General features: G+C 71.7%; 93 protein-coding genes and 1 riboswitch (1 of these 94 cut by a window edge). Of the genes, 60 read left to right on the top strand and 33 right to left on the bottom strand.

The features are described from left to right. The first annotated feature begins 135 nt into the window (after positions 1–135). The 13 genes from ACT2CW_RS41735 (at position 136) to pgi (ending at position 16,136) form a co-directional block, all read left to right on the top strand. Positions 136–561, top strand: a complete 426-nt coding sequence (locus tag ACT2CW_RS41735) for a QcrA and Rieske domain-containing protein (protein WP_445517032.1) — start codon at positions 136–138, stop codon at positions 559–561. A 117-nt stretch (positions 562–678) separates the two neighbouring features. Continuing rightward, a complete protein-coding gene (uvrC, locus tag ACT2CW_RS41730; RefSeq protein ID WP_445517031.1) occupies positions 679–2,766 on the top strand; it encodes an excinuclease ABC subunit UvrC in 2,088 nt (695 codons plus the stop codon). After that, entirely contained in the window at positions 2,763–3,698 is a 936-nt protein-coding gene (gene rapZ, locus ACT2CW_RS41725; protein WP_164430177.1) for an RNase adapter RapZ, read from the top strand. Before uvrC ends, rapZ begins: the two co-directional genes overlap by 4 nt. Then, positions 3,695–4,714 carry a gluconeogenesis factor YvcK family protein gene (locus tag ACT2CW_RS41720; RefSeq protein WP_164430175.1) on the top strand — a complete coding sequence of 340 codons (1,020 nt, stop codon included), beginning with the start codon at positions 3,695–3,697 and terminating at the stop codon, positions 4,712–4,714. The genes rapZ and ACT2CW_RS41720 overlap by 4 nt, the downstream gene beginning before the upstream one ends. Then, complete coding sequence (gene whiA, locus ACT2CW_RS41715; protein ID WP_030840944.1) at positions 4,705–5,694, top strand: DNA-binding protein WhiA; 990 nt, start codon at positions 4,705–4,707, stop codon at positions 5,692–5,694. The genes ACT2CW_RS41720 and whiA overlap by 10 nt, the downstream gene beginning before the upstream one ends. 220 nt (positions 5,695–5,914) lie before the next feature. Further along, the gene (locus ACT2CW_RS41710; protein ID WP_445517030.1) at positions 5,915–8,899 is read left to right on the top strand and encodes a M14 family zinc carboxypeptidase; all 2,985 of its coding nucleotides are present in this window, start codon (positions 5,915–5,917) and stop codon (positions 8,897–8,899) included. 176 nt (positions 8,900–9,075) lie between these two features. Then, positions 9,076–10,080, top strand: coding sequence for a type I glyceraldehyde-3-phosphate dehydrogenase (gene gap / locus ACT2CW_RS41705; protein WP_037949670.1), 1,005 nt, complete (start codon positions 9,076–9,078; stop codon positions 10,078–10,080). A gap of 82 nt (positions 10,081–10,162) precedes the next feature. Beyond that, entirely contained in the window at positions 10,163–11,365 is a 1,203-nt protein-coding gene (locus tag ACT2CW_RS41700) for a phosphoglycerate kinase (RefSeq protein WP_445517029.1), read from the top strand. A gap of 5 nt (positions 11,366–11,370) precedes the next feature. Then, the gene (gene tpiA, locus ACT2CW_RS41695; RefSeq protein ID WP_164430169.1) at positions 11,371–12,147 is read left to right on the top strand and encodes a triose-phosphate isomerase; all 777 of its coding nucleotides are present in this window, start codon (positions 11,371–11,373) and stop codon (positions 12,145–12,147) included. A 113-nt stretch (positions 12,148–12,260) separates the two neighbouring features. Further along, on the top strand, positions 12,261–12,488 hold the full coding sequence (secG, locus tag ACT2CW_RS41690) for a preprotein translocase subunit SecG (protein WP_014059875.1): 228 nt from the start codon (positions 12,261–12,263) through the stop codon (positions 12,486–12,488). A gap of 219 nt (positions 12,489–12,707) precedes the next feature. Further along, positions 12,708–13,043, top strand: a complete 336-nt coding sequence (locus tag ACT2CW_RS41685; protein WP_009718803.1) for an RNA polymerase-binding protein RbpA — start codon at positions 12,708–12,710, stop codon at positions 13,041–13,043. 150 nt (positions 13,044–13,193) lie between these two features. Further along, complete coding sequence (locus ACT2CW_RS41680; protein ID WP_445517028.1) at positions 13,194–14,432, top strand: MFS transporter; 1,239 nt, start codon at positions 13,194–13,196, stop codon at positions 14,430–14,432. 51 nt (positions 14,433–14,483) lie between these two features. Beyond that, positions 14,484–16,136, top strand: coding sequence for a glucose-6-phosphate isomerase (gene pgi, locus ACT2CW_RS41675; protein WP_445517362.1), 1,653 nt, complete (start codon positions 14,484–14,486; stop codon positions 16,134–16,136). A gap of 87 nt (positions 16,137–16,223) precedes the next feature. On the opposite strand, the gene pgl is transcribed toward pgi, so the two are convergent. Genes pgl through tkt form a run of 5 tightly spaced genes read right to left on the bottom strand, consistent with a single transcriptional unit; the run spans position 16,224 to position 22,940 of the window. Further along, entirely contained in the window at positions 16,224–17,006 is a 783-nt protein-coding gene (gene pgl / locus ACT2CW_RS41670) for a 6-phosphogluconolactonase (protein WP_445517027.1), read from the bottom strand. Continuing rightward, on the bottom strand, positions 17,003–18,175 hold the full coding sequence (gene opcA, locus ACT2CW_RS41665) for a glucose-6-phosphate dehydrogenase assembly protein OpcA (RefSeq protein ID WP_164430162.1): 1,173 nt from the start codon (positions 18,173–18,175) through the stop codon (positions 17,003–17,005). The genes pgl and opcA overlap by 4 nt, the downstream gene beginning before the upstream one ends. Beyond that, entirely contained in the window at positions 18,172–19,695 is a 1,524-nt protein-coding gene (gene zwf / locus ACT2CW_RS41660) for a glucose-6-phosphate dehydrogenase (RefSeq protein WP_182469017.1), read from the bottom strand. The genes opcA and zwf overlap by 4 nt, the downstream gene beginning before the upstream one ends. Before the next feature lie 4 nt (positions 19,696–19,699). After that, positions 19,700–20,818: a transaldolase gene (tal, locus tag ACT2CW_RS41655; protein WP_182469018.1), complete on the bottom strand. Its 1,119-nt coding sequence runs from the start codon at positions 20,816–20,818 to the stop codon at positions 19,700–19,702. A gap of 43 nt (positions 20,819–20,861) precedes the next feature. Next, positions 20,862–22,940 carry a transketolase gene (gene tkt, locus ACT2CW_RS41650; RefSeq protein WP_164430156.1) on the bottom strand — a complete coding sequence of 693 codons (2,079 nt, stop codon included), beginning with the start codon at positions 22,938–22,940 and terminating at the stop codon, positions 20,862–20,864. A gap of 384 nt (positions 22,941–23,324) precedes the next feature. Here tkt and ACT2CW_RS41645 point away from each other — a divergent pair, with 384 nt between their 5' ends. From ACT2CW_RS41645 to ACT2CW_RS41635, 3 genes are all read left to right on the top strand, one after another. Beyond that, complete coding sequence (locus ACT2CW_RS41645; protein WP_414083051.1) at positions 23,325–24,275, top strand: heme o synthase; 951 nt, start codon at positions 23,325–23,327, stop codon at positions 24,273–24,275. 24 nt (positions 24,276–24,299) lie between these two features. Beyond that, a complete protein-coding gene (locus ACT2CW_RS41640) occupies positions 24,300–24,725 on the top strand; it encodes a hypothetical protein (RefSeq protein WP_138911203.1) in 426 nt (141 codons plus the stop codon). An 86-nt stretch (positions 24,726–24,811) separates the two neighbouring features. Further along, positions 24,812–25,948, top strand: coding sequence for an amidohydrolase (locus ACT2CW_RS41635; RefSeq protein ID WP_445520344.1), 1,137 nt, complete (start codon positions 24,812–24,814; stop codon positions 25,946–25,948). Here ACT2CW_RS41635 and ACT2CW_RS41630 read toward each other — a convergent pair. From ACT2CW_RS41630 to ACT2CW_RS41620, 3 genes are all read right to left on the bottom strand, one after another. Beyond that, the gene (locus ACT2CW_RS41630) at positions 25,918–26,910 is read right to left on the bottom strand and encodes a COX15/CtaA family protein (RefSeq protein WP_445520343.1); all 993 of its coding nucleotides are present in this window, start codon (positions 26,908–26,910) and stop codon (positions 25,918–25,920) included. The genes ACT2CW_RS41635 and ACT2CW_RS41630 overlap by 31 nt on opposite strands. A gap of 129 nt (positions 26,911–27,039) precedes the next feature. After that, on the bottom strand, positions 27,040–27,813 hold the full coding sequence (locus ACT2CW_RS41625; RefSeq protein WP_445520342.1) for an ABC transporter permease: 774 nt from the start codon (positions 27,811–27,813) through the stop codon (positions 27,040–27,042). Beyond that, positions 27,810–28,736: an ABC transporter ATP-binding protein gene (locus tag ACT2CW_RS41620; protein WP_086881310.1), complete on the bottom strand. Its 927-nt coding sequence runs from the start codon at positions 28,734–28,736 to the stop codon at positions 27,810–27,812. Before ACT2CW_RS41620 ends, ACT2CW_RS41625 begins: the two co-directional genes overlap by 4 nt. 195 nt (positions 28,737–28,931) lie before the next feature. Here ACT2CW_RS41620 and ACT2CW_RS41615 point away from each other — a divergent pair, with 195 nt between their 5' ends. The 11 genes from ACT2CW_RS41615 to dapD all read left to right on the top strand — a co-directional run bounded on the left by ACT2CW_RS41615 (position 28,932) and on the right by dapD (position 37,736). Next, on the top strand, positions 28,932–29,732 hold the full coding sequence (locus ACT2CW_RS41615; RefSeq protein WP_164430146.1) for a helix-turn-helix transcriptional regulator: 801 nt from the start codon (positions 28,932–28,934) through the stop codon (positions 29,730–29,732). Next, positions 29,729–31,150: a Fe-S cluster assembly protein SufB gene (gene sufB / locus ACT2CW_RS41610; RefSeq protein WP_037949650.1), complete on the top strand. Its 1,422-nt coding sequence runs from the start codon at positions 29,729–29,731 to the stop codon at positions 31,148–31,150. Before ACT2CW_RS41615 ends, sufB begins: the two co-directional genes overlap by 4 nt. A 90-nt stretch (positions 31,151–31,240) precedes the next feature. Continuing rightward, positions 31,241–32,410, top strand: coding sequence for a Fe-S cluster assembly protein SufD (sufD, locus tag ACT2CW_RS41605; RefSeq protein ID WP_445520341.1), 1,170 nt, complete (start codon positions 31,241–31,243; stop codon positions 32,408–32,410). Then, positions 32,407–32,730 carry a non-heme iron oxygenase ferredoxin subunit gene (locus ACT2CW_RS41600; protein WP_037949646.1) on the top strand — a complete coding sequence of 108 codons (324 nt, stop codon included), beginning with the start codon at positions 32,407–32,409 and terminating at the stop codon, positions 32,728–32,730. The genes sufD and ACT2CW_RS41600 overlap by 4 nt, the downstream gene beginning before the upstream one ends. A 7-nt stretch (positions 32,731–32,737) precedes the next feature. Then, positions 32,738–33,502, top strand: a complete 765-nt coding sequence (sufC, locus tag ACT2CW_RS41595) for a Fe-S cluster assembly ATPase SufC (protein ID WP_182469023.1) — start codon at positions 32,738–32,740, stop codon at positions 33,500–33,502. After that, entirely contained in the window at positions 33,499–34,755 is a 1,257-nt protein-coding gene (locus ACT2CW_RS41590) for a cysteine desulfurase (protein WP_037949642.1), read from the top strand. The genes sufC and ACT2CW_RS41590 overlap by 4 nt, the downstream gene beginning before the upstream one ends. An 11-nt stretch (positions 34,756–34,766) precedes the next feature. After that, positions 34,767–35,231 (top strand): Fe-S cluster assembly sulfur transfer protein SufU, encoded by a 465-nt coding sequence (sufU, locus tag ACT2CW_RS41585; protein WP_037949640.1) that lies wholly within the window; start codon positions 34,767–34,769, stop codon positions 35,229–35,231. Further along, the gene (locus ACT2CW_RS41580) at positions 35,228–35,566 is read left to right on the top strand and encodes a metal-sulfur cluster assembly factor (protein ID WP_037949638.1); all 339 of its coding nucleotides are present in this window, start codon (positions 35,228–35,230) and stop codon (positions 35,564–35,566) included. Before sufU ends, ACT2CW_RS41580 begins: the two co-directional genes overlap by 4 nt. A 108-nt stretch (positions 35,567–35,674) precedes the next feature. Then, positions 35,675–35,995 carry a DMT family transporter gene (locus ACT2CW_RS41575; RefSeq protein ID WP_138911207.1) on the top strand — a complete coding sequence of 107 codons (321 nt, stop codon included), beginning with the start codon at positions 35,675–35,677 and terminating at the stop codon, positions 35,993–35,995. After that, complete coding sequence (locus ACT2CW_RS41570) at positions 35,995–36,570, top strand: TetR/AcrR family transcriptional regulator (protein ID WP_445520340.1); 576 nt, start codon at positions 35,995–35,997, stop codon at positions 36,568–36,570. The genes ACT2CW_RS41575 and ACT2CW_RS41570 overlap by 1 nt, the downstream gene beginning before the upstream one ends. Before the next feature lie 176 nt (positions 36,571–36,746). Next, the gene (gene dapD, locus ACT2CW_RS41565; RefSeq protein WP_445520339.1) at positions 36,747–37,736 is read left to right on the top strand and encodes a 2,3,4,5-tetrahydropyridine-2,6-dicarboxylate N-succinyltransferase; all 990 of its coding nucleotides are present in this window, start codon (positions 36,747–36,749) and stop codon (positions 37,734–37,736) included. Between the two features lie 103 nt (positions 37,737–37,839). On the opposite strand, the gene ACT2CW_RS41560 is transcribed toward dapD, so the two are convergent. Next, positions 37,840–39,666, bottom strand: coding sequence for an endonuclease/exonuclease/phosphatase family protein (locus ACT2CW_RS41560; protein ID WP_445520338.1), 1,827 nt, complete (start codon positions 39,664–39,666; stop codon positions 37,840–37,842). Positions 39,667–40,070: 404 nt separating this feature from the next. On the opposite strand from ACT2CW_RS41560, the gene ACT2CW_RS41555 reads away from it, so the two are divergent. The 3 genes from ACT2CW_RS41555 to ACT2CW_RS41545 all read left to right on the top strand — a co-directional run bounded on the left by ACT2CW_RS41555 (position 40,071) and on the right by ACT2CW_RS41545 (position 44,784). After that, on the top strand, positions 40,071–41,588 hold the full coding sequence (locus tag ACT2CW_RS41555; protein ID WP_445520337.1) for a hypothetical protein: 1,518 nt from the start codon (positions 40,071–40,073) through the stop codon (positions 41,586–41,588). A 648-nt stretch (positions 41,589–42,236) separates the two neighbouring features. Further along, positions 42,237–43,685, top strand: coding sequence for an alkaline phosphatase PhoX (locus ACT2CW_RS41550; RefSeq protein ID WP_445520336.1), 1,449 nt, complete (start codon positions 42,237–42,239; stop codon positions 43,683–43,685). A 58-nt stretch (positions 43,686–43,743) separates the two neighbouring features. Then, positions 43,744–44,784, top strand: a complete 1,041-nt coding sequence (locus tag ACT2CW_RS41545; RefSeq protein ID WP_445520335.1) for an LLM class flavin-dependent oxidoreductase — start codon at positions 43,744–43,746, stop codon at positions 44,782–44,784. Between the two features lie 19 nt (positions 44,785–44,803). On the opposite strand, the gene ACT2CW_RS41540 is transcribed toward ACT2CW_RS41545, so the two are convergent. Together ACT2CW_RS41540 and ACT2CW_RS41535 are read right to left on the bottom strand one after the other, a co-directional pair. Then, a complete protein-coding gene (locus tag ACT2CW_RS41540) occupies positions 44,804–46,027 on the bottom strand; it encodes a TerD family protein (protein WP_445520347.1) in 1,224 nt (407 codons plus the stop codon). 154 nt (positions 46,028–46,181) lie between these two features. Further along, positions 46,182–47,117, bottom strand: coding sequence for a DMT family transporter (locus ACT2CW_RS41535; protein WP_445520334.1), 936 nt, complete (start codon positions 47,115–47,117; stop codon positions 46,182–46,184). Positions 47,118–47,250: 133 nt separating this feature from the next. Between ACT2CW_RS41535 and ACT2CW_RS41530 the strand changes: the two genes are divergently transcribed. From ACT2CW_RS41530 to ACT2CW_RS41510, 5 genes are all read left to right on the top strand, one after another. Continuing rightward, positions 47,251–47,829, top strand: a complete 579-nt coding sequence (locus ACT2CW_RS41530; protein WP_164430131.1) for a TetR/AcrR family transcriptional regulator — start codon at positions 47,251–47,253, stop codon at positions 47,827–47,829. Positions 47,830–47,894: 65 nt separating this feature from the next. Next, positions 47,895–48,860 (top strand): SDR family NAD(P)-dependent oxidoreductase, encoded by a 966-nt coding sequence (locus ACT2CW_RS41525; RefSeq protein WP_445520333.1) that lies wholly within the window; start codon positions 47,895–47,897, stop codon positions 48,858–48,860. Between the two features lie 94 nt (positions 48,861–48,954). Continuing rightward, entirely contained in the window at positions 48,955–49,383 is a 429-nt protein-coding gene (locus ACT2CW_RS41520; RefSeq protein ID WP_445520346.1) for a MarR family winged helix-turn-helix transcriptional regulator, read from the top strand. Next, on the top strand, positions 49,380–50,825 hold the full coding sequence (locus ACT2CW_RS41515) for an MFS transporter (RefSeq protein ID WP_445520332.1): 1,446 nt from the start codon (positions 49,380–49,382) through the stop codon (positions 50,823–50,825). The genes ACT2CW_RS41520 and ACT2CW_RS41515 overlap by 4 nt, the downstream gene beginning before the upstream one ends. After that, a complete protein-coding gene (locus ACT2CW_RS41510; protein WP_445520331.1) occupies positions 50,822–51,391 on the top strand; it encodes a cysteine hydrolase family protein in 570 nt (189 codons plus the stop codon). The genes ACT2CW_RS41515 and ACT2CW_RS41510 overlap by 4 nt, the downstream gene beginning before the upstream one ends. 103 nt (positions 51,392–51,494) lie before the next feature. Here ACT2CW_RS41510 and ACT2CW_RS41505 read toward each other — a convergent pair whose 3' ends face one another. Further along, complete coding sequence (locus ACT2CW_RS41505) at positions 51,495–52,304, bottom strand: NAD-dependent epimerase/dehydratase family protein (protein WP_164430127.1); 810 nt, start codon at positions 52,302–52,304, stop codon at positions 51,495–51,497. 347 nt (positions 52,305–52,651) lie between these two features. On the opposite strand from ACT2CW_RS41505, the gene ACT2CW_RS41500 reads away from it, so the two are divergent. From ACT2CW_RS41500 to ACT2CW_RS41435, 14 genes are all read left to right on the top strand, one after another. Beyond that, positions 52,652–53,635, top strand: coding sequence for a 5-dehydro-4-deoxyglucarate dehydratase (locus tag ACT2CW_RS41500; protein ID WP_182469036.1), 984 nt, complete (start codon positions 52,652–52,654; stop codon positions 53,633–53,635). Beyond that, positions 53,632–54,831: a hypothetical protein gene (locus tag ACT2CW_RS41495; RefSeq protein WP_445520330.1), complete on the top strand. Its 1,200-nt coding sequence runs from the start codon at positions 53,632–53,634 to the stop codon at positions 54,829–54,831. The genes ACT2CW_RS41500 and ACT2CW_RS41495 overlap by 4 nt, the downstream gene beginning before the upstream one ends. Positions 54,832–54,976: 145 nt before the next feature. Next, a complete protein-coding gene (locus tag ACT2CW_RS41490) occupies positions 54,977–56,146 on the top strand; it encodes an MFS transporter (protein ID WP_445520345.1) in 1,170 nt (389 codons plus the stop codon). 141 nt (positions 56,147–56,287) lie between these two features. Next, positions 56,288–56,926 carry a GntR family transcriptional regulator gene (locus ACT2CW_RS41485; RefSeq protein WP_164430124.1) on the top strand — a complete coding sequence of 213 codons (639 nt, stop codon included), beginning with the start codon at positions 56,288–56,290 and terminating at the stop codon, positions 56,924–56,926. Between the two features lie 99 nt (positions 56,927–57,025). Next, complete coding sequence (locus tag ACT2CW_RS41480) at positions 57,026–57,928, top strand: dihydrodipicolinate synthase family protein (protein WP_445520329.1); 903 nt, start codon at positions 57,026–57,028, stop codon at positions 57,926–57,928. Beyond that, complete coding sequence (araD, locus tag ACT2CW_RS41475) at positions 57,925–59,664, top strand: L-arabinonate dehydratase (RefSeq protein ID WP_445520328.1); 1,740 nt, start codon at positions 57,925–57,927, stop codon at positions 59,662–59,664. The genes ACT2CW_RS41480 and araD overlap by 4 nt, the downstream gene beginning before the upstream one ends. Positions 59,665–59,822: 158 nt before the next feature. Next, positions 59,823–60,749, top strand: a complete 927-nt coding sequence (locus ACT2CW_RS41470; RefSeq protein WP_445520327.1) for a carbohydrate ABC transporter permease — start codon at positions 59,823–59,825, stop codon at positions 60,747–60,749. After that, complete coding sequence (locus ACT2CW_RS41465) at positions 60,746–61,645, top strand: carbohydrate ABC transporter permease (protein ID WP_445520326.1); 900 nt, start codon at positions 60,746–60,748, stop codon at positions 61,643–61,645. Before ACT2CW_RS41470 ends, ACT2CW_RS41465 begins: the two co-directional genes overlap by 4 nt. Before the next feature lie 242 nt (positions 61,646–61,887). Next, entirely contained in the window at positions 61,888–63,054 is a 1,167-nt protein-coding gene (locus tag ACT2CW_RS41460; RefSeq protein ID WP_445520325.1) for a Gfo/Idh/MocA family protein, read from the top strand. Beyond that, positions 63,051–63,923, top strand: a complete 873-nt coding sequence (locus ACT2CW_RS41455) for a DUF6807 domain-containing protein (RefSeq protein WP_445520324.1) — start codon at positions 63,051–63,053, stop codon at positions 63,921–63,923. Before ACT2CW_RS41460 ends, ACT2CW_RS41455 begins: the two co-directional genes overlap by 4 nt. 167 nt (positions 63,924–64,090) lie before the next feature. Beyond that, complete coding sequence (locus ACT2CW_RS41450) at positions 64,091–65,440, top strand: ABC transporter substrate-binding protein (protein ID WP_445520323.1); 1,350 nt, start codon at positions 64,091–64,093, stop codon at positions 65,438–65,440. Between the two features lie 157 nt (positions 65,441–65,597). Further along, positions 65,598–66,452, top strand: coding sequence for a polysaccharide deacetylase family protein (locus ACT2CW_RS41445; protein ID WP_445520322.1), 855 nt, complete (start codon positions 65,598–65,600; stop codon positions 66,450–66,452). Positions 66,453–66,665: 213 nt separating this feature from the next. Continuing rightward, positions 66,666–67,886: a right-handed parallel beta-helix repeat-containing protein gene (locus ACT2CW_RS41440; protein ID WP_138911230.1), complete on the top strand. Its 1,221-nt coding sequence runs from the start codon at positions 66,666–66,668 to the stop codon at positions 67,884–67,886. Positions 67,887–67,980: 94 nt separating this feature from the next. Next, positions 67,981–69,426 (top strand): NCS2 family permease, encoded by a 1,446-nt coding sequence (locus ACT2CW_RS41435; protein WP_164430116.1) that lies wholly within the window; start codon positions 67,981–67,983, stop codon positions 69,424–69,426. 72 nt (positions 69,427–69,498) lie between these two features. Here ACT2CW_RS41435 and ACT2CW_RS41430 read toward each other — a convergent pair whose 3' ends face one another. From ACT2CW_RS41430 to ACT2CW_RS41415, 4 genes are all read right to left on the bottom strand, one after another. Beyond that, positions 69,499–70,479: an aldo/keto reductase gene (locus ACT2CW_RS41430; protein WP_138911232.1), complete on the bottom strand. Its 981-nt coding sequence runs from the start codon at positions 70,477–70,479 to the stop codon at positions 69,499–69,501. A 71-nt stretch (positions 70,480–70,550) separates the two neighbouring features. Then, positions 70,551–71,252: a response regulator transcription factor gene (locus ACT2CW_RS41425; protein ID WP_311766856.1), complete on the bottom strand. Its 702-nt coding sequence runs from the start codon at positions 71,250–71,252 to the stop codon at positions 70,551–70,553. Continuing rightward, complete coding sequence (locus ACT2CW_RS41420) at positions 71,249–72,514, bottom strand: sensor histidine kinase (RefSeq protein WP_445520321.1); 1,266 nt, start codon at positions 72,512–72,514, stop codon at positions 71,249–71,251. The genes ACT2CW_RS41425 and ACT2CW_RS41420 overlap by 4 nt, the downstream gene beginning before the upstream one ends. Positions 72,515–72,676: 162 nt before the next feature. Then, positions 72,677–73,447, bottom strand: coding sequence for an IclR family transcriptional regulator (locus ACT2CW_RS41415; RefSeq protein ID WP_020872266.1), 771 nt, complete (start codon positions 73,445–73,447; stop codon positions 72,677–72,679). Positions 73,448–73,582: 135 nt separating this feature from the next. Between ACT2CW_RS41415 and ACT2CW_RS41410 the strand changes: the two genes are divergently transcribed. Both ACT2CW_RS41410 and ACT2CW_RS41405 read left to right on the top strand, forming a co-directional pair. Then, positions 73,583–75,118, top strand: coding sequence for an aldehyde dehydrogenase (NADP(+)) (locus ACT2CW_RS41410; protein WP_445520320.1), 1,536 nt, complete (start codon positions 73,583–73,585; stop codon positions 75,116–75,118). A 202-nt stretch (positions 75,119–75,320) separates the two neighbouring features. Beyond that, a complete protein-coding gene (locus ACT2CW_RS41405) occupies positions 75,321–76,367 on the top strand; it encodes an aminotransferase class V-fold PLP-dependent enzyme (RefSeq protein ID WP_445520319.1) in 1,047 nt (348 codons plus the stop codon). Between the two features lie 105 nt (positions 76,368–76,472). On the opposite strand, the gene thpD is transcribed toward ACT2CW_RS41405, so the two are convergent. The 6 genes from thpD to ACT2CW_RS41375 form a co-directional block, all read right to left on the bottom strand. Continuing rightward, a complete protein-coding gene (gene thpD / locus ACT2CW_RS41400; RefSeq protein ID WP_445520318.1) occupies positions 76,473–77,360 on the bottom strand; it encodes an ectoine hydroxylase in 888 nt (295 codons plus the stop codon). A gap of 4 nt (positions 77,361–77,364) precedes the next feature. After that, on the bottom strand, positions 77,365–77,769 hold the full coding sequence (locus tag ACT2CW_RS41395; RefSeq protein WP_137977423.1) for an ectoine synthase: 405 nt from the start codon (positions 77,767–77,769) through the stop codon (positions 77,365–77,367). 40 nt (positions 77,770–77,809) lie between these two features. Beyond that, on the bottom strand, positions 77,810–79,072 hold the full coding sequence (gene ectB / locus ACT2CW_RS41390; RefSeq protein ID WP_164430107.1) for a diaminobutyrate--2-oxoglutarate transaminase: 1,263 nt from the start codon (positions 79,070–79,072) through the stop codon (positions 77,810–77,812). A gap of 76 nt (positions 79,073–79,148) precedes the next feature. Next, positions 79,149–79,700 carry a diaminobutyrate acetyltransferase gene (gene ectA, locus ACT2CW_RS41385; RefSeq protein ID WP_445520317.1) on the bottom strand — a complete coding sequence of 184 codons (552 nt, stop codon included), beginning with the start codon at positions 79,698–79,700 and terminating at the stop codon, positions 79,149–79,151. Positions 79,701–80,019: 319 nt separating this feature from the next. Beyond that, the gene (locus ACT2CW_RS41380) at positions 80,020–80,907 is read right to left on the bottom strand and encodes a hypothetical protein (protein WP_445520316.1); all 888 of its coding nucleotides are present in this window, start codon (positions 80,905–80,907) and stop codon (positions 80,020–80,022) included. Beyond that, complete coding sequence (locus ACT2CW_RS41375) at positions 80,907–81,512, bottom strand: SigE family RNA polymerase sigma factor (RefSeq protein WP_414083635.1); 606 nt, start codon at positions 81,510–81,512, stop codon at positions 80,907–80,909. The genes ACT2CW_RS41380 and ACT2CW_RS41375 overlap by 1 nt, the downstream gene beginning before the upstream one ends. A 418-nt stretch (positions 81,513–81,930) precedes the next feature. Between ACT2CW_RS41375 and ACT2CW_RS41370 the strand changes: the two genes are divergently transcribed. Together ACT2CW_RS41370 and ACT2CW_RS41365 are read left to right on the top strand one after the other, a co-directional pair. Continuing rightward, positions 81,931–83,040 carry an amidohydrolase family protein gene (locus ACT2CW_RS41370; RefSeq protein WP_445520315.1) on the top strand — a complete coding sequence of 370 codons (1,110 nt, stop codon included), beginning with the start codon at positions 81,931–81,933 and terminating at the stop codon, positions 83,038–83,040. A gap of 294 nt (positions 83,041–83,334) precedes the next feature. Continuing rightward, the gene (locus ACT2CW_RS41365; RefSeq protein WP_166483635.1) at positions 83,335–84,234 is read left to right on the top strand and encodes an SCO1860 family LAETG-anchored protein; all 900 of its coding nucleotides are present in this window, start codon (positions 83,335–83,337) and stop codon (positions 84,232–84,234) included. 102 nt (positions 84,235–84,336) lie between these two features. On the opposite strand, the gene cobC is transcribed toward ACT2CW_RS41365, so the two are convergent. From cobC to ACT2CW_RS41315, 10 genes are all read right to left on the bottom strand, one after another. Then, entirely contained in the window at positions 84,337–85,452 is a 1,116-nt protein-coding gene (gene cobC, locus ACT2CW_RS41360; protein ID WP_445520314.1) for an Rv2231c family pyridoxal phosphate-dependent protein CobC, read from the bottom strand. Beyond that, positions 85,442–86,278, bottom strand: a complete 837-nt coding sequence (locus ACT2CW_RS41355) for a sirohydrochlorin chelatase (protein ID WP_445520313.1) — start codon at positions 86,276–86,278, stop codon at positions 85,442–85,444. The genes cobC and ACT2CW_RS41355 overlap by 11 nt, the downstream gene beginning before the upstream one ends. 69 nt (positions 86,279–86,347) lie before the next feature. Continuing rightward, on the bottom strand, positions 86,348–86,827 hold the full coding sequence (locus tag ACT2CW_RS41350; RefSeq protein WP_445520312.1) for a cobalamin biosynthesis protein: 480 nt from the start codon (positions 86,825–86,827) through the stop codon (positions 86,348–86,350). A 40-nt stretch (positions 86,828–86,867) separates the two neighbouring features. Continuing rightward, complete coding sequence (locus ACT2CW_RS41345) at positions 86,868–88,373, bottom strand: cobyrinate a,c-diamide synthase (protein ID WP_445520311.1); 1,506 nt, start codon at positions 88,371–88,373, stop codon at positions 86,868–86,870. Then, positions 88,367–88,963, bottom strand: a complete 597-nt coding sequence (gene cobO / locus ACT2CW_RS41340) for a cob(I)yrinic acid a,c-diamide adenosyltransferase (RefSeq protein ID WP_182469057.1) — start codon at positions 88,961–88,963, stop codon at positions 88,367–88,369. Before cobO ends, ACT2CW_RS41345 begins: the two co-directional genes overlap by 7 nt. Further along, on the bottom strand, positions 88,963–91,101 hold the full coding sequence (locus ACT2CW_RS41335; protein ID WP_445520310.1) for a putative cobaltochelatase: 2,139 nt from the start codon (positions 91,099–91,101) through the stop codon (positions 88,963–88,965). The genes cobO and ACT2CW_RS41335 overlap by 1 nt, the downstream gene beginning before the upstream one ends. 58 nt (positions 91,102–91,159) lie before the next feature. Then, positions 91,160–92,779, bottom strand: a complete 1,620-nt coding sequence (locus tag ACT2CW_RS41330) for a cobyric acid synthase (protein WP_445520309.1) — start codon at positions 92,777–92,779, stop codon at positions 91,160–91,162. Continuing rightward, positions 92,776–93,759 (bottom strand): cobalamin biosynthesis protein, encoded by a 984-nt coding sequence (locus tag ACT2CW_RS41325; RefSeq protein WP_445520308.1) that lies wholly within the window; start codon positions 93,757–93,759, stop codon positions 92,776–92,778. Before ACT2CW_RS41325 ends, ACT2CW_RS41330 begins: the two co-directional genes overlap by 4 nt. A 146-nt stretch (positions 93,760–93,905) precedes the next feature. Further along, a riboswitch (cobalamin riboswitch) is annotated at positions 93,906–94,123 on the bottom strand. A 142-nt stretch (positions 94,124–94,265) separates the two neighbouring features. Continuing rightward, on the bottom strand, positions 94,266–94,517 hold the full coding sequence (locus tag ACT2CW_RS41320; RefSeq protein ID WP_445520307.1) for a hypothetical protein: 252 nt from the start codon (positions 94,515–94,517) through the stop codon (positions 94,266–94,268). A 13-nt stretch (positions 94,518–94,530) separates the two neighbouring features. Continuing rightward, positions 94,531–95,811 (bottom strand): anion permease, encoded by a 1,281-nt coding sequence (locus ACT2CW_RS41315; protein ID WP_445520306.1) that lies wholly within the window; start codon positions 95,809–95,811, stop codon positions 94,531–94,533. Positions 95,812–96,182: 371 nt separating this feature from the next. Here ACT2CW_RS41315 and ACT2CW_RS41310 point away from each other — a divergent pair, with 371 nt between their 5' ends. The 6 genes from ACT2CW_RS41310 (at position 96,183) to ACT2CW_RS41285 (ending at position 103,061) form a co-directional block, all read left to right on the top strand. Next, positions 96,183–96,869 (top strand): class II aldolase/adducin family protein, encoded by a 687-nt coding sequence (locus ACT2CW_RS41310; RefSeq protein ID WP_164434390.1) that lies wholly within the window; start codon positions 96,183–96,185, stop codon positions 96,867–96,869. An 89-nt stretch (positions 96,870–96,958) separates the two neighbouring features. Then, entirely contained in the window at positions 96,959–98,086 is a 1,128-nt protein-coding gene (locus ACT2CW_RS41305) for an alpha/beta hydrolase (RefSeq protein WP_445520305.1), read from the top strand. A gap of 197 nt (positions 98,087–98,283) precedes the next feature. Further along, positions 98,284–99,744, top strand: a complete 1,461-nt coding sequence (locus ACT2CW_RS41300) for a hypothetical protein (RefSeq protein WP_414083614.1) — start codon at positions 98,284–98,286, stop codon at positions 99,742–99,744. A 171-nt stretch (positions 99,745–99,915) separates the two neighbouring features. After that, positions 99,916–101,514: a ribosomal protection-like ABC-F family protein gene (abc-f, locus tag ACT2CW_RS41295; protein ID WP_445520304.1), complete on the top strand. Its 1,599-nt coding sequence runs from the start codon at positions 99,916–99,918 to the stop codon at positions 101,512–101,514. A 423-nt stretch (positions 101,515–101,937) separates the two neighbouring features. Continuing rightward, a complete protein-coding gene (locus tag ACT2CW_RS41290; protein WP_020872291.1) occupies positions 101,938–102,159 on the top strand; it encodes a helix-turn-helix domain-containing protein in 222 nt (73 codons plus the stop codon). Positions 102,160–102,281: 122 nt separating this feature from the next. Next, positions 102,282–103,061, top strand: a complete 780-nt coding sequence (locus tag ACT2CW_RS41285; protein WP_164434396.1) for an enoyl-CoA hydratase/isomerase family protein — start codon at positions 102,282–102,284, stop codon at positions 103,059–103,061. 62 nt (positions 103,062–103,123) lie between these two features. On the opposite strand, the gene ACT2CW_RS41280 is transcribed toward ACT2CW_RS41285, so the two are convergent. Further along, positions 103,124–105,004 (bottom strand): SpoIIE family protein phosphatase, encoded by a 1,881-nt coding sequence (locus ACT2CW_RS41280; RefSeq protein WP_445520303.1) that lies wholly within the window; start codon positions 105,002–105,004, stop codon positions 103,124–103,126. Positions 105,005–105,097: 93 nt separating this feature from the next. Between ACT2CW_RS41280 and ACT2CW_RS41275 the strand changes: the two genes are divergently transcribed. Continuing rightward, positions 105,098–109,163: the 5' portion of a HAMP domain-containing protein gene (locus tag ACT2CW_RS41275; RefSeq protein ID WP_445520302.1), read on the top strand. The gene runs 335 nt beyond the window's last position; only the first 4,066 of its 4,401 coding nucleotides appear in the window; the start codon lies at positions 105,098–105,100; its stop codon lies beyond the right edge, outside the window.

Genomic DNA, 109,163 nt, shown 5'->3' with positions numbered 1-109,163 from the left:
AGTTGAACTTTGGAAGTAAAATTTTTCGCAAAAACTTCCTCTCCCCCCCCCCCCCCCCCCCCCCCGGGGGTGGCGGCGAACGGAAGGGTCTGTGCCGGTATGGTCGGAGGGCCCTCACACCCCCAGGAGCCGCAGATGTCCAGCCAGCCCGCCTCCCGTCGAACCGTGCTGTGCCGCGCCGCGCTGGCCGGAGCCGCCGGGCTCGGGGTGGCGGCCTGCTCCCCGGACGGATCGGGCAAGAAGGCGCCCCCGACGCCCACCGCCCCGGTCGAGCTCGGCTCGGCCGGTGTCGTGCCGGTCGGCGGCGCCAAGATCTACCGCGAGCAGCGGGTGGTGGTCGCCCAGCCCGCCAAGGGCGAGTTCACGGCGTTCAGCGCGGTGTGCACCCACGCCGGATGCGTCGTCGACACGGTCGAGGACGGCAAGATCAACTGCCCCTGCCACGGCAGCCAGTTCGACGCCCGCACCGGCAAGGTCGTCCAGGGGCCCGCGGAGAAGCCGCTGCCGTCGGTCCCGGTCACCGCGAAGGGCGGACGGCTCGTCGCGGGCCCCGACGCCTGAGCGGACCCACGCCGGTGACGCCCGGGCGGGTCGCGGAATTCCCAAATCCCCTGGACCTCACCGCACCGCGTCCCGAGGGCACCGGATGTGTCACTCCCCGCAAGTAGGGTGGTGACCATGGCCGACCCGAGCAGCTACCGCCCCAAGCCGGGACAGATCCCCGACTCGCCGGGGGTCTACAAGTTCCGTGACGAGCACCGCCGGGTGATCTACGTCGGAAAGGCGAAGAGCCTGCGCCAGCGGCTCTCGTCGTACTTCCAGGACCTGGCGAACCTCCACCCGCGGACCCGCACCATGGTCACCACGGCCGCCGCCGTGGAGTGGACCGTGGTCTCCACCGAGGTCGAGGCCCTACAGCTCGAGTACTCCTGGATCAAGGAGTTCGACCCCCGGTTCAACGTCAAGTACCGGGACGACAAGAGCTACCCCTCCCTCGCCGTGACCCTCAACGAGGAGTTCCCCCGGGTCCAGGTGATGCGCGGCGCCAAGAAGAAGGGCGTGCGCTACTTCGGCCCGTACGCCCACGCCTGGGCCATCCGCGAGACCGTCGACCTGATGCTCCGCGTGTTCCCCGTCCGGACCTGCTCCGCCGGGGTGTTCAAGCGCTCCGCCCAGATCGGCCGCCCCTGTCTGCTCGGCTACATCGGCAAGTGCTCGGCCCCCTGCGTCGGCCGCGTCACCGCCGAGGAGCACCGTGAACTGGCCGAGGAGTTCTGCGACTTCATGGCCGGGCGCACCGGCGCCTATCTGCGCCGCCTGGAGCAGCGGATGCACGAGGCCGCCGAGGAGATGGAGTACGAGAAGGCGGCCCGGCTCCGCGACGACATAGGGGCGCTCAAGCGCGCCATGGAGAAGAACGCGGTGGTGCTCGCCGACGCCACCGACGCCGACCTGATAGCGGTCGCCGAGGACGAGCTGGAGGCGGCCGTCCAGATCTTCCATGTGCGCGGCGGCCGGGTGCGCGGTCAGCGCGGCTGGGTCACCGACAAGGTCGAGGCCGTCGACACCGCCGGGCTGGTCGAGCACGCCCTCCAGCAGCTGTACGGGGAGGAGCGCGGCGACGCGGTCCCCAAGGAGGTCCTGGTGCCCGCCGTGCCGGAACCGGCCGAGCCGGTCACCCAGTGGCTCGCCGAGCGCCGGGGCTCCCGGGTCGATCTGCGCATCCCGCAGCGCGGCGACAAGAAGGACCTCATGGAGACCGTCCAGCGCAACGCCCAGCAGGCGCTCGCGCTGCACAAGACCAAGCGCGCCTCCGACCTCACCACCCGCTCCCGGGCGCTGGAGGAGATCGCCGAGGCCCTGGGTCTCGACTCCGCCCCGCTGCGCGTGGAGTGCTTCGACATCTCCCACCTCCAGGGCGATGACGTGGTGGCCTCCATGGTGGTCTTCGAGGACGGACTCCCCCGGAAGAGTGAGTACCGCCGCTTCCAGATCAAGAGCTTCGCCGGGCAGGACGATGTCCGCTCCATGCACGAGGTCGTGAGCCGCCGCTTCCGCCGCTATCTCCAGGAGAAGCAGAAGACGGGGGAGTGGCAGGAGGAAGCCACCGAGACTCCCGGGGACACCGGGGACACCGGGGACACCGGGCAGCCCCTCGACGGACCCGAAGGAACCGACGGGCCCGACCAGGGGCCCTCCGGCCCGATCGACGAGGAGGGCAGGCCGAAGCGGTTCGCCTACCCGCCCCAGCTCGTCGTGGTCGACGGCGGCAAGCCGCAGGTGGCCGCCGCCAAGCGGGCCCTGGACGAGCTCGGCGTCGACGACGTCGCCGTCTGCGGCCTCGCCAAGCGGCTCGAGGAGGTGTGGCTGCCGGACGAGGAGGACCCGGTGGTGCTGCCCCGCAGCAGCGAGGGGCTCTACCTCCTCCAGCGGGTCCGCGACGAGGCCCACCGCTTCGCCATCACCTACCAGCGCAGCAAGCGCGCCAAGTCGCTGAAGGCCGGGCCGCTGGACACCGTTCCGGGTCTCGGCGACAGCCGTAAGCAGGCCCTGCTGAAGCACTTCGGCTCGGTCAAGCGGCTGCGCGCCGCCACCGTCGAGCAGATCTGCGAGGTGCCCGGCGTCGGCCGTAAGACGGCCGAGACGGTCGCCGCGGCGCTCGCCGGGGCCGCCCCGGCCGCGCCCGCCGTGAACACCGCCACAGGAGAGATCATTGAGGACGAGGCCGCCGGCGCGGCGTCGTCGAACGGGGGGACCAGACCATGACCGAGCACAAGAACCATGGAGACGGAGCGCAGGTGAATACGGGCACGTCGGGCGAGCCCGCCGAGGCGGCGGCCATCCCCGAGCTGGTGATCATCTCTGGAATGTCGGGCGCGGGCCGCAGCACCGCCGCCAAGTGTCTGGAGGACCTCGGCTGGTTCGTCGTGGACAACCTGCCCCCCGCGCTGATCCCCACCATGGTCGACCTGGGCGCCCGCTCCCAGGGCAATGTGGCCCGGATCGCCGTGGTGGTGGACGTCCGCGGCCGCCGCTTCTTCGACAACCTCCGCGAGTCCCTCGCCGACCTCGCCGCCAAGAACGTCAAGCGGCGGGTGCTGTTCCTGGAGGCGTCCGACGAGGCCCTGGTGCGCCGCTTCGAGTCGGTGCGCCGCCCGCACCCCCTCCAGGGCGACGGCCGGATCGTGGACGGCATCGCCGCCGAGCGGGATCTGCTGCGCGAGCTGCGCGGGGACGCCGATCTGGTGATCGACACCTCCAGTCTCAACGTCCATGAGCTGCGGGCCAAGATGGACGCCCAGTTCGCGGGCGAGGAGGAGCCCGAGCTGCGGGCCACGGTGATGTCGTTCGGCTACAAGTACGGGCTGCCGGTCGACGCCGATCTGGTGGTGGACTGCCGCTTCCTGCCCAATCCGCACTGGGTCCCCGAGCTGCGCCCCTTCACCGGGCTCAACGAGGAGGTCTCCAGCTATGTCTTCAACCAGCCCGGCGCCAAGGAGTTCCTGGACCGGTACGCGGAGCTGCTCCAGCTCATCGCCGCGGGCTACCGCCGCGAGGGCAAGCGCTATGTGACCATCGCCGTCGGCTGCACCGGCGGCAAGCACCGCAGCGTCGCGATGTCCGAGCGGCTCGCCCCGCGGCTGGCCGCCGAGGGAGTGGAGACCGTCATCGTCCACCGGGACATGGGGCGCGAGTGACCATTCGTACCAATCGGCTGCGACGGCTGGTCGGGGCGCGGGCGAACCGGAGCGCACAGCCCAAGGTCGTCGCCCTGGGCGGCGGCATGGGCCTGTCTGCGTCGCTCGCCGCGCTGCGCCGGATCACCGGCGATCTGACCGCCGTCGTCACCGTGGCCGATGACGGGGGCTCCAGTGGACGCCTCCGCGACGAGCTGGGCGTGCTGCCGCCCGGCGATCTGCGCAAGGCCCTGGCCGCGCTGTGCGGCGATGACGACTGGGGCCAGACCTGGGCGCGGGTCATCCAGCACCGCTTCGCCAGCGAGGGCGAGCTGCACGGCCACGCGGTCGGCAATGTGCTGATCGTCGCCCTGTGGGAGCAGCTGGGCGACCATGTGGAGGCGCTCGACCTGGTCGGCAAGCTGCTGGGCGCCCACGGCCGGGTGCTGCCCATGTCGGCCGTCCCCCTGGAGCTCCAGGCGTACGTCCGGGGCCATGACCCGGCGCGCCCGGACGAGGTCTCCACCGTCGCCGGCCAGGCCACCGTGGCGCTCACCCCCGGCGAGGTGCAGTCGGTCCATCTGGTGCCGCACGATCCGCCGGCCGTCCCCGAGGCCGTCGAGGCGGTCATGGACGCCGACTGGGTGGTACTGGGGCCCGGCTCCTGGTTCTCCTCCGTGATCCCGCATCTGCTGGTCCCCGATCTGCTCAAGGCGCTCACCGAGACCAAGGCCCGGCGCGTGCTCTCGCTGAACCTCGCCCCTCAGCCGGGAGAAACCGACGGCTTCTCCCCGCAGCGTCATTTGGAGGTTTTGGCCCGACACGCCCCTAAACTCGCCTTCGACGTGGTGCTGGCCGACGAGGCCGCCGTCCCCGACCAGAGCAGTCTGTGCGACGCCGCCAAGCGGCTGGGCGGCACAGTCGAGCTGGCTCCGGTGGCCGCGACCGACGGTGCCCCGAGGCATGACCCGGAGCTTCTGGCGGCCGCGTACGACCGTATTTTTCGGATGCATGGAAGGATCGGCCCATGGCGATGACGGCAGCGGTGAAGGACGAAATCTCCCGGCTCCCCGTCACCCGGACCTGCTGCCGGAAAGCGGAGGTCTCGGCGATCCTGCGGTTCGCGGGCGGGCTGCACCTGGTCAGCGGGCGCATCGTGATCGAGGCGGAGCTGGATACCGGGATCGCGGCCCGAAGAGTCCGCAAGGACATCCTGGAGATCTTCGGCCACTCCTCGGATCTGGTGGTGATGGCCCCCGGCGGGCTGCGCCGCGGCAGCCGGTACGTGGTGCGGGTGGTGGCGGGCGGTGACCAGCTGGCGCGGCAGACCGGCCTGGTCGACGGCCGCGGCCGGCCGATCCGCGGGCTGCCGCCGCAGGTCGTCTCGGGGGCCACCTGCGACGCCGAGGCCGCCTGGCGCGGGGCCTTCCTCGCCCATGGCTCGCTCACCGAGCCCGGCCGCTCGTCCTCCCTGGAGGTGACCTGCCCAGGACCGGAGGCCGCGCTCGCCCTGGTCGGCGCCGCCCGCCGGCTCCAGATCGCCGCCAAGGCGCGCGAGGTGCGCGGGGTGGACCGGGTGGTCGTCCGGGACGGTGATGCCATCGGCGCGCTGTTGACGCGGCTGGGGGCGCATGAGTCGGTCCTCGCGTGGGAGGAGCGGCGGATGCGCCGCGAGGTGCGGGCCACCGCCAACCGCCTCGCCAACTTCGACGACGCCAATCTGCGCCGCTCGGCCCGCGCCGCCGTCGCCGCCGGGGCCCGGGTGCAGCGCGCCCTGGAGATCCTGGGCGAGGAGGTGCCCGAGCACCTCGCCGCGGCCGGACGGCTGCGCATGGAGCACAAGCAGGCGTCCCTGGAGGAGCTGGGCGCCCTCGCCGACCCGCCGCTGACCAAGGACGCCGTCGCGGGCCGTATCCGCCGGCTGCTGGCCATGGCCGACAAGCGCGCCCAGGACCTGGGCATCCCCGGCACCGAGTCCAGCCTGACCGAGGAGATGGCCGACGGCATGGTCGGCTGACACCGCTCCTACGAGCTGACGCCCCCCACCGGCTGACGGCCCGACAAGCCGTACGAGAGCCGCACCCCACGCCCCCGGGTCACACGAGTGATCCGGGGGCGTGGTGTGTCCCGGGGCATGTGACGGCGGTTCCGCGCGCCGCTGTTGACATGACCATGTGTCGTGACAAGTCTGGAGCGCTGCGCACCCGCGTGTCTTCACACGACAGCCAGGGGGGCTCATGAAGCTCGGACGCACGGTGAGATTCAGACGCACGGTGAGATCGGGCGGCGCGGTGGTGGCACTTGCCGCGCTGCTCCTGGGGGGACTGGCCGCGGCACCCGCGGCCACCGCACAACCGCCGGCGGACTCCGCCGGCGACGGGCTGTCCGTATGGACCGCCCAGGTCACGAAGGATCAGATTCCGCTGCTGCTCCGCGCCGGAGCGGACGGTACCGAGCTGGGGCGGCAGGTGCCCGAGAGGGGCACCGGTCCGGTCGAGCTCTACCTCACCGCCCAGCAGGCCGCCGAACTGCGCGGCAAGGGCGTGCGGCTCGCCGAGAAGAAGGTCTCCGCGCAGAGCCGCGACCGGCTGAAGGCCGCGGGCGACGGCGTCTTCCGCCCCTACAGCGGCGAGGGCGGGCTGAAGCAGGAGATCGTCGAGACCGGCCGGGCGCACCCCGGCCTCACCAAGGTCGTCAGCATCGGCAAGACCGGCCAGGGCAAGGACATCCTCGCCCTCAAGCTGAGCAAGGGCGCCGCGAAGACCCGCGACGGCGGCAAGCCGTCGGTGCTCTACATGTCCAACCAGCACGCCCGGGAGTGGATCACGCCCGAGATGACCCGTCGGCTGATGCACTACTACCTCGACAACTACGGCAAGGACGACCGCGTCACCAGGATCGTGGACCGTACGGAGCTGTGGTTCGTGCTGTCGGCCAACCCGGACGGCTACGACTACACGCATCAGAGCCCGGCCAACCGCCAGTGGCGCAAGAACCTGCGCGACAACAACGGCGACGGCAAGATCACCTCGGGTGACGGCGTCGACCTCAACCGCAACTTCGGCTACAAGTGGGGCTACGACAACGAGGGTTCGTCCGCCGACCCGGCCGATGAGACCTACCGAGGACCCGCCCCCGCCTCCGAGCCGGAGACCAGGGCGCTGGACGCCTTCGAGAAGCGCATCGGCTTCACCTACGGCATCAACTACCACTCGGCCGCCGAACTGCTGCTCTACGGCGTCGGCTGGCAGGTCGCCACCCCGACCCCCGACGACGTCCTCTACACGTCCCTCGCCGGCACCCCCGAGCACTCCGCCATCCCCGGCTACCACCCGCAGGTCTCCTCCGAGCTGTACACCACCAACGGCGAGGCCGACGGCCACGCGGCGAACGTCAACGGGATGATGATGTTCACCCCGGAGATGTCGACGTGCCAGACCGCCTCCAACGTGGACCCGGACGACGCCTGGCAGCCGCGCGACTGCGCGTCCGTCTTCACCTTCCCGGACGACGAGAAGCTGATCGCCCAGGAGTTCACCAAGAACATCCCCTTCGCGCTCTCGGTCGCCGAGACCGCAGAACACCCCGACCGGCCCTCGTCGTCGGTCGGTATGACCGCGCGGGACTTCACCCCGGACGCCTTCACCACGTCGTACGCGCGCGGCGGCGACCAGGACGTCTCGGTGACCGTCCGCAAGCGCGTCCGCGACAAGAAGCTCAACTACCGCGTGGACGGCGGCCGTACCCACACCGCCCCGCTGAAGGCATGGCGGGGCGGTGAGACCTACGGCGGCGAGGACAACGTCCGCTTCGACCAGTACCGGGCCGCCGTCAAGGGCGCGGACCCCGGGCAGAAGGTCGAGGTCTGGTTCACCGGCCGTACGGAGAGCGGCAAGCGGACCGCCAGTGAGCCGTTCACCTACACCGTGGCGAAGCGGCCCCGCGCCGACACGCTGGTGATCGCCGAGGAGGGCGGCACCTCCCCGGCCCGGCACACCGCCGCGTACACCCGGGCGCTGGCCGACAACGACCGTAAGGCGGCCGTCTGGGACGTGGCCACCCAAGGGGCGCCGTCCGCGCTCGGCGTGCTGAGCCACTTCAGGACGGTGCTCTGGTACACCGGCGCCGAGCGGCCGGGCGGCCCGACCCTGCTCGCGGTGCGCGACTTCCTCAACGAGGGCGGCAAGCTGATCACCACCGGTGAACGGGCGGGCGGCAGCTCCGAGGTGGGACCGGCCGACACCGACGACTTCAGTCAGTACTACCTGGGCGCCGACAGCCGGCTCACCCTGAAGTCGCCCACCGCCTTCCAGGGCGCCGGCGCGCTCGCGGGCACCGGCGCGAACCTCGGCGACGCCCCCGGCAACCCCCTGGACGCGGCGGGCGCCTACACCGTCACCTCCGATGTGCTGCCGCCCGAGGACTTCCCCCAGTTCCGCAGCGCGGGCGCGGGGGAGTACCCGAACACGCGCACCCCGTACCAGCCTTACGAGGGCGACTGGATGGCGGCCGCGGGGCACCGTGACAACTCCTGGATGCGGCTGTCCCGCACGGTGGACCTCACCGGTGTGTCCGCAGCCGACAAACCGGCCCTGGACTTCCGGCTCAGCTACGACACCGAGCCCGGCTACGACCATGTGATCATCGAAGCGCGCACCGCGGGCAAGGACGACTGGACCACCCTCCCCGACGCGGGCGGCGGCTCCTCCACCAAGGTGCCCACCGAGTGCGAGGCGGGCTTCCTGCTCAATCTGCACCCGTTCCTCAAGCACTACCTGACCCCCGGCGACAACGGCTGCGCCGCGAAGGGCAGCACGGGCTCCTGGAACAGCCTGACGGGCTCCTCCGAGGGGTGGCGGCCGGTCTCGCTGGACCTGAGCGGCTACGCGGGCAAGAAGGTCGAGCTGGCGCTCTCGTACGTCACCGATCCGGGCACCGGCGGCCGGGGCGCCTTCGTGGACGGCACCGAGCTGACCGTCGGCGGCACCGCCGAGGACTCCGAGGGCTTCGAGACCGCGCTCGGCCCGTGGACGGTGCCGGGGGCGCCGGAGGGCAGCCCGGCCAACGCCGGGGACTGGTCCCGCTCCCGGGAGCTCTTCCACACCGTCGCGGGCGTCACCACACGGGACACCGTGCTGCTGGGATTCGGACTGGAGCACGTACCCGACGCCGCCCAGAGAGCCCGGCTGGTGGGCGACGCGCTACGTGCGCTGCGTCGTTGACAGCGCGTGACACATCGTGACTGAATCGGCGGTCCGTACCACTTTCCGGTGGTCATGGGCCGCCGATGCCAATGTCACGTACGTCCCGTGATAGCGGTAGGGTCGGAGGCGGTCGGGGACATCCCATTACACGTTCGCCGGCGTCCAGACCGGCACACCAACGAGGAGATCGGTTCGTGACGATCCGCGTAGGCATCAATGGCTTCGGCCGCATCGGTCGCAACTACTTCCGCGCGCTCCTTGAGCAGGGCGCGGACATCGAGATCGTCGGTGTCAACGACCTGACCGACAACGCTACCCTGGTGCACCTGCTCAAGTACGACTCCATCCTCGGCCGGCTGAAGCACGAGGTCAGCCACACCGAGGACACCATCACGGTGGGCAACCAGACGTTCAAGACGATGGCCGAGCGCGACCCGGCCGCCCTTCCGTGGGGCGAGCTCGGCGCCGACATCGTGGTGGAGTCCACCGGTATCTTCACCAAGCGTGAGGACGCCGCCAAGCACCTTGCCGCCGGTGCGAAGAAGGTCCTGATCTCCGCGCCCGCCAAGAACGAGGACATCACCATCGTGATGGGCGTCAACCAGGACAAGTACGACCCGGCGAACCATCACGTCATCTCCAACGCCTCCTGCACCACCAACTGTGTGGCGCCGATGGCCAAGGTCCTCGACGAGAGCTTCGGCATCGTCAAGGGCATGATGACGACGGTCCACGCGTACACCAACGACCAGCGCATCCTGGACTTCCCGCACAAGGACCTGCGTCGCGCCCGCGCGGCGGCCGAGAACATCATCCCGACCTCCACCGGTGCCGCCAAGGCCACCGCGCTGGTCCTCCCGCAGCTCAAGGGCAAGCTGGACGGCATCGCGATGCGCGTCCCGGTCCCGACCGGCTCGGTCACCGACCTGGTCCTGGAGCTCGACCGCGAGGTCACCAAGGACGAGATCAACACCGCCTTCCAGAAGGCCGCCGAGGGTCAGCTCAAGGGCATCCTCGAGTACACCGAGGACCCGATCGTCTCCTCGGACATCGTCAACTGGCCCGCGTCCTGCACCTTCGACTCCTCCCTGACCATGGTCCAGGGCAAGCAGGTCAAGGTCGTCGGCTGGTACGACAACGAGTGGGGCTACTCCAACCGCCTCGTCGACCTGACCGTCTTCGTCGGCGGCCGGCTCTGACCGCTGTCCCGATGAGCTAGGAAACGGGGCCCGCTACGACGCCGTCGTAACGGGCCCCGATCCATGATCAAGGAGTCACCCTGTGAAGACGATTGACGATCTTCAGGTCGCCGGGCAGCGGGTCTTCGTCCGCGCCGATCTGAACGTCCCGCTCGACGGCGAGACGATCACCGACGACGGCCGGATCCGCGCCGCCGTCCCGACGATCACCAAGCTCCTGGACCGGGGCGCCAAGGTGATCGTCGCCTCGCATCTGGGCCGTCCCAAGGGCGCCCCGGACCCCCAGTACTCGCTCGCCCCGGTCGCCCGGCGGCTCGGCGAACTCCTCGGCAGGCAGGTCGCCTTCGCGACCGACACCGTGGACGACAGCGCGCAGGCCACCGTGGCGGGGCTCGGCGACGGCGAGGTCGCGCTGCTGGAGAACCTGCGCTTCAACGCCGGTGAGACCAGTAAGGACGACACCGAGCGCGGCGCCTTCGCCGACCGGCTCGCCGCCCTCGCCGACCTCTACGTGGGCGACGGCTTCGGCGCGGTCCACCGCAAGCACGCCTCGGTGTACGACCTCCCGGCGCGGCTGCCGCACGCGGCGGGCGACCTGATCGCCGCCGAGCTCACCGTCCTGAAGAAGCTCACCGAGGACGTCAAGCGGCCCTACGCGGTGGTCCTCGGCGGCGCCAAGGTCTCCGACAAGCTCGGCGTGATCGACCACCTCCTGGAGAAGGCCGACCGCATCCTGATCGGCGGCGGCATGGCCTACACCTTCCTCAAGGCCCAGGGCCACGAGGTCGGCGGCTCGCTGCTCCAGGAGGACCAGGTCCCGGCGGTCCGGGACTATCTGCGCCGGGCCGAGGAGCGCGGTGTGGAGTTCGTGCTCCCGGTCGATGTCACGGCCGCGGCCGAATTCCCGGACCTGAAGACCAAGGCCCCCGCGAACCCGCGGCTCGTCGCCGCGGACGCGATCCCGGCCGACCTCCAGGGCCTGGACATCGGCCCGGAGACCCGCAAGCTCTACGCCTCGAAGCTGGCCGACGCGGCCACCGTCTTCTGGAACGGCCCCATGGGCGTCTTCGAGCACCCCGACTACGCCGAGGGCACCCGGGCCGTGGCCCAGGCGCTCGTGGACAGCCCGGCCTTCACCGTGGTCGGCGGCGGCGACTCCGCCGCGGCCGTGCGCATCCTGGGCTTCGACGAGAACGCTTTCGGCCACATCTCGACCGGCGGTGGAGCGAGCCTCGAATACCTCGAGGGCAAGACGCTCCCCGGCCTCGCCGCACTGGAGGACTGAACACCGTGAGTGACCGTATTCCGCTGATGGCGGGCAACTGGAAGATGAACCTCAACCACCTCGAGGCCATCGCCCACGTCCAGAAGCTCGCCTTCGGCCTCGCCGACAAGGACTACGAGGCCGTGGAGGTCGCGGTGCTGCCGCCCTTCGTCGACCTGCGGTCCGTGCAGACCCTGGTCGACGGCGACAAGCTGAAGATCAAGTACGGTGCCCAGGACATCTCGGCGCATGACTCCGGCGCCTACACCGGCGAGATCTCCGGTCCGATGCTGGCCAAGCTCCGGTGCGCCTACGTCGTCGTCGGGCACTCGGAGCGGCGCCAGTACCACGACGAGACCGACGAGCTGTGCAACGCCAAGGTCAAGGCGGCCTTCCGCAACGACCTCACCCCGATCCTGTGCGTCGGCGAGGGCCTCGACGTCCGTAAGGCGGGCAACCAGGTCGCGCACACCCTCGCCCAGGTGGACGGGGGCCTGAAGGACGTCCCGGCCGAGCAGGCCGAGACCATCGTGATCGCCTATGAGCCGGTCTGGGCGATCGGCACCGGCGAGGTCGCGACCCCCGAGGACGCCCAGGAGGTCTGTGGGGCCATCCGCGGCCGGCTCGCCGAGCTCTACGGCCAGGAGGTCGCCGACAAGGTCAGGATCCAGTACGGCGGCTCGGTGAAGTCCGGGAACGTCGCCGCGATCATGGCCAAGCCGGATGTGGACGGCGCCCTGATCGGCGGCGCGTCGCTGGACGCGGACGAATTCGTCAAGATCGTTCGTTTCCGCGACCAGTGAGTAGGCCCTAGCGCGCGCGTCGTCGTACCCTGTCGGGGGTCGAGGCGGTGGACATCGCACCGTCCGGCCCCCGACGTCCGTACAAGCCCGAGAAGGTTGGTCCAGCTGTGATCATGGGGTTCTCGATCGCCCTCATCATCTTCAGCCTGCTGCTGATGATGTTGGTGCTCATGCACAAGGGGAAGGGCGGCGGCCTGTCCGACATGTTCGGTGGCGGCATGCAGTCCTCGGTGGGCGGCTCCTCGGTCGCCGAGCGCAACCTGGACCGCATCACCGTGGTGGTCGGGCTGCTGTGGTTCGTCTGCATCGTCGTGCTCGGGCTGCTGATGAAGCTCGACTGAGGGGCCGCCGGCGGGGCCGTTCCGGGGCCCGGCTGACGCCCGATAACTGACGTACCGTCGTCAGCGGGGCCCATATGCGGCCTATGATGGCATGGCGTCCTACGTGACGGGTGTAACTCCTCTCACTGGACGCGCGTTGGGCCTTACGTAGACTGGGGCGCCGGGCGGCGAAGCTGCCAATCGAGGCTTCGCGGCACCATCACGCAGGGAGTTACGACCGTGGCAAGTGGCAACGCGATCCGTGGAAGTCGGGTCGGGGCGGGGCCGATGGGAGAAGCCGAGCGAGGCGAATCGGCGCCGCGCCTGCGCATCTCCTTCTGGTGCTCGAACGGGCATGAGACCGTGCCGAGCTTCGCCAGCGACGCGCAGATCCCTGACACGTGGGACTGCCCCCGCTGCGGCTTCCCGGCGGGCAAGGACCGGGACAACCCGCCGGACCCGCCGCGCACCGAGCCGTACAAGACGCATCTGGCGTATGTACGGGAGCGGCGCAGCGACGCCGACGGCGAGGCGATCCTCGCCGAGGCACTCGCCAAGCTCCGGGGCGAGATCTAGACACACAACGCGGTACGACGGCCCGGCCGGGCACCTCCTGCGAGGGGTGCGCGGCCGGGCCGTTGTCAGTGGTGCGGGCTACGGTCGTGGGGTGCTGGATCACCGGGGGAGCCGTCCCACCGGGTGGGACGTATGCATGGGGGGATCGTCATGGCCGCGGTGGACGCCGGTGAGCTGGGCGCCGGGAGACCGGCGGGGCCCGCGTGGCGCGGGGGGTTCGGGCGGCTGTGGGCGGCCGCGGTCGTCTCCCGGTTCGGGGACGCGCTGCGGGGCGCGGCGCTGCCGCTGCTGGCCGTCTCGCTGACCGATTCGCCGGTGCTGGTCTCGCTCGTGACCGCCTGCGGCTTCCTGCCCTGGCTGCTGTTCGGGCTGATCGGCGGGGCGATCGCGGACCGGGTGGACCAGCGGCGGGCGATGTGGGCGGTGGACGGCGTGCGGGCCGTCCTGATGGCGGGGTTCGCCGTCGCGGTGTGGCTGGACCGGGCCACCATCGGGCTGCTGCTCGCCCTCGCCTTCGCCCTCACCACGCTCCAGACCCTGTTCGACAACGCGGCCACGGCGCTGCTGCCGTCCGTGGTGGGGCAGCGGGCGCTGGGCCGGGCCAACGCCCGGCTGATGACCGGGCAGGAGGTCATGGGCCGGTTCGTGGGCGCCCCGCTGGTGCCGGTGCTGCTCGGCCTCGGCGCCGCGATGCCGTACGCGGCGGACGCGGCCACCTATCTCGCCGCCGCCGCGCTGGTCGCCTCGCTGGGGGCGGCACCCCCCGAGCGGGCCCCGCGCCCGCCGGGCGGCTCGCTGCGGCGCGATATCGCCGAGGGCCTGGCCGTGCTGTGGCGGGACCGCACCCTGCGGGCGCTGTGCGCCTCCACCACGCTGTGCAACATCGGCATCGGTGCGCTCATCGCCACCCTGGTGCTGCACATCACCGGCTGGCTGGACGCCGGGAACACCGGGTACGCGGCCGTCATCACCGTCTACGGGATCGGCAGCGTGGCCGGGGGCCTGGTGGCCGCCCGGCTCACCGAGAAGCTGGGGCGCGCCCGTGCCCTCGTGGTGTGCGGCACCGCGCAGATCGGCGCCCTGGCCGCCCTGGGGGCGATACGGAGCCTGCCGGTCGCGGTCGCCGCCATGGGCCTCTTCGGCTTCGCGGGGATCGTCTGGAACGTCACCGAGGTGACGATGATGCAGCAGCGCAGCCCGGACGGGGCACTCGGGAGGGTGAGCTCCGCGTTCCGCACCCTGTCGACCGCGGGCGTCCCGCTCGGCGCGCTGCTGGGCGGGGTGATGGCCCAGGCATGGGGGTTCAACACCCCGGCGCTGGGGGCCGCGGCGCTCTTCGTCTGCGGGGTGGCGGCCCTCATCCCGGGAATGCGGTCCGTCATCAATTAGGTTGGTGGCCACGGGGGCCAGGTACCGACGAGAAGTGGGCTGATGTCCGAGATGAACATGGAAGGCCGCACCAGGCTGGACCAGCTGCCGGAATGGCACGCGCTGGCCGCACACCGCAAGGAGCTGGGCGACGCTCATCTGCGCGACCTGTTCGCGGGCGACCCGGAGCGCGGGAGCCGTCTCACCCTTCAGGTCGGCGATCTCCACGTCGACTACTCCAAGCACCTGGTGACCGACGAGACCCTGCGGCTGCTGCGCGAACTGGCGAGCGCCACCAAGGTGGCCGAGCTGCGCGACGCCATGTTCCGCGGCGAGCGGATCAACACCACCGAGGACCGCTCGGTGCTGCACATCGCGCTGCGCGCACCGCACTCCGCGGAGATCAAGGCGGACGGCCAGGACGTCGTCGGCGAAGTGCACGCCGTGCTCGCCAAGATGGCCGTCTTCGCCGACCGCGTCAGGTCCGGCGACTGGACCGGCCACACCGGCAAGCGGATCAAGAACGTTGTCAACATCGGCATCGGCGGCTCCGATCTGGGCCCGAAGATGGCGTACGAGGCGCTGCGCTCCTACAGCGACCGCTCGATGACGTTCCGGTTCGTCTCCAATGTGGACGGCGCGGATCTGCACGAGGCAGTGCGCGACCTGGACCCGGCCGAGACGCTGTTCATCGTCGCCTCCAAGACGTTCACCACCATCGAGACCATCACCAACGCCGTCTCCGCCCGCGACTGGCTGCTGACCGGGCTCCGGGCCGGTCAGGAGGCCGTCGCCAAGCACTTCGTGGCGGTGTCGACCAACGCCGAGAAGGTCGCCGAGTTCGGCATCGACACGGACAATATGTTCGGGTTCTGGGACTGGGTCGGCGGGCGCTACTCCTACGACTCGGCCATCGGCCTCTCCCTGATGGTCGCCATCGGCCCGGACTGCTTCCGCGAGATGCTGGCCGGTTTCCATCTGGTCGACGAGCACTTCTCCACCGCCCCGCCGGAGCGGAACGTCCCGCTGCTGATGGGCCTGCTGGGCATCTGGTACGACAACTTCCACGGCGCCCAGGCGCATGCCGTCCTGCCCTACAGCCACTATCTGTCGCGGTTCACCGACTACCTCCAGCAGCTGGACATGGAGTCCAACGGCAAGCATGTGGACCGGGACGGCAACCGCGTCGGCTGGCAGACCGGCCCCATCGTCTGGGGCACCCCCGGCACCAACGGCCAGCACGCCTACTACCAGCTGCTCCACCAGGGCACCAAGCTGGTCCCGGCCGATCTGATCGGCTTCGCGCGGCCGGTGAAGGACCTGCCGCCCGGGCTGGAGTCCCACCACGACCTGCTGATGGCCAACCTCTTCGCCCAGGGCCAGGCGCTGGCCTTCGGCAAGACCGCCGAGGAGGTCGCCGCCGAGGGGGTGCCCGAGGAGCTGGTGCCGCACAAGACCTTCGACGGCAACCGCCCGACCACCACGATCCTCGCCCATGAGCTGACCCCGTCGGTGCTGGGCCAGCTGGTCGCCCTCTATGAGCACAAGGTCTTCGTCCAGGGCGCGGTGTGGAACATCGACTCCTTCGACCAGTGGGGAGTGGAGCTGGGCAAGGTGCTCGCCAAGCGCGTCGAGCCCGCCCTGACCGAAGGTGCCGAGGTGCCCGGGCTGGACGCCTCCACCGAGCACCTGGTCGCCACCTACCGCTCGCTGCGCGGCCGCTGAGGTCCTCACTGAGGTCCGCACCGCGCAGATGAACGATCCCCCGGGCGCCCGAAGCGCCCGGGGGATCGTCTCTGTGCGATACGAGGGTTACGGCGAGGCCGGGGGGTACAGTTCGCGCGGCAGCCCCGCCGCCGCGGCCCGGTCCAGCAGCCACAGCGTCCGGCTGCGGCCGCGCGCCCCCGCCGCCGGAGCCTGAAGCTCCCCGGCGCCCGACAGCGCTATCGTGACCGCCTTCGCCTTGTCCTCACCGGCCGCCAGCAGCCACACCTCCCGTGCCGCGCGGATCGCGGGCAGGGTCAGCGAGATCCGTACCGGCGGCGGCTTGGGCGCGCCGCGCACCCCGACCACCATCCGCTCGGTCTCCCGGACGGCGGGCAGCTCGGGGAAGAGCGAGGCCACATGGGTGTCCGGGCCGACGCCCAGCAACAGCACGTCGAACGACGGCACCGCGTCGTGGTTCTCCGGCCGCGCGGCCCGGGCCAGCTCGGCCGCGTACGCTTCGGCGGCCGCGTCCACATCGCCGCCCTGGGGCCCGTCGGACGCGGGCATCGCGTGCACCCGCGCCGGGTCCAGCTCCACCGCGTCCAGCAGCGCCTCGCGGGCCTGTGTGACATTGCGGTCCGCATGGCCCTCGGGCAGGAATCGCTCATCGCCCCACCACAGGTCCAGCCGCGACCAGTCGACCGCGTCGCGCGCCGGGGAGGCGCCGAGCGCGGCCAGCAGGCCGTTGCCGTTGCGCCCGCCGGTCAGGACGACCGAGGCCGAGCCACGGGCGGCCTGGGCGTCCACGATCTTCGTGATCAGCCGGGCCGCCGCGGCCTGGGCCATCAGCTCCTTGTCGCGGTGGACGACCACCTGTGGTGCGGTCATGTGTCCGCCTTCCCGTCCGCCTTCTGCCCCTGGGACTTCGGCTGCTCCTGGGACTTCGGAGGGTGGGGCTTGGGAACCGGCGGCTGCGCCGGTGCCTGCGGCGGGTTCTTCGGCGAGCCCGGAGCGTGCTCCGACGGCGCCTCCGGGTCCCGGGTCGGCAGGGGCGGCAGCGGGTCCGCCCCGGGCGGCACCACCTGGGTCGCCGGGGCGGCCTTGGCGTCCCGCTCCAGCGTCCCCACGCCGCCCTTGCCCAGCTTGCTCACGCCGAACTTCACCGACGACTCATAGCTCTCGTCGGGGTCCAGCCGGCGCAGCTCCTCGGCGATCAGCTCCGACATCTCACGCCGCTGAAGCGCCACATGCCGGTCGGGCTGGCCCGGCATGGCCAGCTCGGCCAGCGAGCCGTTCGCCCGGTCCAGGCAGATCACGCCGTCGGCCGTCTCCAGCCGCACCGCAGTCAGCCCGGGGCCCTCCGAGACCTGCCGGTCCACCGGGACCCCCAGCCGCTGGGCGAGCCACAGCGCGAGCAGCTCGCTGCTCGGGTTGTACGCCTCGCCCTCGACGACCGCGGAGGTGATCGGGGAGTGCCGCTGGTCCAGGGCCGCGGCCAGGACGCTGCGCCACGGGGTGATCCGGGTCCACGCCAGGTCGGTGTCGCCCGGGGTGTAGGTGGCGGCCCGCAGCCCGAGGGCCGCGACCGGGTCCTCGGTGGCCTGGGCGTCGGTGATCCGGCGCTGGGCCAGCTGCCCGAGCAGGTCCTCGGCGGGGTGCTCCGGGGCGTCCTCCGGCCACCACACCACCACCGGGGCGTCCGGCAGCAGCAGCGGCAGGACCACCGAGTAGGCGTGGTTGGCGAGTTCGCCGTGCAGCCGCAGCAGCACCGTCTCGCCGGTGCCGGTCTCGCCGCCGACCCGTACCTCGGCGTCCATCCGGGCCATCTTGCGGTCGCGCGGCGACCGGCCCGGCCGCTTGATGACGACCAGGGTGCGCGAGGGGTGCTCCTTGGACGCCTCGCTCGCCGCCCGCAGCGCGTCGTAGTGGTTGCCCTCGTCGGTGACGATGACGAGGGTGAGCACCATGCCCACGGCCGGGGTACCGGTGGCCCGGCGTGCCTGGACCAGAGCGGAGTTGATCCGGCTGGACGTGGTGTCCGTGAGATCGATGTTCATGGCCGCCGCCAGCTCCGTCCGTCTCGTGCGAGCATCTCGTCCGCGGCTTTCGGCCCCCAGGTCCCGGAGGTGTACTGCTCGGGCCTGCCGTGCTGGTCCCAGTACTCCTCGATCGGGTCCAGGATCCGCCAGGACTGCTCGACCTCCTCATGGCGGGGGAAGAGGTTCGCCTCGCCGAGCAGGACGTCGAGCAGCAGCCGCTCGTACGCCTCGGGACTGGACTCGGTGAAGGACTCGCCGTACTGGAAGTCCATCGTCACGTCCCGGATCTCCATGGAGGTGCCGGGCACCTTGGAGCCGAACCGGATGGTGACGCCCTCGTCCGGCTGCACCCGGATGACCAGGGCGTTCTGCCCGAGCTCCTGGGTGTCGGTGGCGTCGAAGGGGGAGTGCGGGGCGCGCTGGAAGACCACCGCGATCTCGGTGACCCGCCGTCCCAGCCGCTTGCCGGTGCGCAGGTAGAAGGGGACACCCGCCCAGCGGCGGTTGTCGATCTCCAGCTTGATCGCGGCGTAGGTGTCGGTCTTCGAGTGGGGGTCGATGCCCTCCTCCTCGAGGTAGCCGTGCACCTCCTCGCCGCCCTGCCAGCCGGAGGCGTACTGGGCGCGCACCGTGTGCTTGCCCAGGTCCTTGGGCAGCTTGACCGCCCTGAGCGCCTTCAGCTTCTCGGTGACCAGGGAGGACGCGTCGAAGGAGGCGGGCTCCTCCATGGCGGTCAGCGCGAGCAGCTGGAGCAGGTGGTTCTGGATGACGTCGCGGGCCGCGCCGATGCCGTCGTAGTAGCCCGCGCGCCCGCCGATGCCGATGTCCTCGGCCATGGTGATCTGTACGTGGTCGACATACGACCGGTTCCAGATCGGCTCGAACATCGTGTTGGCGAAGCGCAGCGCCAGGATGTTCTGGACCGTCTCCTTGCCCAGGTAGTGGTCGATCCGGAAGACGTCACCGGGCCGGAAGACCTCATGGACGACCTGGTTGAGGTCCTGGGCGCTCTTCAGGTCGTGGCCGAAGGGCTTCTCGATGACCGCGCGCCGCCAGGAGTCGCCCTGCCCGTGCGACAGCCCGTGCTTCTTGAGCTGCTGGACGACGGTGGGGAAGAACTTCGGCGGGACCGACAGATAGAAGGCGAAGTTGCCGCCGGTGCCGCGCGCCTTGTCGAGCTCCTCTATGGTCGCCCGCAGCTGGACGAACGCCTCGTCGTCGTCGAACACGCCGGGGACGAAGCGGAACCCCTCGGCCAGCTGCTGCCAGACCTCCTCGCGGAACGGGGTCCGCGCGTGTTCCTTGACCGCGTCGTGCACGACCTGGGCGAAGTCCTCGTTCTCCCAGTCGCGGCGGGCGAAGCCGACGAGCGAGAAGCCCGGGGGCAGCAGCCCGCGGTTGGCCAGGTCGTAGATGGCCGGCATCAGCTTCTTACGGGACAGGTCGCCCGTGACGCCGAAGATCACGAGGCCGGACGGCCCCGCGATGCGCGGGAGCCGCCGGTCTCGTGGGTCACGCAGCGGATTGCTGCTGCTCACGTTCTCACGCCTCCGAGGGTGCGAGGCGCTTGAGCTCCGCCTCGGTGGACTTCAGCAGGTCGTTCCAGGAGGACGCGAACTTCTCGACGCCCTCGTCCTCCAGCACCTGGACGACGTCGTCGTAGGAGATCCCGATCCCGGCCAGCGCGTCGAGGTCGGCCTTGGCCTGCTCGTACGTGCCGCGCACGGCGTCGCCGCGGATCTCGCCGTGGTCGGCGACCGCCTCCAGGGTGGCCTCCGGCATGGTGTTGACGGTGCCGGGGGCGACCAGGTCCACGACGTACATGGTGTCCTTGTACGCCGGGTCCTTGACACCGGTGGAGGCCCACAGCGGACGCTGCTTGTTGGCGTTCGCCCGGTCCAGGACGGCCCAGCGGTCGGAGCTGAAGACCTCCTCGTACGCCTGGTACGCGAGGCGGGCGTTGGCCACGGCGGCCTTGCCGCGCAGCGCCTTGGCCTCATCGGTGCCGATCTTGTCGATGCGCTTGTCGATCTCGGTGTCCACGCGGGAGACGAAGAAGGACGCCACCGAGTGGATCTTCTGGAGGTCGAGGCCCGCGGCCTTGGCCTTCTCCAGACCGGCCAGGAAGGCGTCCATGACCGCGCGGTACCGCTCCAGGGAGAAGATCAGCGTGACATTGACGCTGATGCCCAGGCCGATCACCTCGGTGATCGCGGGCAGCCCCGCCTCGGTCGCCGGGATCTTGATGAAGGTGTTGGGCCGGTCCACCAGCCAGGCCAGCTGCTTGGCCTCGGCGATGGTGGCGGCCGTGTTGTGGGCCAGGCGCGGGTCGACCTCGATGGAGACCCGGCCGTCCTGGCCGCCCGTCGCGTCGTACACCGGCCGGAGGATGTCGGCCGCGTCGCGGACGTCCGCCGTGGTGATCATGCGGACGGCTTCCTCGACCGTGACCCGGCGGACCGCGAGGTCGGCCACCTGCTGCTGGTAGCCGTCACCGCCGGAGATCGCCTTCTGGAAGATCGACGGGTTGGTGGTGACGCCTACGACATGCTGCTGGTCGATCAGCTCGGCCAGATTGCCGGAGGTGATCCTCTTGCGGGAGAGGTCGTCGAGCCAGATCGCGACGCCTTCGTCGGCCAGCCGCTTGAGTGCGTCTGTCATGGGGTGTGTTCTCCTACTCGTCGCACTTACGTCGTCTGTGGGGTCAGCGCCCGGCGGCGTCGAGGGACTCGCGAGCGGCGGTGACCACGGCCTCGGCGGTGAGGCCGAACTCCCGGAAGAGCACCTTGTAGTCGGCCGAGGCGCCGAAGTGCTCCAGCGAGACGATGCGGCCGGCCTCGCCGACGAAGCGGTACCAGGTCAGGCCGATACCCGCCTCGACGGCCACCCGAGCCTTGACGGACGGCGGCAGCACTGTCTCCCGGTACCCCTTGTCCTGCTCCTCGAACCACTCGACCGAGGGCATCGACACAACCCGGGTGGGAATCCCGGCGGCCTGGAGCTGCTCGCGTGCCTCCACGGCGAGCTGCACCTCGGAACCGGTGCCGATGAGGATGACCCGCGGCTCGCCGCCCTCGGCCTCGAAGAGGACGTAGCCGCCCTTGGCGGCGTTGTCGTCGGCCTCGTAGGTCGGCACGTTCTGCCGGGTCAGGGCCAGGCCGTGCGGAGCCGGGTTCGCGGTGTGGCGGCGGGTGATCTCCCGCCAGGCAATGGCCGTCTCGTTGGCGTCGGCCGGGCGGACCACGTTCAGGCCCGGGATGGCGCGCAGCGCGGACAGGTGCTCCACCGGCTGGTGGGTCGGGCCGTCCTCGCCGAGGCCGATGGAGTCGTGCGTCCACACGTAGGTGACCGGCAGCTTCATCAGCGCGGCGAGCCGGACGGCCGGGCGCATGTAGTCGGAGAAGACCAGGAAGGTACCGCCGTAGACCCGGGTGTTGCCGTGCAGCGCGATGCCGTTCATGGTCGAGCCCATGGCGTGCTCGCGGATGCCGAAGTGGATCGTGCGGCCGTACGGGTCGGCCTCCGGCAGCGGGTTGCCCTTCGGGAGGAAGGACGAGGACGCGTCGATCGTGGTGTTGTTGGAGCCCGCGAGGTCGGCGGAGCCGCCCCACAGCTCGGGGAGCACCCCGCCGAGCGCCTTGAGCACCTGGCCGGACGCCTTACGGGTGGCGACGTCCTTGCCCGGCTCGAAGACCGGCAGCGCGCTCTCCCAGCCCTCGGGCAGCTCGCCCGCGGTGATCCGGTCGAACAGGGCGGCCCGCTCGGAGTTGCTGTTCCGCCACTCCTGGAGCTTCTTGTCCCAGGCGGCGTGCGCCTCGCGGCCGCGCTCGACCAGGGCGCGGGTGTGGTTGATGACGTCCGTGTCGACCGCGAAGTGCTGCTCGGGGTCGAAGCCGAGGACGCGCTTGGTGGCGGCGACCTCGTCGGCGCCCAGCGCCGAGCCGTGGGACGCCTCGGTGTTCTGCGCGTTCGGGGCGGGCCAGGCGATGATCGTACGGGCCGCGATGATCGAGGGGCGCTCGGTCTCGGCCTGCGCCGCCTTGAGCGCCGCGTGCAGCGCGTGGATGTCGAAGTCGCCGCTCTCGGCCTGCTCGATGCGCTGGACGTGCCAGCCGTACGCCTCGTAGCGCTTCAGCACGTCCTCGGAGAGCGCGGTCGCGGTGTCGCCCTCGATCGAGATGTGGTTGTCGTCGTACAGGGCGACGATGTTGCCCAGCTTCTGGTGGCCGGCCAGCGAGGACGCCTCGGCCGAGATGCCCTCCTCCAGGTCGCCGTCGGAGACGATCGCCCAGATGGTGTGGTCGAACGGAGAGGCGCCCTCGGGCGCCTCCGGGTCGAACAGGCCACGCTCGTAGCGGGCGGCCATCGCCATGCCCACCGCGTTGGCGATGCCCTGGCCCAGCGGGCCGGTGGTGGTCTCGACACCGGTGGTGTGGCCGAACTCGGGGTGGCCCGGGGTCTTGCTGCCCCAGGTGCGGAACGACCGCAGATCGTCGAGCTCGAGACCGAAGCCCGCCAGGTACAGCTGGACGTAGAGGGTCAGGCTGGTGTGCCCGGGGGAGAGGACGAAGCGGTCCCGGCCCGCCCAGCCCGCGTCGGAGGGGTCGTGCCGCATCAGCTTCTGGAAGAGCAGGTACGCGGCGGGCGCGAGACTCATGGCCGTGCCAGGGTGGCCGTTACCGACCTTCTGTACGGAGTCCATGGCCAGGACCCGGGCCGTGTCGACGGCTCGCTGGTCCAGATCGGTCCACTCGAGGTCTGTGGTAGTCGGCTTCGTGCTCACCCTGAGTCAGGGCTCCTCTCCACAATGTCGAAATCCGGTGACCGTATGTACACCGGCGATGTCGAGCCTACCCCTGGAACAACGGTCATCTTTTCGAGTTCGACTCAACGGGATAAGGAACGAATTCCGAGGTTGCCGCATTCCCTCCGGGGCCCGTCCGCAGGGCGTCCCGAGCCCTACGGAAGGCGCCGTTCCGGGGCGCTGCCGGGCCCTCCGTCCCCCGGGCGCGGCCGCCTTACGGGCGCCTCGCCGTGCCCCTCCAACACGAGGGACCCCGGCGGCGGGCGGCGCATCCGCTACGTCTAGAGTGGCGTGGTACGCGCAAGTCTTTACCGGCTCTTCATGTCCGGTGCTTGCTTGTTCTTGCTTCCACCAGGGGTGTGCGTGACGGCCGTCGAATCCCGTCCTGCGGGGGTGCTCGAGACGAGCGAAACGAGCTCCGGTCACCGGCCGTTCGGGGCCCGTGTCGGGGCGTTCGTGGCGCTGACGAAGCCGCGCGTCATCGAACTGCTGCTGATGACGACGGTGCCGGTCATGTTCCTGGCCGCCCAGGGCGTCCCGGATCTGTGGCTGGTGGTCGCCACCTGCGTCGGCGGTTATCTGTCGGCCGGCGGCGCCGCCGCGTTCAACATGTATTACGACCGGGACATCGACGCGCTGATGGAGCGCACCGCGCAGCGCCCGCTCGTGACCGGCATGGTCTCGCCGCGGGAGTGCCTCGTCTTCGCCTTCGCGCTGGCGGCGGGGTCGACGGCCTGGTTCTGGGTGCTGGTCAACCCGCTGTCCGCGATGCTGTCGCTCGGTGCGCTGGCCTTCTACGTCGTCGTCTACACGATGTGGCTCAAGCGCCGCACCTCGCAGAACATCGTCTGGGGCGGCATCGCCGGCTGCATGCCCGTGCTCATCGGCTGGTCCTCGGTGACCAACGAGGTCTCCTGGGCCGCCGTCATCCTCTTCCTCGTCATCTTCTTCTGGACGCCGCCGCACTACTGGCCGCTGTCGATGAAGGTCAAGGACGACTACGAGCGGGCCAGCGTGCCGATGCTGCCGGTGATCGCGGGCAACAAGGCGGTCGCGCGCCAGATCGTCCTCTACAGCTGGGCCATGGTCGGCGTCTCGCTGCTGCTGTGGCCGCTGGGCTACACCGGCTGGTTCTATCCCGTCGTCGCGGCCGTGCTCGGCGGGTTCTGGCTGAAGGAGGCGCACGGTCTCCAGGCGCGCGCCAGGGCCGGGATCACGGGCGCGAAGCTCAAGGAGATGCGGCTGTTCCACTGGTCGATCACCTATGTGTCGCTGCTGTTCGTCGCCGTCGCCGTGGACCCTTTCCTGCGGTGATTACCGGCGGGTAGCATCGGCTGTATGGCAGACACCACCCAGCCGGAGACACCCGAGAGCGGCGAGTCGGCCGCCCAGCCCTCCGCGCCGGAAGCACCGGCCAAGCCGCCCAAGCCCGCCAAGCCGTCCAAGGACGAGAAGCGGGCCGAGCGGCTCGCCCGCCAGATCACGGCCTTCGCCGGGAGCCACGGCGGCGCCGAGGGGCAGATCGCGCACATCGGGCGCGGCGCCGTCCGGATCGCCCTCGTCGGCGCCGACGGCGAATGGGGCGTGCTCGTGGCCCCCTCCCAGGACGGCGCGCGGCGCGCCGCCGAGCTCGCCGGGCTGACCCTCAGCGACGACTTCGACGGTGAGCTCGCCGCGAAGGTGCGCACCGGTCCGTACGAGTGGACGCGCATGGCGGGCATCCAGCTCGGCGGACCCGGCAACCCTCCGGCAGCCGCCTCGTAGAACGCCTGAGAACGGGTCCGGCGACACCTCGTGCCCCTTCCGTCCGTTAAGCCCATCGATGCCGGAGGGCGAGGAGGCGGGCGGCGATGCACGAGGCGACGGACTCCCCGGACACCGTGGGCCCGCCGACCGGCCCGGTCCCGCGCGACGGGCCGGGTCCGGCGGCGGGGCCGATCACCCTGCCGCCGCTGGTCGACCAGCACAGCCATGGCACGGTCGACGGCGAGCTCGGAGTCGGCTCGTTCGAAACCCATCTGGCGGCCGCCGCCGGGTCCGGCGCGGCCCCGGCCGGCACCACCTTCTTCGACAGCTGGACCGGCCTCGCGGTGCGCCGCTGGTGCCCCCCGCTGCTGGGCATGGAGCCCCACTGCGCGCCCGTCAGCTATCTCGCCCGCCGCCGTGAGCTGGGCGCCTACCGCGCCGCGCGGCTGCTGCTGCGCGGCGCGGGCATCGGCACCTTCCTGCTGGAGTCCGGCGCCCGGGACGACCTCAGCACCCCGGACGAGCTGGCCGCGGCCGCCGACGGCACGGTCCTCGAGGTGGTCCGGCTGGAGCCGCTGGCCGAGCAGGTCGCCGACACCTCCGGCACGGTCGACGCCTTCATCGGCAACACCGCCGAGGCGCTGTACGCGGCGGCCCAGCACGCGACCGCCTTCGCCATGGGCATCGCGTTCTGCGACGAGCTCCCGCCCGACCCGCGCGAGGTGCGGCGCGCCGCCGCCCGCTGGCTCGCGCTCACCGTACGCCCGGCCCCAGGCCGCGCCCCCGACCCCGCGCTCGCCCAGCATCTGCTGTGGAGCGCCGTGGCGACCGGCCTGCCGGTACAGCTGCACTGTGCCGATCCGCAGTCGCTCATCGGCTTCCTGCGCGCCACGGCGGGCTTCGGCACCGATCTGGTGCTGCTGCCGGACCGGCCGCACCACCGGCGGGCGGCCCAGCTCGCCGCGGCCTTCCCGCATGTCTACGCGGACGCCGGGCCGCGGCCCGGGGAGACCCTGGGCGAGGCGCCGTTCGGCAAGCTGCTGTTCTCGACGGGCGCGCGGGCGCTGCCCGAGCTGTATGTGACCGCGTCCCGGCTGTTCGGCCAGGCCATGGCCCGGCTGGCGGAGGAGTGGGTCGGCGAGGGGATCTGCACCCGGGCCGAGGCCCAGCGGATCGCCGGGCTGGTCGCGGCCGGGACCGCGCGCCGGGTCTACCGGCTGGACGCGGCCAGCTCGGGCTGAACGGTCTCGTGGCCGCCGGTGGGGGCGGGCGCGGTGGCCGGGAGCGCGGCGCGCTCGCGCTGGGCGAGCAGCACCCGCAGCACCGCGATCCACACCAGGCAGGAGCCGAGCATGTGGATGCCGACGACGACCTCGGGCAGATGGGTGAAGTACTGCACATACCCGATCACACCCTGCGCGAGCAGCACGACGAGGAGCTCCAGGACCGTACGGCGCTGGGCGGCGGGGGCCTTCACGGCCCGCAGGGTGAACCACAGGGCGACGGTGAGGCCCAGCACGATGTAGACGAAGTCCACGTGCAGCTGGGTGATCTCCTGCCAGTTCAGCGGGATGCGGTGCACCTTACGGGCGTCACCGGCGTGCGGGCCCGCGCCGGTGACCACCGTGCCGATCAGGATCAGCGCGAGGGTCGCGCCGACCAGCAGCCAGGTCAGCTGGCGCACCGGGCGGGCGATCAGGTCGCGTGGCTCGCCGTCACCCTCGCGAGCCCGCTGCCAGACCACCATCGCGACCGTGAGGAGCGCGGAGGACAGCAGGAAGTGCGAGCTGACGATGTACGGGTTGAGTCCGGTGAGGACCACGATGCCGCCGACGACGGCGTTGCCCATCACGATCCAGAACTGGGTCCAGCCCAGCCGGGTGAGGGAGCGGCGCACCGGCGTGCGGGCCCGGGCGGCGATGATCAGCACACCGACGAAGACGCACAGGACGTACGTCAGCATGCGGTTGGTGAACTCGATGACGCCGTTGATGCCCATGTCGGCGGTGGGCGTCAGGCTGGACGGGGTGCACTTCGGCCAGGTGTCACAGCCCAGGCCGGACTGGGTGAGCCGGACCGCGCCCCCGGTCACCACGATGACCACGGCCATCACCACGGTGGCCAGCGCGGCCCGCTCCACGAAGCGCGCGGAGGGCTGCCAGCGCCGGGCGATCAGCTCGAACGGATTCAGCGAATTCGGCACCCGCCCATCGTAGGCCGCCGCTTGTGCAGCTTTTCACGAGGGGGTTGTGTTCCGGTAAAGCCGCAGGCTGTACGGGCCGCCCAGGGCTGCTCCCGGCGGGACCCGGGCTACTCCCAGCAGGACTCCGGGCTACTCCCAGCGGAAGAAGCGGGCCGCCGCGCCCAGCCCCAGCACCGCCCAGACCGCCAGGATCCCCAGATCCCGCCATGGCATCCCGGCCCCGTCCTGGAGGACGTCCCGCAGCCCGCCCGAGAGCGCCGAGATCGGCAGCAGCTCCAGCGCGCTCCGCACGCCGCCCGGGAACTTGTCCAGCGACACGATGACACCACCGGACACGAGCAGCAGCAGGAAGACCAGATTGGCGGCGGCCAGGGTCGCCTCGGCCTTCAGGGTGCCCGCCATCAGCAGCCCGAGGCCGGAGAACGCCGCGGTGCCCAGGAGCAGCAGCAGCGCCACGGAGAGCGGGTCGCCGTGCGGCGACCAGCCGAGCGCCAGCGCGATCGCGGTCAGCAGCACGATCTGCATCACCTCGGTGACCAGCACCGCGCAGGTCTTGGCGGCCATCAGCCCCCACCGCGGCAGCGGTGAGACCGCGAGCCGCTTGAGCACGCCGTAGCGCCGCTCGAAGCCGGTGGCGATGGCCTGTCCGGTGAACGCCGTGGACAGCACGGCCAGCGCCAGCACGCCGGGCGCCAGGAAGTCCACCGTGCTGCCGTCCGAGCCGGTGTCGACGATGTCGACGGTGCTGAAGAGCACCAGCACCAGGGACGGGATGACGACGGTCAGCAGCAGCTGCTCGCCGTTGCGCAGCAGCATCCGGGTCTCCAGCGCGGCCTGCGCCCGGATCATCCGCGGCAGCGGGGCCGCCCCCGGCTTGGGGAGAAAAGTGCCCGTGGCGGTCACGCTCGCAGCTCCTTACCGGTGAGCTCCAGGAAGACGTCCTCGAGGGTGTGCCGCTCGACCGAGATCCGGTCCGGCATCACCCCGTTCTGCGCGCACCAGGAGGTGACGGTGGCCAGCATCTGGGGGTTGACCTTGCCGGTGACGCGGTACGAGCCGGACGTCAGCTCGGCGGCCGTGGAGTCGGCGGGCAGCGCCTTGAGCAGCGAGGCCAGGTCGAGCGCGGGGCGGCCGATGAAGCGCAGGGTGTTCTCGGCGCCGCCCCGGCACAGCTCCTCCGGGGTGCCCCGGGCGATCACCTTGCCGCCGTCGACGATCGCCACATCGTCGGCGAGCTGCTCGGCCTCGTCCATGTAGTGGGTCGTCAGCATCACGGTGACCCCGTCGTCCCGCAGATCGCGGATGAGGTCCCAGGTGGCGCGGCGGGCCTGGGGATCGAGCCCGGCGGTCGGCTCGTCGAGGAAGACCAGCTCGGGGCGGCCGACGACGGCCATGGCGAGCGCGAGCCGCTGCTGCTGGCCCCCGGAGAGCCGCCGGTAGGTGGTCCGGCCGCAGGAACCGAGGCCGAGCCGCTCGACCAGCAGATCCACATCCACCGGATGCGCGTGGAGGGAGGCGGTGTGGCGCAGCATCTCTTCTGCGCGCGCGCCGGAATAAACGCCTCCGGACTGGAGCATCACCCCGACCCGGGGGCGCAGCGCCGGGGCGTCCGCGACCGGGTCGAGCCCGAATATCCGGACCGTCCCCGCGTCGGGGCGGCGGTACCCCTCGCAGGTCTCGACGGTGGTGGTCTTACCGGCTCCGTTGGGCCCCAGAACGGCGGTCACGGTGCCCCGGCCGACGGACAGATCGAGCCCGTCGACCGCGGTCTTCGGGCCGTACCGCTTGACCAGGCCGACGATGTCGACCGCGGGCTCTTCTCGCATGCCCGGCAGTCTACGAATCCCGGGGCCGTCCGTGGGCGGCAGGGCCGGAAGCCGCGGCGCCCGCCATCCGGGCCCGGACGCGTCGCCGCAGGTGGGCCCCGGTCTCCGACTTAGGCAGACCTAAGTGATGTACCCCACCGGACCCGGTGAACTCCTCGCTTGTGGATCGCCGGGGAATTACGCAACAATGGCGTTGTGAAATACGCGAGCGAGGCTCCGAATGAACGCGCGGCCGAAGCGGCCGCGCGGTCTGGCGCGCCCGCGTCCGCGCCGGAAGAGCAGCACGGCACCCGCAACCGGGTGGCGCGCTCCATCCTCGACCACGGCCCCTCCACCGCGGCGGAGCTCGCCCTGCGGCTGGAGCTGACCCAGGCGGCCGTCCGCCGCCACCTGGACACCCTCGTCGCCGACGGCGTCGTCGAGCCCCGAGAGAAGAGGGTGTACGGGGCGCGGGGGCGCGGCCGCCCGGCCAAGGTCTTCGCGCTCACCGACTGCGGTCGCGACGCCTTCGACCAGGCCTACGACAAGCTCGCCGTCGACGCTCTCCGCTGGATCGAGCAGAGCGCGGGCGGCGGCGAGGCGGGGCGTGCCGCGGTCGCGGCGTTCGCCCGCGCCAGGCTCGCCGCCCAGGCGGAGGGGTACCGCGGCGCCGTCGAGGCCGCCGCCCCCGGCAGCCGCACCGAAGCGCTCGCCGGAGCACTCTCCGCGGACGGGTACGCTGCTACGGCGCGCAGCGCGCCGGTCGGCGAACAGCTCTGCCAGCACCACTGCCCGGTCGCCCACGCAGCCGAGCGATATCCGCAGCTGTGTGAGGCGGAGACCGAGGTCTTCTCCCAGCTGCTCGGAACCCATGTGCAGCGTCTGGCCACCATCGCCCATGGCGACGGGGTGTGCACGACGTTCGTTCCGAAGACCGGCAAGGTCGAGAAGACCGACACCAGCACCACCAAGACCACCACCGCATCTGCCAGCACGGCCGGGAGGAACCCCGAATGACTCTCCCCACGGAGACCGCTCACCCCGAGCTCGAGGGTCTGGGCAACTACGAGTACGGCTGGGCCGACTCCGACGTGGCCGGCGCCTCGGCCAAGCGCGGCCTCTCCGAGGAGGTCGTACGCGACATCTCGGCGAAGAAGTCCGAGCCGGAGTGGATGCTCAAGCTCCGTCTGAAGGGCCTGCGGCTCTTCGACAAGAAGCCCATGCCCACCTGGGGCTCGGACCTGTCGGGTATCGACTTCGACAACATCAAGTACTTCGTCCGCTCCACCGAGCAGCAGGCCGCCTCCTGGGAGGACCTGCCCGAGGACATCAAGAACACGTACGACAAGCTGGGCATCCCGGAGGCCGAGAAGCAGCGCCTCGTCGCGGGTGTCGCGGCCCAGTACGAGTCCGAGGTCGTCTACCACCAGATCCGTGAGGACCTGGAGGAGCAGGGCGTCATCTTCCTGGACACCGACACCGCGCTCAAGGAGCACCCGGAGCTCTTCAAGGAGTACTTCGGCACCGTGATCCCGGCGGGCGACAACAAGTTCGCCTCGCTGAACACGGCGGTCTGGTCCGGCGGCTCGTTCATCTACGTGCCGAAGGGCGTGCACGTGGAGATCCCGCTCCAGGCGTACTTCCGCATCAACACCGAGAACATGGGCCAGTTCGAGCGGACGCTGATCATCGTCGACGAGGACGCCTACGTCCACTACGTCGAGGGCTGCACCGCGCCGATCTACAAGTCGGACTCGCTGCACTCCGCGGTCGTCGAGATCATCGTCAAGAAGGGCGCCCGCTGCCGCTACACGACCATCCAGAACTGGTCGAACAACGTCTACAACCTGGTCACCAAGCGCGCCGTGGCCTACGAGGGTGCGACCATGGAGTGGGTCGACGGCAACATCGGCTCCAAGGTGACCATGAAGTACCCCGCCGTCTACCTGATGGGTGAGCACGCCAAGGGCGAGACCCTGTCCATCGCCTTCGCGGGCGAGGGCCAGCACCAGGACGCCGGCGCCAAGATGGTCCACATGGCCCCCCACACCTCGTCGAACATCGTCTCCAAGTCGGTGGCGCGCGGCGGTGGCCGCACCTCCTACCGCGGTCTGATCGAGATCGGCGAGGGCGCCGAGGGCTCCAAGTCCAATGTGCTGTGCGACGCCCTGCTCGTCGACACGATCTCCCGCTCGGACACCTACCCGTATGTGGACGTCCGCGAGGACGACGTGTCCATGGGCCATGAGGCGACCGTCTCCAAGGTCAGCGACGACCAGCTCTTCTACCTGATGAGCCGCGGTCTGTCCGAGGACGAGGCCATGGCGATGATCGTGCGCGGCTTCGTCGAGCCGATCGCGCGCGAGCTGCCCATGGAGTACGCGCTGGAGCTCAACCGGCTGATCGAGCTGCAAATGGAGGGCGCGGTCGGCTGACGCCACCCCCTTCCCGCCCGGCGGAGGCCGAGGTCCTCGCCGGGCACCCCATTCAGGCCCATCAGGCAGAAAGAGAGCAGTACGACAGCCATGGCTGAAACCATCCCGGCCGGATCCACCACGGACGGCGTCATCCAGGTGGGCCAGCCCACCGATGCCCGGGTCAGCGCGCTCGCGTCGTACGACGTGGCCGACTTCCCGGTGCCCCTTGGCCGCGAGGAGGAGTGGCGGTTCACCCCGCTGGAGCGGCTGCGCGGTCTCCACGACGGCACGGCCGTCGCCGACGGCGGCGTCAAGGTCGAGGTGACCGCCCCCGAGGGCGTCACGGTCGAGACCGTGGGCCGCGACGACGCGCGCCTGGGGAAGGCCGGCAAGCCGGTGGACCGGGTGGCGGCCCAGGCGTACAGCTCCTTCGAGAAGGCGTCGGTCGTCTCGGTGCCCAAGGAGACGGTGCTCACCGAGCCGGTGCGGATCGCCGTGCACGGCGAGGGCGGCACCGCCTTCGGCCACCAGGTGATCGAGATCGGCGCCTTCGCCGAGGCGGTCGTGGTCATCGACCACACCGGTGACGCCACGGTCGCCGCCAATGTGGAGTATCTGATCGGCGACGGCGCCAAGCTCACCGTGGTCTCGGTCCAGGACTGGGGCGACACCGCGGTCCACGCCGGTCAGCACACCGCGCTGGTCGGCCGGGACGCCACCTTCAAGTCCGTGGTCGTCACCTTCGGCGGCGATCTGGTGCGGCTCCACCCGCGGGTGGTCTACGGCGCCCCGGGCGGTGAGGCCGAGCTCTACGGCCTGTACTTCACCGACAACGGCCAGCACCAGGAGCACCGGCTCTTCATCGACCACGACACCCCGCACTGCCGTAGCAACGTGGCCTACAAGGGCGCGCTCCAGGGCGCGGAGGCGCACGCGGTGTGGATCGGCGATGTGCTGATCCGGGCCGCCGCGGAGGGCACCGACACCTACGAGCTCAACCGGAACCTGGTCCTCACCGACGGCGCCCGCGTCGACTCGGTGCCGAACCTGGAGATCGAGACCGGCGAGATCGTCGGCGCCGGTCACGCGAGCGCGACCGGCCGCTTCGAGGACGAGCAGCTGTTCTACCTGATGGCGCGCGGCATCCCGGCCGACGAGGCCCGCCGTCTGGTGGTCCGCGGCTTCTTCGCCGAGCTCGTCCAGCAGATCGGGATCCCCGAACTGGAGGAGCGGCTCATCGCCAAGATCGAGGCTGAGCTGGAGGCGTCCGTAGGATGACCCCGACCTTCGTACGCGCCTGTGCGCTGGGCGAACTCGAGGAAGACACCCCCAAGCGGGTCGAGCTCGAGGGCGTGCCGGTCGCTCTGGTACGCACCGAGGGCGAGGTGTTCGCGGTCAACGACATCTGCTCGCACGCGAACGTCTCGCTGTCCGAGGGCGAGGTGGAGGACTGCCAGATCGAGTGCTGGCTGCACGGCTCCAGCTTCGACCTGCGCACCGGCAAGCCGTCCGGGCTCCCCGCGACGCGCCCGATCCCCGTATACCCCGTAAAGATCGAAGGGGACGATGTGCTCGTCTCCGTCACCCAGGAGTCCTGAGGCACCCATGGCCACGCTTGAGATCCACGACCTGCACGTTTCCGTCGACGCCGAGGGCGGTCCCCGCGAGATCCTGCGCGGTGTCGACCTGACCGTGAAGCAGGGCGAGACGCACGCCATCATGGGCCCCAACGGCTCCGGCAAGTCCACCCTGGCCTACTCGCTCGCCGGTCACCCGAAGTACACGGTCACCGGCGGCACCGTGACGCTGGACGGCGAGGACGTGCTCGCGATGTCCGTCGACGAGCGCGCCCGCGCCGGTGTCTTCCTTGCCATGCAGTACCCGGTCGAGGTCCCCGGCGTCTCGGTCTCCAACTTCCTGCGTACCTCCGCGACCGCGATCCGCGGCGAGGCGCCCAAGCTGCGCACCTGGGTGAAGGAGGTCAAGGAGGCCATGGAGCGCCTCCACATCGACCCCGCCTTCGCCGAGCGGAATGTGAACGAGGGCTTCTCCGGCGGTGAGAAGAAGCGCCACGAGATCCTCCAGCTGGAGCTGCTGAAGCCGGCCATCGCGATCCTCGACGAGACCGACTCCGGCCTCGACGTGGACGCGCTGCGGGTGGTCTCCGAGGGCGTCAACCGGGTCCGTGAGTCCGGCCAGGTGGGCACCCTGCTGATCACCCACTACACCCGCATCCTGCGGTACATCAAGCCCGACCACGTCCACGTCTTCGCGGCGGGCCGGATCGCCGAGTCCGGCGGTCCCGAGCTCGCCGACAAGCTGGAGGAAGAGGGCTACGAGGAGTACGTGAAGGGAGGCGCGTCCGAGTGACCCAGTTGCCGGGCCTCCTCGACACCGAGGCGATCCGTAAGGACTTCCCGATCCTGGATCGGGTCGTCCACGACGGCCAGCGGCTCGTCTACCTGGACAACGCGGCGACCTCGCAGAAGCCGCGCCAGGTGCTGGACGTGCTGAACGACTACTACGAGCGCTCCAACGCCAATGTGCACCGGGGCGTCCATGTGCTCGCCGAGGAGGCCACGGCGCTGTACGAGGGCGCCCGCGACAAGGTCGCCGACTTCATCAACGCTCCCAGCCGCGATGAGGTGATCTTCACCAAGAACGCGTCGGAGTCGCTGAACCTGGTGGCCAACATGCTCGGCTGGGCCGATGAGCCCTACCGGGTGGACCAGGACACCGAGATCGTCATCACCGAGATGGAGCACCACTCCAACATCGTTCCGTGGCAGCTGCTCTCGCAGCGCACCGGTGCGAAGCTGAAGTGGTTCGGCCTCACCGAGGACGGCCGCCTCGACCTGTCGGAGATAGAGCAGATCATCACCGAGAAGACCAAGGTCGTCTCGTTCGTGCTGGTCTCCAACATCCTCGGCACGGTCAACCCGGTCGAGGCGATCGTCCGCCGCGCCCAGGACGTCGGCGCCCTCGTGGTGATCGACGCCTCCCAGGCCGCCCCGCACATGCTGCTGGACGTGCAGGCGCTCCAGGCCGACTTCGTGGCCTTCACCGGCCACAAGATGTGCGGCCCGACCGGTATCGGGGTGCTCTGGGGCCGCCAGGAGCTGCTGGAGGACCTGCCTCCGTTCCTCGGCGGCGGCGAGATGATCGAGACCGTCTCGATGCACTCGTCCACCTACGCCCCGGCGCCGCACAAGTTCGAGGCCGGTACGCCCCCGATCGCCCAGGCCGTCGGCCTCGGCGCGGCCGTGGACTACCTCACCTCGATCGGCATGGACAACATCACCCGCCATGAGCACGCCCTGACCCACTACGCGGTCGGCAGGCTCCTGGAGGTGCCGGACCTGCGCATCATCGGCCCCACCACGGCCGAGGAGCGCGGTGCCACGATCTCCTTCACGCTCGGTGACATCCATCCCCACGATGTGGGCCAGGTGCTGGATGAGCAGGGGATCGCGGTCCGGGTCGGTCACCACTGCGCCCGCCCCGTATGCCTGCGCTACGGAATTCCGGCGACCACCCGAGCGTCGTTCTATCTGTACTCCACGCCGGCCGAGGTCGACGCCTTGGTCGAGGGCCTGGAGCACGTACGGAACTTCTTCGGGTAGGGGCGTGCCGCGTGAAGCTGGATTCGATGTACCAGGATGTGATCCTGGACCACTACAAGAACCCCCATGGCCGGGGGCTGAGGAACGGCGACGCAGAGGTACACCACGTCAATCCCACCTGCGGTGACGAGATCACGCTCCGGGTGCGGCTTGACGGCGACACCATCGAGGACGTGAGCTACGAGGGGCAGGGCTGTTCCATCAGCCAGGCCAGCGCCTCGGTGCTCAATGAGCTGCTGGTGGGCAAGGAGCTGGCCGAGGCCCGCAGAATCCAGGAGACCTTCCTGGAGCTGATGCAGTCCAAGGGCAAGGCCGAGCCGGACGACGCCATGGAGGAGGTGCTGGAGGACGCGATCGCGTTCGCCGGTGTCTCCAAGTACCCGGCCCGGGTGAAATGCGCCCTGCTGAGCTGGATGGCGTGGAAGGACGCCACGGCGCAGGCACTGGGCGAGACCGCCGGAGGGAAGACCGCATGACTGAGAACGCCGCCACCACCACCAAGCCCGCCAGCGAGGAAGAGGTCCGCGAGGCCCTGTACGACGTCGTGGACCCCGAGCTGGGCATCGACGTGGTCAACCTCGGTCTGGTCTACGGCATCCATGTCGACGACGGCAATATCGCCACCATCGACATGACGCTCACCTCGGCGGCCTGTCCGCTGACCGATGTCATCGAGGACCAGGCCAAGTCCGCGACCGACGGCATCGTCAACGAGCTGCGGATCAACTGGGTCTGGATGCCGCCGTGGGGCCCGGACAAGATCACCGACGATGGGCGTGAGCAGCTGCGGGCGCTCGGCTTCAACGTCTGACGCCTCCTGGGCTTGTCGAAACGGCCCCCGCGCTTCGGCGCGGGGGCCGTTTCGTATGCCGTGGATCGTTGCGTACATCCGTACGCATCGTTGTGTACACTCGTACGCATGGGATATGTGACGCTCTCCGGGGCCATCCTGGCCGAGATCCTGGCGACCACCTCGATGAAGTACAGCGAGGGCTTCAGCAGGCTCTGGCCCTCGCTGGCCACCGGCGTGGGCTATCTGGTGTCCTTCGTGCTGCTCGCGCACACGCTCAAGTCCATCTCCGTCAGCACCGCCTACGCCATATGGGCCGGGGCCGGGACCGCCGTCATCGCCGCGATCGGCATGCTCTTCCTGGGGGAGGCGATGACCGCCGCGAAGGTGCTGGGCGTGCTGCTGGTCATCGCCGGAGTGGTGGTGCTCAATCTGAACGGCGCCCACTGATGGGCCGCCGCTACGACCCCGAGCGGCGGCAGCGGATCATCGACGCCGCGGCCGCCGTGGTCCGCGAGCGCGGCATCGGGGGGGTCGGCCACCGGGCCGTGGCCGCCGCGGCCGATGTGCCGCTGGGCTCGACGACCTACCACTTCGCGACCCTCGACGATCTGCTGATCGCGGCGCTCCGCCAGATCAACGCGGAGTGGCTGGCGGAGGTGGAGCGCTGGGTGGAGGGCGTCGATCCGGCCGCACCGCCCGCGGAGGAGCTGGCCCGGTGGCTGGGGGAGCAGCTCACGGGCGACCGGGCGCGGATGGAGCTGGAGTACGAGCTGTACTTCGCCGCGCTGCGCCATGAGGGGCTGCGGCCGCTCGCCGCCGAGTGCCTGGACGAGATGGTCCGGATGCTGACGCGGCTGGTGCCCGACGCGGACTCGGCGCGCGCTGTGGTGGCCCTGATCGACGGGCTGACCTTGCAGGTGCTGCTGGCGGACCGCCCGTACGACCGGGAGGGCACCCGTGCGGCGCTGGAGCGGATCATGGGCGGGGACGGGGGCGGGACGGGGGCGAGGGGGCGCCCGTGATCGGCGCCGGCTGAGACCGCGCGACCGGCCGCCCGGGGCCGCTCGCTGTGACCGCACGGCGGACCGCGCGACTGGCCGCCCGGGGACCACCCGATGAGACCGCACGGCGGACCGCGCGGGACCGCTCGCTGAGACCGGTTCGCCTCCTGGGCCCGGCTCCGGTTAGCGTTCTGACCATGACCGATGCACCCACCACCGCCCCCACCGGCGCCGTCGCCGCCGGTCTCGCCACCCTCACCGAGGACGGCACCGTACTGGACACCTGGTTCCCGGCCCCCGAGCTGACCGCAGAGCCCGGCCCGGCCGGGACCGAGCGGCTCGACGCGGAGCACACCACGCGGCTGCTGGGCGAGACCGCCCTCAAGGCGGTCGGACCGGACCCCCGGCGCGGCGTCGAGGTCGTCGCCGTCCGCACGGTCATCGCCTCGCTCGACGAGAAGCCGCAGGACGCGCACGACGCGTACCTGCGGCTCCATCTGCTCAGCCACCGGCTGGTCAAGCCGCACGGCCTGAGCCTGGACGGCCAGTTCGGCCTGCTGGCCAACGTCGCCTGGACCTCGCTCGGCCCCGTCGCCGCCGACCAGGTGGAGCGGGCCCGGCTCGCCGCCCGCGCCGAGGGGCTCCAGCTGTCGGTGACCAGTGTCGACAAGTTCCCCCGGATGACCGACTACGTCGTCCCCTCCGGCGTCCGCATCGGCGACGCCGACCGGGTCCGGCTCGGCGCCCACCTCGCCCCCGGGACCACGGTCATGCACGAGGGCTTCGTCAACTTCAACGCCGGGACGCTCGGCACCTCCATGGTCGAGGGCCGGATCAGCGCGGGCGTCGTGGTCGGCGACGGCTCCGACGTCGGTGGTGGCGCCTCGATCATGGGCACCCTCTCCGGCGGCGGCAAGCAGACAATCACCATCGGCGAGCGCTGCCTGCTCGGCGCCGAGGCGGGCCTGGGCATCTCGCTCGGCGACGACTGCATCGTCGAGGCGGGGCTGTATGTGACGGCGGGCACCCGTGTCACGCTCCCGGACGGCAAGATCGCCAAGGCCCTGGAGCTCTCGGGCGTCAACAACCTCCTCTTCCGCCGCAACTCCATCACCGGCACGGTTGAGGCGCTGCCTCGGACCGGGTCGTGGGGCGGGCTGAACGAGGCGTTGCACAGCCACAACTGAGTTTGGGGCGCGCGGGGTTTCGTTGCCGGGTGCGGGGCGGTGGGTGGTGTTGTGCCCACCCGTCCCGCCCCGCAGGACGATTGCCCACAACCGGGGTGCTTTCTCAGGGGCGTACTCGTACCACCTGTGGGTCGTGGTCGCTGGACTGGTTCGCGAACTCGGCGTTGATGTGCACGATGTCGTAGTCGGCACGGCGCAGCGCGCGGCTGGTCAGGATGTGGTCCAGCACCTGCGAATTGCCGTTGTAGACATAGCCGTAGCGCTCGTCCTTCGGCAGCCGGGTCACCAGGTCCGTCAGCACACCGCCCTTGGTGAGATCGGCCAGCGCGGGCGAGAACTGGTAGTCGTTGAGGTCGCCCGCGACGACCACCGACGCCTTCGGGTCGGCGTTCAGCAGCGCCTTGACGAAGGTGTTGACCGCCGTGGCCTGCCCGGTGCGCTGGGTCTCCGAGGAGCGGGCCGGGGGCTGGAAGCGGCTGTCCAGGCCCTGGTCGCCGCCCTTGGAGTTGAAGTGGTTCGCGACCACGAACACCGGGCGGCCCCGGAAGGAGAACTGCCCGACCAGCGGCTTGCGGCTGGCCTTCCAGACGCCGTTCGCCGGGTCGATACGGCCGGGCGAGGCCGACAGCGTGGCCTTGCCGTCCTTCCGCTCGACCTTCACGGGGGTGGTGGAGTCGCCGCCGGGGATGTCGGTGAAGGAGACCCGCTCGGGGTTGTAGAGGAACGCCACGCGGATGTTGCCGCCCGGCTCGCCGCCGTCCTGGTCGTCCACCGGGTTGATCTGCCGCCACTCGTACGCGGGACCGCCCGCCGCCTTGATCGCGTCGGTGAGCTTCTTCAGCGTGGCGTCGGCGCCGACCACCGAGTCGTTCGTCGCGCCGTTGTCGTCCTGGACCTCCTCCAGGGCGACGATGTCCGGCGAGGCGAGGTGCTCCACGAGACCGGTGGCCAGCCGGTCGAACTTCGACTGGGCGGTCTTGGGGGAGAGGTTCTCCACGTTGTAGGTGGCGATGGAGAGTTCGTCCGCCTGCTGCTTGCGGGTGGTCTCCCGCTGCGGGCCGTGGTCGGCCAGTTCGCCCATCGCGGTGGCCGCGATCGTGTAGCCGCCGAAGTTGTCGTAGTCCATCGGCCCGGCCGTGGTGCCGGTCAGCGCGTCGCCGACGTCCGCCACGGGGAAGGGGTGCTGGGCATAGGGCAGGAGCGAGACCACCTTCACCCGGCCCGCGTTCGGGTCGCGGTATGAGCTGTAGAGGGCGCCGCCGCGCGCGGTGCGCTGGTGGTGGGGCTCGGCGGTGACCCACAGCTCCTTGTAGGTGTTGGTCGCGCCGACCACGGGGGCGTTCTCTACCGAGACCCGCATGCCCTCCAGCGACTCGTAGCGGTCCAGGGCGTATGAGCGCGGCCGCAGCGCCAGCCCCTCGATGGAGTCGCCGTCGGCGTCCGGGCTGTAGCGGTCGGGGATGGTGGAGGGGTTGAGCCGGTAGGCGGTGGGCAGTGCGTTGCCGGAGGACCGGACCGTCCAGGTCGCCTTGGAGAGCTCGGTGAGCGACTGCCCGCCGGCGTCCTTGCCGCCCGGGTAGTACTCGGACACCGTCCCGGAGACCAGCACCGAGTCGCCCACGGCGACCGAGGGCGTGGTCGAACCGGTGAAGACGAAGATCGCCTCGCTGGTGGCCGCGTCCTTGTCGGGCCGGGTGTCCTGGATCCAGAAGCCGCGCGAGGAGCCGAAGGCGCGTATCGCCGTGACCGTACCAGGCACGTCGCTCACCTGCTGTCCGGCGAGCGGGGATATCCGGGTGCTGCCCTGGATGTCATGGATGCGGACCTCGGCGGCGGAGGCCGACGAGGGTGCCGCGAGCAGCCCGGCCGCGAGGGCGGAGGCGGCGACGGCGGTGAGGGCGACGGGTCCGCGCGGGGCGCGAAGGGACATGGTGATGGCCTCCGGAAAGGAGTGAACGGCGAGGAATACGCCTCTACGCGCGTCAATCTCTTTCCTCGCCACGGAAGTTGTCAAGGGAGGACGGGTGGCCCGGGCATGGCGGGAGCGGGACGGAAACATGAACGAGGGCAGCGGGACGTGGTGCGGGAGGGGGCGCGGGACGGGGCGCAGACCACATCGGGACGAAAGTGCCGTCCCGTTCCGTCTACGCTGGGGTCCGGGCCGTATCCGCGCACCCGCGCCGGTACACCCCGCATCGCCGTACCCCCATGGCTTCACGGTCCCGTGGACTCATGGCCCCACAGCCGCATAGCCGCACAGCCGCACAGCCCCGTATTCGCGCCCGCGACCTCCGCGCCCGCGACTTCCGTGCCCTCGAGGAGTGACGTCCGCCCATGCCAGAAGAGCGCCCCACCATGCCGCCCGTGCGGCTTCGCACCGACGCGGAACTCGCGCGGGACGCACTCGCCGCGCCGCTGCTCGCCCGCGCGGTCCGGCTCGCCCGCTGGGCCGAGCAGGGGAAGCCGGTGGCGTCGGGCGGGGCGCTGCCGGAGGGCGAGCTGCGGGAGGCGACGGAGCTGCTGGAGCTCACGGGGGACGAGGACGGGCCGCTGTACGCGGCGCAGGCGTGGCAGCTGGCGGTGGACACCGGGCTGGTCGAGATCGAGGAGCCGGCGGGGGCGGACGGCGACGGCGATGGTGACGACGATCGCGTGAACCGTGACGAGTCGGCCGAGGACGAGTTCTCCGCCGTCGCGACCAGCGGCGAGGAGCTGCGGCTGATCACCGAGGGCGGCCCCCGCGACGTCCTGGAGATCTGGCTCGACGGTTTCGAGACGGTGCTGGCCGACGCCGCCGCCCCCGACCTGAGCGACATCGCCGCCCAGATCAGCGAGAGCGGTGAGCTCGACCTCGACGCGCTCGACTGGAACCCGGAGGAGGAGGCCGAGTTCCTCGACGGGGTGCTGGGCAACCTCTATCTGCTGACCGCCCTGGACGAGGAGGCCGCCGCGGCCCCCGTACCGCTGCCCGCGCTGGCCGCCTCCATGATCGTCCCCGAGGACATGGACGAGCCCACCGACGACATCCTCGAAGAGGTCTCCGAGGCGATGGTGCGGCTGGACGACCAGTTCCGGCTGCTCGCCCCGACCGGTCTCGTCGAGTACCAGCCGGTGGACGAGGCGCTGATCCAGGAGGTCGACGGCGAGGGCCGGATCCAGGAGCCAGAGACGGCCCAGGAGCTCGAGGACGAGGACGTCTCCCGCTACGGCATGGTGCGGCTCACTCCGCTCGGCGTCTACGCCGTACGGGCCCGGATGCTCGAGGCGGGCATCGACGCCCCGGCCGTCGGCGACCTGGCCGACCGGGGCGCCGACATCCTGCTGGACGCCCTCCCCGGCCACCCCGAGCCCGCCGCGCGGGCCGAGGCCGAGCAGTGGCTGGCCCGCCGTACGCCCGAGGAGGCCGCCCGCGAGCTGCTGGCCGCCGCCCGGGGTGACGACGAGGACGCGCCGCTGCGCCGCCTCACCTGCCAGCAGACGCTCTCGCTGACCGGGCCCGAGGCCGAGCCCGCCCTGCGCGAGGTGCTCGACGACCGCCACCTGGGCGGGCTGGCCCGGGTCTGGCTGGCCGAGAACGGGGTGGCGGGCGTGCCGGAGCCGTCGGAGGAGATGGTCTTCTGGCTCACCGTGGACACCCTCGCGGCCCAGCTGGCCTCCGAGGGCGACTCGGCGGAGCTGCGCGATCTGGTGCGGGGTCTGGTGGACCAGTCGGGGAGCTTCTTCGACTCGGCGTGGCGGGTGGACCACCCGGCGACGGCGGATGTGCTGGAGGCGATGGGGCGTCTGCATCCGGACAAGAAGGCGGCGAAGGAGGCCCGCAAGGCTGCCTTCAAGGCCCGCTCAAGGGCATAACCGAGCCCCGGGAACAGCGGTGGGCGTGCCGCCGCCGGGCGTCTCGCGCCCCGCCGCGCGGGAGGACGCCTGCGGCGGGCTGCTCCCCTTCCCACGGCGTCGATATGCGGCTCCGCCGCGTGGTGGGGCTCCGCCCCAGACCCCGGGGCCCAAGCGCTCTGCGGGAAGTGCCGCGAAATGCCGTCGTGCGTCTGCGGCCGCATCGTGGCTGGTCGCGCCCGCGCGGCGGAGCCGCACATCGGCACAGCCCCGCGCCCCTTCGGGGCGCTGCCCGAACCGTAGTGGACTTCCTCCGACCTGCTTAGGCCTGGGGCAGGGCCCCAGGTAACGGGGATAGACCCCGGGGTCCAGGGGCAGTGCCCCTGGTATCGGGAAGGGGCGGGGAGGGGAAAGACCCGTCGGGCACGCCCGGACGCGGGCGCGGGTGTGGGCGGGGCCCGCCCCGTCTCGGGGGCGCGCCGTGAGGGGCGCGTTGCGTCCGGCGGCCGGGGAGTCGAGCGTTGCGCAGAGCCGTATCGCTTTGCGCGCCGTATATGGGATCGGCGGCCATTCGTCCGTTGATGTCGCGTGCCGTTCAACTGATGTTCGGTCGGGGACGGGAACGTATGGCCGCAGTCGGAGGACACCATCCTGCGTTCGGGAGAAGACATGTCGCTCAGCCGAAGAGACTTCGCGCGGCGTTCCGCGTACACCGGGGCCGGGTTCGCCCTGGTCGGAAGCGCGGGGGTGCTCGCCACCGCACCTGGCGCGCTCGCCGCCGAGGCGACCGAGGAGGGCGTCGCGGGGGTAGAGGGCAACGGCGGCTCCTCGCTCGGCTACGGTCCGCTCATCGCGGACCCCAAGGGCATCCTGGCCCTCCCCAAGGGCTTCCGCTACAAGATCATCACCCGTACCGGTGAGACCAAGCTGGAGTCCGGGGAGTCCACCCCGTCCAACCACGACGGCACCGCCACCTTCGAGGGCTCGCGCGGTGCGACGCTGCTGGTCAACAACCACGAGCTGGCCGGTCCCCGCAGCAAGTGGCCGCACCCGGTCCCGCTGATCGAGGGGCTGGTCTACGACCCGGCGGCCTCCGGCGGCTGCACCGTCGTCGAGGTCGCCAAGCACGGCGACCACGTCACCGAGTGGGTCGGCATCGCGGGCACCGCCACCAACTGCGCCGGTGGCCGCACTCCCTGGGGCACCTGGCTGACCTGCGAGGAGACCGAGGACAAGGCCGGCCAGAACGGCATGACCAAGGACCACGGCTACGTCTTCGAGGTCGACCCGCACGACCGCAAGGCCAACCGCGACCCGAAGCCGATCAAGGCCCTGGGCCGGTACGCCCACGAGGCCGTCGTCGTGGACCCCAAGCGCGGCCACCTCTACCTCACCGAGGACGCCTCCGGGCCGAACGGCCTGCTCTACCGCTGGGTCCCGCCGCACGGCTTCGAGCACGGTCGCGGCAAGCTCGGCACGCTCAAGGACGACGCGGGCGTGCTCCAGGCGCCCAAGTGCTACGACTCGGGCGGCAACTTCGTGGACGACCTGTCCCGCGCCACCAAGACCGGCACGGTCTACGGCGTGGACTGGGAGCCGGTGCCGGACCGCGACGCGAAGTCGGTGTCGGTGCGCAAGCAGTTCAAGGACGGCGAGATCACCCGGGCCCGCAAGCTCGAGGGCATGTGGTGGGCGGACGGCGGCGCGTACATCGTCTCCTCGTACGCCCGTGCGGAGAGCCCGGTCCAGCACGACGGCCAGGTCTGGTTCTACGACCCCAAGCGCCGCACCCTCACCCTCAAGGTGCTGCTGGGCGTCAACCCCGACCCGTCGAAGGACGGCGCCTTCGACGGCCCGGACAACATCACGGTCTCGCCGTACGGCGGTCTGGTGATCGCCGAGGACGGCGAGGGCATCCAGCACCTCTTCGGCGCTACCGAGGACGGCCGGACGTACCCGATCGCGCGCAACGACCTGAACATCGGCAGTGCGGAGGCGCCGGAGTTCAGCGAGTTCACCGGTGTGGTCTTCTCGCCCGACGGCTCGACGCTGTACGCCAACATCCAGGTGCCGGGCATCATGCTCGCGATCACCGGCCCCTGGCGCCGCCAGGGCTGATGTCGATGGCCCGGGGGCCGGGCCCGGGGGAATCCTCCCGGCCGGGGCATGCGTTGACGTGAGCGTGACCTCACGCCTGCGCACCACCCCCTTCTCCATCCTGGACCGCTCCCGCACCCGCCAGGGGCGGGAGCGGTCGCAGGCGCTGCGCGACACCGTACGGTTCGCGCAGCAGGCCGAGGCGCTCGGCTACCACCGCTTCTGGGTCTCCGAGCACCACAGCGTGCCCGGCGTGGCCGGTTCGGCGCCCACGGTGCTGGCGTCCGCCGTCGCGGCGGCGACGGCCCGCATCCGTGTGGGCACGGGCGGAGTGATGCTGCCGAACCACCGCCCGCTGGTCGTGGCGGAGCAGTTCGGGGTGCTCGAATCCCTCTTCCCGGGCCGGATCGACATGGGCCTGGGCCGCTCCGTCGGCTTCACCGACGGCATCCGCCGCGCCCTGGGCGCCGAGAAGGACGCCGCGCGGGACTTCGGCGACCAACTGGACGAGTTGCTCGGCTGGTTCACCGGTGAGCAGAACGCCCACCCCCAGGTCCACGCCCACCCGGCGGAGGGGCTGCGGCTGCCCGTCTTCGTCCTGGCCACCGGCGCCGGTGCGGACTTGGCGGCGCGGGCCGGACTGTCCCTGGTGATCGGCGATCTGCGGGGCCGGGACGAGATGCTGCGCGCGGTCGACCGCTACCGCGCGGGCTTCCGCCCCTCGGCGTGGTCCTCCGCCCCGTACGTCGTCGTCTCGGGCAATGTCGCGGTCGCCGGCACCACCGAGGAGGCCCGCCGGCTGCTGCTCCCCGAGGCATGGTCGATGGCCCATTCCCGCACCCATGGCGTCTTCCCGCCGCTCGCCCCGGTCTCGGAGATCGAGACCCGGGAGATGACCGAGAAGGAGCGCGGCTTCTACGAGCGCGGTCTGCGCGGTCAGCTGTACGGCACGGAGGACGAGGTCGCCGCCGCGCTCGACGAGCTGATCGAGCGCAGCGGCGCCGACGAGGTGCTGGTCACGACGAGCACCTACGACCGCGAGGCCCTCCTGGATTCCTACCGCCGCCTGTCCCGCGTGGCGGGGCTGTCGGGCGGCCTGGTGGCAATCGGCGCCCGTTGACCAGTGGCGGCGGGTTGGCTCACAGGGCCTTGCCGGCGGGCTTGGCCATGCCTCGGACGGTGCGCGAGTCCACGTACTCGCCCATCGCGGTCATCTCCCACTCACCCGAGAACTGCTTGATCAGCTTGGCCATCATCACGCCCGTGCGCGGCTCGGCGTGGGTGAGGTCGAAGCGGACCAGCTCCTCGCCGGACTGGGCGTCGAGGAGGCGGCAGTACGCCTTGGCCACATCGGTGAACTTCTGGCCGGAGAAGGAGTTGACCGTGAAGACCAGCCCGGTGACCTCGGGCGGGAGCCCGCCGAGGTGGACGGTGATGGACTCGTCGTCGCCTCCGCCCTCTCCGGTGAGGTTGTCGCCGGAGTGCTGGATGGCGCCGTTGAGGATGGCCAGCTTGCCGAAGAAGCAGGCGTCGATCTTCTTACGGTCGACACCGAAGGCGATCACGGACGCGTCCAGGTCGATGTCCTTGCCGCGGAAGGCGGGCTCCCAGCCCAGGCCCATCCGCACCGAGCTGAGCACCGGGCGGCCGCCCTTGACCAGGGACACCGTCTGGTTCTTCTGGAGGCTGACCCGGCCCTTGTCCAGGTTGATCTTCCCGGTGGCCGGGGCCGCCGGGGCCGCCGGGGCGGCGGGCGCCGCGGCCGGGGGAGCGGACGGCATCGGCGGCGGGGGCTGGAAACCGGCGGGCGGGCCGCTCGGCGGGGGCGGCGTCTGAGCGGTGGGGGTGGTGGGGGCGGCCGGGGTGGCGGGCTCCTCGACCGTCACGCCGAAGTCGGTGGCGATGCCCGCCAGACCGTTGGCATACCCCTGCCCGACCGCGCGCACCTTCCACGCCCCGTTGCGCCGGTACACCTCCACGGTCACCAGCGCGGTCTCGTTGCCCAGCCGCGGCGGGGTGAACGTGGCGATCACCGCGCCGTCGTCGGCGCCGCGCACGGTGGCGGTCGGCTCGGTGCCCGCGAACGTCGCCCCGGGCGCGTCCAGGCTCGCGGTCACCACGATCTTCTCGATGTCGGCGGGGACGGCGGCGGTGTCCACCGTGATGGTGTCGCCCGCGCCGGCCGCACCGGCGCGGTGGGTCACACCCGGTCCGGTGGGCTGGTTGTAGAAGACGAAGTCGTCGTCGGAACGCACTTTGCCGTTGGCGGTGAGCAGCAGGCCCGATACGTCGAGCCGCACCGGAGCGGTGACGTCAACCGCCACGCGCGCGACGGAGAGGGGGAGGTTCGAGCCGGGTGTCATAGCGGTCATGCCCGGGGTAACGAACGTCCCCGCTTTACGGTTCCTTGACCTGCGGAGTGACTTCTCCCGTGCCCTGCCCAGCCGTGGTCGGCCCGGTTACCCAGCTGCCCGCCGACCTCGCCGACCGCTGGACCGGGCGCGCCGCGCCCGCGAGCTACTCGGCCGGCACCCGCGACACCGCTCGATCACGGACTGGATCCGCCGCGAGCCGCGCTGACCGGTCGGGGCGGCGGCGCGCGGTGGCCGCCGTCACTCCGATCACGCACACCGCCATGCCCGCGAGGGCCGTCCACCCGGGCGCGTCCCCGAACATCGCGTAGGCCCACACCAGCGTGGTCGGGGGCGTGAGATAGATCAGCGCGCTGGTGCGGGTGACGCCGTTGCGGCGCAGGCTCAGCCAGTAGAAGCCGTAGCCGCCGACCGTGGAGAGCAGCACCGTCCAGGCCACGGCGGTCCAGAAGCCCCCGCCCGCCGGGGGCGCGGCATGGCCTCCGGCCACGGCGACCCCGGTGAACAGGACGGCGCTGACCAGGCAGTGCAGCGGTATGGCGTCCACGGGGTCGAGCGGCGCCCGCACCCTGCGTTCCAGGAAGCTCGCGGCCAGCAGCGCCGCCATGGCGGCGAAGGGTAGCCCGTACGCCCAGGCCGGGGCGGTCGGGCCCGCCGACAGATCGCCCTGGACGACGAGCGCGACCCCGGCCAGGCCGATGGCCAGCCCCGCCCACTGGCGCGGGCTGACCGTCTCCCCGAGCAGCCGCCCGGCCAGCGCGCCCGCCGCGAGCGGCTGCAACGCGGCGATCAGCGCGGCGGTGCCGGACGGCACGCCGAGCCCGACCGACCAGACGATCCCGCCGAGATAGCCGCCCTGCGAAAGCGCGCCGATCACCGCCTGCTCGGCCACCGCGCGCGGGCGCAGTCTGCGGCGCCTCAGCAACGCCCAGGCGCCGCCCAGGACCGCAGCCGCCGCGAGGAAGCGCCACATCAGCAGGGTGTCGGCGGCGGCCTCCCGCGTGCCGAGTTCGGCTCCGATGAAGCCGGAGCTCCACATCACGACGAGGCCGATGGCGGTGACGGCGGCGCTGACGGGCATGAAGCGTTCCTCGTTCTGGGTTGGGGTTCCCCGGTCGGCTCAGGCTCCGGGTATACCGGTCTGTTTACTCCCTCGCCCACTAGACTAAACAGATCGGTATACACGTCAACCCTTCACCGGAGGTGATCACGGCATGGAAGCGCGCGGAGACGTGCTCACCCCGGCCGGGCGCCGCATCCTCGACACCGCCGCCGAGCTGTTCTACGGACAGGGAATCCACGCGGTCGGCGTGGATCTGATCGCCAAGCGCGCCGGAGTCACCAAGAAGACGCTGTACGACCGCTTCGGCTCGAAGGAAACGCTGGTCGCCGCGTATCTGCGGGAGCGCGATGAGCGGTGGCGGGCCTGGCTCACCGCCGAGGTCGAGAAGTCGCCCCCGGCGGATCGCGCCCTCGCCACGTTCGACGCGCTCGCGGAGTGGGTGCGCCGCGAGAACCCGCGCGGCTGCGGCTTCGTCAACGCGGCGGCCGAACTGCCGGACCCCGGCCATCCGGCCCGGCAGGTGATCGCCGACCAGAAGCACTGGCTGCGGGGCTATCTGCGGCAGCTGTGCGCGGAGGCGGGCGTGACGGCTCCCGACGGTCTGGCGGACGAGCTGCTGCTGCTCCACGAGGGGGCCACGGTGCTGAACGGTCTCTCGGTGGCCGCCGATCCGGTCGGCACCGCGCGTGAGCTGGCCGAACGGGCGCTGGAGCGGGCCCGGGCGGCCTGACCCGGGCGCGCCGCCCGAGCGCGTTGCTTGACCTAGAGCGCGCTCCAAACCGTACGTTCCCTCGCATGACGACCAAACAGCATGCGATCGGCTCCGGTTTCGGGGTGCGGAGTACGACGAGCGACGTTCTCGCGGGCATCGACCTGTCCGGGAAGCTCGCGCTCGTGACCGGCGGTTATTCGGGGCTCGGGCTGGAGACGACGCGGGCTCTCGCCGGTGCGGGGGCCCATGTCGTCGTGCCCGCGCGGCGGCGCTCGGCCGCCGTCGAGGCGCTCGGCGGGATCGAGGGCGCGGAGGTCGCCGAGCTGGACCTCGCGGACCTGGACAGCGTTCGGGCCTTCGCGGAGGAATTCCTCGCGTCCGGTCGCGATATCGACATCCTGATCAACAACGCCGGGATCATGGCCGCGCCCGAAACCCGGGTGGGCCCCGGCTGGGAAGCCCAGTTCGCCATCAACCACCTGGGGCACTACGCCCTGACCAACCGGCTGTGGCCCGCCATCGCCCGTGGCGGCGCACGCGTCGTCTCCGTCTCCTCCAATGGGCATCAGCTCTCGGACATCCACTGGGACGATCCGCACTTCGCGCGGCACGACTACGACAAGTTCCAGGCGTACGGGCAGGCCAAGACCGCGAACGCGCTGTTCGCGGTGCACCTCGACGCGCTGGGGAGGGACGCCGGGGTGCGGGCGTTCTCCCTGCACCCCGGGGCGATCGCCGACACCCAGTTGAGCCGCCATGTGCCCCCGGAGGAACTGGCGGAGCTGAAGGAGGCGATCGACGCCAGCCCCACCAACGTCGGCTGGAAGACGCCCGAGGAGGGCGCGGCCACCCAGGTCTGGGCGGCGACCTCGCCGCGGCTCGCGGGCATGGGCGGCGTCTACTGCGAGGACTGCGACATCGCCGAGCCCGCGCCGGAGGGCACCGAACTGGGCAGTGGGGTGAGCGCCTGGGCCACCGACCCGGAGCGGGCGGCGCGGCTGTGGGCGCTGTCGGCCGAGCTGACAGGTGTCGACGCCTTCGCCGGTTAGCCGAGCAGATAGACAGCCCAGACTGTTCAGTTTGAACTGGACAGCTTGGACTGAAGGAAATATCGTGCGGGGCATGGCAGAGACCCCTGGCGGCATGTCCGAGTCCAGCGTGCGCGCCGCGCATGAGATCCGTGTCGTGGTCGGCCGGCTGCGGCGGCGCATCAAGGAGACGTACGACCTCGAGGAGCTCACCCCCTCGCAGACGTCCGCGCTCAGCAGGCTCAGCAAGGAGGGCCCCGCCTCGGCCAGCGCGCTGGCGGCGGCCGAGCGCGTACGGCCGCAGTCGATGGCGGCCACGCTCGCCGTGCTGGACGAGCGCGGGCTGATCCAGCGGCGCCCCGATCCCGATGACGGGCGGCGGCAGCTGGTCTCGGTGAGCGAGACCGGCAGCGCGTTCCTGGACGACAAGCGGCGGGCGGGCGAGGAATGGCTCGCCCAAGCCCTGGAGAGCGGCTACACGGAAGCGGAACGGGCCACGATCCTCGAGGCGCTGGCCCTGCTGGACCGGCTCAGCCGCGCATGATCGAGCGGCTGACACGGCTCACACGGCGAAAGAGCAGGGCGGACGCGGGGAGCGCCTTCGACCGGAGGCTGCTCGCCCCGATGATGCTGGGTTCGGTACTGAACCCCGTCAACTCCTCGATCATCTCCGTGTCGTTGGTGCCGATCGGCGCCGCGTTCGGGGCGCCGCCGTCACAGACGGCCTGGCTGGTCTCCGCGCTCTATCTGGCCACCTCGATAGGCCAGCCGGTCATGGGCCGGCTGATCGACCTCTACGGGCCGCGCCGCCTCTTCCTCGCCGGGGCGGCCCTGACCGGGATCGCGGGGCTGATCGGTCTGCTCGCCCCGAACCTGGGGACGCTGATCGTCGCGCGGGTGGTGCTCGGGTTCGGCACCTGCGCGGGCTATCCGGCCGCGATGTACCTCATCCGCGGGGAGGCCCGGCGGACCGGCCAGGAGAGCCCCGCCGGGATCCTCGCCACGCTCGCGGTCGCCAGCCAGACCATCGCGGTCGTCGGACCGCCCCTGGGCGGACTGCTGATCGGGCTGGGCGGCTGGCGCAGCACGTTCGCCGTCAACATCCCGCTCGCGGCGGCCGGTCTGATCCTCGGCGTACGGCGGCTGCCGAAGGAGCGCCCCTTGGCGGAACGCACCGGCGAGCGCGTCCGGCTGGATCTGATCGGCATGGGGCTGTTCGCCGCGATGCTCGTCTCGCTGCTGCTGTTCCTGATGGAGCCGCGGGCCGACCGGTGGTATCTGCCGGTGCTGATGGCGGTGGCGGCGGCCGGGTTCGCGGTGCGGGAGCTGCGGGCGGCGGAGCCGTTCATCGATCTGCGGGTGTTCGGCGGCAATCTGCCCCTGCTGCTCACCTACGCCCGCGCGCTCCTCGTCTCCGTCGTCTCGTACGTCTTTCTGTACGGCTACACCCAGTGGCTCCAGGACGGCCGGGGGCTGACGGCCTCACAGGCGGGGCTCGCCCAACTGCCCCTGTTCCTGACCGGCATCGCGGTGTCCACGGCCACCGGCCGCCGCGCCGCCGTGCGCGGCAAGCTGGTGGTGGGGGCCGTGGGGCAGATCGTCGGCTGCGCCCTGCTGCTCCCGCTCCAGCCGCACAGCGCGATATGGCTGCTGGTCGTCGTGGGGCTCGTCTTCGGCGTACCGCAGGGGCTGATGAACCTCGCCCTCCAGAACGCGGTGTACCACCAGGCCGATCCGGAGCGGATGGGCTCCTCGGCGGGGCTGCTCCGCACCTTCTTCTACCTCGGCGCGATCGTCGCCTCCAGCGCCAACGGCGCCTTCTTCGGCGCCCGCGCCGACACCGGCGGGCTGCACGGCCTGGCCTGGTTCATGCTCGCCATCACCGGTCTGTGTCTGGCGCTGACGCTCGTGGACCGCTCGCTGGACCGCATCGGTTCCGACGATCCCTCTTCCGCGCAACAACCGACGCAGCGAAAGGCTTCATGAACGTGAACGTGCACGCGAACGAGACGGCTCTGCTCGTGATGGACGTCCAGGAGGGCATCGTGGCCCACGTCCAGGACCCCGGCTATGTGGAGCGCGTGAGCCGTGCGGTCGACGCGGCCCGCAACGCCGGAATCCCCGTCGTCTACGTCGCCATCGGCTTCCGCTCCGGCCGTCCCGAGGCCTCGGCCCGCAACAAGATCGTCGGCTCCCTGCCGCCGGGTCTCTACACCGAGGACGACCCCAAGATCGCCATCCACCCCGGTGTGGCGCCCCGGCCGGACGAGGTCGTGGTCACCAAGCGGCGGGTCAGCGCGTTCGCCGGCAGCGACCTGGATGTGGTGCTGCGGTCAGGCGACATCACCCATCTCGTCCTGACCGGCGTCGCGACCGGCGGCGTCGTCCTGTCCACCCTGCGCCAGGCCGCCGACCTGGACTTCCGGCTCACGGTGCTGTCCGACGCCTGCTATGACCCGGACCCGGAGGTGCACCGGCTGCTCATCGAGAAGGTGTTTCCGTCGCAGGCCGAGGTCACGACGGTGGAGGAGTGGGCCCGGAAGGCGGGCTGAGCGGCTCGGGGTGGGCGCGTGGGCGTTGGGGCTGAGCGGCTCGGTCGGGTGCGGGGTACCCCTCTGAGCGGCGCCCCTACGCCCACGCGCCCGCCCGAGAACCTCAACGCGGCCAGATCGGCGGGTTGGTGCAGAACGCGCCACCGAGGTTCTCGTGGTCGGGGTTGCCCGGCTCCAGTTCGCCCTGTTCGGCGATCAGCTTCGCGGCGTACGGCTCGGAGTCGTCCTGCGGTTCGTACCCCAGGGCGCGGGCCGAGGAGAGGTCCCACCACAGGCGGGTGTTGGCCGAGCTGCCGTAGACCGTCGTGCAGCCCACGTTCTCCGCGGTGAGGGCGGCGTGGAGCAGCCGGGCGCCGTCCGCCGGGCTCATCCAGATGGACAGCATGCGGACCGTCGTCGGCTCGGGGAAGCAGGAGCCGATGCGGATGGCGACCGTCTCGATGCCGTGCTTGTCCCAGTAGAACGAGGCCAGGTCCTCGCCGAACGCCTTGGACAGCCCGTAGTAGGTGTCGGGGCGGCGCGGGGTGTCGAGCGGGATGAGCGGGTCGTCCCCCACCGGGCGCGGCGTGAAGCCCACGGCGTGGTTGCTGGAGGCGAAGACGATCCGGCGGACCCCGGCCTCGCGGGCCGCCTCGTACACGTTGTACGTGCCCTCGATATTGGCCCTCAGGATCTTCTCGAACGGGGCTTCCAGGGAGATACCCGCGAGATGGATGATCGCGTCAACGCCCCGCACGGCCTCGCGCAGGGCGTCCCGGTCGGACAGATCCGCGGTGATCGCGTCCGGCTCGCCCTCGATGGGGAGCTGGTCGAGCAGCCGCAGCTGGTATCCGTACGGCGGCAGCAGCTCGCGCATCAAGGTGCCCATGCCGCCGGCGGCGCCGGTGAGAAGGACGGTGCGGGGAGCGGGCATGGGCGGAGCCTCCGTAAGGGGTATCGCGTTATGGGGTTGTCGCGCAGGGCGGTCATGGCGATCACGGCGCCCATGGAGCTCTTGCGTATGCGGTTTTTATTCATGTATGTGGTTCAGATTCATGGACACCGTAAGGATCGACGCATGGGCCGTCAAGGGTGGCGCGATGCCGGCGAATTCACCGTCGGGTCAATCTCGGGTGAGTGGCGTCACCCGGTCGGCGCCCTTGACCGGCGGTCGATGGCTGCCTTACGGTGAACTTGTTCACGAATGTAGATGACGATCAGAAACGTGCACACGGCGTCGGTGGGTGACGACGGGTCGGTGTACACGACAGGGAGAAGCCCGTGACCTCAGCTTCACTCGCCGAGCGCCTTGACGGACTGCTGTTCTTCCCCGTGACCGCCTACGGTCCCGATGGCGCCCTGGACCTGGAGATCTACCGCGCGCACGTCCGCGCCGGGATCGAGGCGGGGGCGGGCGCCGTCTTCGCGTGCTGCGGCACGGGTGAGTTCCACGCCCTGACGCCCGAGGAGTTCCACGACTGCGTCGTGGTCGCCGTGGAGGAGGCCGCCGGGCGGGTGCCGGTGGTCGCGGGCGCCGGGTACGGGACCGCGCTGGCGATCCAGTACGCCAAGCTGGCCGAGCGGGCCGGTGCGGACGGGCTGCTCGCCATGCCGCCGTATCTGGTCGTGGCCGATCAGGAGGGGCTGATCCGCCACTACAGCGCCCTCGCGGGCGCGACCGACCTCGACATCATCGTCTACCAGCGGGACAACGCGGTCCTGGCCCCGGACTCCGTGGCCCGGCTCGCCAAGGTGCCCGGCATCATCGGCCTCAAGGACGGCATCGGCGACCTCGACCTGATGCAGCGCGTCGTGAGCGCGGTGCGGGCCGACGCCCCCGACGAGGACTTCCGGTACTTCAACGGGCTGCCGACCGCCGAGCTGACCGGCCTCGCCTACCGCGGCATCGGCGTGACGCTCTACTCCTCCGCCGTCTTCTGCTTCGTCCCCGAGGTCGCCCTCGCCTTCCACAAGGCGCTGATGACGGGCGACGACGAGACCGCCAACAAGCTGCTGGACGGCTTTTACCGGCCGCTGGTCGAGCTCCGCAACCAGGGCCGCGGCTATGCGGTGTCGCTGGTCAAGGCGGGGGTCCGGCTGCGCGGGCTGGACGTCGGCGAGGTGCGGCCGCCGCTGAGCGAGCCCAGCCCCGCCCACGTCAAGGAGCTGGCCGAGCTGATCGAGCGTGGCATGGCGCTGGTCGGGGACGGTGACGGGGACGCGGACAAGGGCGGGAACGAGGGCGGGGACGGGGTGGCGCGGTGAAGGCTTCCGCCTTCGTCTACCCCTGGGACGTCGTCGGGGACCCGGACGCCGCGCGCCGCATCGCCGACCTCGGCGTCCAGCAGGTGACCCTGGCCTCCGCCTACCACTCCACCCGGGCCCTGACCCCGCGCCACCCCGGCCACCGGATCGTCACCGCCCGCCACGCGGCCGTGCTCTACCCGCCGAGTGCGGAGCGCTGGCAGGGGCGCGAGCTGCGGCCGTACGAGCAGTCGTGGGTGCCCGGCGACGATCCGTACGGGGAGGCGGCCGCCGCGCTGGCCGACGCCGGTCTCGAGGTCCACGCCTGGGTGGTGCTCGCGCACAACACCCGGCTGGGCGAGGAGCATCCGCGGATCACGGTGCGCAACGCCTATGGCGACCGCTACCCGTGGGCGCCGTGCATCGCCCGCCCCGAGGTGCGCGCCTATCTGGTGGACCTGGCCGCCGAGGCCGCCGTACGGCCCGGCGCCCGCGGCACCGAGCTGGAGTCCTGCGGCTGGTACGGGCTGGCCCATCTGCACGCCCACGACAAGATCGGCGGGGTGCCGCTGGGCGGCGCCGGCCAGTACGTGATGTCGCTGTGCTTCTGCGAGAGCTGCGAGGCGGGCTACGCCGAGCTGGGCGCCGACCCCGCGGAGCTGCGCGAGCTCGTCGTGCGCGCCCTGCGGCCGGTATGGGCGGGCGAGACCACTGCGGACGGCGGTGACCGCGCGGGGGAGTGGGCCGAGGTCGAGAAGCTGCTCGGCGCCGACCACGCCGCGCTCTTCGCGGCCTGGCGCAACCGGATCGCGAGCGGTCTGCGGGCCGAGGCCGTGGCCGCCGTAAGGGCCGCGGCGGACGAGGACTTCCAGGTCCTGCTGCACGCCGACCCGGCCCCGCACCGGCTCGGGGCCAACGTGGGCGTGGACCCGGCCGATGTGCTGGCCCAGGCCGACGGGGTCGTACTGCCGTGCACGGGGGGCGAGGCAGTGCGCTCCGGGGTCCTGCCGCCGTTCGTCCCGTACCGGACCGAACGAACCGTGCTCGCCGCCAACTTCACAGTGGTGGCTGGGATGGGTGGCAGCCCGGCGACGCTGGCCCGGGACGCGGCCCACGCGGTGGAGCTGGGCGCGGACGAGCTCCGTCTGTACCACGCCGGTCTGGCCTCGGACCAGGACCTGGCGGCCGTCCGCACGGCCCTGGCCGAGCTGAGCTGAGGCCGTCCCGGGACCCCGTCACCCCCTGGCGGGTTTCCGGGACGGCCCGGCGGATTATCGGAAGCGCGACACCCGGTGGCATCGCCACGCTCGGAGGGTGTCGACGAAACGGACCACCACCTCACACCGCAGGCCCATCGCGCTGATGTCCCTGGGACACGCCTGCGTGGACATCTATCAGGGAGCGGTGGCCGCGCTGGTGCCGTTCCTCGTCTCAGAACGGGCCTACGGCTACGCCGCCGCCTCCGGCGTCGTACTGGCGGCCTCGCTGCTGTCGTCCGTCGTACAGCCGCTGTTCGGGGCGCTCACCGACCGGTGGGCCATGCCGTGGCTGCTGCCGGTGAGCACGCTGGTGGGCGGCGCGGGGGTGGCGCTGAGCGGGGTCACCGGCTCCTACGCGGCGACCCTGGCGGTGGTCGCAGTCTCCGGGATCGGCGTCGCCGCGTACCACCCCGAGTCCGCCCGGGTGGCCCGGCTCGCCAGCCGGGGCAGCCACACCGCGATGAGCTGGTTCTCCCTCGGCGGCAACATCGGCTTCGCCGCCGCGCCGCTCGCGGTCGCCGCCATCATCGCCACCGGCGGTCTGCGCGCCTCCCCGCTGCTGGCCCTCCCCGCCGTCGCCGGAGCCGCCCTGTGCGCGGCCGCGCTACGGGCGCTCAGGGCCCCGGGCGCGGCGGCCGGACCCGCACGGGCGAGCCGCGGGGGAGAGGGGCGGGACGACTGGCCCTCCTTCCTCCGGCTGTCCGGCGCCATCATGTGCCGCTCGATCGTCTTCGTCGGGCTGAGCGCGTTCATTTCGCTGTATGTGCGCGAGCGCGCGGGCGGCGGCGAACTGGCCGGTACCGCCGCCCTGTTCGTGCTCTACGCCGGCGGCGCGGTGGGCACGGTGGCCGGCGGCGGGCTCGCCGCCCGCCACGGCCGCGTCCCGGTCGTCCGGTGGTCGTACGCCCTGACCGTCCTCGCCGTCGCGGGCGTCGTCCTCGTCCCCGGCCCGGCGCTCTACCTCTGCGTGGCCCTCGCCTCGGCCGGGCTCTACGTCCCGTTCTCCCTGCACGTCACCCTCGGCCAGGACTACCTGCCCCGCCGCGTGGGCACCGCCAGCGGGGTCACCCTGGGCCTGACCGTCAGCGTCGGCGGCCTGGCCAGCCCCCTCATCGGCGCCCTGGCCGACGCCACCACCCTCCAGACCGCCCTGTCCCCCCTGATAGCCCTCCCCGCCCTCGGCTGCCTCCTCCTCCGCCCCCTGCGCGAACCCGCCCTCCCCGAAGCCATCACCCAACACCCCCACCCGGCCGACGCTCCTGAACGGGCGTGAGGGGCGGGACGGGCCCGGCCTTGGCACCCTCGGCCAGTTTTTGTCAGAACCGTTGACGAACCCCCGGGGCCGTCCTAATTTCATCGCGTCGTACTTCGTATGTCATATATGAGACGCGATATGTGAGATCTGAGAGCATCCATGGACATCGCCCCGAGCCCGATCCCCTCCCGCACCCAGTACGTGCTGGAGGCGGTCAAGCACGCGATTCTCACCGGCGGGCTGCGGCCCGGGCAGGCGTTGGTGGAGGCCGAACTGGCCGCGCAGTTCGGGGTGTCCAAGACGCCCGTGCGGGAGGCGCTCAAGACGCTCGCGGGGCGGGGGCTCGTGGTGATGAGCGAGTACAAGGGGGCCACGGTCAGGACCGTGGACACCGCGATGGCGCACGCCGTCTACGATGTGCGGCTGCTCCTGGAGCCCGAGGCGCTGCGCCGGACTGTGGCGGCGCGGGCCGGGCTGGCGGACGCCGGGGCCGCGCTGGAGCGGTCGGACGCGGCCGCCGATCCGGCCGCGCGGTCGCTCGCCAACCGCGACTTCCACCGGGCGCTCTATCTGCCCTGCGGCAACCCCCTGCTGACCCGGATGCTCGACGAACTGCGCGACCAGGCCGCGCTGGTGTCCGCCATCGCCTGGCAGGCGGTGCCCTCCTGGGAACAGGAGGCCCGTGAGCACCGGGAGATCCTCGCCCGCGCGCTCGACGGCGACGCCGACGGCGCGGCCCGCGCACTGCACGAGCACATCGGCTCCTTCGTCCGGCGCGCCTTCCCGGACGGGGAGTAGCACCCGGCGGCCCGGCCGCCGACCCAGCGCACAGCGCACAGCACTCAGCACCATCCGAACAGCTCGTCCCGATGCCGCACATCGAGAGAAAGGGTTCGTATGGACTACTCACCGCTGAGGACGGCGCTCGCGGACGTCGTGGCGATCCCGGTGACCCCGTACGACGCCGAGGGCGCCGTGGACCGCGCCGCCTACCGGGCCCTGCTCCGCCGGCTCCTCGACGGCGGGGTCAAGGCCGTCACGCCGAACGGCAACACCGGGGAGTTCTACGCCCTCACCCTCGAAGAGCGGCGGCTGGTCACCGAGCTGACCGTCGAGGAGGCCGCCGGGCGGGCCGCCGTGCTCGTCGGGGTCGGCCATGACGCGGCCACCGCGGTCGAGGCCGCCCGGCACGCCCGCGCGGCCGGGGCCGACATGGTGATGGTCCATCAGCCGGTGCATCCGTACGTCGCCCAGGACGGCTGGATCGACTACCACCGCACCATCGCCGAGGCCGTCCCCGAGCTGGGCGTGGTGCCGTATCTGCGCAATCCGCTCATCGAGGGCGCGGCGATCGCCCGGCTCGGCGAGGCGTGCCCCAATGTCATCGGGGTCAAGTACGCGGTCCACGACGCCACCCGCTTCGCCGCCGTGGCGCGCGACGCCGGTCTTGACCGGTTCGTCTGGGTGGCCGGGCTCGCCGAGTTGTACGCGCCCTCGTACTGGGCGGTCGGCGCCACCGGCTTCACCTCGGGCCTGGTCAACGTGGCCCCCAACGTCTCGCTCAACATGCTGGGCGCGCTGCGCGTTGGGGACTATCCGGGCGCGATGAAGGTGTGGGAGCAGATCCGGCGGTTCGAGGACCTCAGGGCCGAGCGGCAGTCCGCCAACAACGTCACGGTGGTCAAGGAAGCGCTTGCCGCGATGGGCCTGTGCCGGCGCGACGTCCGCGCCCCGAGCAAGCCGCTGCCCGAGCCGAGGCGCGCGGAAGTCGCCGCGATCGTCGAGGGGTGGTCGGTATGAGCACGCGACGGCGAACGCGCAAGCGCCCCGACGAGCTGCGCAGCCACCAGTGGTACGGCACCGACGGCCTGCGCTCCTTCAGCCACCGGGCCCGCACCCGCCAGCTCGGCTATCTCCCCGAGGAGCACCTGGGCAAGCCGGTCATCGCGATCCTCAACACCTGGAGCGACATCAACCCCTGCCATGCGCATCTGCGCGACCGCGCCCAGGCGGTCAAGCGCGGGGTCTGGCAGGCGGGCGGCTTCCCGCTGGAGTTCCCGGTCTCCACGCTCTCCGAGACGTTCCAGAAGCCCACCCCCATGCTCTACCGCAACCTCCTCGCCATGGAGACCGAGGAGCTGCTCCGCTCGTACCCGGTCGACGGCGCCGTGCTGCTGGGCGGCTGCGACAAGTCCACCCCGGCGCTGCTGATGGGCGCGGCCAGCGCCGACCTCCCGGCGGTCTTCGTCCCGGCCGGGCCGATGCTGCCCGGCCACTGGCGCGATGAGGTGCTGGGCTCGGGCACCGACATGTGGAAGTACTGGGACGACAAGCGGGCCGGGCTGATCGGCGACTGCGAGATCTCCGAGCTGGAGCGGGGGCTGGCCCGTTCCCCCGGTCACTGCATGACGATGGGCACCGCCTCCACGCTGACGGCCGCCGCCGAGGCGCTGGGCGTGACCGTGCCCGGCGCCTCGTCCATCCCGGCCGTGGACTCCGGGCACGACCGGATGGCCGCCGCCTCCGGGTTACGCGTGGTCGAGCTGGTCTGGCAGGACCTCAGGCTCTCGGAGCTGCTCACCCGGGAGGCGTACGAGGACGCGGTCGCGACCGTGCTCGCCCTGGGCGGCTCCACCAACGCGGTGATCCATCTGATCGCCATGGCGGGCCGGTCCGGGGTGCGGCTCACCCTCGACGACTTCGACCGGATCGCCCGTACCGTCCCCGTACTGGCCGATCTGCGGCCCGGCGGCCGGTACTTGATGGAGGACTTCCACTTCGCGGGCGGGCTCCCGGGCTTCCTCTCCCGGCTGACGGACGTCCTCCACCTGGACCGCCCCACCGTCGCCCACCCCACCCTGCGCGAACAGCTCGACGGCGCCCTGGTGCACAACCCCGAGGTGATCCGGGACCGCGACCGCCCGCTGGCCGAGGAGGGCGGAGTGGCGGTGCTGCGCGGCAATCTGTGCCCCGACGGCGCCGTCATCAAGCACATCGCCGCCGAGCCCCGGCTGCTGAAACACACCGGCCCGGCCGTGGTCTTCGACGACTACCGGTCGATGCAGGCCACCATCAACGACCCCGGTCTCGGCATCACCGAGGACAGCGTGCTGGTGCTGCGCAACGCCGGGCCCCTCGGCGGCCCCGGAATGCCCGAGTACGGGATGCTGCCGATCCCCGACCATCTGCTGAAACAGGGGGTGCGGGACATGGTGCGGATCTCCGACGCCCGGATGAGCGGCACCAGTTACGGGGCCTGTGTGCTGCACATCGCGCCCGAGTCGTATGTCGGCGGCCCGCTCGCGCTCGTCCGCGACGGCGATCCGATCACCCTCGACGTCGCGGCGCGGGTGCTGCGGCTGGAGGTGGACGACGCCGAGCTGGCACGGCGCCGGGCGCGCTGGACGGCCCCGCCGCCCCGCTATGAGCGCGGCTACGGCGCGCTCTACCAGGAGCAGATGACGCAGGCCGACACCGGCTGCGACTTCCGGTTCCTGGCCCGCCCCGGGGCGGTGCCCGAACCGTACGCGGGCTGAGCGAATTTTTTTGTACGAGATACCGAACGCCATTCGGTAAGCGCTTCACGGAAGCGCTTCACCAGACCCCGCACCCCTGAAACCAGACCCGCACCCCTGAGACCAGACCCCGCACCCCTGAGACCAGACCCCGCACCCCTGAGAACGGAGAAGCAGTCATGGCCCACGCCGTGGCGAAACCACCCCGGGTCACCCGGCGCCGTACGGGAGGCCCGGCCCGCCGCCTCCCGTATCTGCTGATCGCCCCCGCCGGGCTGCTGATGCTGGGCTTCATCGCCTATCCGATGCTCAGCGTCCTCTACTACAGCCTGCGGAACTACAACGTCACCAAGCCCTGGCGGAACGGCTACGCGGGCCTGGACAACTTCACCCGGATCCTCACCAGCGACCCGCAGTTCTGGGACACGCTCGTCTTCAGCGGCAAGTGGGTCGTCACCGAGGTGCTGTCGCAGCTCCTGCTCGGCCTCGTGCTCGCCCTGCTGGTGAACCAGACCTTCCTCGGCCGCGGTCTCGCCCGCACCCTGGTCTTCTCTCCCTGGGCCGTGTCCGGGGTGCTGACCACCACCATCTGGATGCTGCTCTACAACCCCTCGACCGGCATCAGCCGCTATCTCGCGGACGCGGGGATCGGCACCTACGGCACCTCGGTGCTCTCGGACACCGGGACCGTCTTCTGGGCCGCCGTCGTCGCCGAACTCTGGCGCGGTGTCCCGTTCTTCGCGATCCTGCTCCTCGCCGACCTCCAGTCCATCCCCAGGGACCTCTACGAGGCGGCCTCGGTCGACGGCGCGGGCCGGGCGCGGCGGTTCCTGCACATCACCCTGCCGCATCTGAAGGACGCGATCATCCTCTCCACGCTGCTGCGCGGCGTCTGGGAGTTCAACAACGTCGATCTGCTCTACACCCTCACCGGCGGCGGACCGGCCGGGCAGACCACCACCCTTCCGCTGTACGTCGCCAACACCGGGATCAACGGCCATGACTTCGGCTACGCCTCCGCGCTGACCACCGTCGCCTTCGTGATCCTCCTCTTCTGCTCGATCCTCTATCTGCGCCTGAGCAAGTTCGGAGGCGAGGCCAAGTGACCGCCGCACTCGCCGAGCAGGGCACCCTGCCCGCCGCCGCGGCCACCCCGCCGCCCGCCGCCCGCGGAAGGCGGCGGCGCGGGTCCGGCCGGGGCGTACCGCGCTGGCAGATCTATCTGCCGCTGGGCCTGTATCTGCTGTTCACCCTCGTCCCCTTCTACTGGATGCTGCTGTTCGCGCTGCGCCCCGCGGGCTCGAACGCGCTGGTGCCCTGGCCGGTCACCGGTGAGCACTTCCAGAAGGTGTGGAACGAGCGCAGCTTCGGGATCTTCTTCCAGAACAGCATGATCGTCGGCGTCGCCTCGCTGGTGATGACGACGGCGGTCGCGCTGGCCGGGGGCTATGCCCTCGCCCGCTTCGAGTTCCGGATCAAAAAGGGCTTCCTGCTGGCGCTGCTGGCGTCGCAGTTCATCCCGGGCGCGCTGATGCTGGTGCCGCTCTTCGAGATCTTCAAGAACCTACAGATGATCAACTCGCTGGGGAGCGTGGTCATCGCGGAGACGGTCTTCCAACTGCCCCTGTCGATCATCCTCATCAGCGGCTTCATCAAGAACGTGCCGGTGTCACTGGAAGAACAGGCATGGGTGGACGGCTGCGGCCGCTTCCGGGCCTTCTGCGCGGTGGTGCTGCCGCTGCTGCGCCCCGGGCTGATCGCGGTCGGCTCCTTCGCCTTCGTGCACAGCTGGAACCACTTCCTGTTCGCGCTGATGTTCCTCAGCTCCCAGGACAAGCAGACCATCCCGGTCGGCCTGAACACCCTCATCGGGGCGGACAGTGTCGACCTGGGCGCGCTCGCGGCGGGCGGGGTGATCGCCGCGGTGCCCGTGGTCATCGTCTTCGCCTTCATCCAGAAGTGGCTGATCACCGGCTTCAGCGCGGGGGCGGTCAAGGGTTAGGGGGCGTCCGGTGGCGCGCGTACGCCCGCGGCGGAGCCGCATATCGAGGCTTTCCCCTCCCCGCCCCTTCCCGCTACCAGGGGCTCCGCCCCTGGACCCCGGCGGTCTGGGGCGGACCCCCAGGGGCGGGGAGGGGAAAGCCGCGCCGACGCTCATCCCGGCGGCGGCTGGACGGAGCACATCTCCCACGGACAAGGAGGTCCGAAGATGCGCATGGTGTGCCCCCAGGAAGGGGGATTCCAGTGATACCTCTCGTCCTCGCGGGCGCCCGCGGCCACGGCCGCCGGCATCTGGACAACATCCGGCGGCTGACCGCCGAGGGAAAGGTCCGCCTCGCCGGGGTGTGCGAACTCGCGCCGCTCACCCGGGAGGAACTGGGCGACGGGCTCGGCGAGCCCGAGCAGTCCACCGACCTCGCCGCGCTCGTGACCCGTACCGGCGCCCGGATAGCCGTCATCTGCACCCCGATCCACACCCACGCCGACCTCGCCCTCGCCGCCGCCGAGCGCGGAGCGCACCTTCTGCTGGAGAAGCCGCCCACACCCTCGTACGCCGAATTCACCCGGTTGAGCGAAGGACTCCGCGGATACGGAACCGCTTGCCAGATCGGCTTCCAGTCGCTCGGCTCCCACGCCCTGCCCGCCATCCGGAAACTCATGGCCGACGGCCGCATAGGGGCGATCCGCGGCATCGGCGCGGCCGGGGCATGGGCCCGCGACGAGCACTACTACACCCGCGCCCCCTGGGCCGGACACCGCACCCTCGACGGCCGTGACGTCGTGGACGGCGTCCTCACCAACCCCCTCGCCCACGCCGTGGCCACCGCCCTGCATCTCGCCGACGCCGAACGGGCCGAGAATGTGGCCGGTATCGAGTTGGAGCTGTACCGGGCCAACGCCATCGAGGCCGACGACACCTCCTGCGTACGGATCCGCACCAGCCACGGCACCACCGTGGCCGCCGCCGTCACCCTGTGCGCGGAGGAGCCCGGTGAGCCGTATGTGGTCGTTCACGGCGACCGGGGCCGGATCACCTTCTGGTACAAGCTGGACCGGGTCCGTATCGAACGCGACGGGGCGCCGCCCGAGACCACCGGCCACGCGCGCACCGATCTGCTGGACAACCTCGTCGCGCATCTGCGCGACGGCACCGAACTGCTCGTTCCCCCGGACCGCACCGGCGCGTTCATGCGCGTGGTCGAGGCGGTCCGCACCGCCCCCGCACCGGTCCCGCTGCCCGCCGACGCCTGGCGCACCGAGTCCGGTGCGGGCGTCACCGAGCGAGCGGCCGAGCGGCGCGTGGTGACCGGCATCGACCGACTGGTCACCGCCGGCGCCGAGCGCCTCGCCCTGTACTCCGAATTACGCGCCCCCTGGGCCGCTCCCCCCACGGAGGTCCCGCACCCATGACACCCCTGACCCCCTCCAACCCCCTGATCCCCTCCACTCCGCTCACTCCCTCCCTCACCCGCCGTCCCCCGTGCACCCTGCTGCGCCATGAACACCGGGTCGTCGGGACGTATGTGCACCGCCCCGAACTGCCGGGCACGGTCGCGCCGCGCCCGTATCTGCACCCCGTGCGCACCCTCGGCGGCGTCCCCGTCACCGGGCTGCGGCCCGCCGAGGATCCGGCTCATCCGGGGGTGTCCATGGCCATCCCGGAGGTGGCCGGATGGGACTTCCGTGGTGGCCCCGGCAGACGGGACCACCACGGCAGTCAGCGCCACCTCAGCTGGCTGCTGCGCGACCCCGACGGATTCGTGGAAGAGCTGTCGTGGACGGCCGGTGGGCGGCAACTGCTCCTGGAGCGGCGCACGGTGGCCGTACGGTCCCTCGGCACGGAGTGCTGGGCACTGGACTTCACCTCGGCCCTCACCAATGTGACGGGCGAGGAGATCGCCCTCGGCGGGGCGGGCCAGGCGGGCGGCTTCTTCTGGCGCGTCCCCCGGCGCCCCGAGCCCGCGCATGTCTTCGGCGCCGACGGCGAGGGCGAGGCGGCGGTGCACGGACGGCCCGCGGACTGGCTGGCGCTGGCCACCGAGGACTGGACGCTGGTCTTCGTCGGCGCGACCGGCGACACCCGGGCCGACCCGTGGTGGGTCCGCACCGGCGACCACCCGGGCGTCGGCTCGGCCCTCACCTGGCAGCGCCCCCTGCCCCTAGCCCCCGCCGACACGGTCACCCGCCGCATCGTCACAGCGATAGCCGACACCCACCTAACCCACCCGGCAGCAGCCCGCCTGGCGAGCCACCTCTCAGACAAGGGCGCGGCCGTATGAACAGGGTTGTGGGCAATCGTCCCTCCCCCAGCTACCGCTGGGAGGTGCCCCCTGGCGGGACGGGTGGACACAACGACCCGCACACGGCCACGGCCCCCAGCCACAACGGCGCGACCCCAGCGACCACCGCCCGCAAGCGAACGCACATAGGAGATGGACGTACACCCATGAACCCACGGACCCGCAGAACCGCAACCGCCCTGGCCGCAACCCTCACCCTCGCCCTGACAGCCACCGCTTGCGGAGACGACGGCTCAACCTCCGGCAAGGAAGGCTCCGGCAAAGGCACCATCACCTTCTGGGACAACAACGGCGGCCCCCGCACCAAGATCTGGAAACAGATCATCGCCAAGTTCGAGGACAAGAACCCCGACATCACGGTCAAGTACGTCCCGATTCCGATCGCCAACGTGCAGTCGAAGTACGACACCGCCATCCAGAGCGGCGGCGACAGCCTGCCCGACGTCGGCGGCGTGGGCACCGCGTATCTGGCCAACCTCGTTGCCCAGGGCGCCCTCGACCCCGTGACCGACCGCATCGGCGACAGCGCCCTCAAGGGCAAGCTGATCAAGAACATGGTCGAGAGCGTCCGCACGGCCGGAGGTGACGACAAGGAGCTGTACTCCGTCCCGACCTCCGCCAACCAGGGCACCCTCTGGTACCGCACCGACCTCTTCAAGGCGGCGAAGCTGCCCGCGCCCGACAGCTGGGAGAACTTCTACAAGGCCGCCGACGAGCTGACCGACAAGGGCCGTAACAAGTTCGGCTTCACCCTGCGCGGCGGCGCGGGCTCGATCGCCCAGGCGCTGGACATGATGTACGCCCAGTCCGGCATCACGTCCTTCTGGAACGGCGGGGCCGGCGGGGACGGCGACAAGACCACCCTCAACGACCCGAAGAACGTCGCGGCACTCGAGAAGTACATCGCCCTCTTCAAGAAGGTCACCCCCGCCGCGGACCTCAACAACGACTTCGCCAAGATGGTCGCCCAGTTCGACCAGGGCGATATCGGGATGCTCCAGCACAACCTCGGCAGCTATGTGGACCACGTACGCCTGCTCGGCAAGGACAAGATCGCGGGCATACCGCTGCCGCCGTCCCGGCAGGGCGCGGCGCGCACCATCGTCTCCAACCCGGTCGACGGCCTCGGGCTGTTCAAGGCGAGCAAGAACAAGGCGGCGGCCTGGAAGTTCATCGAGTTCGCGGCCTCCCCGGAGATGAACAGCCTCTGGAACGAGGACGTCGGCGCCATCCCCGCCAACGTCGGCGCCGCGGACGACGACTGGATCGCGAAGGCCCCGCCGACCAAGGCCGCGCTGGAGTCGCTCAACGATCCGCGGACCAAGGTCGTCCAGCTGCCGTACTACCTTCCGGACTGGAACAACATCAGCAAGGCCGACAACGAGCCCAGCTTCCAGAAGGTGCTGCTCGGCAAGATGACCGCCAAGGCGTTCTGCGACAAGGTCGCCAAGGAGCTCAACGCGGCGCAGGCGGACTGGAAGAAGCACCGGAGCTAGCCACCCATGGGCCTTCGGGCCCCTCGGGTCCTCTATGAACTCCATGTATACCTGCGGTGTATAGTGCTCGCAGTTTGTGCTGCCAACTTTACGGATTTGCGCGGACGTTGGCGGCATGGCGACCACTATTGGCCACAAGAGGACTTCGGGGACATCAATGGGGCGAAAAGGTCGAATATCCGGGCTGGGCGTCAGTCTCGTCGGTGCCGTCTGCCTGACGCTGGGCCTCAGCGGCTGCGGTGCGTCGTACGACACCACCTCGCCGCGCAGCGCCCGGGAGCACGCGGCGTCGGACGCCGGCCACTCGACACCGGCCGCCTCCAAGCCGGATGTGCTCAAGAAGGGCGACGGGGCGAACGACAAGAGCGGCGCGAACGACCAGAACGGGGCGAACCCCTCCGTCGACTGCGCCGTCGCCAAATGCGTCGCCCTCACCTTCGACGCGGGACCCAGCGGCAACACCCCCCGCCTGCTGGAGATCCTCAAGCGCGAGAAGGCCCACGCGACCTTCTTCATGCTCGGCAAGAAGCACATCGAGAAACACCCCGACCTGGTGCGCCGTATCGCCGACGAGGGGCATGAACTGGCCAACCACACCTGGTCGCACAAGATCCTGACCAAGACCGACTCCGACGAGGTCCGCTCGGAGATCACCCGTGTCCAGACCGCCGTCAAGAAGCTCACCGGCCGTACGCCGCTGCTGATGCGCCCGCCGCAGGGGCGTACGGACGAGCGGGTCTCCAAGATCTGCCGTGAGCTGGGCGTGGCGCAGGTGCTGTGGAGCGTGACCGCGAAGGACTACCAGACGAACGACTCCGCGCTGATCGAGAAGCGGGTGCTGGACCAGACGAAGCGCGACGGGATCATCCTGCTGCACGACATCTACAAGGGCACGGTGCCGGCGGTGCCGGGGATACTGGCCAAGCTGAAGAAGGAGGGCTACACGGTGGTGACGGTCTCCCAGCTGATGGCCCCGGCCGTCCCGGAACCGGGCAAGGTCTATCGCCCATGAGGCAACAGACCGACACGATCTCCGTCGCGTCCGAACATCCTCGGCCACAAAATGATCAAGTGTTGTCGCAAGCTATCGCGATGCGATCGGGATTTCGTAATCTAAGAATCCTCGGGGACCCGGCAACCTAATCTGGACTGGCGGCAACTACGACATGGAGCGGGCCGGTCTGGATCCTCCGGCCCGTTCTCTCGACGCGGAACAGGAGTTGCCATGAAGCTGAGACGCAAACGGGGCCGCCACCGCCGCCGCAAGGATCGCACGCTGCCGCTCGGCAGCGCCGTGATCGTGGCGTCGGCCGTGGCCGGGGTCTATCTGACGGCTTCGCCGGAGGGCGCGAGCGCCGTGCCCACCACCCTGTATGTGGCCACCAACGGCAGTGACGGCAACACCGGCACCCTCAAGTCCCCCTACCGAAGCCTGGAGAAGGCGTTCTCCACCGCCAAGGCGGGCACCACCATCGAGGTCCGCGGCGGCACGTACTACCCCTCCAGGACCCTGCGCAGCTCCACCAGCGGCACCCCCCGTGAGCGTGTCCAACTGCGGTCGTACCGGGCGGAGAAGGTCCGGCTCGACGGCTCCCGGCTGGGCCGGGGCTCCTCCCTCGTCTCCCTCTCCGCCGACTACTGGACGGTCTCGGGGATCGAACTGCGCAACGCCCCGGGCGGCGGCCTGGTCTGCACCTCCTGCGCGCGCAACGTCTTCCAGGACCTGAGCACCCACGGCAACGGCGACACCGGACTCACCCTCCGCGGCGACGACACCAACGGCAACCTCATCCGGAACCTCGACTCCTACGCCAACCACGACGACGCCACCGGCGGCCAGCGGGCCGACGGCATAGCCATCACCCACGGCTCCGGTTCGGGCAATGTGGTCACCGGATCCCGGCTGTTCCACAACAGCGACGACGGCCTCGACCTGTGGATGTGGGCGAGCCCCGTCACCATCGAGCACTCCTGGGCCTTCGGGAACGGCCGGAACCGCTGGCACATCCCCTACTTCAAGGGCGACGGCAGCGGCTTCCAGCTCGGCGCCGACCGCCGGGACGCCCCCTCGCCCGCCCATGTCGTACGGTCCTCCGCCGCCTGGGCCAACACCAAGAGCGGCTTCGACGCGGGCGGCAACACCGGAGCCCTCCGGCTCCAGCGCACCACCTCCTTCGACAACTGGGGCAAGGGCTACGCCGTCGCCGGCTCCCGCGCCCAGCTGACCCGCAACCTCGCGCTCTCCAACGGCCGCGGCAGCGCCGACACCGGCCTCCTCGCCGTCTCGCGGGAGAACAACTGGGCGCCGGGCGGCCGGACCACCCCGCCGCTGGTCACCACCGATCCCACCACGGCCTTCGGCCCCCGGCGGCCGAACGGCTCGCTGCCGCTCACCGGCTTCCTCGTGGTCATGGACCGCACCGAGATCGGTTCGCCGATGAACTGAAACCCCGGGAAAACCTGAATCGCGCTCCTGGCGGGCACAATCCCATGATCCGGCACGCCGCCGACCCGCCCGCCGTCCCCCGAGGAGCGCGACCATGGCGAGACAGATCACGGACAAGGCCCCGGCCCCACCACGGCCCGGACTCCCCCTGCTCGACCGCTACTTCCGGATATCCGAGCGGGGCTCCACCCTCGGCCGGGAGGTCCGGGGCGGGTTCGCCACCTTCTTCACGATGGCGTACATCCTCGTCCTGAACCCGATCATCCTGGGCGGGGCGAAGGACAAGTTCGGCGAGCAGCTTTCCGGCACCCAACTCGCCACCTCCACCGCCTTGGTGGCCGCCGTGATGACGGTCCTGATGGGCATCGGCGGCAATCTGCCGCTCGCCCTCGCCGCGGGCCTCGGGCTCAACGCGGTCGTCGCCTTCCAGATCGCCCCGCAGATGAGCTGGGCCGACGCCATGGGCCTGGTGGTCCTGGAGGGCCTGATCATCTGCGCGCTGGTGGTGACCGGGCTGCGCGAGGCGGTGATGCACGCCATCCCGCAGGCGCTGAAGCAGGCCATCAGCGTGGGGATCGGGCTCTTCATCGCCTTCATCGGCTTCATCGACGCCGGGTTCGTCTCCCGGATCCCGGGCCCCACCGGCTCCACACCCGTACAGCTCGGCTCGGACGGGCGGCTCACCGGCTGGCCGGTGGTGGTCTTCTGCGTGGGGGTGCTGCTGACCATCGCGCTGATGGCGCGCAAGGCCAAGGGCGCCCTGCTGATCAGCATCGTCGTCTCGACCGTGCTCGCGATCGTCATCAACGAGATCGCCGACATCCGGCCGGAGGCATGGGGGCTGACCGTACCCACCCTCCCCGACAGCGTCGTCGACACCCCGGACTTCGGGCTGCTCGGCTCCTTCAGCCTCTTCGGGGCGTTCCAGCAGGTCGGTGTGGTCACCATCGTCCTGCTGATCTTCACCCTCATCCTGTCCGACTTCTTCGACACCATGGGCACGGTCGTCGGGGTGAGCAACGAGGCCGGGCTGCTGGACGCCGAGGGCCGGGTGCCGGGGCTGGGGCGGGTGCTGCTCATCGACGGTGCGGCGGCCGCACTCGGCGGCGCCGCGTCCGCCTCGTCCAACACCAGCTACATCGAGTCCGCGGCCGGGGTCGGCGAGGGCGCGCGCACCGGGTTCGCCAGCGTGGTCACCGGAGCGCTGTTCGGGCTCGCGCTCTTCCTGACCCCGCTGGCCACCGTGGTGCCCGCCCAGGCCGCCGCCCCGGCGCTGATCGCGGTCGGCTTCCTGCTGATGAGCCAGGTGCGGTCCATCGACTGGGAGCGGATCGACATCGCCGTCCCGGCGTTCCTCACCATCGCGCTGATGCCGTTCAGCTACTCCATCTCCAACGGGATCGGCGCCGGGTTCATCTCGTACGTGGTGATCAAGACGGTGCTGGGCAAGGCACGGGAGGTGCACTGGCTGCTGTGGGGGACGGCCGCGCTGTTCGTGGTCTACTTCGCGATCGACCCCCTGGAGCGGCTGCTCACCTGAGCCGCGCCGCCTCCGTCCTGGAACCCGTCCCGGAGCCGCCCCGTAAGACGTCCCGGGAACCGCCCCGCCCCGTCAGCTGTGGCCCATGATGGGGCGCGGGCGGTAGGGGGCCTCCAGGCGGGCCACCTCCTTCTCGTCGAGCGTCAGCCCGACCGCCGCGACCGCGTCCTCCAGATGGCGGGTCTTCGTGGCGCCGACGATCGGCGCGGTGACCGCGGGCCTGCTCAGCAGCCAGGCCAGCGCGACCTGCGCCGGGGACACCCCGCGCTCCTCGGCGATCGCGCGGGTGGCGTCCACGATGGAGAAGTCCGCGTCCGCGTACCACCTCTCCACCAGCGGATCGTTGCCCGCCCTGACCGTCTGCCCGGTGCGGTCCCGGTCGCGGGTGCCTGCCAGCAGCCCGCGCGCCAGCGGGCTCCAGGGGATGACGCCCACGCCCTGGTCCAGGCAGAGCGGGTTCATCTCCCGCTCCTCCTCGCGGTAGAGCAGGTTGTAGTGGTTCTGCATCGAGACGAACCGGGTCCAGCCGTGCGCCTCGGCGATGTGCTGGGCCTTGGCGAACTGCCAGGCGTACATGGAGGACGCGCCGATGTACCGGGCCTTCCCGGCCTTCACCACATCGTGCAGCGCCTCCATCGTCTCCTCGAGCGGCGTCTCGTGGTCGAAGCGGTGGATCTGGTAGAGATCCACGTGGTCGGTGCCCAGCCGCCGCAGCGAGGCGTCGATGCCCGCCATGATGTGCTTGCGGGACAGCCCGCGGTCGTTGGGGCCCTCGCCCATCGGGTGGTAGACCTTTGTGGCCAGGACGTAGTCGTCGCGGCTGGGGAAGAGCTCCCGCAGCAGCTCACCGGTGATCTCCTCGCTGCGGCCCACCGAGTACATGTCGGCGGTGTCGAAGAAGGTCACCCCCTCCTCGGCCGCGCGCCGCACGATCGGCCGCGCGTCGTCGATGTCCAGCTGCCAGGGCCGGTGCTCGGGGCTGCCGTAGCTCATCATGCCCAGGCAGATCCGCGACACCTTGACGCCCGACGTGCCGAGCCGTACGTACTCCATGCGTCTGCTCCTCCTGCTCGTCCGCCCGTTCGGCCGACCCGTCACAGCACACCACTCCGGCCGCCGGATTGTCAGCCCGGCGTGACGAAACCGCTTTCGTACGCGGCGATCACCGCCTGGGTGCGGTCCCGAACGCCCAGCTTGGTGAGCACCGCCCCCACATGCGTCTTGACGGTGGCCGGGCCCACCGCCATCCGGGCCGCGATCTCGGAGTTGGACAGCCCGTCGGTCATCAGCCGCAGCACCACGGCCTCCCGCTCGGAGAGCCGCTCGCGCAGCGCCCGCGCCGTCGCCTCGCGGTCCGGGCCGCGGGCGGCGGCGTGCTCGGCGGCCAGCGCCCGCACCGCGGCCGGGAACAGCAGCGAATCGCTGCGCGCCACCACCCGCACCGCCTGCACCAGCTCCGCCGCGCGGGCCCGCTTGAGCAGGAAGCCGCTGGCCCCGGCGCGCAGCGCGTCGTACACATAGCTGTCGTTCTCGAACGTCGTCACCACGATGACGCGCGGCGGGTCCGGCACGGTGCCCAGGATCCGCTCGGTGGCGCGGATGCCGTCCACATCGGGCATCCGGACATCCATCAGCACCACGTCCGGGCGCAGTTCACGGACCACCGGCACGGCCTCGGCGCCGCTTCCGGCCTCGCCCACGACCTCCAGGTCCGGCTCGCTGGAGAGGATCGCGCGCAGCGCGGTGCGCACCATCCGCTCGTCGTCGACGAGCACGATGCGCAGGGGGGACGGCGGGGCGCTCACGGGGGACGGCGGGGCGCTCACCGGGACGCCTCTACCGGGAGCCGGACCGTCAGCCGCCAGACGCCGTCCACGGTGTCCCAGGCACAGGTGCCGCGCAGCAGGGTGACCCGCTCCGCGATGCCGCGCAGCCCGCGGCCGCCGCCGGCGGTCCGTGCCCGGGCGGTTCCGTCCACCGGGTTCTCCATCGTGATCTCCACCTTCTTCGGGTCCTCGGCGATCCGGAGCCGCACCGGCACCCGGCCCGCGTGGCGCAGCGCGTTGCTGAGCCCTTCCTGGACGATGCGGTACGCCTCGCGGGAGACCACGGGCGGCAGCCGGTCCAGTGTGCCCGGGGCCGTCAGCTCGACGGCGACGCCCGCGGCCCGGGTGCGGGCGAGCAGCCCGTCCAGGTCCATCAGGGTGGGGGAGGGGGCGGTGGCCGGGGCGGCCTCCTCTTCCCGTAACAGGCCCAGCACGCTGTCGAGTTCGCCGACCGCCTCCCGGGTGGTCTCCTCGATGGCCGCCAGCGCCTCCCGGGCGAAGTCCGGATCGGAGTCGAGGACCTTACGGGCCGCGCTCGCCTGGAGGGTCACCGCGCTCAGCGCATGGCCGACCGAGTCGTGCAGCTCACGGGCGAGCCGGTTGCGGGAGGCCAGCCGGGCGGCCCGCTGCTCGGCGGCGGCGAGCCGCTCGGCGGGGGCCGGGCCGAGCAGCGCGGGCGCACAGCGGGCCAGCAGCGCCCCGGCGGCGGCGGCGATGCCCATGAGCGTGGCCAGCAGCGCCACCCCGGCCAACGGCGCCAGCGCGGTGGGGGTCGAGCCGAACGCGTCCGGCCAGCCCAGCCCGTCGGCGTACGAATCGTCGGTGAACGGCAGCGCGACCAGCAGCGCCGAGGCGGGCAGCAGGGACAGGAAGACCCCGCTGACCAGCCCGCCGATGGCCAGGTGCAGCGCGTACCAGAGCGCGGTGCGGGCGCGTGCGTCCCAGGAACCGGCGGGCCCGGCCGCGAGCTCCGCGGACTCCGGCAGCCCGCACAGCGAGCGCGCGGCGGTGGCCTCCAGGGGGCGTACGAGCGGCAGGAGCGCGGTCGGCGCGGCCAGCGGCAGGGCCGAGGCGAAGGTGCCCAGCTGCCAACCCAGCGAGGTGAAGGGATCGGCACCGTGAGCCAGCATCGCGAAGACCACGGTGGTCAGCAGGTAGTACGGCATCAGCAGGGCGCCGCCGAGCACCAGATGGACCCAGCGCAGCTGGGTCCGGCGGCCGACCACCGTTCGGACCGCCCGCCGCCACCACACCCCGGTCACCGGGGCAATCCGACGGTCATCCGCACAGCGTAGGGCAGATTCACGGGTGCCGGGCTGGGTCTGGACCATGGCCACCAGCCTCCCGGCGCGGCGGGCGCCGCGCGTCACCCCGTCCGACGATCCCCCTCCGCCGTGCGGTGGAGTGGGCCGTCCTCCCCTGGGTCAGAGGCGGCGCGTCGCGAGGGTGAGCCGGTCCCGGGCGTCGAACAGGGCATCCTTGATCATCTGCTCATGGGTGGGGGTGAGCCGGGCCACCGGCACCGAGCAGCTGATGGCGTCGCGCGAGGGGGTGCGGTACGGGATGGCGATGCCGAAGCAGCGCAGGCCCAGGGTGTTCTCCTCGCGGTCCACCGCGTACCCCTGCTCCCGGATGAGGTGCAGCTCCTCGATCAGCTTCTCGCGGTCGGTGATGGTGTGCTCGGTGAGCTGGCTCAGCGTCTCCGGCAGCAGCTTGCGCACCTGCTCGTCGGAGTACGTGGCCAGCAGCGCCTTGCCCAGCGAGGTGGAGTGGGCGGGCAGCCGGCGGCCGACGCGGGTGAAGGGGCGCAGATAGTGCTGCGACTGCCGGGTGGCGAGATAGACGACATTGGTGCCGTCGAGCCGGGCGAGGTGGATGGTCTCGGTGGTGTCGTCCGAGAGCCGGTCCAGGGTGGGGCGGGCGGCGGCCACGACCTCGTCGCCGTCGATGTAGGAGGTGCCGACGAGGAGGGCGCGCACCCCGATCCCGTAGCGGGTGCCGGTGGCGTCCGTCTCCACCCAGCCGAGCTCCACCAGGGTGCGCAGCAGCATGTAGAGGCTCGACTTGGGATAGCCCACGGCCTCCTGGACCGCGGCGAGGCTGTGCATCCCGGGCCGCCCGGCGAAGAACTCCAGCAGTTCGACCGTGCGGACCGCCGATTTGACCTGGGCCCCGCCTGTCTCGGCAGCTGACATCGCCTTGACCCCTCTGTTCGACCAGCCATAGAGTCCCGAGGGGAAATTCATCACCCGGGACAGCGTTCAGCATATCGAACACCGTCGATGTGTGTGACGCAAGCAGCGGTAACACCACAGCAGGAGGAATCCGCGGTGTCAGCACCAGTGTGGAGCGTCGACCCCCGAACCGGAAAGCAGCGTGAGCAGGTAGCGGTCGAAGCCACGGCGGAGGAGGTCGACCGCGTGGTGCGCGCGGCGCACGCCGCCCGCGGCTCCCTGGCCGACCGCGCGGTGCGCGCCGCCCTGCTGCGCACCGCCGCCGATCTGCTCGACGAGGCCCGTGACCAGCTGGTCGAGGCCGCCGACGCGGAGACCGCACTCGGCCCCGCCCGGCTCACCGGTGAACTCGCCCGCACCACCTACCAGCTGCGGTCGTTCGCGGCCATCGTGGACGAGGGCGCCTTCCTCGACGTCCGCATCGACCACGCCGACGCCACCCAGACCCCGCCCTGGCCCGATCTGCGCCGCTACAAGCTGCCGCTCGGTGTCGTCGCCGTCTACGCCGCCAGCAACTTCCCGCTCGCCTTCTCCGTGCCCGGCGGGGACACCGCCAGCGCCCTCGCCGCGGGCTGCCCGGTGGTCGTCAAGGCCCACCCGGACCACCCCGCCACCTCCGAGGTGGCCGCCTCCGCGCTGCGCCGCGCCGCCGAGCGGGTCGGGGTGCCCGCCGATGTGATCGCGGTGGTGCACGGCTTCGACGCGGGTCTTGAGCTGGTCAAGCACCCGCTGATCGCCGCCGCCGGGTTCACCGGCTCGGTCCGCGGCGGCCGCGCGCTGCACGACGCGGCGGCCTCCCGGCCGGTGCCGATCCCCTTCCACGGCGAACTGGGCAGCCTCAACCCGGTCGTGGTCACCGAGGCCGCGGCGAGCGAGCGCGGCGACCAGATCGGCGCCGGGCTCGCGGGCTCCATGACGCTGGGCGTCGGCCAGTTCTGCACCAAGCCCGGCTTTGTGCTGGCCCCGGCCGGCCCGGCGGGCGACGGCCTGCTGAAGTCCCTCACCGACGCGGTCAGCAACACCGACGCCGGGGTCCTGCTCGACCACCGGATGCGGGACAACTTCGTCGCCGGGATCAAGGAGCGCGTCGAGCTGGCGGACGTGGAGGCACCGGTCACCCCCGGCTCCGGCGGTGAGCACACGGTCAGCGCGGGCTTCCTGACCGTCCCGGCGCGGCGGCTCGTCGAGGGCGGCCCGCACGATGTGCTGCTGGAGGAGTGCTTCGGCCCGGTGACCGTCGTGGCGCGCTACGAGAGCGACGACGAGATCAGCGCGGTGCTCGGGCGGCTCCCGGGCAACCTCACCGCCACCGTCCACCTCTCCGCCGCCGAGGGCGAGGGCACCGAGGGCCGGGCCGGTGAGCTGCTCGCCGAGCTCACCCCGCTGGCCGGCCGGGTCCTGGTCAACGGCTGGCCGACCGGTGTCGCGGTCGCACCCGCCCAGCACCACGGCGGCCCCTACCCGGCCACCACCTCCACCTCCACGTCGGTCGGCGGCACCGCCGTCGAGCGCTGGCTGCGGCCGGTCGCGTACCAGGACACCCCGGCCGCGCTGCTGCCGCCGGAGCTGCGCGACGAGAACCCGCTGGAGCTGCCGCGGCGGATCAACGGCGTCCGGGAGCAGCGCGGCTGACCCCCCGGAACGACGGCCCGGCCGCCGGACCCGCGGATCTGACCCGCGCGTCCGGCGGCCGATTCACGTCGGCGGTCACCCGGGCGCCGCGTAAGCCATCGGAATCGCCGCTGGTCAGCGGGTATGTATAAGGATCGCTTGAAGGCATCCGACACGGAAACGCGATGGACGCCGGGGTGCGCCCGTCCCATAGTGGATGGACATGGAGAGCCTGGCGGGCGCCGAATTCGCGCCACACACGACGTATCTCACCACCGCGTCCAGCGGTCTGATCCCCGCACGCTCCGTAGCCGCCGTGCAGGCGGTCCTCGACGGCTCGGCCGCCGGACAGCCCATCGTCGACGTGTCCTTCGAGGCGGTCGAGGCGAGCCGCGCCGCCTACGCCCGGCTCGTCGGCGTACCGGCCCGGCGCGTCGCGGCCGGCAGCTCGGTCGCCGTGTACGCGGGGATGATCGCCACCTCGCTGCCGCCCGGGGCCGAAGTCCTGGTGGCCGACGGCGACTTCAGCTCCCTGGTCAACCCCTTCGCCGTCCGCGCCGACCTCAAGCTGCGCGGCGCGCCGCTGGAGGAGATCGCGGAGGCGGTGCGTCCCGGTACGGCGCTGGTGGCCGTGAGCGCGGTCCAGTCGGCGGACGGGCGGATCGCCGATCTCGCCGCCATCCGGGAGGCCGCCCGGGCCCACGGGGCCCGCACGCTGGTGGACACCAGCCAGGCGGCCGGCTGGTTCCCGGTGAACGCCGCCGAGGCCGACTACACGGTCTGTGTGGCCTACAAATGGCTGATGTGCCCGCGCGGGGCCGCCTTCCTGACCGTGCCCGAGGACCTCGGCGACCTCACCCCCGTCTTCGCGGGCTGGGTCGCGGGCGAGGAGCCCTGGGACAGCTGCTACGGCCCGGTGCGGGAACTCGCCCACTCCGCACGGCGCTTCGACGAGAGCCCGAGCGTGTACGCGTACGTCGCGGCCCGGCACTCCCTCGCGCTGATCGAGGAGCTGGGCACCGAGGCCATCGCCGCGCATGACCGCGCGCTCGCCGACCGCTTCCGGGACGGGGTCGTCGCGCTCGGCCACCGGCCCGTGGCCGCCCCGGGCTCGGCCATCGTCTCCGTACCGGGCCTGGGTGACGCCGCGTCCCGGCTGGCGGAGGCGGAGGTGCATGTCTCGGCGCGGGCCGGCAACCTCCGCGCCTCGTTCCACCTGTACAACACCGCGGCCGATGTGGACCGGCTGCTGGAGAAGCTGTCCGGCTGACGGCACAGAAACCTGGCAGAAACCTGGTGGCACGAAAATCTGAGGGAAGTCGGGGCACTCCGGCTTCCCTCAGATCACGGACGTCACGTCATCCCACGGCGGCCATCACCGTACGGGCGTGAAGTCCCTCGCGCCGATGAACTCCGGCCGGCGGACCGGTGCGGCGAACGGCTCGACCGCCGTGTTCTCCACGCTGTTGAACACGATGAACACATTGCTGCGGGAGTACGGCGTGATGTTGTCGCCGGACCCGTGCATGCAGTTGCAGTCGAACCACGTCGCCGACCCGGCCAGGCCGGTGAACAGCTTGATGCCGTGCTTGTCGGCGAAGCCGGTGAGGGCCTCGTTCGACGGGATGCCGGCGTCCTGCATCTGGAGCGACCGCTTGTAGTTGTCCTTCGGCGTGGCTCCTGCACAGCCGAGGAAGGTGCGGTGCGAGCCCGGCATGATCATCAGGCCGCCGTTGGTGTCGAAGTTCTCGGTCAGGGCGATCGAGACCGACACGGTCCGCATGTTCGGCAGGCCGTCCTCGGCATGCCAGGTCTCGAAGTCCGAGTGCCAGTAGAAGCCTGAGGCCCCGAAACCCGGCTTGACGTTGATCCGGCTCTGGTGGACATAGACGTCCGAGCCCAGGATCTGCCGTGCGCGACCCACCACTCGCGGGTCGCGCACCAGGTTCGCGAAGACCTCGCTGATCCGATGCACCTCGAACACCGACCGTACGTCCCTGGACTTCGGCTCGATGATCGAGCGTTCGTCGGCCCGCACGTCCGGGTCGGTGACCAGCCGGTCCAGTTCGGCGCGGTACACCGCGACCTCATCCGGAGTGATCAGCTGGTCGATCGCCAGGAAGCCGTCGCGATCGAAATCGCTCAGCTCGGACGGTTGCAGCGGCCCCGGAGCCCCGGGCTCGGACCACACCACCGGGTCCACGCGCGGTGTGGCCACCTCCACGGCACCACGGGTCGGGTACAAGTCAGTGACCGTGGTCATCGGATCATGCCTCCTCGGTCTCGGTGATCAGCGGGTATACGCCGTTCTCATCATGGTCCTCCCGTCCGGTGATCGGCGGGTTGAAGACACAGACGCACCTGAAGTCCGTCTTGGGGCGCATTGTGTGCTTCTCATGCCCGTCCAGCAAGTACATGGTGCCGGGCGTGATCCAGTGCTTCTCACCGGTCTCGTCGTTGGTCAGCTCGGCCTCACCCTCGACGCACAGCACCGCCTCGATGTGGTTGGCGTACCACATCGACGTCTCGGTGCCCGCGTAGAGGATGGTCTCGTGGAGCGAGAAGCCGACGCCCTCCCGGGCGAGCACGATGCGCTTGCTCTCCCAGGTGCCGGACTTGGACTTGATGTGCCTCTCGGTGTCCTCGATGTCCTTGAAGGATCGGACGATCACGGTGAGATCTTGCCTTTCTCTTCTCTGCGGTGCGGGAGGGTTATGCGGTCTCGCGGACCGCGCGGGCGAGGGTCCGCAGCCCCTCGTCCAGGTCTTCGGGGGAGATCGTCAGCGCGGGCAGCAGCTTGACGACCTCGCTCTCGGGGCCTGAGGTCTCGACCAGCAGGCCGAGTTCGAAGGCGCGCTTGCAGACCGCCGAGGCGCGCGACTTGTCCTCGAACTCGATGCCCCACACCAGGCCACGGCCGCGGAAGTGGGCGCCGGACTGCTCCTCGCAGATGGCGCGCAGGGCCTGCTCGACCTGCTCGCCGCGGGCGAGGGTCTGCTTCTCCATCTGGCCGTCCGCCCAGTAGGTGTCCAGCGTGGCGGCGGCGGTGACGAACGCGGGGTTGTTGCCGCGGAACGTGCCGTTGTGCTCGCCGGGCTCCCAGATGTCCAGCTCGGGCTTGAAGAGGGCGAGCGACATCGGCATGCCGTAGCCGCTGATGGACTTGGAGACGGTCACGATGTCCGGGGTGATGCCCGCCTCCTCGAAGGAGAAGAAGGCGCCGGTACGGCCGCAGCCCATCTGGATGTCGTCGACGATCAGCAGCATGTCCTGGCGCTCGCACAGTTCGGCCAGGGCGCGCAGCCACTCGGGCCGGGCCACGTTGATGCCGCCCTCGCCCTGCACCGTCTCGACGATCACGGCGGCGGGCTTGTTGAGGCCGGAACCCTGGTCCTCCAGCAGCCGCTCGAACCACAGGAAGTCCTCGACCGTGCCGTCGAAGTAGTTGTCGAACGGCATCGGGGTGCCGTGGACCAGCGGGATGCCCGCACCGGCGCGCTTGAAGGCGTTGCCGGTCACGGCCAGCGAGCCCAGCGACATGCCGTGGAAGGCGTTGGTGAAGGAGACGATCGACTCGCGGCCCTTGACCTTACGGGCCAGTTTGAGCGCGGCCTCGACGGCGTTGGTGCCGGTCGGGCCCGGGAACATGACCTTGTAGGGCAGGTCGCGCGGCCGCAGGATGTTGTTCTGGAACGACTCGAGGAACGCGCGCTTGGCCGTGGTGGACATGTCCAGGCCGTGGGTGACGCCGTCACGCTCGATGTAGTCGATCAGCGCCCGTTTCAGCACCGGGTTGTTGTGGCCGTAGTTGAGCGACCCGGCTCCGGCGAAGAAGTCGAGGTAGGTGTGGCCGTCCTCGTCGTACATGTGGCTGCCCTGCGCGCGGTCGAAGACAGCAGGCCAACCGCGGCAGTAGCTGCGCACCTCCGACTCCAGGGCCTCGAAGACGCTCAGGGCGGGCGGGGTGATGGTCACAGCGTTCTCCTGGGAGAGGGGTGTGAGGGGGGTGAGGAGGGGGTGAGGGATCGGGGGTGGTCGATCGAGGTCGGGGTCAGGTCCGGTCGGCGTGCGGGCCGAACGGACCGATGCGGTAGAGCACCTCGGGCTCATGCGCACCGTCGGGGAACAGACCGCCGTGGAAGAGCACCTCACGCTCGAGCGCGGCTTCGTGCCGCTCGGCGAACGAGGTGAACAGCCGGTTCGAGGCGGTGTTGTCCGGGGTGATCGTGGTCTCGATGCCGCGGACGCCGGTCGCGGCGACCCGCTTGACCAGCCCGTCCAGCAAGGTGGCGGCCAGTCCACGGCCACGCCAGGCGTCGTCGACGGCGACCTGCCAGACGACCAGGGTCTCGGGGCGCTCGGGCCGGACGTAACCGGTGATGAAGCCGACCGGTCCGCCGTCGGCGCCGCGCGCCACTACGGATGTGGCGGCGAAGTCGCGGCACCACAGGAGGTAGCTGTAGGAGGAGTTGAGGTCCAGGGTTTTGGAGTCGCGAGCGATTCGCCAGATCGCGGCTCCGTCCTCGACGCGCGGAGTGTCGAGAGACAGGCCCTCCGGCAAATCCAATTCGCTACGGACTAGGTCTGCTTGTGCGGCGGTCATGCAAATTCAATTTACCCAGCAGAATCAGAAAATGCATCGTGGTGGGGGGTTACGTGGAGGGGGGTCGATGTGTTATCACGCGGGGGCGCGTGCGCGCGCGGCCGCTCGCCTAAAGGTGGTGATTTGTGGGGGAGTTACTGGGGCAAAGCGGACCTCGTGTGGAGTCCGTCACATGTGCGTAACTGGCCGGTGACTCGCTTGAATTTTGATGGCAGGATCCCGTGAAAAATTTTGTGTTTAGGAATCACAAAAGCGGGCAGACGAATGTGGAAGCAGTAGCGGAAAAACGCGGAGAATTTCTGGCCAAGCTGCCATGAATTCAATCTCCCACGGTGAACTGAGGGAAGTCGCCCCGCACCGCGAAGGCCCCCGAGGCGCCGTTGCCCGAGGCCGCGTAGGCGTCCCGCCCGGTGTCCCGGTCGCCCTCGGCGTGGTTGTACTGCCCCGCGAGGACATACCGGCCCGGGGCCACGGTCGCCCCCTTCCGGAGCGTCCAGCGGTAGACCAGCACACCGTCCTCGGCATGGGTGGCGGTGGTCACATCGCCGGTCGGCAGCGAGGTCCAGGCCCCGGTGGACCGCACATCCCCGGTGTCCGCCACCCGCAGCTCCACCGTCAGCGAGGTCAGCGGCCTGCCGATGGTGAGCGTGATGTCGCTCTGCGCCCAGTACGGGTTGGAATGGGAGTTGATGGCGCCCTTGGATCGCACGGTCGGCTCGGCGAGGTGGTTTGGACCGGCCGCGGTGGGATAGGCGCTGGGCGTGTGCCGCTCAGCATCGCTCTGCGACCCGGCGTCCGGCTCGTCCCCGGGCCGCCGGTCCGGGTCCGCGCTCGCACTGTCCGCGCCGGCGCCCGCGCCCGCCGGGGGCTCGGCGGGCTCGCTCGAGGTGCGCACCGTCTGCGGTCGTTCGGCACCGTCCGTGGCCACCACCGCGATCCCCGTCACGGCGACCGCCGCGGCCAGCCCGGCGACCGGGCTCACCACCCGGGTCCAGCGCGCGCTCGTCCGCGGGGCGCGGCGCCGGCTGTCGGCCGCCATGCCCGCCGTGACCCGGGCCAGCATCCGGATCCGGTCCGGTTCATGGGAGGCGGCGGCCGTACGCAGCTCGGCGACGACATCGCGGGCCTCGGGGTGGTCGCGGCTGTCGGGACGGTTGCGGCCGTCGGGGCGATTGCGGCTCTCGGGGTGCTCGCGATGCTCGATCATCAACTGCCCCCTCCTGCATGCCCGGCGTGGCCCATGTGGCCGGAGTGGCGGGCTGGGCCGGTGTGGCTCGTGTGGCCTGTGCGGCCCGTGTTTCCGGCGCGGAGCGTTCGTACCGTCCGTCCTGTCCGCTCGGCCTCGGTGGCCGCGGACAGTTCCTCCCCGTCCTCGCCGTCCGGAGGACCGAGCAGCCGTTCCAGCTCGGCGATGCCGCGAGAGGTCTGGCTCTTGACCGTGCCCACCGAAATGCCCAGCGTACGGGCCGTCTCCCGCTCGGAGAGGTCGAAGGCGTGGCGCAGCACCACACAGGCGCGCTTGCGGAACGGCAGCCGGACCAGCGCGGCCTGCACATCCACCACGGCGGACACATCCGGGTCGTCCACGCGGTCGGGGCGCTGCGAGGAGAAGAGCGCCACGCGGCGCCGCTCGCGCACCAGGCTGCGGATCCGGGACCGGGCCAGATTGGCGACCACACCCCGGGCGTACGCGGCCGGGTGGTCGGCGGCCCGCACCCGGTCCCACTGGTGCCAGACCGCCACCAGCGCGTCGGCCGCCAGGTCGTCCGCCCCGTCGGAGCTGCCGAGCAGCAGATGGGCGAGGCGGGCCAGCTCGGCGTGGTGCCGCTCGAAGAAGTCCCGGAACTCGGCTTGTGGATCGGCCGGTAAGGCGTCGGCGGGCAGGGCGTCCGCCGGTAAACCCGCGGCGGACAAGGCGTCGGGGGACAGGGCGTCGGCCGGTAAGCCGTCGGGGCCCTCCGGTGCGTCGGGCGCCTGCGGGGAGACGTGCCCCGGCCCCCCTGGATCCCGTGGCGGGCCCGTCATGCGCGCCGCGTCCATCCGTACGGCTCGCGCGGTGCCCGAGGCGGCCGCGTCATCGGCGGGAGCGCTCACGAGGACCTCCTCACTGCCGCTCGTCCGGTGGGTTGCGTGAGCGTAGCAGCGCTCTGCGTGTTGTTCGAGTGGCGCCGTTCCCGCTGATGGGAATTGGCCGGTCAACGCCCTGCTCCGGTCTCGTACAGTGCGTTGCATGAGGGATAGCGCGGTGCTCCACATCAAGGGCCGGGTCCTGGTCGGACCGGACACCGGCGACGCTGCCGGGGACGTACGGGACGAGCTGTGGGTGGTGGACGGCAGGATCACCTTCGAGCGGCCGTCCGGGGCCAGGGACATCCGGCTGATCGAGGGCTGGGTGCTGCCCGGCCTCGTCGACGCCCACTGCCATGTCGGACTCGACGCCCATGGCGCGGTGGACGACTCGACGAGCGAGAAGCAGGCGCTGACCGACCGGGACGTCGGGGCGCTGCTGCTGCGGGACGCCGGATCGCCGGCCGACACCCGCTGGATCGACGACCGCGAGGATCTGCCCCGCATCATCCGGGCCGGCCGCCATATCGCCCGCACCAACCGCTACATCCGCAACTACGCGCATGAGATCGAGCCCGAGGACCTGGTCGCCTATGTGGCCGCGGAGGCGCGGCGCGGCGACGGCTGGGTCAAGCTGGTCGGCGACTGGCTCGACCGGGAGACCGGCGACCTCGGGTCCTGCTGGCCGCGCGGCGCGGTCGAGGAGGCCATCGCGGAGGCGCACCGGCTGGGCGCACGGGTCACGGCGCACTGTTTCGCCGAGGAGAGCCTGGCCCCGCTGGTCGAGGCGGGGATCGACTGCGTCGAGCACGCCACCGGGCTCACCGAGGAGACCATCCCGCTGTTCGCCGAGCGGGGCGTGGCGATCGTGCCGACCCTGGTCAACATCGCCACCTTCCCCCGGCTGGCGCTGGGCGGCGAGGCGAAGTTCCCGCGCTGGGCCGAGCATATGCGGCGGCTGCACGCGCGCCGCTACGAGACGGTGCGGGCGGCCTACGACGCGGGCATCCCGATCTACACCGGCACGGACGCGGGCGGCGGCCTGGCCCATGGGCTGGTCGGGCAGGAGGTCGCCGAGCTGGTGAAGGCGGGGATCCCGGTGCGCGACGCGCTCTCGGCGGCGACCTGGGGAGCGCGGGACTGGCTCGGGCGGCCGGGGCTCACCGAGGGCGCCTCCGCCGATCTCGTCGTCTACGACGCGGATCCGCGCGCCGATGTGCGGGTGCTGACGACGCCGCGGCGGGTGGTGCTGCGGGGACGGGTGGTCGGCTGACGCGGCGTCGGGGGCTGATAGCGGCGGGGCGGTCGGGGCTGAGACGGGCGGGGGACAGGTGGGGGGACGGGTGGGGCGAGGGGTGCCGGAAGGGAACGTGGTTCGAACTGGGCGGCGAACCACACCCTTTGGGATGAACGGACATCATGTGTCTGCCTGTTTACCCTCAGTGCGCAAATATGGCGTGGTCGAGGCCGTCGGCGCCCGTGGAGTCCCCCGCGGCAGGCGCCGGCGGCTCCATGTCTCCTGTGGGGGTCCACTCACGTGTCCTGTTCCAGTAACACCAACTTCGGCATGCCCACCCGCCGTCTGGCGGCCGCCACTGCCGCTGCCGCGGTCTCCGTCCTGGGGCTGCTGCCCGCGGCGACCGCGCAGGCCGACACCGGTGCCACTACCGGTAAGGCGGGTGCGGTCGTGCTCCGCACCGATCTCGATGTCTCCCTGCTCAACAAGACCGTCAGCGCTCCGCTCTCGGTCGTGCTGAACGATGTGCACGCGCCCGCGACCGCCAGCAAGACGGCGCTCAGCGCGAGTGTGGACGGCGTGGACGGGGGCCGGCCGTTCAATGTCCTACGGGCCGATGTGGCCACCGCCCGGGCCGCCGCGGACAAGCAGCGCGCCGAGGGGTACTCCAACCTCGTCAACGCCCAGGTGCATGTCCCGGGCCTGGCCGCGGTGCCGCTGATCACGGTCGAGCAGGTGACCTCGAAGGCGGTGTGCGCCGTCGGGAAGCGGCCGACCGCCCACTCCAACCTGCTCGGCAGCGTCAGCGTGCTCGGTCAGAAGGTCACCCTGCGCACGAGCGGCACCACCACGGTCGATGTGCCGTCGCTCGGCCAGGTCCGGCTCGACCTGTCACGGACGGCCACCACCTCGCGCACGGCGGCGGCCACGGCCCTCAACCTGAAGGTCTCCGTGAACCCGCTCAAGCTGAACGTCTCGGAGGTCGAGGGGCAGGTCACCCTTGCCCGGGCGACCTGTGAGTCGCCTGTGGCCGCGGCGGTCGAGCCCAGCCCGAGCGTGGGCTCCCAGACCAAGCCCGAGCCCAAGCCGGAGCACCTGGCCGAGACCGGCGGCAGCTCGGCCACGCCGTACCTGGTGGCCGGTGGCGCCCTGCTGCTCGCGGTGGGCGGCGGCGCCGTCGTCCTGGCCCGCCGCCGTCGGGCCGCCACCACCCGCGGCGACGCCGCCTGACGTCGGCCCGCCGGCCCCGGCACCCGCGCCACCCGGCGCGGGCGCCGGGGCCGGGGCGCGGATGAACGACCGCCGCACATCGCGCCACGTCCTGCGGAGCGCCTAGGCGGCCGTCTCCGCTATCGCCTTCGTCAAGGCGATGACGAAGCGATCCGTCGTGGCGCGGTCGCGGACGGCGAGCCGGAGCCACTCCGGGCCGAGGCCCGGGAACGTGTCACCGCGGCGGACGGCGAAGCCCAGCTCCCGCAGCCGGGTGCGGATCGCCGCCGCGCCCTCCACGCGGATCAGCAGAAACGGTCCGGCCGCCGGGCCGCACACCCGCACCTCGGCCGACTCCGCCAACTCGGCCAGCCGGTCGGCGAGATGGGCCCGGTCGGCGGCCGTACGGTCGGCGGCGCGGGCCGCCTCGGCGAGGGCGGACGGGGTGCAGCACGCCTCGGCCGCCGCCAGGGCCGGGCTGGATACCGGCCACAGCGGCTGGACCCGCTCCAGCGCCGTGATGGTGTCCGGCTCCGCCAGTACATAGCCGATCCGCAGCCCCGCCAAGCCCCAGGTCTTGGTGAGGCTGCGCAGCACCACGAGCCCCGGCACATCGGTGCGGGCCGCCAGTGACTCCGACTCACCCGGGACGGCGTCCATGAACGCCTCGTCCACCACCAGCGTCCGGCCCGGCCGGGCGAGCCCGGCCACGGCATCGGCCGGGTGCAGCACGGATGTGGGGTTGGTGGGGTTGCCGATCACCACCAGATCGGCGTCCTCGGGCACGGCCGCCGGGGCCAGCCGGAAGCCGTCCCGCTCGTCGAGAACCACGCGCTCCACCGGGTGCCCCGCGTCCCGCAGCGCCGACTCCGGCTCGGTGAACTGCGGATGCACCACCACCGGCCGTCGGGCCGGTATGGCACGGGCAAGCAGGACGAACGCCTCCGCGGCGCCCGCGGTCAGCAGCACCCGGCCGACCGGAAGCCCATGGCGCGCGGCGACCGCCTCCCGCGCCACCCGCCCGTCCGGATACGCGGCCAGTGCGTCGAGGGACGCGGCGATACGGGCCTTGAGCCAGTCCGGAGGCGTACCGGCCCGGACATTGACCGCGAGGTCCGTCAGGGCGGCGTCGGCACCCCGCACCTCCGCGTCCCCGTGATGTCGCAGATCGAACCCGGCGGACCCGCCATCGGCGGCGGGCCCTGCCGCGGGCAGGTCCGCCGATGGCTCAGCGGGCATCGGCGTGGGCGTCCGGATGCGCGAAGGCATGGGCCTCATCGCTGAATCCGGCGCGCTCGCTGGTGTCGGCCACCTCCTCATAGCGATCCATGACCAGGTCGGCCAACTCCCGCGCCGGGCCGATGACATCGGCCGGGACCACCTCGACCTCGGGGTGGGCGAGCCCCCAGCCCTCCGCCTGCTGCCGCACCCGCTCCAGGGCGTCACCCTCGAACAGGAAGTACGGCAGCACCACGACCCGCCGCGCCCCCAGCATGGCGCAGCGGTCCAGGCCGGAGGCCACATCCGGGGCGGCGAGCGAGGCGAAGGCGACCTCGACGCCCGCGAAGCCACGGCCCTCCCACAGCAGCCGGGCCGCGCGGTGCACCTCGGCGTTGGCCTCGGGGAGCGGCGAACCGTCGCCCACCAGCAGCACGGTCGTCTCCGCGCGGTCCGAGGGCAGCCGGGGCCGATTGCCCAGCGCCTCGTCGAGCCGCCGCTCCAGCAGGCTCAGCAGTGTGCGGTGCGGGCCGAGCGGCCGGGCGGAGGCGAACGAGGCGTCGGCGTGCCGCTCCGCCTCCTGGGCCAGCGCGGCGGCGATGCCGTCTCTCGGGGGAGCCGCGGGGATCAGCGTCATCGGGACGACCGCGAAGCGGGTCACCCCTTCCCCGACGAGCCGGGTGACCGCGTTGGACAGCGGATGGCTGCCCGGTCCGGTGAGGCCACCCGCCACAGGCAGGTCCGGGTGGCGTGCGGCCAACTCCCTGACGAATGCCTGGAAGGCGGCGGCATGCCTTTCGTCTCGCGTGCCGATACCTGCGATGAGCAGGGCGGGCGGGGTCGTCACGAGGTCTCCTTGGTGCAGGTGGTGCGGGTGTCACGGTCGGCGGGGGGCGGGCTGCTCCGCCCCGAGACGTTACTGACCTGCGTCGGGGCGGTCGACGGCAGGTCTTCGCTGCCCGGCCTGCCCGGATTTGACCGCCGCCGGGCGTCGAGCGATGGCGCAGGTGGCCTTCCCGGGGCGGCCGGGTGGCGTGGACTTCCGCTTGGCGATGAGCAGTTGGCCACCCGGACCCGCCGCCAGCAGCGCGGCCGCCTCGGCGACCCCGGCCGTGCCCACGGCGGTGAGCGGTGCCGCGGACGGGTTCGGCACCTCCACCGCGGCCAGCGCCTCGGCCGGGTATCCGCACAGCGGCACCCCCAGCCGTTCGGCCGCCGTCAGCAGCCCGGCCTCCCCGGCCTTGGCCTCGACGGTGGCCAACTCGGCGACGCCGCGCGGGGAGAGGCCCGCCTCCGTCAGGGTGGCCTCGACCAGCCCGAGCACCTCGCCGGTGGATACGCCCCGGCCGGCCCCGACCCCGACGACCAGCGGTGCCGCGGGCGGGATAGACGCCATGCCCCGGCCGATGACCTCCACGTCAGCTCACCGCCCCGGCTCAACCGGCGGGGGACACACATCTGTCGACGAACCGGGCCGCCGCCCCCGGGACCGAGGCCCAGTGCACATGCAGATAGGAGGCATGCACATCTCCCTGTGCGAACCCTTCGGTACGACGCTCCGGGTGGACGAGCCCCCAGGCGGGCTCCGGTCCCGCTCCGGGCACGATGGTCGTGCGGTGGAACTCATGGCCGTGCACCCGTGTCCCCGCGGCGGCGAGTGAGGTGTCGGAGACGGCCACGGCCTCACGGTAGCCCAGCGTCAGACGTTCCGACATCCGTGCCTTCGCGGCCAGCACCCCGCACATCGGCTCCCCGTCCAGCGAATGCGCCAGATACAGCAGCCCGGCACATTCGGCGGCGATGGGCGCGCCGGAGGCGGCGAGCCCGGCGACGGCGGCGCGCAGCGGCTCGTTCGCGGACAGCTCGGGGGCGTAGACCTCCGGGAAGCCGCCGCCGATCACCAGACCGCCGGTGCCCTCCGGGAGGCGCTCGTCCCGCAGTGGGTCGAAGGGGACGACCCGCGCCCCGGCCGCCGTGAGCAACTCGGCGTGCTCCGCGTACGAGAAGGTGAACGCGGCCCCGCCCGCCACGGCGACCACCGGCCGAGCCGCCCGGCCGCCCCGGCCCGCTGCACCGTCGCCCCGGCCCCCGGCATCGTCGCCCCGGCCCCCGGTACCGGGGACGGCGGCCATCGCCCGGTGTATCTCCTCCTCCGGATCCCAGGCCCGCCCGGACAGCGGCGGTGCGCTGCGCGCCAGCGTCAGCAGCCCGTCGAGATCGCAGCCCTCCCGCACCCGCGCCGCCAGCGCGGCCGCCGAACCGACCGCCTCCGCATGGCGCTCGGCCACCGGCACCAGACCCAGATGGCGGCTCGGGGCCCGCACCGCCCGCGTCCGGCGCAGCGCGCCGAACACCGGCACCCCGCACCCCTCCAGCGCCTCGCGCAGCATCGCCTCGTGACGGTCCGAAGCGACCTTGTTGAGGATCACCCCCGCCACTCGCACCTCGGGGTCCCAGGAGGCGAAGCCATGCACCAGCGCGGCCACCGACCGGGACTGCGACGACGCGTCCACCACCAGCACCACCGGTGCCCGCAGCAGCTTGGCCACATGCGCCGTCGAGGCCAGCTCGCCCTGTCCGGCCGCCCCGTCGAACAGACCCATCACCCCCTCGACCAGGGCCAGATCGCAGCCCGCCGCCCCATGCAGGAACAGCGGCGCGATCCGGTCCGGACCGCATAGATAGGCGTCCAGATTCCGGCCCGGGCGCGCGACTCCGGTCCGCGACCGGCCGGCCCCGGAGGCGCCCGGAGAGCCGACCGAAGAACCGGCCGAGGAGATGGCCAGCGCGTGATAGCCAGGGTCGATGTAGTCCGGGCCGACCTTGTGCGGGGACACATCCAGACCGCGCTCCGCGAAGGCGGCCATCAGCCCCGCCGTGACCGTCGTCTTCCCGCTGCCGGAGGCGGGCGCCGCGATCACCAGGCGTGGGACACTCACCACTCGATGCCTCGCTGGCCCTTCTGACCGGCGTCCATCGGATGCTTGACCTTGGACATGTCGGTGACCAGGTCGGCGAAGTCCAGCAGCTGCGCCGGTGCGTTACGCCCCGTGATGACCACGTGCTGCGTCCCGGGGCGGTCCCGCAGCACCGCCACCACCTCGTCGGGGTCCACCCAGCCCCAGTGCATCGGATACGCGAACTCGTCCAGCACATAGAGCCGGTATGTCTCCGCCGCGAGATCGCGCTTGACCTGCGCCCAGCCCTCGCGTGCGGCCTCCTCGCTGGAAGCCATGTCGCGCTGGACCCACGACCAGCCCTCGCCCATCTTGTGCCATGCGACGGTCCCCCCTTCGCCCGAGTCGCCGAGGACGCGCAGCGCGCGCTCCTCGCCGACCCGCCATTTCGCGGACTTTACAAATTGGAATACACCGACCGGCCAGTTTTGGTTCCACGCCCGCAGCGCCAGCCCGAACGCCGCGGTCGACTTGCCCTTGCCCTGACCTGTGTGGACGAGCACCAGCGGACGGTTGCGGCGCTGGCGGGTGGTCAGCCCGTCGTCCGGCACGACGGTCGGTTGTCCTTGCGGCATCAGGCGGCCCTCCGAGGGTTCGAAACGGTTCGTACATCGCGCACCAGCGCGGTCACGCTGTCGGCGCGCAGCTCGTCGAGTGTCACCGGAGTGCCCCGCAGTTCGCGCGCGAGCGCGCCCGCGAGCCCCAGCCGCACCGGCCCCGCCTCGCAGTCCACGACCACCGAGGCGACCCCGTCGCCCGCGAGCAGCCGCGCCGCGCGCCCGGCCCGCTCGACCGGCGTGGGCCCGCCGGACCGCCGCGCCTCCGTGGCCCGCCCGTCGGTCACCACGACCAGCAGCGGACGGCGTGCGGGATCCCGCAGCCGCTCCACCCGCAGTACCTCCCGGGCCTTCAACAGCCCGGCCGCCAGCGGCGTACGGCCGCCCGTCGGCAGCCGCTCCAGCCGTGCGGCGGCCGTGTCCACCGACGAGGTGGGCGGCAGCGTCAGCTCGGCGTCCGCGCCCCGGAAGGTGATCAGCCCGACCTTGTCCCGCCGCTGGTAGGCGTCGAGCAGCAGCGACAGCACCGCGCCCTTGATCGCGCTCATCCGCTTCCGCGCGGCCATCGAGCCCGACGCGTCCACCACGAACAGCACGAGATTGCCCTCCCGGCCCTCGCGCACCGCCTCGCGCAGATCGTCCCGGCGCACCAGCAGCCCGGGACCGCGCCGTCCGCGCGCCAGCTGATGCGGGGCGGCCGCCCGGACGGTCGCCGACAGATGCAGCGCGGAGAGCGTCCCCCGCGGGCGGCGCGCCCCGGTGGTGCGGCCGTGCGCGCTGCGGGCGCGCGAGCGACGACCCGCCGCGCCCTCGCCCAGGCCGGGGACGTCGAGCCGCCGGGTCCGGAACGGTTCGGCGGCGCCCACGGCCGCCCGCTCACCTCCGGTCCCGCCCACACCGTCGTCCGCTTCGCCCGGCCCGCTGTCGCGGTCGGCCGGGGCGGAGTCGGGCTCGCGGTCGGCCGTCTCGTGCTCACCCGTGCGCTGGTCGGGGACGGACGGCTCGGGTCCGGCGGGCGGCGACTGCTCCCCCGGCCCGTCACCCGCGCCCTCCTGCGGTCCGCCCTCGGGGCCGCCCGGGTCGTCCGGTCCGGAGCCGCCCGGCCCGTCCTCGGGGCCCGGGTCCGGATCCGGCTCCGGGTCGTCCTCCTCGAACCGCCGCAGGATCTCGTCCAGTTTGTCCTCGTCGAGCCCCGGCGCGTCGAACGGCGCCCGCCGCCTGCGGTGGGGGAGCGACAACAGCGCGGCCCCCCGTACGTCCTCGGTCCGGACGTCGGTGCGCCCCGCCCAGGCGGCCAGCGCGGTCGCCGTACGGGCCGTCACGATGTCCGCGCGCATCCCGTCCACCTCGAACCCGGCGCACACCGCCGCGATCTGCCGCAGCGCGCGGTCGCCGAGAGCCACCCGCGGCAGCAGGGAGCGCGCCGCCGCGATGCGCTCCCGCAGGGCCTCCTCGTCCGCCGCCCAGCGCGCCGCGAACCCCTCGGGGTCCTCGTCGTACGCCAGCCGCCGCCGCACCACCTCGACCCGCTCCTCGGTGTCGCGGGACGCCGCGACCTCCACCGTGAGGCCGAAGCGGTCCAGCAACTGCGGCCGCAGCTCGCCCTCTTCGGGGTTCATGGTGCCCACCAGGAGGAAGCGCGCCGCGTGCCGTACGGACACCCCCTCGCGCTCCACGTAGGAGGCGCCCATGGCGGCCGCGTCGAGCAGCAGGTCGATCAGATGGTCGTGCAGCAGGTTGACCTCGTCGACGTAGAGCACCCCGCGGTGGGCGTCCGCGAGCAGCCCGGGCTCGAACGCCTTCACGCCGTCCGACAGCGCCCGCTCGATGTCCAGCGCGCCCACCAGCCGGTCCTCGGAGGCGCCCACGGGCAGTTCGACCATCCGCGCGGGGCGCGCCTCGCCCGTGCCCGGCTCATGGGGTCCGTCCGGGCAGGACGGGTCGGGCGCGGCGGGATCGCAGGAGAACCGGCACCCGGCCACCACGTCCACCTCGGGCAGCAGCGAGGCGATCGCCCTTACGGCGGTGCTCTTGGCCGTGCCCTTCTCGCCGCGCACCAGGACGCCGCCCACGGCGGGTGAGACGGCGTTGAGGAGCAGGCCGAGCCGCAGGCCGTCCATGCCGACGATCGCGCTGAAGGGGTAGGTGGTGGTCACGCGGTGATACCTCCTGGGGTGCGTGGGCACAGCGGTCCGGTGTGGGGGCGGGGGCTCGTCATGGCGTCCCCCCTGGGACCCCCGGAGGGACGAACGGCAGCCCCTCCGGGACGCCCTCCTCGATGAGCCGCAGCAGCGCGTCCGTGTCGGCGTGCTCCTCGATCAGGTCGCCGAGGCGGTCGAGCTGCTCCTCGCGCAGCTCGCCGAAGCGGGTGTCCGGCGCGGGGACGAACGCCCGGCCCGCCGCGGCGGCCACCCGCCGCAGAAACGCCCGCCGGAAGCCGTCGCTCTCCAGCGAGCCGTGCCAGTGCGTGCCCCACACCGAGCCCACCCGGCAGCCGTCCAGGAAGGGCTCCTCGGCCCCGTCCAGCAGCTCGGCGACCCCGTGGTGGATCTCGTAGCCCTCCACCCGCTCGCCGAGCGCCTCGCCCACCGGCCGGGCCAGGGTCTTCTCGGCCGCGAACCGCACCCGCACCGGCAGCAGCCCGAGCCCGGCGACCGTCCCGGCCTTCGACTCGACCTCGTCCTCGATGCGCTCCCCGAGCGCCTGGAAGCCGCCGCAGACGCCCAGCACCGGACGGCCCTCGACGGCCCGCCGGGCGATCGCGTCGGCCAGCCCGCGCTCACGCAGCCACTCCAGCGCCCTTACGGTGCCCCTGGTGCCCGGCAGCACCACCAGGTCGGCGTCGGCCAGTTCCTCGGGCCGGTCCACGAACCGCACGATCACGCCCGGCTCTGCCGCCAGCGCGTCCACGTCCGTGAAGTTGGACATCAGCGGCACGGCGGCCACCGCGATCCGCAGGACGTCCGCGCCGTAAGGGGGCGCCACGACGCTCTCCCGCACCGCGCCGCGCAGCGACACCCGCAGCCCGTCCTCCTCGTCGATGCCCAGCCCGTGGGCGAACGGGAGCACCCCGACGGTCGGGCGCCCGGTGAGGTCGCGCAGCATCTCGAGGCCGGGCTCCAGAAGGCTCGCATCGCCGCGGAACTTGTTCACCAGGTAGGCGGCCACATGCCGTTGATCGGCGGCCGACAGCAGCGCGGTCGTGCCGAAGAAGGACGCGAAGACACCACCGCGGTCGATGTCCCCGACCACCACGACCGGAAGCCCGGCGGCGCGCGCAAGACCCATGTTGACGATGTCGGTGCGGCGCAGATTGATCTCGGCGGGGCTGCCCGCGCCCTCGCAGATCACCGCGTCATGGGTGCGCCGCAGCTCCTCCAGGCACTCCGTGACGGTCCCCAGCAGCGCCTCCCGCCCTGTGGAGACCCTCTCGCCGGGTGAGGGGGCCCCGGGCCCGCCGAAGTAGCCACGCGCGCTCAGCTCGCCCACCGGCTTGCCCAGCAGCACCACCTGGCTGCTGCGGTCGCCGCCCGGCTTCAGCAGGACCGGGTTCATCAGCGCACTGGGCTCGACGCGCGCGGCGGCCGCCTGCATGGCCTGCGCCCGCCCGATCTCCGCCCCCTCCCGGGTGACGAAGGAGTTGAGCGACATGTTCTGCGCCTTGAAGGGCGCCACGCTGACGCCCTTACGGGCGAGCCACCGGCAGATCCCGGCCGTCACCACGCTCTTGCCCGCGTCGGAGGTCGTGCCCGCGACGAGCAGCCCCCCGCCGCGTGCCCCGGAGCCGCGTGCCCCGGAACCCTCCGTGCCGCCCTTACCGCGTATCCCGCTCATCCGCCGCCCCTTCCCAAGGCCCGGGGCCGCCCCGTCAACGCCCTCAGGACCGGCCGGGCCGCCATGGACACCCCGAGCGCCAGCACGCCGACGCGCCGCGACAGCCGTATCGCCCGCTCGATGTCGGCCGACTCCACCGGCCGCCCGCCGGAGTTGAGCACCGGCCGGTGCTCGACCCGGCCGCCGTACGCGAGGGTGCCGCCCAGCCGGACGCCGAGCGCGCCCGCGAAGGACGCCTCCACGGGGCCCGCGTTGGGGCTCGGATGGCGTCCGCCGTCGCGCCGCCAGGCGCGCCACGCACCGCGCGGATCGGGGCCCGCGAGCGTCGCCAGGGCCGCCGTAAGGCGCGCACCGGGCCAGCCGGCCACATCGTCCAGCCGGGCCGCCGCCCAGCCGAACCGCCGGTAGCGCGGCGACTTGTGGCCCACCATGGCGTCCAGGGTGTTGACGGCGCGGAATCCTATGAGCCCCGGCACGCCGCCCACGGCGCCCCACACCAGCGCGCCCACGACGGCGTCGGAGGTGTTCTCGGCCACCGATTCGACCACCGCGCGGGCGATCTGCGGCCCGTCCAGCGCCTGCGGATCGCGGCCGCACAGATGCGGCAGCCGCTCCCGGGCGACCTCGAGGTCCCCGGCGGCCAGCGCCCCGCCGACGGCCCGTGCCTCCCGGCCCAGGCTCGTGCCGCCCAGCACGGCCCAGGTGGCGGCGGCGGTCAGCGCGACCTCCGCGCCACGGCGGCTGCCGAGGCCCCGTACGGCGCGGGTCAGCAGCGCGGCACCGGCGGCCGCGCCGCCCGCGCACAGCGCGGTGTGCAGGGCCCCGTAGCCCCGGTGGTCGCGCCACAGCCGGCGCTCGGCGGCCGCGGCGGCGCGCCCGAACGCGGCCACCGGATGGCCGCGGCGCGGGTCACCCGTGGCGAGGTCGCCGAGGAAGCCGAGGGCCGCGCCACACGTGAACGAGGCGTGGTCGGCAGGCATCCGTCAGGCCGCCGTCACGCCTCGGCGCGGCGATACGGAACCAGACGGGCCGGAGGGGCCGGAAGAGCCGAGGCGGACAGGGAGGGCTGGCGGCGTGACGATGCCGGGCATGGCGGTATGTCCTCACTCAGGGTCCGCGCCCTGGTTCGACGTGACCGGCGGTGAGAGTCTCCTGGCTCCCGGATCCGCGGCCCTCCCGGTCTTCCAGCCCCGCGTACGCGACGAACCGTACGGACGAGCCGTGACCCCATACAGGCGATGGGAGGGTGCTCCCCGGTGACAGTGGCGGGACCGCGCCGGATTCTCACCGGCTTCCTCTCCTGCCGCCGTTTGGCTCGGGAAGTCCACCATGGGCCGCGAATGGCCGTCAACTCGCATATGACCTATGACGCCCGAGTGTGCCGAGCCCCACAGCCAACCGCCCCCCACAGGACGGCCGCCGGATGGTCGGCGCTGGTCAGCGCCACGATCCGGCGGCCGGTGGGTCGTTCGGGGAAGCGGGGTCCTCAGGCGACGATCAGATAGATGCCGTATGCCACGGCCGCGGCGCACACCGCGAAGCAGGCGTACGCGCCGGTGCGCGTGAGCGAGGAGGCGCCCACCGCGCCCCCGGGCACGGCGGCGGCCGTGCCGCCCTGCTCCGGCGCCGCCTTACGGGAGGTGCCGACGATGCCCAGGGTGAAGACGCCCACCATGCCGACGGTCACCGCGAGGCTGATGCCGAAGACCTGGCCGAGTGCCGCCCAGTCGATGCTCATGTTTCCTGGCTCCTTAGCGGGTGGTGCTGCTCGCGGCGGCGGGGGTGGGGGTCTGCTCGGGGGTCTGCTCGGGGGTGTGCTCGGGGGTGTGCTCCGAGGTGTCGTCCTCGGGGGCGGCGCTCGCCGCACCGGCGGGCGGCGGGGCCACGGACCGCAGGGCGGCCGTGACGGCGCCCACCGGCTCCTGGGTGCCGACCTCGTTGACGTTGGTGTGGTCCACGGGCTTGCGGCGCGACAGCATCCAGATCGCCCCGCAGGCCAGGACGGCGAGCACGGCCACCGCCGTGATTCCCGCGTTCCCCTGGTCGGCGAGGAGCGCGGCGGCGCCCGCCACCAGACCGGCGGCCGGCAGGGTCAGCACCCAGGCGACCACCATGCGGCCCGCGGTCGACCAGCGCACCACGGCGCCCTTGCGGCCGACACCCGCGCCCATGACGGCGCCGGAGCAGACCTGGGTGGTGGACAGCGCGAAGCCGATGTGGGAGGAGGCGAGGATGACGGTCGCGGCGCCGGTCTGGGCGGCGAAGCCCTGCGGCGGCTGGATGTCGGTGATGCCCTTGCCCATGGTGCGGATGATGCGCCAGCCGCCCAGGTAGGTGCCGAGCGCGATGGCCAGGCCCGCCGAGACGATGACCCACAGCGGCGGGTCGGAGTCGGGCGCCACCACGTTCCCGGTGACCAGCGCCAGGGTGATCACGCCCATCGTCTTCTGGGCGTCGTTGGTGCCGTGGGCCAGGGAGACCAGGGCGGCCGAGGCGATCTGCCCCGCGCGGTAGCCCTTCGCGGTGTCCTCGGGGGAGCGGTCGCGGCCGAGCCGGTAGGTGAGCCGGGTGGCGGCCAGCGTGGCGATGCCGGCCACGATCGGCGCGGCGACGGCGGGGATCAGGACCTTCATGACGATCGCGTCGCCGTTGACCCCGTCCAGGCCCACGGAGACCACGGTGGCGCCGATCAGACCGCCGAACAGGGCGTGCGAGGAGCTGGAGGGGAGTCCGGCGAGCCACGTCACCAGATTCCACAGGATCGCGCCGACGAGTCCCGCGAAGATCACTTCTGGCTGGATACCGGATCCCTCGTCGATGATCCCGCCGGAGATGGTCTTGGCCACCTCCACGGACAGGAACGCGCCGACGAGATTGAGGACGGCCGACATCGCCACCGCCACCCTGGGCCCGAGTGCTCCCGTGGAGATGGTGGTGGCCATGGCGTTAGCCGTGTCGTGAAAGCCGTTCGTGAAGTCGAACACCAAGGCCGTGACGATCACGATCCCGATGAGAAGCGTGATGTGTTCCATACACCCGGTCAATCAGTTTCGAAGGTCGTTAGTGGCACGGTGAACGTAAGGAAACAGGGTGAACGGGAGATGAACTGAGCAGGGCATCGGGGTGACATGGTTGCGGTGTCGCTAAAGCCTGGTGAATTTCAGCCTACGCTCCCATGTCGTAGGGGAGTTGAGCCGCGTTCGAGAGCCACCGGAGGCGGCCCCGAGGCCGGTCTCGCGTGCGTCCGCCGTCCCCTCACGTTCACCCGTCCGGAGTCGGGTGCCCACGAGGCACGGTCGTAGTCGCCCGCCGCGCCGGTCCCGCCGCCGCGCCCGCTGCGCCGGTCCCGCCGCCGCGCGGTCGGCGGCCGCCTGGAAGGATCGGGCCCCGGAGGTGAGGGCAGGTGACCCAGTCGCGATCCACGCGGCAGCCGCAGCCGCGGCTGACGCATCCCCTGCGGCAGGCATGGACGCAGGTGGTGAGTACGGCCCGCAGGACCACCGCCGACGGCCTGGTCGTCGGCACCTCGGGCAATGTCTCGGCCCGGGTCGGCGACACCGTCCTGGTGACCCCGAGCGGCGTCCCGTACGACCGGCTCGGCCCCAGGGACGCCGTCGCCGTCGACCTGGACGGACAGCAGGTCCTCGGCACGCTGAAGCCCACCAGCGAGCTGCCCATGCACCTCGCGATCTACCGGGAGACCGACGCCGAGGCCGTGGTCCACACCCACGCCGTCCACGCCACGGCCGTCTCCACGCTCGTCGACGAGCTCCCCGCGATCCACTACATGACCGCCGCCCTCGGCGGCCCGGTCCGCGTCGCGCCCTACGCGCTCTACGGCACGGACGAACTGGCCGCCGCCATGCTCGAGGCGCTGCGCGACCGCAGCGGCTGTCTGCTGCGCAACCACGGCACCGTCGTCCACGGCGCCACCCTGGACCAGGCGTACGACCGCACCGCCCAGCTCGAATGGATGTGCCAGGTCTGGCTCACCGCGGTCTCCGTCCCCGGCCGCACCCCCTCCCTGATCCCGCCGGACGAGATGCGGCGCGCCGCCGAGAAGCTGAGCGGCTACGGCCAGAAGGGCTGAGCCCGGCACGCCCCGGGCCCCGGCCCGGCGGTCACCCGGCCGGGTACGCCCGCTGGCCGGGGGCCGCCTCGCCGACCACACTGGGAGGGATGCGTCTGCGAACAACGGCGGTCGCGGCCGCCACCACCCTGCTGAGTGTCGGCGTGGCCGCGGTGGCGGCCGGACGGTACGCCACCAGCGCTGCGCTGAAACCGGCCCCCGACCGCCCGCTGCCGAACGAGGCGCCGCTGACCGTCCACGCGACCGCGGCCGGCCAGATCACCCTGACCCGCTCGCTCGCCTCGCTGCGCCCCGGCACCTACGGCCTCACCGGCCGCTCCTGCCACGCCGTCGTCGGCCCCGTCATCGAGGACGCCCCGCACCCCGCCGACTGCGTCGTACGCCGTCTGGAGCGGGTCACCCACGGCGAGCTCACCCCCGGCACCCGGGTGCGGCTGACCCCCCAGGTGCACATCGGCAACCCGCGGGACGCGCTCGGCATCGACCACGCCGACGTGGACGTGCCCGGCGAACTCGGGCCGCTGCCCGCCTGGTTCATCCCCGGCGAACGCTCCACCTGGGTGATCACCACCCATGGCCTCGGTACCACCCGTGAGCACCCTATGGTCGTCATGCCCTTCCTGCGGCAGTTGCGGGTGCCGGTGCTCGACCTCGCCTACCGGGGGGACCCCGGCGCCCCGCGCTCCGAGGACGGCATATCCCACCTCGGCGACACCGAGTGGCGCGACCTGGACGCGGCCATCCGCTACGCGGTGGAGTACGGGGCGACCGGGGTCGTGCTGCACGGCTGGTCCACCGGCGCCTCGATGGCCCTCCACGCCGCCGCGAACTCCGCGCTGCGGCACCGCGTCATCGGCCTCGTCCTGGACTCCCCGGTGCTCGACTGGCAGGCCACCCTGCGCGCCCTCGCCGCGGCCCGCGGCATCCCCGCGCCGCTGCTCCCGCTCGCCCTGCGCGCCGCCGAGGGGCGCACCGGGCTCCACGACAGCAGGCTCCCTGAGGTGGCCGACCCGGAGCGGCTGTCCGTGCCCACGCTCGTCGCCCACGGCCCCGACGACACCCTCGCGCCGTGGCACGTCTCGCGCGAACTCGTCGACCGGCGGCGCGATCTGGTGACCCTTCACACGGTGCGGCAGGCCCCGCACGCGGCCATGTGGAACGCGGACCCCAAGGCGTACGAGGAGGCGCTGCGGCGCTTTCTGATACCGCTCCTGTAGCGCCCGTAAGGCGGCCTCCCGCGCCGCCCGACCTCCTGTAGCGCCCGTAAGGCGATCGCGAAAGCGCGTGCGGGACGGCGCGGGAGGCGTTCGCGGGGCGGCGGCGGAAGCGTTCGTAAGATGGCGTGAACCCTTCGCGGCGACCGCCGGACGGGTGCCGATTGGGCTTTCGGGCCGTCAACGGCGAGACTGCTTCCGTGACGTCCCGTACTCCGCGCGACTCCCGGCTCCGACTTGTCCGTAACCGGCCGATGGCCACGGCCCGCCGGCCCGCGGTGAACCGCGGCTCAAGACCGGCGCCCCGTCCGCCGGAGGGCACTCCGCCCCCGTCGGAGCTGGCCCGGCAGGCCAGGGCGGGGCTCACCGGGGCCGTGGCGATCGCCCACTGGGCCGCGGCCGAGCACGGCGCGCCCGGCGCGCTGTCCGACGAGGCCGCCGCCCGCGCCGCCGAGGCGCTCGGGGTGAGCGAGCGGGAGGTGCGGACCGACTGGGACCGCGCCCGCCTCATCGGGCTCATCGAGCACCACGCGGGCACCACCCGCCCCGGCTGGCGGCTCCAGGCGTGGGACCGGGACGACAGCGCCGTGCTGCGCGGCTGGGTCGCGCTCCTGGACGCGTGGTCCCTGGCCTGCCCCGCCCCCGAGACGGCCGAGCCGACGGCGGTCGCGGAGGTCGTCGAAGCCGTACCGCAGCTGCTCTCCCTGCTCCAGCTCTCGGCCGGTCCCGTGCAGATCTCCGCCCTGCTGGACATGCTCCGGCAGCGGGTCGCCGAGCTGCGCACCGAGCGGTGCGAGGTCCCCCAGGAGGTCGGGGAGGACCGGGAGCCCGCCGGGGGCGCCGCGAGCGCCGACGACGCCAAGGACGCCGAGGACAGCGCCACGCTCGAGGGGCTGCTCGACTGGGCCCTGGACGCCCTCTCGTCCGTCGGGGCGCTCACCGTGCGGGAGGAGCCCCAGGAGGGGCCGGAGGGCGCCGGGAGCGCGGCCGAGGACGCCAAGGGCGACCGCCGGGAGGCCGAGCTGACCGCGCTCGGCAACTGGGCGGTGTGGGTCAAGCTCGAGCAGATCTGCGTCGCCGCCCAGAGCCCGGCCGGGAACATCGAGCAGCACGCCGCCGACATGCTGCGCGGCTGTGCGGGGCTGACCCCGGGCCCCGCCCGCGCCGAGTACCGCGCCTGGCTGGCCGCCCGCCCCGTCGGCAGCGCGGTCGTCGAGCTCATCGACGCGGCGCGCGGCGACGACGCGCTGCTGCGCGGGCTCGCGTTCGAGGCGCTGCGCGTCGTCGGGGCGCCCGCCGAGCCCAACGTACGGGCCGTCGTCGACGAATCGTGTCTGCGGCCTTACGCGCTCCTGTGGCTCGCAGAGCACGAGGGCGCCGACCCGGACGAGGCGCTGGAAGCGCTCACCCGCGAGGAGGCCACCTGGCTGTGGGTGGACACCGCCGCGGCCATCTCCGACCACGGGGAGAGCCCGCTGCTCGTCCGCCACCTGGAGTCCGCCGTCCAGGGCACCGTGCCCGCGCTGCTGGCGGAGGTACGGGCCGTGGGGCACCCCCGCACCGTGCAGGTCCTGGTGGCGCTGGCCGCGGCCCACCCCGATCCGGCCCTGGCCAAGGCGGTGCGCCGGGCGGCCTTCCAGGTGCACACGGGCGGAGCCTGAGGGAGGGGCGGCCGGGGGGAAAGCCGGGGCGCCGGGCGGAGGAAAGCCGGGGGAAAACGACTTGCCCGCCACCGCTAAACTAGCCGCATGGCAATTCTCCTCGTGCATTAGACGGCGTCGGCCGCCCTCGTCCGTCCCGTCCGCCGTCCACCCTGCCCAGGAGTAATTCCCGTGATCACCGCCTCCGGCGTCGAGCTGCGTGCCGGCGCCCGTGTCCTCATCGAGTCCGCTTCCTTCCGTATCGCCAAGGGCGACCGCATCGGTCTCGTCGGCCGCAACGGCGCCGGCAAGACCACGCTCACCAAGTGCCTGGCCGGTGAGGGCATCCCGGCCGGCGGCACCATCACCCGCTCCGGTCAGGTCGGCTACCTCCCGCAGGACCCGCGCACCGGTGATCTCGACGTCCTCGCCCGCGACCGCATCCTCTCGGCCCGTGAGCTCGACTCCGTGCTCCGTAAGATGCGCGAGAACGAGGACCGGATGGCCAACGGCAAGGGCGCCACCCGCGAGCGGGCGATGAAGAAGTACGAGCGCCTGGAGACCGAGTTCCTCACCAAGGGCGGATACGCCGCCGAGGCGGAGGCCGCGACCATCGCCGCCAGCCTCGGTCTGCCCGACCGGGTGCTCGGCCAGCCGCTCCATACGCTCTCCGGCGGTCAGCGGCGCCGGGTCGAGCTGGCCCGGATCCTCTTCTCGGACTCCGACATCCTGCTGCTGGACGAGCCGACCAACCACCTCGACGCCGACTCGATCACCTGGCTGCGGGACTACCTCAAGACCTACAGCGGCGGCTTCATCGTCATCTCCCACGATGTCGACCTCGTCGAGACGGTGGTCAACAAGGTCTTCTACCTCGACGCCAACCGCTCGGTGATCGACATCTACAACATGGGCTGGAAGCTCTACCAGGCCCAGCGCGAGGCCGACGAGAAGCGCCGCAAGCGCGAGCGCGCCAACGCCGAGAAGAAGGCCGCGGCGCTCAACGCGCAGGCCGACAAGATGCGCGCCAAGGCGACCAAGACCGTGGCCGCGCAGAACATGGCCCGCCGCGCCGAGAAGCTGCTGTCCGGCCTGGAGGAAGCCCGGCGGTCCGACAAGGTCGCCAAGCTGCGCTTCCCCGACCCGGCCCCGTGCGGCAAGACCCCGCTGACCGCGGAGGGGCTGTCGAAGTCGTACGGCTCCCTGGAGATCTTCACCGATGTCAACCTGGCCGTCGACAAGGGGTCCCGGGTCGTCATCCTCGGGCTGAACGGCGCCGGTAAGACGACCCTGCTGCGGCTGCTGGCCGGGGTCGAGAAGCCGGACACCGGCCAGGTGACCCCCGGCCACGGGCTGAAGCTGGGCTACTACGCGCAGGAGCACGAGACGCTCGACCCGGACCGCACCGTCCTGGAGAACATGCGCTCCGCCGCCCCGGATCTCGACCTCGTCGACATCCGTAAGACGCTCGGGTCGTTCCTGTTCTCCGGCGACGACGTGGACAAGCCGGCCCGGGTGCTCTCCGGCGGCGAGAAGACCCGGCTGGCGCTGGCCACCCTGGTGGTCTCCTCGGCCAATGTGCTGCTGCTGGACGAGCCCACCAACAACCTCGACCCGGCCAGCCGTGAGGAGATCCTCGGGGCGCTGCGCACCTTCGCCGGTGCGGTGGTCCTGGTGACCCACGACGAGGGCGCCGTCGACGCGCTCCAGCCGGAGCGGATCATTCTGCTTCCGGACGGCGTCGAGGACCTGTGGGGCCAGGAGTACGCGGACCTCGTCGCGCTCGCCTGACGAGGCCGACGGCGGGCGGGGCGGGCCCGGCGCAGGGGCGGAGGGCGGCGTTCCGGACGCCGCCCCAAGAGTCCGGTTCCTCCGGTCCGATCCCCTTCCTGTAGATCATTCGGCCTAGGCGTGATCCATCATCTGAGTGAGAACGGCTGGTATCGCGGCGCGTCGTGGGCCACCGGCGCACACCACGTGCCGTGCGCCGGTCCGGGTCTCTGCGACGTAGCTCACGTATGCCCTGACCTGCCTCTTCGTCGCTGAACACGAAAGAGTGTCAGGTTGAACAGCGCCGGAATCCTTGCTTCCGAAGGTCGCCGCGCCGCGATTTCCCGCAATCCTTCATCCACAGACCTTGCCGAATGGGTGGCCAGGAAGGCCTGTAGGGGTGATCATGAGAGTCCAGAGCGCACTTCCCATGAGGAGGCACGGGTGGCCGAGACTCTGAAGAAGGGCAGCCGGGTGACCGGCGCCGCGCGCGAAAAGCTCGCGGCAGACCTGAAGAAGAAGTACGACTCCGGGGCGAGCATCCGGGCGCTGGCCGAGGAGACCGGCCGTTCCTACGGATTCGTTCACCGGATGCTCAGCGAATCCGGAGTTTCCCTACGGGGACGCGGCGGTGCGACGCGAGGCAAGAAGACCGCCTCGGCCTGACCGCCCGCATGCTCCATCACCATCAGCAGGTAGGGACAAGGGTGCCACCCGGCTGATCGTCGGTTCGGCCGGGTGGTTACTGTGCAGTCACTTGTACTGACCGCACCCGACCGGAGGCCCCTGTGACCCTGCTCGACAAGGACGGCGTTCAGCTCACCGTCGATGACACGGTCGCCACGGTGACCCTGAACAACCCGGCGAAGCGCAACGCTCAGTCGCCCGCCTTGTGGCGGGCGCTGGCCGAGGCCGGAAAGCTGGTGCCGGGCACCGTGCGCGTCGTGGTGCTGCGCGCCGAGGGCAAGTCCTTCTCGGCGGGCTTGGACCGTCAGGCGTTCACGCCCGAGGGGTTCGACGGCGAGCCGTCGTTCCTCGACATGGCGCGCGGTTCCGACAGCGAGCTGGACGCGACCATCGCCGGGTACCAGGACGCGTTCACCTGGTGGCGGCGGAACGACATCGTGTCGATCGCCGCCGTCCAAGGGCATGCCGTCGGGGCCGGTTTTCAGCTTGCGCTCGCCTGTGACCTGCGGGTCTGCGCGGACGACGCACAGTTCGCCATGCGCGAGACCAGCCTCGGGCTGGTGCCGGACCTCACCGGCACCCATCCGCTGGTCGGGCTCGTGGGATACGCCCGTGCGCTGGAGATCTGCGTGACCGGGCGCTTCGTCCACGCGGAGGAGGCCGAGCGGACCGGGCTCGCCAATCTCGTGGTGCCCGCCGCCGAGCTCGGCGGCGCGGTCCAGGACCTGGCGGCGGCCCTGCTCGCCGCGGACCGCGATGCGGTGATCGAGACCAAGGCGCTGCTGCGGGGCGCCGTGGACCGCACCTACGAGGAGCAGCGCGCCGCCGAGCGCGCGGCCCAGGCCCGCCGACTGCGCGCCCTGGCGGGGGTGACGGACTGAGCGCTTCCGCGGAAGCGCTCCGCTGACCTGCCCTGACGTGTCGTCGACCGTCCGCGGCGCCGTCACGCCATCCGCTGCGGCTCCACCGTCGGCACCGCCTCCAGCACCAGCACCGCCAGGTCGTCGTCGATCGGCTCGGGGCTGAAGTCATGCGTGGCGCGCCGCACCCGCTCCGCGACCGCCTTGGCGCCCAGCCCCACGCACTCCCGCAGGATGTCCGAAAGACCGTCGTCGTCATCCAGCTGACGGAGGCCGTTGCGCCGCTCGGTCACCCCGTCGGTGACGCACAGCAGCGTCTCGCCGGGCTCCAGGGCCAGCGTGTCGGCGTGGAAGTCCGGGTTCTCTTCGATGCCGAGCAGCATCTGCGGGGAGGCGGCGGGGGCCACCGCGCCCCGGGTGGTCAGCCGCAGCGGCAGCGGATGGCCGGCGCTCGCCAGGGTGCAGCGGGCGCCGCCCCCGGCCGGGTCCGGCTCCAGCTCCCCGTAGAGCAGGCTCAGGAAGCGCGGCCGGGACTGCTCGCCGTCGATCTCCGCCGCCTCCGCGTCCTCCTCCACCAGCGCCTGGTTCAGCCGGTTGAGCACCGACTCCACCCCATGGCCCTCGCGCGCCAGCAGCCGCACCAGATGGCGGGCCAGCCCGGTGACCGACATCGCCTCCGGGTCGCTGCCCTGGACGTCGCCCAGCAGGAAGCACCAGCGGCGGTCGCCCATGGGGAACAGGTCGTAGAAGTCGCCGCCCACGGTCTGCCCCTCGCCGTGCGGCTCATAGACGATCGCCGTGTCCACCCCCGGGATATGGGCGAGCGACATGGGCAGCTGGCGGCGCTGGAGCGCCCGGCTGATCGTCGCCTGACGGGTGTACTGCCGGGCCGTGGCCACCGCCTGGGCCACCCGCCGCGCCACGTCCTCCGCGAGCCGCACCACGCCCTCCGCCATGCGCGGCACGCCCGCCCGGCCGAGCAGCAGGACGCCATGGCTGCGGCCGTGTGCGATCAGCGGGAAGCACACCGCCGAGCCGCCCGCCCCCTGGCTGTCCGCGACCCCGGGCCAGGGCCAGGAGGTGCCCGCCGAGCCGAGCCCGGTCGGCGGGGGATGCCGCTCCAGCGAGACACGGAGCGCGTCGATACGGCGCTCATCGCTGTGCCAGACGCGGGCGAGCTGGAGCCCGCCGCTCTCGGTGGTCAGCCAGACCGCGCACCAGTCGGCCAGCCGTGGCACCAGGAGCTGCCCGGCGAGGGCGGCCACCATGTTCTCGTCGAGCTGACCGGTGAGGAGTTCGCTGGCCTCGGCGAGGAAGGACGGTCCGCCGCGGTCCACCCAGTCGGCGGTCGGATCGCGCTGTTCACGGGGTGCGACGGGGGCCAGGGTCTCGGCGAACCGCAGTTCGCGCCCGAGCGCGCTGGTGGGGACGGCGTCGAACTCGCTCCCCGCCCGCTCGGCGTCCAGCCGGAACCACACCGCCTTACGGGTGCGGTGATAGGTCACACCCCAGGATTCCGCGAGCGCCCCGATCAGCTGGAGCCCGCGGCCGCGGCCCCGGCGCTGGCTCTCAGGACCTCCGTACACGGTGCTGGCGGGGTGGAGGTCCGCCACCTCGATGACGATCCCCGGCCGCCTCGGCCCGTCTCTCGGCACATCGTCAGGACCGGCCGTCTCCTCGGGCCCGAAGCCCTCCATGGCGGCGTCAGGGCCGGGCTGGAGCCGGCAGACCACCTCGACTCGGGTGCCCGCGTGCAGCACGGCATTGGTGACCAGCTCGCTCACCAGCAGCACCGCGTCGTCGATCGACCGCTCGTCGAGGGTGGTCGGGGCGAACGCCTCCGCCGCGCTCCGTCCCGTGAGCGCCGTACGGACGAAGGCGCGCGCCGCGCCGGGTGCGCGCACGCTCCCGGGCAGCGTCGTCCGCGAGACGGACTCACGCGCGAGAGGAAACAAGGCTCCCACGTGCGGCTCCAGGGCAATATAGGCGGTTTAGGCCATCTAGGTGCCATATTATGACAGACAGGGGGATATGAATGATCTTTAAGGGACGACGCCATGGCTCTCGACCCGATCACCACCGACACTTCCCCGGCCCCGACCGTGGAATGTCCGGAAAACGCTCGGCCGCCCGGCCCGGCGCGCGGTGACGAGACCGCGTCCGCGGCCGACCTGCGGTCCCTGCTGGCGGCGATGAACGGCCTGTGCGACGGTGACTTCACCGTCCGCGCGGACACCTCGGCCGAGGGCCTGGTCGGCGAGATGGCCGGGGTCTTCAACCAGCTCGCGGTGCGCAACGCGCATCTGTCCGGAGAGCTGCACCGGGTGCGCCGCGAGGTGGTGCGCCAGGGCAGGCTGGACGAGCGGATCACCGCGAGTCCCGGCCAGGGGGCCTGGGCCACCAATGTGGACGCGGCCAATCAGCTGGTGGACGCCCTGGTCGGCCCGGTGTCCAACGCCACGCGGGTGCTCGACGCGATCGCGTCCGGCGATCTGACCCAGCGGGTGGACCTGCACGACGGCAATCGACAGCTCCGCGGCGATCTGCGGCGGCTGGGACGCGGGGTGAACCGCACGGTGGACCAGCTGTCGCTGTTCACCGGTGAGCTGACCCGTATCGCCCGCGAGGTCGGCACCGAGGGGCGGCTGGGCGGCCGCGCCAAGGTGCAGGGGCTCTCCGGCGACTGGCGCATGGTGACGGAGGCCGTCAACACCATGGCCTCCCGGCTCACCGCGCAGGTCCGTGACATCGCCGAGGTGACCACCGCGGTCGCCCGCGGTGACCTCACCCGCCAGGTGACGGTCGAGGCCACCGGTGAGCTGCTGGAGCTCAAGCTGACCGTGAACACCATGGTCGATCAGCTGCGCGCGTTCGCCGACGAGGTGACGCGGGTGGCCCGCGAGGTGGGCACCGAGGGCGAGCTGGGCGGCCGGGCCCAGGTCCGTGGCGTCTCCGGGGTCTGGAAGGACCTTACGGACAGCGTCAACTTCATGGCGTCCAACCTGACCTCCCAGGTCCGCAATATCGCCCAGGTGACCACGGCGGTCGCCACCGGTGATCTCTCGCAGAAGATCACCGTGGATGCGAAGGGCGAGATCCTCCAGCTCAAGTCGACGATCAACACCATGGTCGACCAGCTGTCCGCCTTTGCCGACGAGGTGACGCGGGTGGCCCGCGAGGTGGGCACCGAGGGCGAGCTGGGCGGCCGGGCCCAGGTCCGTGGCGTCTCCGGGGTCTGGAAGGACCTGACGCAGAACGTCAACTTCATGGCGGACAACCTCACCTCCCAGGTCCGCAACATCGCCCAGGTCGCCACCGCCGTGGCGGAGGGCGATCTGAGCAAGACGATCACGGTGGAGGCCAAGGGCGAAATCCTGGAGCTGAAGTCGACGATCAACACCATGGTGGACCGGCTGTCGTCCTTCGCCGACGAGGTGACGCGGGTGGCCCGCGAGGTGGGCACCGAGGGCAACCTGGGCGGTCAGGCCCAGGTGCGCGGGGTCTCCGGGGTCTGGCGGGATCTCACCGAGAACGTCAACTTCATGGCCCTGAACCTGACCTCCCAGGTCCGCAACATCGCCCAGGTCACCACGGCCGTCGCCAACGGCGATCTGTCGAAGAAGATCACGGTCGATGCCCGGGGCGAGATCCTGGAGCTCAAGGACACCGTGAACACCATGGTCCAGCAGCTGCGCTCGTTCGCCGACGAGGTCACCCGGGTGGCCCGCGAGGTGGGCACCGAGGGCCAGCTGGGCGGCCGGGCCGGAGTGCCGGGCGTGTCCGGGGTCTGGAAGGACCTTACGGACAACGTGAACTTCATGGCGTCCAACCTGACGTCCCAGGTCCGCAACATCGCCCAGGTCGCCACCGCCGTGGCGGAGGGCGATCTGAGCAAGAAGATCGACGTCGACGCGCGCGGCGAGATCCTGGAGTTGAAGACCACCATCAACACCATGGTCGACACGCTCTCCTCGTTCTCCGACGAGGTGACGCGGGTGGCCCGCGAGGTCGGCAGCGAGGGCCGGCTGGGCGGCCAGGCCCGGGTCGAGGGCGTCTTCGGCACCTGGAAGCGGCTGACCACGGGCGTGAACGAGCTGGCCCTCAATCTGACCACTCAGGTGCGCGCGATCGCCGAGGTCGCGTCCGCCGTCGCCCAGGGTGATATGTCCGGGTCCATCTCGGTCGAGGCGCAGGGCGAGGTCGCCGAGCTGAAGAACAACGTCAATCTGATGGTCGCGAACCTCCGCGAGACCACCCGCGCGAAGGACTGGCTGGAGTCCAACCTGGCCCGTATCGCCTCCCTGATGCAGGGCCACCGGGATCTGGTCGAGGTCGCGGATCTGATCCTGAGCGAGCTGACCCCGCTGGTCAACGCGCAGTTCGGGGCGTTCTTCCTCAGCGCGGCCGGTGCCAGGCCCGGTGAGGGGCTCGAGCTCATCGCCGGATACGGCACCGACCAGGACGCGGTCGGGGGCGACGGCCAGGCGCCGCGGCCCGGCCCCCGGGGCCGCGGGCTGGTCGCCCAGGCGGCGGTGGAGAAGAAGCGGATCCTCATCAACGACGTCCCGCCCGACTACATCACCATCGACTCCGGGCTGGGCTCCGCGCTCCCGGCCAGCGTGGTGATCCTGCCGATCCTCTACGAGGACCAGGTGCTCGGAGTGATCGAGCTGGCCTCGTTCAGCCGGTTCAGCGAGGTCCACCTGGCCTTCGTCGACCAGTTCGTCAGCACCATCGGCGTCTCGATCAACACCATCATCGCCAACGCCCGCACCGAGTCGCTGCTGTCGGAGTCCCAGCGGCTCACCACCGAGCTGCGCCAGCGCTCGAACGAGCTCCAGCGCTCCAACGCGGAGCTGGAGGAGAAGGCCGCGCTGCTGGCCACCGCCTCCCAGTACAAGTCCGAGTTCCTGGCCAATATGTCGCATGAGCTGCGCACCCCGCTGAACTCGCTGCTCATCCTGGCCCGGCTGCTCGCCGACAACCCCGAGGACCGGCTGTCCCCCCAGGAGGTGCAGTTCGCCGCCACCATCCACCGCTCCGGCTCCGATCTGCTCCAGCTGATCAACGACATCCTGGATCTGTCGAAGATCGAGGCGGGCCGGATGGACGTCCGTCCGAAGAAGCTGCCGCTGGTCAAGATCCTCGACTATGTCAACGCCACCTTCCGGCCGCTCGCCGTCGACCGGGGCCTGTCGTTCGAGATCGCGGTTGGCGAGGACGTACCGCGCGAGATGTTCTCCGACGAGCAGCGGCTCCAGCAGATCCTGCGCAATCTGCTCTCCAACGCGCTGAAGTTCACCTCGTCGGGCGGGGTGACGCTGCGCGTCGAGCGCACCCCGGGAGGGCAGTTCGAGGAGGAGGCGCTGCGGGCCGCGGACGCCGTCATCGCGTTCTCCGTCACCGACACCGGTATCGGCATCCCGCCGGAGAAGCTGCCGGTGATCTTCGAGGCGTTCCAGCAGTCCGACGGCACCACCAGCCGGAAGTACGGCGGAACGGGCCTCGGCCTGTCCATCAGCCGGGAGATCGCCGGAATGCTCGGCGGCCGGATCGTGGCCGAGAGCGAGCTCGGCGTCGGCTCCCGCTTCACGCTCTACATCCCCGCGCACTACAGCGGCGTCGCCCCGGCCCCCGACCCCTCGGACCCCAGGGCCACCGGCTCCACGGTCCCGGCGGCCGCCCCCGCCCCGGACGAGCCGCTGCCGGACACCGAAGACCACGCCCCGAGCGGGGTCTTCGGCGAGGCGGACAGCCTGGCCGCCAGCCGGCTCGCCGTCCGGGCCCCGGGCGGCGGGGCGGAGACCGGGGCCGGGAGCGAGCGGGAGACCGAGGGCGAGGGCGAGAGCGAGGACCACGACGACGGCTGGCCGGGGACCACCCGGCTCAAGGAGTGGCAGCGCGGACGCCCCGGCCAGGTGCTGAACGGCCGCCGCATCCTGATCGTCGACGACGACATCCGGAACGTCTTCGCGCTCACGCATGTGCTGGGCCGGGTCGGCATGACGGTGAAGTACGCGGAGAACGGCCGAGAGGGGCTCGAGGTGCTGCACCGCAACCCGGACGTCTCGCTGGTCCTGATGGACGTGATGATGCCGGAGATGGACGGGTACGAGACGATCC

This window comes from Streptomyces sp. NEAU-174, assembly GCF_052665095.1.
This window is presented reverse-complemented; position numbering and strand designations above follow the sequence as displayed.

Coding starts and splice junctions, on each gene's coding strand:
- ACT2CW_RS41735 (WP_445517032.1), top strand. CDS start 136: ATGTCCAGCCAGCCCGCCTCCCGTCGAACCGTGCTGTGCCGCGCCGCG.
- ACT2CW_RS41470 (WP_445520327.1), top strand. CDS start 59,823: ATGGCCCACGCCGTGGCGAAACCACCCCGGGTCACCCGGCGCCGTACG.
- ACT2CW_RS41450 (WP_445520323.1), top strand. CDS start 64,091: ATGAACCCACGGACCCGCAGAACCGCAACCGCCCTGGCCGCAACCCTC.
- ACT2CW_RS41380 (WP_445520316.1), bottom strand. CDS start 80,907: ATGATCGAGCATCGCGAGCACCCCGAGAGCCGCAATCGCCCCGACGGC.
- opcA (WP_164430162.1), bottom strand. CDS start 18,175: ATGAACATCGATCTCACGGACACCACGTCCAGCCGGATCAACTCCGCT.
- araD (WP_445520328.1), top strand. CDS start 57,925: ATGAGCACGCGACGGCGAACGCGCAAGCGCCCCGACGAGCTGCGCAGC.
- ACT2CW_RS41405 (WP_445520319.1), top strand. CDS start 75,321: ATGGAGAGCCTGGCGGGCGCCGAATTCGCGCCACACACGACGTATCTC.
- ACT2CW_RS41575 (WP_138911207.1), top strand. CDS start 35,675: ATGGGATATGTGACGCTCTCCGGGGCCATCCTGGCCGAGATCCTGGCG.
- sufC (WP_182469023.1), top strand. CDS start 32,738: ATGGCCACGCTTGAGATCCACGACCTGCACGTTTCCGTCGACGCCGAG.
- ACT2CW_RS41485 (WP_164430124.1), top strand. CDS start 56,288: ATGGACATCGCCCCGAGCCCGATCCCCTCCCGCACCCAGTACGTGCTG.
- sufD (WP_445520341.1), top strand. CDS start 31,241: ATGGCTGAAACCATCCCGGCCGGATCCACCACGGACGGCGTCATCCAG.
- ACT2CW_RS41540 (WP_445520347.1), bottom strand. CDS start 46,027: ATGACACCCGGCTCGAACCTCCCCCTCTCCGTCGCGCGCGTGGCGGTT.
- rapZ (WP_164430177.1), top strand. CDS start 2,763: ATGACCGAGCACAAGAACCATGGAGACGGAGCGCAGGTGAATACGGGC.
- ectA (WP_445520317.1), bottom strand. CDS start 79,700: ATGACCGCCGCACAAGCAGACCTAGTCCGTAGCGAATTGGATTTGCCG.
- ACT2CW_RS41350 (WP_445520312.1), bottom strand. CDS start 86,827: ATGGCGTCTATCCCGCCCGCGGCACCGCTGGTCGTCGGGGTCGGGGCC.
- ACT2CW_RS41330 (WP_445520309.1), bottom strand. CDS start 92,779: ATGAGCGGGATACGCGGTAAGGGCGGCACGGAGGGTTCCGGGGCACGC.
- ACT2CW_RS41620 (WP_086881310.1), bottom strand. CDS start 28,736: ATGCGAGAAGAGCCCGCGGTCGACATCGTCGGCCTGGTCAAGCGGTAC.
- secG (WP_014059875.1), top strand. CDS start 12,261: ATGGGGTTCTCGATCGCCCTCATCATCTTCAGCCTGCTGCTGATGATG.
- ACT2CW_RS41435 (WP_164430116.1), top strand. CDS start 67,981: ATGGCGAGACAGATCACGGACAAGGCCCCGGCCCCACCACGGCCCGGA.
- ACT2CW_RS41555 (WP_445520337.1), top strand. CDS start 40,071: ATGCCAGAAGAGCGCCCCACCATGCCGCCCGTGCGGCTTCGCACCGAC.
- ACT2CW_RS41325 (WP_445520308.1), bottom strand. CDS start 93,759: ATGCCTGCCGACCACGCCTCGTTCACGTGTGGCGCGGCCCTCGGCTTC.
- sufB (WP_037949650.1), top strand. CDS start 29,729: ATGACTCTCCCCACGGAGACCGCTCACCCCGAGCTCGAGGGTCTGGGC.
- pgi (WP_445517362.1), top strand. CDS start 14,484: ATGAACATGGAAGGCCGCACCAGGCTGGACCAGCTGCCGGAATGGCAC.
- ACT2CW_RS41520 (WP_445520346.1), top strand. CDS start 48,955: ATGTCCGAGTCCAGCGTGCGCGCCGCGCATGAGATCCGTGTCGTGGTC.
- ACT2CW_RS41370 (WP_445520315.1), top strand. CDS start 81,931: ATGAGGGATAGCGCGGTGCTCCACATCAAGGGCCGGGTCCTGGTCGGA.
- ACT2CW_RS41365 (WP_166483635.1), top strand. CDS start 83,335: ATGCCCACCCGCCGTCTGGCGGCCGCCACTGCCGCTGCCGCGGTCTCC.
- ACT2CW_RS41305 (WP_445520305.1), top strand. CDS start 96,959: ATGCGTCTGCGAACAACGGCGGTCGCGGCCGCCACCACCCTGCTGAGT.
- ACT2CW_RS41510 (WP_445520331.1), top strand. CDS start 50,822: ATGAACGTGAACGTGCACGCGAACGAGACGGCTCTGCTCGTGATGGAC.
- ACT2CW_RS41635 (WP_445520344.1), top strand. CDS start 24,812: ATGCACGAGGCGACGGACTCCCCGGACACCGTGGGCCCGCCGACCGGC.
- ACT2CW_RS41415 (WP_020872266.1), bottom strand. CDS start 73,447: ATGTCAGCTGCCGAGACAGGCGGGGCCCAGGTCAAATCGGCGGTCCGC.
- dapD (WP_445520339.1), top strand. CDS start 36,747: ATGACCGATGCACCCACCACCGCCCCCACCGGCGCCGTCGCCGCCGGT.
- whiA (WP_030840944.1), top strand. CDS start 4,705: ATGGCGATGACGGCAGCGGTGAAGGACGAAATCTCCCGGCTCCCCGTC.
- ACT2CW_RS41560 (WP_445520338.1), bottom strand. CDS start 39,666: ATGTCCCTTCGCGCCCCGCGCGGACCCGTCGCCCTCACCGCCGTCGCC.
- ACT2CW_RS41490 (WP_445520345.1), top strand. CDS start 54,977: ATGTCCCTGGGACACGCCTGCGTGGACATCTATCAGGGAGCGGTGGCC.
- ACT2CW_RS41515 (WP_445520332.1), top strand. CDS start 49,380: ATGATCGAGCGGCTGACACGGCTCACACGGCGAAAGAGCAGGGCGGAC.
- ACT2CW_RS41570 (WP_445520340.1), top strand. CDS start 35,995: ATGGGCCGCCGCTACGACCCCGAGCGGCGGCAGCGGATCATCGACGCC.
- uvrC (WP_445517031.1), top strand. CDS start 679: ATGGCCGACCCGAGCAGCTACCGCCCCAAGCCGGGACAGATCCCCGAC.
- cobO (WP_182469057.1), bottom strand. CDS start 88,963: ATGCCGCAAGGACAACCGACCGTCGTGCCGGACGACGGGCTGACCACC.
- ACT2CW_RS41530 (WP_164430131.1), top strand. CDS start 47,251: ATGGAAGCGCGCGGAGACGTGCTCACCCCGGCCGGGCGCCGCATCCTC.
- ACT2CW_RS41550 (WP_445520336.1), top strand. CDS start 42,237: ATGTCGCTCAGCCGAAGAGACTTCGCGCGGCGTTCCGCGTACACCGGG.
- ACT2CW_RS41430 (WP_138911232.1), bottom strand. CDS start 70,479: ATGGAGTACGTACGGCTCGGCACGTCGGGCGTCAAGGTGTCGCGGATC.
- ACT2CW_RS41505 (WP_164430127.1), bottom strand. CDS start 52,304: ATGCCCGCTCCCCGCACCGTCCTTCTCACCGGCGCCGCCGGCGGCATG.
- ACT2CW_RS41710 (WP_445517030.1), top strand. CDS start 5,915: ATGAAGCTCGGACGCACGGTGAGATTCAGACGCACGGTGAGATCGGGC.
- ACT2CW_RS41480 (WP_445520329.1), top strand. CDS start 57,026: ATGGACTACTCACCGCTGAGGACGGCGCTCGCGGACGTCGTGGCGATC.
- ACT2CW_RS41680 (WP_445517028.1), top strand. CDS start 13,194: ATGGCCGCGGTGGACGCCGGTGAGCTGGGCGCCGGGAGACCGGCGGGG.
- tal (WP_182469018.1), bottom strand. CDS start 20,818: ATGACAGACGCACTCAAGCGGCTGGCCGACGAAGGCGTCGCGATCTGG.
- ACT2CW_RS41440 (WP_138911230.1), top strand. CDS start 66,666: ATGAAGCTGAGACGCAAACGGGGCCGCCACCGCCGCCGCAAGGATCGC.
- ACT2CW_RS41455 (WP_445520324.1), top strand. CDS start 63,051: ATGACACCCCTGACCCCCTCCAACCCCCTGATCCCCTCCACTCCGCTC.
- ACT2CW_RS41640 (WP_138911203.1), top strand. CDS start 24,300: ATGGCAGACACCACCCAGCCGGAGACACCCGAGAGCGGCGAGTCGGCC.
- ACT2CW_RS41315 (WP_445520306.1), bottom strand. CDS start 95,811: ATGGAACACATCACGCTTCTCATCGGGATCGTGATCGTCACGGCCTTG.
- pgl (WP_445517027.1), bottom strand. CDS start 17,006: ATGACCGCACCACAGGTGGTCGTCCACCGCGACAAGGAGCTGATGGCC.
- thpD (WP_445520318.1), bottom strand. CDS start 77,360: ATGACCACGGTCACTGACTTGTACCCGACCCGTGGTGCCGTGGAGGTG.
- ACT2CW_RS41580 (WP_037949638.1), top strand. CDS start 35,228: ATGACTGAGAACGCCGCCACCACCACCAAGCCCGCCAGCGAGGAAGAG.
- ACT2CW_RS41445 (WP_445520322.1), top strand. CDS start 65,598: ATGGGGCGAAAAGGTCGAATATCCGGGCTGGGCGTCAGTCTCGTCGGT.
- ACT2CW_RS41320 (WP_445520307.1), bottom strand. CDS start 94,517: ATGAGCATCGACTGGGCGGCACTCGGCCAGGTCTTCGGCATCAGCCTC.
- ACT2CW_RS41600 (WP_037949646.1), top strand. CDS start 32,407: ATGACCCCGACCTTCGTACGCGCCTGTGCGCTGGGCGAACTCGAGGAA.
- cobC (WP_445520314.1), bottom strand. CDS start 85,452: ATGCCCGCTGAGCCATCGGCGGACCTGCCCGCGGCAGGGCCCGCCGCC.
- ACT2CW_RS41535 (WP_445520334.1), bottom strand. CDS start 47,117: ATGCCCGTCAGCGCCGCCGTCACCGCCATCGGCCTCGTCGTGATGTGG.
- ACT2CW_RS41525 (WP_445520333.1), top strand. CDS start 47,895: ATGACGACCAAACAGCATGCGATCGGCTCCGGTTTCGGGGTGCGGAGT.